An 89,407-nucleotide genomic window follows, 5' to 3' on the forward strand; every position below is an offset into this window, starting at 1 on the left:
AACCTTTTTTTGACTTTTTTTTAAACCACTGATAATATGATTCTTGTAGCCAATCTTTTTGCAAATCTTTACAAATACAAAACAAAAGTTAACTGTTTAGCCCCGATTGAAGAGGCTACCGCGTAGCCCGAAAAGCGGGAAGGCAGACCGCAAATAAAGCCCGAGCCTTTCGCTACTGAATATACTTTTGCATTATACTATATATATATTGTATGTATTTTGCGAATCTACTATATTTGCAGTCCATAAAATTTAAGGAATGATAAAGATTACACTACCAGACGGTTCGATTAAGGAGTTTGCCAGCGGCTCGTCTCCGATGGATGTTGCTAAAAGCATCAGTGAAGGATTAGCGCGAAATGTAATTTCAGCTGCTTTTAACGGTAACACTATTGAAACAGCTACTCCGTTAACGACCGATGGTTCACTCATATTATATACGTGGAATGACGCAGCAGGTAAAAAAGCTTTCTGGCATTCGACTTCGCATGTTATGGCGCAAGCTCTAGAGGAACTATATCCAGGAATTAAATTAACTTTAGGTCCGGCCATTGAAAACGGTTTTTATTACGATGTAGATTTTGGCGAGCAAAAGATTGTGGAAGCCGATTTTAAGAAAATAGAAGACCGTGTACTGGAAATCTCACGAGAGAAGCACGAATTTAAAATGCGTCCGGTTTCGAAAGCGGAAGCTTTGGAGATTTACAAAAACAATGAATATAAAACTGAGTTGATTTCCAATTTAGAAGACGGTACTATTACCTTTTGTGACCATTCTAATTTCTTTGATTTGTGTCGCGGTGGTCATATTCCGAATACCGGTATTATCAAAGCGATGAAAATCATGAGTGTTGCCGGCGCTTACTGGCGTGGTGACGAAAAGAACAAACAGTTGACTCGTGTTTACGGGATTTCGTTTCCTAAACAAAAAGACTTGACAGACTACTTAGAATTATTGGAAGAAGCCAAGCGCAGAGACCACAGAAAACTGGGTAAAGAATTAGAGTTATTTGCTTTTTCACAAAAAGTGGGTCAAGGTTTGCCGTTATGGCTACCGAAAGGGGCAGCTTTGCGTGACCGCTTAGAGCAGTTTTTGAAAAGAGCGCAGAAAAAAGCCGGTTATGAGCAAGTTGTTACACCTCATATAGGACAAAAGGATTTGTATGTAACTTCAGGTCACTATGCCAAATACGGTGCCGATAGTTTCCAACCTATTCACACACCGGCCGAAGGCGAAGAGTTCTTGTTAAAACCGATGAACTGTCCGCACCACTGTGAAATTTACAACAACAAACCTTGGTCGTACAAAGATTTACCGAAGCGCTATGCCGAGTTTGGAACCGTTTACCGTTACGAGCAAAGTGGTGAATTGCACGGATTGACTCGTGTTCGTGGATTTACACAAGATGACGCACATATCTTTTGTACTCCGGACCAGTTGGACAGCGAGTTTAAAAAAGTAATCGACTTAGTATTATATGTGTTCGGTTCGTTAGGTTTTGAAAACTTTACAGCACAAGTTTCAGTTCGTGATTTAGACAATCCGGACAAATATATAGGTAGCGTTGAAAACTGGGAAAAAGCAGAAAATGCTATTATCAGTGCGGCACGTGACAAAGGCTTGAATTACGTTATTGAAAGTGGTGAAGCCGCATTTTACGGTCCGAAATTGGATTTCATGGTAAAAGACGCCTTAGGAAGACAATGGCAATTAGGAACGATTCAGGTAGAGTACAATTTGCCGGAGCGATTTGATTTGACTTACAAAGGCGCTGACGACAAGTTACACCGTCCGGTAATGATTCACCGTGCGCCGTTTGGATCCATGGAGCGTTTTATTGCTATTTTGCTGGAACACACGGCAGGAAACTTCCCATTATGGTTGATGCCGGAGCAAGCTATAATCTTGTCATTGAGCGAGAAATATGAAAATTATGCAAAAAAAGTTTTAGAATTGCTGGAAATTCACGAAATTCGCGCCCTAATTGACAACCGTAACGAGACTATTGGTAAAAAAATCAGAGATGCGGAAGTACAAAAAATGCCGTTCATGCTGATTGTGGGGGAAGAAGAAGAGAAAAACGGAACTATTTCCGTACGTCGTCACGGTCAAGAAGGCAAAGGCAATATTAGCGTTACAATTGAAGAATTCGCTAAGATTGTAAACGAAGAAATTGCCAAAACATTAAAAACATTTGAAGTTTAACTAAAATTTATAGAGCCATAGCAATTAGAAACAACAGAGGTTACCAACCTAGAGAAGAGAAAAAAGCAGCACACCGTATTAACGAGTTAATTCGAGTGCCTGAAGTTCGATTAGTAGGTGAAAATATTGAGCCGGGAGTTTACAAAACTTCTGAAGCGCTTCGATTAGCGGAACAATTTGAAGTAGATTTGGTGGAAATTTCGCCAAATGCCGAGCCACCGGTTTGTAAACTGATGGATTACGGTAAATTCATTTATCAGCAAAAGAAACGCGAGAAAGAATTAAAAGCAAAATCAACGCAAATCACGGTTAAAGAGATTCGTTTCGGACCTCAGACTGATGAACATGATTATGAGTTCAAGCGAAAAAATGCTGAAAAATTCTTGAAAGAGGGTTCAAAATTAAAAGCTTTTGTATTCTTTAAAGGACGTTCTATTATTTATAAAGAACAAGGTCAAATCTTATTGTTGCGTTTAGCACAGGATTTGGAAGAATTCGGTAAAGTGGAAGCTATGCCGGTGTTAGAAGGAAAGCGTATGATTATGTTCATCGCACCGAAGAAAAAAGGTAAATAAGTGACTGAGTCATTGAGTTACTGATAAAACTCAGCTACGTAGCCACCCAGCTACTTAGTTACAACAAAAAGTAAGTAAGTTAAATTAAATAAACTAGGAAAAAATGCCTAAAATGAAAACAAAATCCAGTGCTAAGAAGCGATTCAAAGTAACTGGTTCCGGAAAAATCAAAAGAAAACACGCTTTCAAAAGTCATATCTTGACTAAGAAATCTAAAAAGCGTAAACTAGCGTTAACTCACTCTGCTTTGGTTCACCAATCAGATATGAAGAGCGTTAAAGAACAATTAAGGATAATCTAGTATTCAGTCGCAGTCACAGTAGGCAGTTATAAACTGAAAACTGAGACTGAAATCTGTAAACTTGACCCTTTAGGTTAAAAAATCATTTAATAACCTTGGAGTACGGCCTTAAGTTCCCTTGATTCAATTCGGGACGCCTGCTACAAAAAACACACAAAATTATGCCAAGATCAGTAAATTCAGTTGCTAAAAGAGCAAGAAGAAAAAAGATAATGAAGCAAGCCAAAGGTTTCTTTGGTAGACGTAAAAACGTTTGGACAGTTGCTAAAAACGCAGTAGAAAAAGCTATGCTTTATGCTTACCGCGACAGAAAGCAAAACAAAAGAAACTTCCGAGCTTTATGGATTCAGCGTATCAACGCCGGAGCTCGTTTGGAAGGAATGAGTTACTCACAATTCATGGGATTAGTTAAGAAAAACGGTATCGAATTGAACCGTAAAGTATTGGCTGATTTAGCTATGAATCACCCGGAAGCTTTCAAAGCTATCGTGAATAAAGTGAAATAAGAACGTTTGTACAACCACAATTTAGCTTACTTACTACAGAAAATCCCGGATAAACCGGGATTTTTTTATTGCATAAATTAATAGTTAAACCATAACTCATAACTGTTTTTTCAATAGCTACAGCTTTTACAATTAATAGTTTCTATATAGAATTGAATTTCGTTACAAATTGTTTAACTTTGATAAACCCCAAAGCTCAATTCTTGATTCAAAATTTTGTTTTAAAGTTTCAATTAAACAGCTGTGTCTATGAATAATAATACAATTGCCCTAAATAAAATTGATTATCAAAAATTATTTTTAGAGCTACCGGGGTTATATATCATTTTATCGACCGATTTGATTATTCTTGATGCTAGTGAAAAATTAACTATGGCTTCTGGGATTAGTCGAAGAGAGATGATCGGAAAAAACTTATTTGATGTTTTTCCCGAAAATCCAGATGACTTGACGGCTGACGGACAACCCAATTTAAAATACTCTCTAAACTATGTGCTTAAAAACAAAACAGCACACACCATGGCAGTACAACGCTATGATGTAAGAAATGCTGACGGCATATTTGAAGAGCGCTATTGGAGTCCCATCAATAAACCTGTTTTAAATAAAAATGGAGAGGTAGAATTTATCATTCATCGCGTGGAAGAAGTTACAGATTTCATCCAACTGACTTTAGAATCCGAAAAAGCACTACAACAAAATAGTGAATTGGAAAGTCAAATTAAGCACATGAAAATTGAAATCATCAAACGCTCCAAAGACCTTGAAAAACTTAATGCTGCACTTGATGAGAAAGTAGTCCAAAGAACTAAACATTTAGAAGAAGCCAATAAAATCATTGAGAAAAACATTATAACGCTGACCAATCAAAAAAAACAGTTAGAGGATTTTTGCAACATTATTTCACACAATCTCAGAGCACCTTTAGTAAATATCTCCATGCTGGTTGAAATGGTAGCGGAGAACTCCGTTAACAATAGGAACAATATACTCTTGGAAAAATTGGATAAAGCAGCTAAAAATCTCAACGAAACCTTTAATGAACTGGTAGAGTCAATACAAATAAGTCAGGATACTGAAATTCCTTTTGAAGAGATTGAACTTCACCATTTCGCTGAAAGCATTATCGATGGATTACAAGGTGAAATCAATAAAACAAATGCTATTATTGATATGAATTTTAATGCTGCTCCTCGATTATACTATCCTGTTAATTATATGAGAAGCATATTGCACAACTTAATTAGTAATGCTTTAAAATACTCTTCTCCCTACAGAAGACCTATTATAAAAATCACCTCAGAATCAACAAAAGAATTTACAGTTATAAGCATCTCCGACAACGGACTAGGAATAGATTTAAAAAAACATAGTGAAAATTTATTTAAAATCAGAAAAGTATTCCACAGTCATCCTGCCGCCAAAGGATTTGGATTATTCATCACAAAATCACAAGTGACTGCCTTAGGTGGGAAAATTTGGGTAGAAAGTGAACCGGATGTAGGCAGTACCTTTTTTGTAGAATTTATCAATCAACCAAATGAAATCACCCAGTAACATAATGCTAATAGATGATGATGAAATTTTTACCTACATCATCAAAAAAATAATCGAAGAATCTGATATTGCAGAGCATATCAATATTTTCAGCAATGGAAGGGACGCCATAAATTACCTTAGTGAAGTAGCTAACGAAGTGGTTCTTTTACCCAAAGTTATTTTCTTAGATCTCAATATGCCTTTACTTGATGGCTGGGGATTTTTGGATGAATACATCAGATTAAAACCAAAATTATGTCGAAAGATTAATCTCTACGTCATTACTTCATCCGTATCCCATTACGATCATGAAAAATCAAAAGAATACAGTGACATTACCGATTTTATTGTAAAACCGTTAGCCAAAGAAAAATTTATAGCCATCATTAAAAAATTATCCAACGGATGATGAATTCAATCTAAAACGGTGAACGAATAATATAAAAATCTACACTAGTTAAAAAAATCATAACATTCCTATGAATCCGTAAATTAGTATTAATTTGCTAGGGTTTTTATTAATTTACATTAATCACTAATTATGAACAAAATCAGACTCTCGTTATTTTTTTCGATGGCGTTTTTGTTGTGTTCCGGAGTTACGGTAGCGCAAGATAAATCAGAACGTAAGAAGAAGAATAAAAAAGAATTAGCTACGACTAAAACCGATTCGACTAAAGCAAAAAAAGCACCTAAACTGTCTATTTCAGACAAAGTAAAAAGCAGTAAAAAAACTGAAGGACTATTTACTATCTACCAAGATACAGTTACCGGAAGCATTCAGCTTTACATTAAAAAAGAACAACTAAACAAGGAATTTATTTACCAGAGTTACTCGATGAACGGCCCAACTACTTTAGGCTTAAACCAAAGTATGCACCGAGCTACAAATGTTTTCAATATCAAAAAAGCCAATGATAAAATTGAGTTCGGTTTGGTAAACACTAACTTTTATTATGACAAAAACAATGCCGTTAGTAAAACCGCCGGTACCGATATAGCCGAAGCGATTTTCTTAGCCGAGAAAATTGTGGCTAAAGACAGCACTGGGTTTCTAATTGCTGCAGATGGATTGTTCATCAGTGAAAAATTAGATCCAGTAAAACCTATAATGCCTCCGGGAATTCCACCGGGTGCCGTTTTCAATTTAGGAAACTTCAATTCGGCTAAGTCCAAATACCACAGCATTCGCTCCTACCCTAATAATACCGACATAACAGTTGATTTGGCTTACGACAATCCTGCGCCGTTAAATGGCGGAGGTGAAGACATTACTGATGCTCGCTACGTTCGCGTTCGCATCCAGCACTCGTTCCTTGAAATGCCGGAGAACAAATTCAGACCCAGAAGAGACGATCCCCGTATTGGATATTTCGGGCAAACTGTAACCGATTTAACCAGTGTAAAAGCTACACCTTATAAAGATATTATCAACCGTTGGTACTTGACTAAAAAAGACCCGAATGCCGCCATCAGTGAACCGGTTGAACCTATCGTATGGTGGATTGAAAACACTACACCGGTGGAATACCGCCAAACTGTTATGGAAGCCGGAAACAAATGGAACGAAGCTTTTGAGAAAGCCGGGTTCAAAAATGCCGTGGTGATGAAAATCCAACCTGATGATGCGGATTGGGATGCCGGAGATATTCGTTACAATGTTATCCGTTGGGTGTCGTCTGCCTACCCAAGTTATGGTGCCATCGGGCCAAGTTTTGCCAACCCGAGAACCGGACAAATTTTAGGCTCCGATATCACTATTGAATGGTACTCAGGAAGCAGTACGCCTACCATGGACGAATTATTTTCGTTTAAAAATGAAGGCGCCAGCGAAGCCATAAATGCTCATTTACACAAAGACGGAACCGCTTGTACTTTAGCTAACGAGCTGAAAAACCAATTCTTAATGGGAACAACTTTTGCCGAAGTTAATTCAGAAGATCCGAAAACCATTTCCAGAGCACACAAAGAATTTTTATACTATTTAGTGTTGCATGAAATGGGACATACTCTAGGTTTAAATCACAATATGAAATCGAGCCAGATGTTAAGTCCGGCTGACTTACACAACACTGCCATCACCGAGAAAATCGGATTGATTGGTTCGGTTATGGATTATCCGGCCATCAACTTGGCTATGGATAAAACCAAACAAGGAAACTTCTACACTACTAAACCGGGACCATACGATTTGTGGGCTATCGAATTCGGGTACAAAGAATTTGACGAAAAAAATGAAGAAGCTGAATTGCAAAAAATCTTAAGCCGAAGTACAGATCCGAACTTAGCTTTTGGTAACGATGCCGACGACATGAGATCACCGGGTAAAGCTATTGATCCAAGAGTTATGGTTAATGACTTAAGTAGCGACGCTATAGGAAATGCAGAAGAGCGCTTCAAAATTGTTAATAGCGTAATGCCTAAATTAAAAGCAAAATACAGCAAAAACGGCGAAAGTTATGCTGAATTAAGAAGTCGTTTCAACATGCTTAACGGACAAAGAAGAAACATGGCTGCGGTGGTTAGTCGCTATGTTGGCGGTGTTTTTATCGACCGTAGTTTTGTTGGTCAAAATACTACCGTAAAACCATTCACTCCGGTTGCTAAAGCCCAACAAAAAAGAGCGATTGAAATTTTAAATAAATATGTATTGGCACCAAATGCTTTCGATGCAGACGCTTCTTTGTATCCTTACTTACAATTGCAAAGACGCGGATTCAGTTTCTTCTCCGGAACCGAAGATCCTAAGTTAAACGCCATTTACCAGTCCATTCAAACTGATGCAACTTTAGGTCACATTTTACATCCGACTACTTTACAAAGAATGTCCAATACCAGTATGTATGGCAACACTTATTCAGTAGCCGAAGTAATGACCGATTTAACCAACGGTGTTTTCAAAGCGGATTTAATTGGAAAAGTAAATATGCACCGTCAGTATTTACAAACTTACTTTGTAAAAGAAGTAATTGAAATTGCTGATATAAACAATCCTAGAAACCGTCATGATGATATTTCTAGAGCTGCAGCATGTCAGACCTTGAAAAAAATCAAATTGATGTTGGCTACTGCTACTTCAGCTGATGAAAGTACCAGAGCGCACAGAAACTATATCAGTTTCTTAATAGACAATGCCTTGGCCATCAAATAAGAGTAACGCTCTAAAAAAAAATCCCAATCTGATTAGATTGGGATTTTTTTTAATTACTCTCCTGAAACTTTCCGGATATAGTTCCATTTATGGTTATTACTTCAGTAGAACCATTTCCTTGATTCCCTTTGACGCTATTGAATGTCAAAGTATACCTATTGTTCCCTAAATCTTCAACCGTTACGCTTCCGTTATAAAGTAAATAACTATTGGTAAATCGGGTATAATTCCCGGTTCCTTGAACCCCATTAATTAAATAGGTTCCCGAAGCATCAGCTTGTGACAAAGGATAATTCACTTTAACCACCATGATATTCTGGTTCTCAGGCGAACTGCTATTACTTCCCAAAACAAAGACTGTGGCATTTTCGAACGACTGATTATCCGGATAAGCCGTTATCTCTGAAGGAATGAACTGTTCACCATCAATAGTTATTGAAGAAGTAAATGTAGCACTATCACCGTCAGAAGAACAACCTGTCATAATAGTACCGAGTAACAAAATGGATATGATGATTTTTTTCATAGTATAAATTAATTAAAAACTTCTTCTTGCGCTCCGTCAAAACTGGCATATACCATACTCGGATGCGAATCCTGATGAAAGATATTGCCTTTACTGTCGATGGCAATCGCACCGGCAAAACCATCAAAAGGTTTGAGTTCGTTGAACGTTTTCTCAAAAGCTTCGGCTAACGTAAAACCATCCGTAACTCGGGTCACAATTTTAGCCGCAACAGCACCACTTACAATATCTTCACCAACACCGGTTAAACTAACCCCGCAAAATGCGTTGGCGTAATTGCCGGCTACTGTGGCCGAATCAGAAATCCTGCCCGGAATTTCAAAACCTTTACCTCCGGTTGATGTAGCAACGGCAATTTTTCCGTTGGTATCTAAAGCGACACAACCTACCGTTCCTAATCCTTTTGAAGCCACTTTGGCTTCATACTCGGCGCGGCGTTGCGGAATTTCAGTAGAAAATTTTTCAAATCCGTGTTGACGCGCAAAATTAGTTGCACCACTTCCTCCCAATACTTTATCGTCATAACCCAATAAAACTTGGGCAACTTGTACCGGATTTTTAACTTCTTCTATGTTAATCACACCGCTCATTTTTTGAGTCGAACCGTCCATCAAAGACGCACTCATTCGGATTTTACCGTCGCTTTGAATTTGAGAACCGATGCCGGCATTAAACAAAGCATCGTCCTCCAATTCCGAAACCGCATACACTACTGTTTCCAAAGCTGAATGGTTTTGCAAATAAGCATAAGCCTTTTTAACAATGCGCAATAATGCTTGTTGCTTGGCGATTTTGGTTTCTAGATTGGTAGAAGATTCAGAGAAAAATCCGCCATGGATGATTATTTTGGACATCTTAGATCAGTTAGATTGTTAGACTGCTTAGATTATAAGATTCTAACTATCTAATATCCAAGTAGTCTATAAAGTCTGTATTAAACGTATTGCGAGGATTTAATCGTCATTTTAAAAGTATTCAAATCGAAAGTATCATTTTTACTCATCACGTGAGTCACTAAATGATTGATAGAGATAGGTTGACCGAGTTCCACTTGGGTTAAATTGGTATCTTTAATTTCACGGCCATCTACCAAAATCACCAAACCGGAACCCAAAGCTTCCATTTGACGACCGTTGGTAATTAACAAACCGGTATCTTCTCCCAATCCAATCCCCAACACTTTCGGATTGCCGACAACCGCTTGGAACAAACGACCAATACGACCTCTTTGTACAAAATGCGTATCAATCACCACATCGTCAATCAAGCCTAAACCGGAAGTAATTTTAACTTCACCTTTCAGTAAAGCTTCATGACTGCTCCCTTGGTAAATCATATTATTCGAAGCGGCTGCAGCACCGGCTGAAGTTCCGGCGTATACAAAATCTTCGTTTCGGTATTTACTAATCAACAATTCATCAAAAGGAGTTCCTCCTAAAATAGAAGTCAATCGCAACTGATCGCCACCGGTAAACATGACTACATCGGCTGCTTTCAATCGGTTTAAAATGTCAGCTTCCGAGGCTTGTTCTCTTCTTTCAATGTGCAACACATCTACATTATGAGCACCTAAATAATTGAATGCTTTCACATATTCGGGACCAATTTCGCGGGGAATTTTGGAAGCTGTAGTGATTACTTCAATTCTCGATTGTTCCTTATTTTTAGATTCTTTAATGATGCGTTTTAAAATACCTTCTTCAAAGAAATTCAAATTCTGTGGAGCGCTTTTGTCCAAATCGGTTTCCGTAAAGCTGCCTTTGTCAACCGCACCGCCAATAATGATTAGTTTGCCTTGTATATTCATGTCGGTAAAATTAGGAAAAACTTAAAACTTACCAACCCTTTTTGCGTTTTTTGAAACCAATTTATCAACGGACTTATCAAGAAACGGTATTGGCAAATTGTGTTATATTTGTGCCATGGAAATCCAACAAACCCGCATCAATAAATTCCTGTCCGAAAGTGGCTATTGCTCGCGTCGCGAAGCCGATAAATTATTGGAACAAGGCCGAATTACCATTAACGGAAAAGTACCGGAAATGGGCACTAAAGTTTCGTCGGATGATGAAATTCGAGTGGATGGCAAACTCATCTTAGAGAAAACCGAAAAACCGGTGTACTTGGCTTTCAACAAACCGGCGGGAATTGAATGCACCACCAATCGCAAAGTCCGAGATAACATAGTAGATTACATCAACTATCCCAAACGTATTTTTCCTATTGGACGCCTGGATAAAGCCAGTGAAGGATTGATTTTTATGACCGATGACGGTGATATCGTAAACAAAATTCTGCGCGCCCGAAATAACCACGAAAAAGAATACATAGTTACTGTGAATCGACCGATTACCGACCGATTCATAGAACGAATGAGTAACGGCGTTCCGATTTTAGACACCGTAACCCGAAAATGTAAAGTAGAGCAAATCAGCAAATACGTTTTCAAAATTATCTTAACCCAAGGTTTGAACCGTCAAATCCGTCGCATGTGCGAATACTTGGGCTATGAAGTTACCGCCTTGAAAAGAATTCGAATCATTAATATTTCCCTAGATGTTCACGTAGGTCGCTACCGAGAATTAACCGATGCTGAAATCAAACAATTAAACCAACTCATTGCGCCATCGAGTAAAACCGAAGAAGCGAGTTTGCCCAAACCAAAATCCAATTTGAACAGCAATAACAATTTCAACAACAACAAAAAACGCTAGATGCTTAAAACCATTTTATACATAGCTTTGGGTGGTGCCATCGGAAGTGTCCTTAGGTTTTTGACTACTGTTTTGGTGTCTAAATTTTGGACCAATCATTTTCCGTTAGCGACTTTCTTAGCCAATATTGTCGGATGTTTTTTAATTGGATTGTTCATGGGAATTTTAGAAAAAAATCAGCTAGCCGACAGTAATATGAAATGGTTCCTGATTACCGGATTTTGCGGTGGTTACACAACTTTTTCCACCTTTGGGTTGGAAAATTACAACCTGTTTCAAAATCAAAATTCTTTGCTGGCTTTCGGCTATATTGGCTTAAGCATTTTAATCGGACTTTTTGCCATTTGGCTCGGACTTTTTGTTACCAAATAAACCCCTTTTACTGAAAAAAATGTAACTTAGCCCTCTATGAAAAAAGAAGACATTTCGGCCATTCAAGAATTATTGGCTACCCCTAAAAAAATTGCTATTATTCCACACCGAAGTCCGGATGGCGATGCTATGGGCTCTACGCTAGCTTTATATCATTTCTTATTGAAGCTAAAACACCAACCTACGGTAATTGCGCCGAATGACTTTCCGAATTTTTTGGCTTGGTTACCGAGTTCGGAGACAGTGAAAATTTATGAAAACGATAAAGCCCATTGTGCACAAATCATACAAGAAGCTGAGTTAGTTTTTACCCTCGATTTTAATGCTTTGCACCGAACAGGCGAAATGGAACATGTGCTGAATAAAGTTACCGTTCCGATGGTTATGATAGACCATCATCAAAAGCCTGATGGTTATGCCACATACACTTACTCGGATACCGCTTTTGGTTCTACATGTGAGATGATTTACAATTTTATCAACTTTTTGGGTCAAAAAGAATTAATCGACACTACCATTGCGACTTGTATTTACACAGGAATCACCACCGATTCTGGTTCGTTTCGCTTTCCTTCTACCACAGGCAATACGCATCGGATAGTGGCGGAACTGATTGATTTAGGTATCCACAACAGCGAAATCCACAATTTGTTGTTTGATAACAATTCGTATAATCGTTTACAGCTATTGGGTCGCGCTTTGCAAAACATGAAAATATACCCGGAATACAAAACGTCGTATATCACGCTTACGCAAAAAGAGCTCGATGAATTCCACTACGAAAAAGGCGATACCGAAGGCATTGTAAACTATGGATTAACCATCAAAGGCATCCATTTTACAGCCATTTTCATAGAACACAGAGATGAAAACATCATCAAAATCTCTCTTCGTTCTCAAGGCAATTTTGATGTCAATCAATTTGCACGCGACCATTTTAACGGTGGCGGACACATTAACGCAGCCGGCGGAAAATCCTATGAGAGCTTGGCCGAAACTGTGAAAAAATTTGAACAATTAATTTCGAAAATAACCATTTAAGCTATGAAAAACGCCTCAAAAATAACTGCACTGCTGCTCATTCTAGTGGGCTTTGTCAGCTGTAAGCAACAACAAGCGCGTATGCCGGTTTCTCGTTCCTCGGGAACTTTCATGAAAGAATCCGTAGAGCGCAATAAAAAATTAGTGGCCGGTGAAGAAGCCCAAATCGATTCTATCATTAAAAGCAATCCTAAGATCCAATACATTGCTTCCAAAAAAGGCTATTGGTATCACTACGAAATTCGAAACGATAAAGACACCCTTCGCCCTAAAAAAGGAGATGTAGCTTCATTCGAATACGAAATCAAAGATTTTGATGGGAATGTAGTTTATTCTGAAGTGGAATTGAGACCGCAAACCTATGTGGTAGACAAACAAAACATCATGATGGGATTGCGAGATGGTATCAAACTCATGCGTAAAAATGAAAAAGTATCTTTCTTATTTCCATCGCATATGGCCTACGGCTATCATGGCGATAACAAACGTATCGGATCCAATCAACCACTAATTTGTACGGTAACCTTGCACGATTTTAAGCCTGAAACCAAATTAAAAACTGAAAATTAAGCGCAACCAAGATGAAGAAACTTTTAGTATTGGCGTTCATTTCCTTAGCCTTAGTGTCTTGTAAAGACGAACACAAAGATTTAAAAGACGGACTTTACGCCGAAATTGAAACGTCAAAAGGAAATATAATTGTAGCACTGGATTATAAAAAAGCCCCCATTACGGTGGCCAATTTCGTAACCTTGGCTGAAGGCAAAAACAACTTTGTGCCCGCCGATTTAAAAGGTAAGCCTTTCTTTGACGGCTTGTTATTTCACCGTGTAATCTCAGATTTCATGATACAAACCGGTGATCCGATTGGCAACGGTTCCGGTGATGCCGGGTATAAATTCAGAGACGAAATTACCGATTTAAGGCACGACAAACCGGGTGTATTATCAATGGCGAATTCGGGCCCTAACACCAACAGTAGTCAATTTTTCATCACGCACGTGGAAACACCTTGGTTAGATGGAAAACATTCCGTTTTTGGTCAGGTAATAGAAGGCCAAGAGGTGGTAAATGCTATTGTTCAAGGTGATGTAATGAACAGCGTTACTATTATCAGAAAAGGCGAAGATGTTAAGAAGTTTGACGCAGTAAAAATATTCAGCAACTACTTCAAAAAAGAATTGGAAAATCGAAAAAAACAAGATTTAATTGATGCGGAAAACAAACGCATTTACGACCAAAAGTACAAAGCCGTAAAAGAGCAAAAGACAATGTATTTCAACCAATTGAAAGAAAGCGCGACGAAAACAAAAAGCGGATTCAAGTTTAAAATCTTAAAAACCACTGGAGAGAGCAAACCCAAAGATGGTGCGGTGATTTACATGAATTATTCCGGATTTTTAGAAGACGGTACACTTTTTGACACCAGCAATCCTGAAGTAGCCAAACAATTTGGTATGTTTGATGAGCAAAGAGCCATGCAAAACGGTTACTCCAGCTTACCTTATCAAATGGGTTCAAACAAACTGATACCAGGATTTGTAGAAGGTGTAAGCAAATTGAAATTTGGTGAAAAAGCAGTGTTTTTCATTCCGAGTAATTTGGGTTACGGAGAACAAGGCGCTGGAGACGTTGTACCGCCAAACGCCAATCTGATTTTTGAAGTAGAACTATTAAATAAATAAACCACATTAACAATGAAAATGAAAATCACTATGCTGTGTTTGCTTGTAGCCGGATTGACCAACGGCCTAGCGCAAGTTAAAAAAACCGCAGCACCTAAAGGAAAAGCACCAGTAGCTGTGAAAAAAACGGTTGCTCCGACTCCTGCCACCGCCAACAACGAAGGTATTTTTGCTGAAATCGATACTGACAAAGGAAAAATTGTTATTCAGTTGGAATACAAAAAAACACCAATTACGGTAGCCAATTTCATTGCTTTAGCCGAAGGCACCAATGCTTCGGTAACGGATGAAAAGTTAAAGGGCAAACCCTTTTATGATGGATTAAAATTCCACAGAGTCATTACGCTCGGTAATGGAGACCAACAAGATTTCATGATTCAAGGGGGCGATCCTGCCGGTAACGGCTCCGGTGGTCCGGGCTATGCTTTTAAAGATGAATTTACCGATGCCGGTTTTGACAAACCAGGAATTTTGGCTATGGCAAATTCAGGTCCGAAAACCAACGGGTCGCAGTTTTTCATCACTGTTGCACCAACCACTTGGTTGAATCAAAAACACACTATTTTTGGTTATGTGACCAAGGGAATGGATGTGGTGAATAAAATCAAGCAAAACGATGTAATGAAAAAAGTAAGCATCATCCGCAAAGGTGTTGAAGCTCAAAAATTCAATGCCCCAAAAGTTTTTGCTGACTATATGGTTAACAAAGCGGCCGATGATGCCAAAGAAGCAGCTATTGCCGCCGAAAACAAAAGAAAGCAAGAAGAATTAGAAAAACAGAAAAAAGAACAGTACAACGCGACTTATGGCCCGGTGATTAAAGCTAAGAGCAATGCTTTAGCCGAAACTAAAGCATCAGCTACCGAAACAGCTTCGGGTTTAAAATACAAAGTTTTACAAAAGGGTAACGGTAAAAAACCGGCCGAAGGCGCAACTGTTTATATTCACTACGCAGGTTATTTAGAAGACGGAACTTTGTTCGACAGCAGTTATGAAACCATTAGTAAAGAGTTTGGTAAATTCGACGAAAACAGAGCCAAACAAAACGGCTACCAACCGTTTCCTTTCCAATACGGTAGAAAAGACGGTTTGATTGCCGGATTTTTGGAAGGTTTGAATCTGATGAATTTCGGGGATAAATATTTGGTGTACATTCCTTCCAAATTAGGCTATGGAGAAAGAGGTGCCGGGAATGTAATTCCGCCGAATGCCAACATCATCTTTGAAATTGAAATGTTTGAAACCGTTCCGACAAAATAAAAAAAAGAGTCTCTAAATAGAGACTCTTTTTTTATGCTTTCTTCTGCATGAACAAATAATAAACCGGTATTCCCAATGCTACTATAACCAATCCCAAACCGGTGTTCACTGTATCATAAACCAACAGCGATACACAAATAGCCGTTGTTAAAACGATGTATAAAGCCGGAATAACAGGATAACCGAAAGCTTTATAAGGTCTTTCAGCACTGGGTTCTTTCTTTCTTAAAACAAATATCCCGTAAATAGTAAGTATGTAAAACAATAAAGAGGCAAAAGTCGCATACGTTAACAAATCGCCGTATTTGCCGGAAATGCACAATACACAAGCCCAAATACATTGGAACCAAAGGGCTTTTTCCGGTACGTCGAACTTGTTCAATTCGCCTGCTTTTTTGAAAAACAAATTGTCTTTGGCCATCGCATAAAACAAACGACCACCCGATAAAACCAAACCGCTGTTACATCCAAAAGTAGACACCATAATCAAAGCTGCCATTACAAAAACGCCTATATTGCCCATAATCATATTGGCCGCTGCCGCACCTACTCTATCTTGAGCAGCAAACATAATTCCGTTTTCCACTACCGAACCTTCCGGCGCACCGTTTAAAGGTAATAAGGCTAAATAAGCGATGTTTGCTAAAATGTAAATCACAGTTACGATTAACGTTCCTAAAAACAAACTTCTCGGAATATTTTTCTTAGGATCTTTAATTTCTCCGGCGATAAAAGTTACATTGTTCCAAGCATCGCTGGAAAACAAAGAATTGATGATGGTAGCACCGATAGCACCTACTAAAGCAACTCCCGTAAGTTTGGTTACCGTAACCGTTTGAGTCGTTTCATCGAAAACAGTTTTACTGGCTTCCCAAGTGTTGTTAAAATTATTCGAAAACGTATCGGTACTAAAACCAATGTATAAGCCGAAACCAATTAAGGCAAACAATGCGATGAGTTTCGCCGAGGTGAAAACCAACTGAATAACTTTTCCATTTTTAACGCCTTTGGTATTGATGTATGTGAGCAACACCACGCTTGCCATTGCTAAAACCTGACTGTTTTTGAAGACAAAACTATCTCCTATCCGAAAAATTTCTTCTTGTAATACCGGAAAAAACACCGCAGTGTAATTTGCAAAAGTCACCGCTACAGCAGCAATTACTCCGGTTTGAATTACCGTAAAAACGGTCCAGCCGTAGAGAAAAGAAGCCAACTTTCCGTAAGCGCGTTGGATGTAAACAAACTGTCCGCCGGCAGTTGGCATCATGCCGGCCAATTCACCATAACTAAGCGCAGCCGACATGGTCAGTAAACCGGTAATGAGCCAAGTGATTAATATCCAGGCGGCTGAACCTAAATCGCGCGCCATATAAACAGTTACTACAAAAATACCGGATCCTATCATGGAACCGGCAACTATACTGGTGGCATCAATGAGCCCGAGAGAGCGTTTTAATTCTTTTTGTTCTGACATAAGGTTGGTTTAGTGGTTAGTTTTTTCAAATATAGTGAAATAGATGAAAGGGAAAAGAGATAAGGGATATGTCAATAATCTGCTTTCCGCTGCCTACAATTTCTTAGCCTCTTCCCAAAAAACATCCATTTCTGCCAACGTCATATCCACCAGAGGTTTTCCTAACTCGGCGGCTTTGCTTTCCAGATACATGAATCGTTTGATAAATTTTTTATTGGTGCGTTCCAAAGCGTCTTCGGGGTTGACTTTGAGAAAACGGGCGTAATTAATCATGGAGAACAACACATCGCCAAATTCACTTTCAATTTTATCCTGATCGCCACCGTTTACCTCAACTTGCAGTTCGTTTAACTCTTCCTGCACTTTGTCCCAAACCTGATGCGGCTCTTCCCAATCGAAACCTACGCCTTTCACTTTATCCTGAATTCGGCTAGCTTTCACTAAGGCCGGTAAACTTTTCGGCACGCCTTCTAATACCGACTTTTTGCCTTCTTTGAGTTTGAGCTTTTCCCAGTTTTGCTTGACTTCTTCATCATTGGCTACCACAACATCGCCGTAAATATGCGGGTGTCTGTCGATAAGCTTGTCGCAAATACTGTTGGTCACATCAGCTATATCAAAATCGTTGGTCTCACTGCCTATTTTGGCATAAAAGACAATATGTAACAGTAAATCGCCCAACTCTTTTTTGATTTCCTGTAAGTCGTTATCTAAAATCGCATCGCCCAATTCATAGGTTTCTTCAATGGTGAGATGGCGTAAACTTTCAAGCGTTTGCTTTTTGTCCCACGGACATTTTTCACGCAAATCATCCATGATATCTAATAATCGATTGAAAGCGTCGAGTTGTTGCTGGCGTGTGTTCATTTGGCTATTATATATTAGATTTTAAATATTTGAATGTGATATTTAAAATTATGATAGTAAAAATAAAAAATCCTATCATTGAGCAACAACAATAGGATTTGTATTTATAAAGAAGTAATTAACTATTCTTCCTTCTTTGTTTTTTTCGGAGCTTTTTTAGCTTTGGCTTCTTCTTTCACTTCTTTCACCACTTCTTCTTTGATGGCTTCTGCATTGGCTACTTTTGGTTCTTCTTTAGAAACCATCCCTTTAGCTTGAAGGATGTTGTACCAGTTTAATACTTTTTTGATATCAGATGCATAAACGCGGTCTTCATCGTAATCCGGTAAAATTTCTTTGAAATAAGCAATAAGTTTAGCATTGTCTTCTTTGTGAGAAAGTGCCGGACCTTCATTTTCTTTCACCGCAATTGCTCTCATGATATCGGCTAACGGTTTTTCTTCGCTGTAGGTGTACATCGAAATCTCAGAAAGTAAGCTAACATTGCTTCTCATTCCAACCGTAATCTTCTTTCCGTCTAAAAGGGATTCCGCTAAAAATCCGGAACGGGTTTGTAATTTCAATTCGTATAAACCCGGCTTACCGGCAATAGCTAAGATTTTCTCTACGTTCATGGTATTATTTTAATTTGGGCACAAATATATCAAAGTTCAATGGCAAAGTTCAATTGCAATTGTTAATTTTTTCAAATTGTTATTGCTTATTTCTATTGCCGTTGTTATTGCAATTATCTTCCTTTTTTGTTGGCAAATTTCATCTTGTAATCCGGTCGGGCTTTGCCTTCCATGATATTTTGCAACTTCTTTTTAATCAGCGTTTTTTTCAACATCGAAATTTTATCGGTAAACAAGATACCCTCTATGTGATCGTATTCGTGTTGGATTACTCGGGCAATTAAACCATCAAAAACTTCTGTTTTTTTGTTGAAATCTTCATCGTAATATTCTAAGGTGATGCGTTCGTTACGGTAAACATCTTCGCGCACGTCTGGAATACTCAAACAACCTTCATTAAAGCCCCATTCTTCACCTTCTTCTTTGAGCATTTTAGCATTGATAAAAGTGCGTTTGAAGGATTTCAACTGCTCTTGTTCTTCTTTGGACAAATCATCGCTATCGCTGAAAGGTTCAGTATCGATAACAAACAATCTGATGGCCAAACCAACTTGAGGCGCTGCCAATCCAACACCGTAAGCATTGTACATAGTATCATACATATTGGCAATAATCTCTTTCAAGTTGGGATAATCCGGTGTGATTTCCTCGCCTACTTTTCTTAAAACCGGCTCACCGTATCCGTAAATTGGAATAATCATTTTGATTTTGAATTTTGGAATGAAGCATTCAGATTGTGAAAAACCTGTATACTGTTTAATTTAAAGCAGCAAAAGTAATAAAAATTAAATCATTTTTCTCGACAGATAATCCTGTAGTAAAATGGTGGCCGCTATCTCATCTACTAATCCTTTATTTTGGCGTTGCTTTTTAGACAGTCCGCTGTCAATCATGGTTTGAAAAGCCATTTTCGAGGTAAAACGTTCGTCTACCCTTTCCACTTTAATCTCCGGAAAAGCCGTGGCAAAATCGGCTACAAACTTTTCAATTATCGGCGTACTTTCCGAAGGTTGACCGTTCATTTGTTTGGGTTCGCCAATCAAGACTTTAATCACGTCTTCTTTGGAAAAATAAGTTTTCAAAAAAGGAATAACGGTCTCTGATGGTATCGTGGTTAATCCCGATGCGATAATTTGCAAGTCATCGGTGACCGCTATGCCGGTTCTTTTAATACCGTAGTCTATGGCTAAAATTCTGGGCATTCTCTTTAATTTATCGGCTCAAAGGTAGCCAAAACCGTTGTCTTTCCTTTTTGGAATTTCAGAATATTATCGTTTAAAGTGTAGCGATCGGTTTGTTCGAGCATTTTGGCAAATCGAACTTCCACTTCCATGTCCGGACAAGCCATTCGGGTCATGGCGGCTTTAGAGAACGACAATCCAAAAGCCGTTGGCATCATATAACTTCCCGAAATATTGTTACAGCCGGCATAGGCAGTAAATCTTCCGTCTTTAGAATTCAACTTGATAAAATAATCTTTACTTCCGCTTTGTTTGACGATTTTGCCATTCAAGGTCATCAATCTCCATTTGGTCTCAGCCAAAGTAGCTTTTCCATGGGCGGGATTTACGTTTTTGATAACCGTTTGAGCTTCCATACGGTTGTTTAAATTTACTTTCGGAGTATTACTTTGTTCTGTTGGATCGGCTTCTGCTGTGGTTTCTTGTTTGGTCAAAACATATTGCAAAGCCAATTTTCCGGTGATTATTTTACCCGACATATCCAACTGTGTCACCTTATTTTCTCCAACAAAGTACTGATTCGGAGCATTTTCAATGTCACTTAAAATGATTTTAACGCCTTTAGCGTCCCAAGTAAAGGTGCCTTTTTGCTCAAAAACTTTATCGCCTTTACCCAAATAACGGGTTTGTAGTTTATAGGTGTCATTTTCATTGATGCAAAGCACGGTTTCTAAACCTTCACAATCTGCGCAAGGTAAAACGCCTTTATAAGTTCCGATGTAATCCAATGACTTTTTGGCATTGTGTGCGGCTTCATTTAATAGGGAATCCATTTTAGCAATAGAATCATGGGCAGAGGGTTGACTCTCCGTTTGTTTCTGACAACTAAAAAACATTGAAAACAAAGCAACTAAAAGCAAAAACTTACTTTTCATGGATAATACATTTATTGGTTAAAAGGTTAGAACAAACTTACTTAATCTGTTAAACTGATGTTAGAATTTAACATTTTTTTGATTTCGAGAATTGCTTTGCAACTTTCTAAAAATGAAACTATCTTTGCTCACTCGTGCCTTTGCGCCCGAGCTTTACGAAGTAAAATTTGAAACCATGACTACACTACAGAATATTATTGAAAAAGCTTGGGATAACCGCGCTTTATTACAGGAAGAAACCACTACCACTGCCATCCGTGAAGTTATTGCTTTATTGGATGCCGGAACCTTGCGCGTAGCCGAACCAACAGCTAATAGTTGGCAGGTAAACGAATGGGTTAAAAAAGCTGTAGTGATGTATTTTCCGATTCAAAAAATGGAAACCTGGGAAGCCGGAATTTTTGAATACCACGACAAAATGCTACTCAAAACCGGTTATGCCGAAAAAGGAATCCGTGTGGTTCCACCTGCTACTGCACGATACGGCGCTTACATTTCTAAAGGTGTTATTTTGATGCCGAGCTACGTAAACATCGGTGCTTATGTTGATGAAGGAACGATGGTGGACACTTGGGCTACGGTGGGAAGTTGTGCTCAAATCGGGAAAGATGTGCACCTTTCCGGTGGTGTGGGTATTGGTGGTGTTTTAGAACCGTTACAAGCCGCTCCGGTGATTATTGAAGATGGCGCTTTTATTGGCTCGAGATGTATCGTGGTAGAAGGTGTTCATGTGGGTAAAGAAGCCGTTCTCGGCGCTAATGTGTGTTTGACCGCTTCGACTAAGATTATCGACGTGACCGGTGCGGAACCAAAAGAATACAAAGGATATGTTCCGGAGCGTTCCGTAGTAATTCCGGGAAGTTATACTAAATCCTTTGCGGCCGGCGATTACCAAGTACCGTGTGCCTTGATTATCGGAACACGCAAACCATCGACCGATTTAAAAACTTCGCTGAACAATGCGTTGAGAGAATACGACGTAGCGGTATAAATTGTGAAAAAGATGGGTATTGAAAATACAAATGATGTTACTATAGATGCTGTAATCACTTGGGTTGACGGCAGTGATGTTACATGGAGAGAAAAAATCAATACGCATTTGGAAAAGAAAATCGATTGGAACAACAAAATCAGCAGTAAACGATACAATTCTATTGATGAAATTGACATTGCAATCGAATCAATTATAAAATTTGCGCCCTTTATCAGGAATATTTTCTTGGTCACCGATAACCAACAACCTAAGTCTTTTGATGCATTAAAAGAAAAGGCTGCCAAACAAAACATCCATCTTAAATTGGTTGATCATTCCGTAATTTTTAAAGATTACGAAACTTGTCTGCCTACTTTTAATTCGTGCTCCATCATCACCATGTTGTATCGAATCCCGGAAATGGCGGAACATTTTGTCATTTTTAACGACGATACCTTTTTAATGAGACCAACCAAAATCGAAGATTTCTTTGTTAATGGTTTACCGGTAATTCGAGGACGATGGGACAATTTTTACAACAACAATTGGTTCCGCAAAACCTATAACAAGTATTTCAATAAAAATTTGAAGACTAATGTTGGTTACAAATACCTCCAACAAAAAAGTGCTCAAATAGCCGGATTTAAAGACAAATATGTCAGACGAGATCACACGCCGGTTTCTGCCCGAAAATCAACCTTGGAACGCTTTTTCGGAGACAACCCTGATTTGTTGTACAACAACGTCAAACACAAGTTCAGAAACAACGATCAATTCATCATTTCTTCTCTTTCCAATCACCTGGAAATCAAAAACAAAACCTACGTTTTACAAACCAATTTTCAACTGACTTATTTCAGAACTTACAAAGTTATCCCTACCCTTTTTAAGCTGTGGTGGTTTGATGTAAACCCTAAAAAGCTATTTGTATGCTTGCAAAGTTTGGAATTAGGAAGTAAGCAGATGCAGACCTATGTTTTAAATTGGATAAACAAAAAAATGAATAGTTAATTTAGCTAAAACAGCTTACTAATAAGGCCAAACAAAAAGCTCATGAAAATAATCATTCTAGCCGCCGGCATCGGATCAAGATTAGGAAACCCGTTTCCAAAACCATTAACACCGCTCAAAAACGGCAAAAGTATCATGGAATACCAAGTGGAGAACATTGCCTCCGAATTCAACATTGATGATATTAATGTGGTTGTGGGTTTCAAAAAAGATTTGATTATGGAACGATTTCCGGAGCTCACCTATATCTACAATCCGTTTTTCGACCGAACCAATACATCCAAAAGTTTGCTGCAAGCCTTGCGTAAAAACCGTGACAAATCGGTAATGTGGTTCAATGGCGATGTGGTTTTCGACCGACAAATATTCGATATCCTGAAGCCTTACATTAAGTCTAAAACTTCTTTTGTGGCGGTCAATACCAGCAAAGTAGCGGAGGAAGAGGTAAAATACACCCTAAAAGACGGCTTCATCAATGAGCTTTCCAAAACAGTTAAAAACGGACTCGGAGAAGCGGTTGGCATCAATTTTATTTCCTCCAAAGATATCCAGCAATTCATCAATCGTTTGGAAGAATGTGAAGATAACGATTACTTCGAAAGAGGTTTGGAACTTGCTATCGAGAAAGACGGCATTAAAGTTACCGCTGTAGATATCTCTGCTTATAATTGCATGGAGATTGATTTCGTTGAAGATTTAGAGAATGTAAACAAAATGCTCTAAGATGAAGTGCATCCTTTTTTGCCAAAACAACTATTCGTTCGGAATTTTGGAGCCTATCAAAAATTACTTGGCCCAAAACGGAGACGAGTTTTTATGGTATGTGAATCCTAAAATACTGGCTGATTTTCCGTTTACCCATGAAAATCATACTTCAGTTGTTTCCGATTTACAGGCTTACCAAAGCGATGCTATTTTTGTGCCCGGCAATGAAGTGCCTTATTATTTGAGAGGTGTTAAAGTTCAGGTATTTCACGGATTGGCCGGAGAAAAGAAAGGCCATTTCAGGATTCGTCATTACTTTGATTTGTACCTAACTCAAGGTCCATATTTTACCCAAAAATTCATAGCTTTCAAAAACAAATACCGCGACTTTGAAGTTATCGAAACCGGTTGGCCGAAATTAGATGTTTACGGAACAGATTTTCATAAATACGACACCGAAAAACATAACTTATTGGAACAATACAGAGCAAAAAAAATAGTGTTGTACGCACCTACTTTTTCGCCCAAATTAACTTCAGCACCTTTTTTAATTGAGGAAATCAAAGCCCTGGCTCAAAATCCCGATTATTTGGTTTTGCTGAAATTCCATCCTTTAATGGCTGAAAACTGGCTGGAAGCCTACAAAAAATTAGCCGAAGAGAATACCAACATTGTTTTTGAAACCGAGAAAAATATCATCAAATTTTTATTGATGGCCGATTTGTTAGTCAGCGACACTTCCTCGGTGATTTATGAATTTTTATTGTTGGATAAGCCTGTGGTTACTTTCAAAAACATCTCCGAAAACATTCTTTGGGAGAATAGCTTCGATTATCATCAACTGATTCCGTTAGTAGAAAGTAATCTTTCACAAGATGCTTTTGCCCAAAACCGAAAAGAAATTTTCAATCAATACCATCCTTATATTGACGGTAAATCGGCTGAAAGAATGGTTGTAGCAGTAAAAAAATATTGTTCGGAATTCGGAGTGCCGGAAAAAAGAAAGCTGTCATTATTCAGACGAATGAAAATTCATGCTATTTTCGGAAAACCAACTAAAAACTAAGGTAGTTTTTCTATTCCGTTGGCAATCTTGATAACCTTGTGCTTTTTGTTATATTCTCGGATGGCCATATTTTTGTCCCAACCTTCCTGACTGTAGTAACCTCGACTGTGATCCAAATGGATACAAACTGCAGAGTATCTGATTTGTTTTGAAATCAATCCGAGGTTGAACATTCGCTCTCCGACCTCTCGGTCTAAGCCTCCGTATTGCATGTCTTCGTTGAATCCGTTTACGGCCAATATATCACTTTTGAAGCACGAAGTATTGTGTCCGTTAAAAGTCCGTTTCGTAGGAGTGAGCCAATTCATAAAAGCAGCAAAAAAGCGATTATGAACAAGCTTGGTCACTTTAAAATTGAGCGGTAATCCTTTGCTTTTGAGCCAAAAAACACTGAAACAATTTTGGTTAATAATGTCGGTATCCGTGATAGCTTTCGACAAACTCATCGGCAATTTAAAATAACCGCCCGAGAGAAAACAACCGGATTCTTTGTGCTTCAAATGAGCTTCAACAAAATCATTTCTCGGAATACAATCACCATCGGTAAATAATAAATAATCGGCATTGGTTTTCACTATGGCTTTATTGAGAATTTCAGATTTTCTGAAACCCAAATCTTCCTGCCAAACATGAACAATAGGATATTGAAACTTAGTCGAAAAAAAAGCCAAAACCTCTTTGACTTTTGAAGTAGAACCATCATCCGCAATAACAATTTCAAAATCGGTTACTGTCTGAACACTGTACCCTACAAGAACTTTGTGAAGCCATTCTTCAGAGTTATAAGTGGTGATGATGACGGATAATTTCATTATTACAATAATACTAAAATAAAATTGTAAGTCGCCACTAGTTGGCCAATTTGTTTTTGCCTTTGTGCTTCCAACGCTTGTGTGTCCATAGGTAAAATTCGGGGGCTTCCATAATTTGCTGCTCTACTTTTCTCAAAAAAGTTTCCGTAATTTGATAATCCGGCACCGCCGAAGCATGGTCTGAAAGAAGCTCAAATTCAGCCTCATAAAAACCCCTCTTTACTTTTTTTACTTTCAAAAAAACAACAGTCATATCAAATCGTTTCGCTAACATTTCAGCACCGGTATGCACCGGAACCTCAACGCCCATAAAGGTACTCCAATAGGTTTTCTTTTTCAACTGCGGCGATTGGTCGCTGGCAAATCCGTAGAGACCTTTAATCCCGGCCGTTTCATTGCCTTCTATGGTTGGAATGGCTTGCTTGGTAGTGATTAAATGAGCTTCAAAACGAGACCTTATTTTCCTAACCAAATTGTCAAAATACTTGTTGTTAATTCTTTTGTAAATGGCATAGCCGGCGAAATCAGCTTTCGAATTAATCGAAATCACCCACTCATAACTGGCATAATGCGCGCACATCAAAGCTACACTTTTACCACTTTTCTCGAATTCCTTATAAAGCTCAATGTTTTTAAAAACAAAACGTTTCTCAATTTCCTCGATTGAAATGGTCATCGTTTTTATCATTTCCAAAAACATGTCGCACAAATGACGATAAGATGCTTTTTCAATGAGTTTCCTTTCTTTCTCACTCAAATGTGGCAACGCAAGCGCGATATTGGCCCGCACTACCTTTTTGCGGTACCCGAAAACGTGATATACCAAAACATACACAAAATCTGAAAAAAGATACAATAACCTGAACGGAAGAATGGAGATAAGAAACAGTAACGGGTATAAGATTAAAAACAGTAACAGTTGCATTTTCTCTTTTTCGGCAAATATAACCAAAACCTAATTCTTGTGATTTACATTATCTTTACAAAAAAATTGTAAAATGAATCCCAACGAAGAAGTTCACAAGGCTTTTGAAGTCATCCAAAACGGCGGCATCATCCTCTATCCTACCGATACGGTTTGGGGAATCGGGTGCGATGCGACCAATCCTGAGGCTGTAAAAAAAATCTACGCCCTTAAACAACGTGAAGAAACCAAGAGTATGATCGTGTTGATGAATGGCGAAAAAATGATGTACAACGTTTTCAAGGACATACCTGAAGTGGCATGGCAAATCTTGGATTTTTCCGAAAAGCCTACCACCTTAATCTTGGATAATCCGAGAAATGTAGCCGCCAACCTCATTGCAGAAGACAAAACGTTAGGTATAAGAATCGTGAAAGAACCATTTTGCTTTAAACTAATGGAGCGCATGAAAAAGCCGTTGGTTTCTACTTCCGCTAATATCTCCGGACAACCAACTCCAAAATCTTTTAAAGAAATCAGTACCGAAATTATAAACGGTGTAGACTATGTAGTAAATTTGCACCGCGAAAAAACCTGTGATAAACCGTCAACAATTATTAAATTAACCAATGACAGTCAGGTGAAGATTATCAGGAAATAACATAAAGGTTATCTTGTCTTTTCAACCATCGGGAGAAATCACAAAAATGACCTAATGAGATTTCTCCTCCGGCGAAATGACAAAACAGAATCGGAATAAATGAATTACACCAAAGCTTTACACAATCCAATATTTAAAATTATAGCACAAGCTAGCCAAGAACTCAACCTGGAAAGTTATGTAATTGGCGGCTTTGTCCGTGATTTTTTACTGCAACGCGATTTCAAAAAAGACATCGACATAGTGGCGGTAGGTTCCGGAATCGATTTGGCTCTGAAAGTCTCCGAATTATTGCCCAACAAACCCAAAGTACAAGTCTTTAAAAACTATGGTACCGCCATGTTGCGCTACAAAGAAATAGACATCGAGTTTGTAGGCGCGCGCAAAGAAAGTTATGCTGAAGACAGTCGCAATCCTTTAGTGGAAAACGGCACATTGGAAGACGATCAAAACCGACGCGACTTTACCATTAACGCCTTGGCTTTTTCTTTAAATCCGAACAATTACGGTGATTTGGTTGATCCTTTTAACGGATTAACCGATTTGCAAAACAAACTCATCAAAACGCCTTTGGAACCTAATGTAACCTATTCTGATGATCCGTTGCGGATGATGCGTGCCATTCGTTTTGCCACACAGCTGAATTTCACCATCGAAGAAAAGTCATTGCAAGCCATAGCCGACAATAAAGACCGAATTAAAATTATTTCCGGCGAGCGCATCGTGGATGAATTGAATAAAATTCTGGAAACTTCGAAACCGTCCATCGGCTTTTTGCATTTGTACAAAACCGGTTTGTTGGATCTCATTTTACCCGAATTGACAGCGCTCAACAATGTGGAAGAAATGGAAGGTCATACCCATAAAAACAACTTCTACCATACGTTGGAGGTTGTAGACAATATTAGCCCGAATACCGACGATGTTTGGTTGCGTTGGGCCGCTTTGTTACACGATATTGGCAAAGCACCAACCAAACGCTTCAATAAAAAACAAGGCTGGACGTTTCACGGACACGAATTTTTGGGTGGTAAAATGGTCAAAAGAATCTTCGAACGCTTGCACATGCCGCTGAACCACAAGATGAAGTTTGTGCAAAAAATGGTAATGCTGAGTTCCAGACCAATCGTATTGTCCGAAGATATAGTAACCGATTCGGCTGTACGGAGACTGGTGTTTGATGCCGGCGAAGATGTAGACAATTTGATGACATTATGCGAAGCCGACATCACGACTAAAAATCCGGCAAAATTCAAAAAATACCACAACAATTTTGACATCGTTCGTCGCAAAATTATTGAAGTCGAAGAGCGCGATCACATCCGTAATTTCCAGCCGCCCATTTCGGGAGAAGAAATTATGGAACTTTTTAATTTACAACCTTCTCGAGAAATCGGCATGTTGAAAGAAGCGGTAAAAGAAGCCATTTTGGAAGGAGAAATCCCGAACGAATACCGAGCGGCTTATGATTTTGTAGTGGCCAAAGCGGAAAAAATGGGGTTGAAAAAAGTGGCTGAGTAACTGAGTTACTATGTGACTGAGTCAGGACTTTTTTCTTAAAAAATTAATAAACTATTATCATTTGTTTCAGTTAAAAACATACAATTACATTTTAAATTTGCAACTCAGTTACTCAGCTACTTAGTAACTCAGCTATTCTAAACTATGAAAAAAGACAAATCAGTCATTTATTGGCTACTTTCAGGCTGTGTTTTAGTGTTTATTATGGTGGTTGTAGGCGGTATTACACGCTTAACCAATTCGGGTTTATCTATGACCGACTGGCATTTGGTGACCGATACTTTCCCTCCGATGAGCGAGGAAAAATGGGTACATGCCTTTGAAGAATACAAGAAATATCCCGAATACCAAAAAATCAATATCCACAACGATTTTCAGTTAGATGACTATAAATTCATCTATTTCTGGGAGTGGTTTCATCGTTTTATAGGGAGAATTATCGGGTTGGTATTCATCATTCCTTTTGTTTATTTCTTAATTAAAAAACGAATCGATAAAGCCACTTTAAACAAATGCTTTATCCTACTGGGAATGGGCGCTTTGCAAGGTTTCTTTGGTTGGTTTATGGTAAAAAGCGGTTTGGTTGACAATCCGGATGTGAGTCATTTTAGATTGGCTTTACACTTGACTTTCGCTTTCATCACCTTTGCGTATACGCTTTGGGTAGCATTGGACTTGATTTATCCGGAAAGAAAAGAAGTGATTGTACCACTCAAAAAATTAGCGCGAATTACTATGCTCTTCCTAATCGTGCAAATCATTTACGGTGGTTTCGTGGCCGGTTTAAACGCAGGATTGATTCACAACCACTGGCCACTGATGAGTGACGGACAGTTTTTCCACGACAGCATCAAATTGGAATACGACAGCTGGCTATTGCGTTTCACCGAAGGCAAAAGCGGCGTGCAATTTGTACACCGAACTATGGCTTACGTAGTAGTAGGTTTGATCTTATTTTTTTATTTCAAGAGCAAAAAACATACGCTTACCCTCCAACAACAAAAAGGCTTAAATACTTTAGTATTCTTAGTATTTGTGCAATTTGCATTAGGCGTATTCACTTTGTTGTATGCGGTTCCGCTTTGGTTGGGCTTAACGCATCAGGTGGTGGCTTTCTTTTTATTAACGGCAATGACCTATACCTTACACCGATTTAGTAAATAAAACAAATAATAAAAAAGTCCCGATTACTCGGGACTTTTTTATTTATGCTTTTTTCTTGGTTTTAATAGAACATCCTATGGCTTTAGTAAGCGCCGGACTCGGGTCAGTTCCGTTATCTAGCGCACGAATGGCATTTTCCAGGTATTTCTCTTTTACCGCCGAAGCATCATCGGTATTGTCGTCGATAGCACCAATGTATTTCACAATTAAATTTTTATCCAACAAAAACACATGTGGCGTTTTAGTAGCGCCATATTGCGGATAAATCTTTTGGCCTTCGTCTACCAAGTAAGGGAATGCAAATCCTTTTTGTTGGGCTTTTTCCTGCATCAACTCGTAAGTGTCTGCCGGTTGGGCTTCGGGATCATTAGGGTTAATCGCCAACAATACATACCCTTTCGATTTGTATTTTTTGGCAATGGCATTAATTCGATCTTCATACTTAATGGCAAACGGACATGTATTGCAAGTAAACACCACAATAAATCCTTTGGCATCTTTGTAATCGGCCATGCTGTACATTTTGCCGTCAACCGATTTTAATTTGAAGTCGGTGGCTTTGTCTCCCGGTTGGTAACCGTTAGACACTGTAGTTTCGCCCACAAACAAGGAGCTGAAAAACAAAATAAGTAAGGATAAAAATTTCATAGTGACTAATTTTAGTTTTGATGGATAAATGCGTTTACATAGTCGTTAAGTTCGGTAAAACTTTCAAATTCTCGCTCAGCAAACAACTTTCGTTTACCGTTTAGGATGAGTGTAGCCGGAATGGCTCCGGACCAAGAAGCATCAATTTTGTCCAACCAAGCATTGTACTCTTTGTCGCTTAACAAAACTACTTGAGCTGTTATTTTCTTTCTGTATACAAACGGAATCAGTTTCTTTTCTAAATCTTTCCGGCTGTCTAAACTCACTAAAATGACTTTCACTTTCGGATTTTCGGTATGTAACTTTTCAAAATAAGGCAACTCTTTAATACATGGTGCGCACCAAGTAGCCCAAAAGTTAATCACATAAGTAGTATCATCTTCTTTGATAATTGCTTTTTCAAAGGCGTCAAACTTTTCATAAACCGCTATTTGAGCGGAAGCAGATTGACACATCGTCAATCCTAAAACGAAAAAAACAGAAGCAAGCAATCTCATATTTCGGATTTAAAGATAACGAAGTTACCAAATTAGCATTTACGAAATGAAGCAGTTAACAAAACTTTACGAACTGTAAATGACTTATCCCAACCACTCTTTAAAATCGTTCACGCGTTCTCTTGCCACAATAACCTCATCGTCTTTGTAGGTTGGCAAGATGACTTTTAATCTTGAATTGCTGTGTAGTTGGATTTCTTTAATCGCTTTCATCGGAATAATAAATTTGCGAGAAACGCGGTAAAACAGATCCGGATCGAGTTCGGTTTCGAGTTGTTCCAAAGTCGTATCTAACAGATAATCGCGATTGTCTAAAGTGTGCAAGTATGTGCCTTTGTTCTCGCTATAAAAACATTCAACTTCTTCAATGGCAATCATCTTGAGTTGCTGTCCCATTTTGATGGTAAAGCGTTTTTTGTATTGTCGGTCGATAGGATTGACCAACATCTTTTTGATGGCTTCAAAATCCAAACCGGAAACCAGATTTTTTTGAAATTGACTTTTGAATTTTGTAATAGCCATTGCTAAATCGTCTTCGTCTATCGGTTTTAACAAATAATCTACACTGTTGAGTTTGAAGGCGCGCAAGGCATATTCATCATAAGCCGTAGTAAAAATAACAGCGCTTTTGATGTCGATTTTTTCAAAGATTTCAAACGACAATCCATCGGACAACTGGATGTCAAGGAAAATCAAATCGGGATGCTCATTCGTATTGAACCAAGCAATCGATTCTTCAACGGAATGCAATAAGGTATGGACGGTCAAACCCAGTTTCTCCACTTTTCGCTGGAGTAATCGGGCGGCGGGTTTTTCGTCTTCGATGATGAGGATGTTCATATTTTAAGGTTCTAAGATTCTAAGGTTCTAAGGTACTGAGGTCTTTTCATTTAGAACCTTAATACCTTAGTGCCTTAGCACCTAATTTATTTATTCCCATTTATTATTTTTCTCTTTCTCCATTAACTCTTTAATCTTCTTGTCTTCCCAGTCTTTGCCTAAAATCATGGTCGGCATAAAAACGGAAAGTCCATGCGCGGCTAAACCGATACCCCAGAAAAAGGCAGTAGAAAATTGTCGAAGTTCCAAACTCCAATTGTCACTACTGCTAAATTGAATCTGAGAAATTATGATGGCGGTATTGATCACCAAATAAACTGCGGCATGCGTATAAAATCCTTTTATTTTTTGGACTCTTTTAGCCGCTTCTTGGTATTTAATTTCGTCGTATTGTTCCATGATTATTCAAATTTATTGCTTTTCTTTTCTTGTTCCATGTACTGTTTGATCTTTTTTTCTTCCCATTCTTTATTGAAAAACGGGAACCAATTAAAGACTTTCATCGCGTGAAAAAACAAGCCGATTCCCCAGCCTAACATCGACCAAATAAACCATAAATATTGTGGTGTGTAGCGCAGGTTGATAAAAATCAACAATCCCATAACCAAAATATAGGAAGCCAAATGACCATAAAACCCTTTGATCTCCTCTACTTGCTTTTTGGCTTTTTGATAGCGTTCAAATTCGTGATTAGTTTCCATGATTATTCCCATTTTTGTTGTTTGACTTTTTCCTTTTCCATGATTTTCTGAATGCGTTTTTGTTCCCATTGGTTACCGAAAACCTTCTGAGTTACGAACAATTGCATTGCTTGCATCACCAAGAAGAAGGTCCACAATCCCATCACAAATTCATTGATAAAACGAATCGGCCAAAAGTTAAGCGGTACGTCAAAATAAGTCTTAGCCACATACACCGCAACCCCAATAACATATATAAATAAGTGCGTGTAAAATTGTTTTAGCTTGTGTACGCGTTCTTTGACAATTTGTTCCAAAATTTCGTTCGATGGTTCCATAACTAACTCCATTTGTTATTGGTATTATTTTCTTTATTCAAAATCTCACGAATCTTCTTTTCTTCCCATGATTTTCCGTAACCGAAAGTCTCTAGTGCGTGAAAGGTTAAGCCCATTCCCCAGCCTAACATTGGGAACCAAAACCAATGAAAATTGCTGGTTTTGAGATTGATAAATATTAAAACCGGAATAACGAAACAATACGAAATTAAGTTCCCGTAAAATCCTTTGAGTTTTTCCACTCGCTCTTTGGCTCTAACGTAAGCCATGTTTTCATTGTAGATATTTTGTGTTTCCATGATGACAATTTGTTTGGTTAAAATAGGTATTTTGACCTTGAAAGCTGTTTCGGTTTGTTCTACTAAAACCTTTCTTTCTGAAATCAAGCCATAACGATTAACGATGTTCTGCAGTCCAACGCCTTTTCGATCTTGCAAGACTTCTTTCTTTTGTAAATTATTTTCAACGATTAAATAGTTGTTTTCAATATAAATTTTGATTTGCAGCGGTTTTTGCTCACTCACTACATTGTGCTTGATAGTGTTTTCTAATAAAATTTGTAATGACAACGGTACTACTTTGGCTTCCGGAGTATCAAAATCAGTCGGTAACTCGTAACTGATGCTGTTTTCAAAACGCATTTTGAGCAAATTCATATACGTTTTGGCGAACGACAATTCTTCTTCAACCGAGACCAATTCTTTGTCTTTTTGTTCCAATACATAACGGTAAATTTTAGACAAAGAAGTAGTGAATTTTTGCGCATTATCCGGATTTTCTTCGATTAACGAACTCAACACATTCAAGCTGTTGAACAAAAAGTGCGGATCAATCTGGTTTTTCAAACTTTCAAACTGGGCTGAAGCCGTTCCGGCGATAACTTTTTGCTCTTTAACCTTATTTTCAGCATACGCCTTGTAGAAATAGAATGCATGTATGGCCAAGGTCACAAATAGAGTAATGATAATAGCTACCAAATAATTGGCCATGTGTTCTTTACTCAAAAAAACACTAAATGGTGTTCCTTCCACAAGTACATCTTCAAAAATACGCAGTAAAAATATCACCACTATTGAAACCAAAAACGAGAGCATAAAACCAATCAAAATGCGTTTCGGCGTAAATCTATCTCTTTTGAAGATTTGGTCCAGATACATAAAAACCACAGCATTCGACAAGTATAAAGTCAACCCGTAAAGCATTGTATATCCAAAATTGACCAACAAAGCGTAGTTGAACGTGATGGTATTTCCGGTAACCAATCGAATCAAAATCAACACAAAAAAGATGACTAGTGAAATGATTATGGCTTTGGGAATTTCCTTGATTATTGATTTCATTTTATTTTTAAGGTTCTGATGCACTGAGGTTCTGATGCACTGAGGTTTTTCTCAGAACCTCAGTACCTTAGCCTCTTAGTGCCTTTATTTACAATTTTTCAACGCTTGCTGTGCCCTGTCCAATCCCCATTTTGGATGAAAAGGCGATTCGGGTACGAATTTTTCAAACAAAGGAATGGCGGATTCCAAATCTAAGCATAATTTTTTTACATCGGCACCTGTCCACTGTGCGCCGCTAATTTCAAACTCAGCTTTACAATAGACAACCCTTGGGTTTTCCGGCGCGATGAACTTCGCTTTAGTATACAATTCCATCACTTTAGGCGAGTACTTCATCCCGTTAACCATCGGATCTTGAACAATCATAGCCGTGTAAATCATGGCTTGCATCACCAGTAATTCCGGGTTATTCGGACTAATTACTGTAGCCGCATCTTGTGCCTGTTGTGCTTTTTCCAGTAAAGCTGAAACGTTATTCTTATTAGCTGGTTTGAAGGCTTCAGTTGTGTTTATCATGGCTACGTAATAATTGGGCAACCAGTTGCTTTTCTCTGCGGTAGCGATGCGTTCCATTACATCGGAAGCTTCTTTGGATTTGCCTTCTCTCCACAAACCAAGGGCTTTACCCATGCCTTGTTCATAAGGCGTTTGAGCAGATAAAAGTGAGCATACGAACAAAGTAATAATGGTAATAATTTTTGTCATGATTCTTGTTTTTTTTGATGATTAAAACTCTTGTTTTTTTATAGTCCAAAAGTAGGTTGCTTCAAGCGGTAGTAAAATTTATATTGACCGAACTGTAGATTTTTGGGGATGAATTGTTTTTCATAAAGGCTCTGAGGTTCTGAGTCGCTAAGGTTATAAGGTTTTTAACTTAGAACCTCAGAATCTGAATGCCTTAGCACCTATAAATTATTCAACTGATTATCCTTCTTATTCTCACTAATCGTCCAAAAGAAACCGACAAAGAAAAACTGATCGGCGGTTGGACGGATGGCTCTTCGATTGTAAACACCATCTGTATTGGGTGTATTGGCGTATTCGTAGCCAAAAACATTGGCGGTCCCTAAAACATTAGATACCGAGAAGTACAAGATCTTCTGTTGTGAAATCAAGTAAGCCCAACCCAAACTCAAATTGTTGTACCCTTTAGTACGTGCATTCATGAACTGAGACTCGTTAGGATTGTTATACGGTCTACCTGTAGTGAATGAATTGGTGACACTCAATTGCGACTTCCATTGGTTAATCCACCATTTTGACACTACGCTTAAACTGTGTTTGGCTACAAAACTCGGCGTCACTTCGGCAGTAAAGTTTCGATAGTCTCTTTGGGTATCGATATAAGAATAAGAAATCCAATATTCGAAATTTTTAACCGATTTGTTGTCTCTCCAAAACAGATCCAATCCTTGAGCGTAGCCGGAACCCGAGTTGTTGAAATCCGAATCAAACTGAACGTTTGGCGTGTCAAACTTCACCAAATCTTGGTATGATTTTAAATACACCTCCGCTCTAAACGTTCTTCTGTCTTTATTGTATTGGTAATTCAAGATGTAATGCTGCGCTTTTTCGCTTTCCAAATAATCAGCATATTTCAAATATTCTTGTCTGGGCGCTTGGGTAAAACTTCCGTAAGCGAGAGAAAACTGACCATTTGATGAAATTTTGTAAGCTACCGAAGCTCTGGGAGAAAGCACACTTTCATTCAACAAATCGTTGTCGGAAAGACGAGCACCCAACTTCACAGCGAATTTTTTAGAAAAGAAAATATCTGTTTCCGCATAAACAGCCGCAATATTCGCATCATAACCGCTGTTGAAAAAGCCACCGGAATTAGCTATGAAATCTTCGTTAAAACGCGTGATGAAATAATCACTGCCGATAGTCAATTTTACCCTGTCGGAAAACGTTTTTTTCAACTTTACTTTCAAATGTGACGCATGTTCCGTATTCGCCACCTCATCCAAACCGATACCGATTGTATTCTTGCTGTATCCGTAACTCAAACCGGTAAACAATTGCCATTGCGAACCAAACTTGGCTTTGTAAGATGAATTGAGGTAAAAATTATTGTTGTTTAAGTCGACTCTGATTTTATTGGGACTATTGATACTTTCACTGTTAAGGTCGAATTGAGACGCATCAAAAGCAGCGTACAATTTGAACAAACCCGAAGTAAAACTGTGTCGGTAAACCGCTTCACCTGATAGCGACTGAAACGGTTTATTCCAATCAGCACGTTGCGGAAACAACTTTTGATACGGTTCTAAGTTGATGTAAGCCGTATTAAAACTCAACGAATTGTTGCCCCATTTTTGGGTGTTAGCCAAGCCTAAACCAACAATCATCAATGAAATATCGGTTTTCTCCTCGATGGCTTCGTCTTGGGTATTTAACAACAAAACACTCGATAACGCTTCACCGTATTCGGCCGAATAACCACCGGTAGAAAATGACATACCACTGAATAGAAAAGGGGAAAATCGCCCACGAGTTGGTACATTGGCTGTCGTAGCACCATAAGGTTGGGCTACGCGAATGCCGTCCACAAAGGTTTGGGTTTCATCGGCTTCACCACCACGTACAAAAAGGCGTCCGTCCTCGCCTACGGTTTGGGTTCCGGGCAAGGTTTGCAAAGCCGAAACGATATCGCCCATAGCACCGGCAGTGGTCACTATATCCAGCGGTTTCAATACCGAAACTCGGGCTTTTTCACCGGCATCAAACGTCCCGGCAGTAACTATAACGGTATCCAGCGAATTGACGCTCTCTCTCAGCTTGAACATTTTGTTTTGACAATTGGCAACCTCAATAGTAACTTTCAGCGTTTCGTAAGTCAGAAAACTAATCACCAAAATCTGAGTTCCGGAAACAGTTGTGGAAAAAGTAAAACGACCGTTTTCATCAGAAGAAGTACCATCGTAAGTGCCCTCAATAAAAACATTGGCACCGGCTATAGGTTTGTTTTGTTCATCGAATACGGTACCTGTAAGGGTTTGTTGGGCCTGACTCACATAAGTGATACAACATAAAACTAAAGTATACAATATCTTCATCGGATTGTTTTTGATGAAACAAACTTCCAACGAATTGAAGTACAACAAAATTTAAGTTAACCGAATTGTTATTTTTCAAGGATGAACTGTAAGAGAATTTTAAAATTTTCAGTCTTTAACAAAATATCACGATAAAATTCAGTACAATTGCAGTACCAAAACCACTAAACTATGAAAATTATCAAATCACTTTTTGCCTTTGCGGCTTTCTTTGCCCTGAATTCAGTTTCGGCACAAACTGTTACTGAACGTTGGCCGGAAATCAGAGCTTACCATGAAGTTATCTCAAAAACGTATCATTCTTCGGAAGAAGGTAATTTGGATCCGATTAAATCAAATTCTGAATTGCTGGTAGAAAAAGCAGAAGCTCTTTCGGTAGAAAACATGCCGGAAGAATATCGCAGTCCGAAGCTTATAGAATCATTGGTAATTCTGAAAAAAGAAACCAAAAAGGTAAACGATATGGTACAAAGAAAACACAGCGATGAAGACATAAAAAAAGCACTGGCAGCCTTGCATGACACTTTTCATAAAATCGTCGGTCTCTGTAAGGATGAGAAAAAATAAACACAAAACCGGTCATTGCACCGGTTTTTTTAATGGCAAATAGTTTTCAACAATTCGCATTCGATAAATCAAATATTGCAAATTAAATTTACCTTTGTGCGCTTATAAAAATTACGATGATGATTTATAAATTCAGAGCCATACTCGATGCCGAAGAAGATGTTTTCAGAGACATTGCCATTCAGGAAGACGACACTTTAGAGGATTTACACAACGCCATTGTAAACGCTTTTGGTTTCGATGGTATGGAAGTAGCTTCATTTTACACTTGTGACGACCAATGGAATCAAGAAGAGGAAATCCCCATGTTTGATTCGGGCGACGTTCCGGGTGAAATGAAAATCATGAGCGATTATCCGTTAAACCAACTTTTGGGCGCCGACCAAACTAAGATTATTTATGTGTACGATTTTATCAACATGTGGACATTCTTAGTCGAATTAGCCGCCATCGAAGAACCGGAAAGCGGCGAAACCTATCCTGCTTTGTTGTTCTCTCACGGAGAATTACCTAATTCCGCGCCTGAAAAAGAATTTGAAGCTGAAAACGAAGACTTCTACTCCGAATTTGAAGACGACTTAGACGAAGACGATTTGGACATGTTTGGCGGAGATGACAGCTTTGAAGATTTCGGATTTGAGGAGAATTGGAATTAAAACGACTGAGTTGCTGAGTTGCTAAGTAGCTGAGTTTTTTCTTATATTTATGTAATAAAAAACTTAAAATATGAAAACTTTCAGAGACTTATTAATTTGGCAAAAAGCAATGAATTTGGTAACCAATACCTAACAGATTACTGAAAAATTCCCAAAAGAAGAATTATTTGGTATAACATCTCAAATCAGAAGGAGCGCTATCTCACTTCCTAGTAATATTGCTGAAGGTTATGGAAGAGATAGCATTAAAGAATTACTGAGATTCATAAACATTGCCATCGGTTCTTTATTTGAATTTCAAACTCAAATTGAGATTTCAAAAAACATCAATTACCTAAACGAAAACGAATTTAAAAATTTATGTGAGGAAACCAGAGAACTTGAGGCCATGATTATTTCCTATTCCAAAAGATTAAAATAATCTCAGCTACTCAGTAACTCAGCTACTCAGCACCTTAGAAGCTTAACCAAAATGATCAACCTATTCAACGCCCACATCGAATCGCTATCCATCCACCGAGTTGGAAACAAAAGCCGCAATGAGGCTATTTTTTTATCGGAGCAACCTTATGGTTTGAACGATGAAATCGTGCCACTTTTAAAAGAGTATTTCTTTAAACCTTTTCGCGAAAAGGAAGAAAACTATTTTCAGTTTGCGCACGATGTTGATTTAGAATACAACGACATGTTCAACTTGGCTACGGAGCTTTTCCTGAATCCGAGTGACGCTCACGAAGTTTCTAAAAAAATCACCAAACACCTTTTTGAGCAGTCCAATCATCCGCATATTAAGAATGGTGAAGTTTATGTGGCTTATTTGACCAATGTTTCTATCGACAACAATACGGTAGACGCGATTGGCGTTTTCAAAAGCGAAATCAAAACCGATTTCATGCAGTTTGAAGAAAAAGGCAGCACTTTGGAGATGATTTTGCAACAAGGCATCAACCTTAACAAATTAGACAAAGGTTGTTTGATTTTCAACCACAAAAAAGAAGAAGGCTACAAGATTTTAACCGTAGACAGTAACCGTTATGACGCGCGTTATTGGTTAGAGCATTTCCTTTCGGTAGATGCTTTTCAAGATGAAAACTTCTACACTAAAAAATACTTGAAATTCTGCCAAGGCTTTGCCAAAGACGTAGTGCTTCCGGCCGAAGACAAAAAAGAAGAAGTGATGTTTATGAATCGTTCTGTAAACTTCTTCGCCAAAAACGATGAATTTGAAGAAAGTAAATTCCTGAATGAAGTATTGGACAATCCTGATTTGATTCCGGAGTTCAAAAATTATAAAGTAGACAAAGGTGAAAAATACAGTATTGAAGACATCACCAATTTCCCTATCGCCAACGCCGCCGTGACAGATGTTCGAAAATCGATTAAAAACGTGATTAACTTGGATACCAATATCCAAATCAAACTCGATTTTATCAACCCGGAAAGTGCCGAAAAATTTGTGGAAAAAGGTTGGGACGAAGAAAAACAAATGTACTACTACCTAGTTTACTTCAACAAAGAACAAAAGTCGTAACCGAAAATGTAAAATCACTATCCCCAATTGTTAAAACTGTTGGGGATTTTTTTTTATTAACGCTGATTTATTTTATATCTTTCCCTTTAGTTACCAAAAAACATGAAATTGAAGCCCTTTTTTTTCTTACTGCTATTGCTGTGCTGTTGTTTTGCATCGGCTCAGCAAAAAGAAATACACAGCGGCAACGATTCCACCATAGTCTACAAGAAAATTGAAAATTATTCCAAAAAGAGTAAGTTCAATCGCTTTATCTTTAAATTACTATTCAAATCCAACCGAAAAGCAACGGTAACCAATAGTGCGAAAAGAAGGCGCATTTTAATCAAAAAATCGTTCGACCGCAACGAAGGCAAAATCATTCGAAACATCAACATCGAAACCTTAGATCCGTTTGGCTACTCGGCAGAAAACAACAAAGATCAACCCGAAAAAGGCTTTGAAAAATTCGGAAATAGTTTGCACATCAAATCGAAAAACTGGACCATTCGCAACTTATTGCTGTTTAAAAAAAATGATGCTTTAGATTCGCTTATTGTGAAAGAGTCCGAGCGTTTGATTCGTCGACAACGCTACACCCGAAGCGTGGTAATCAAACCGGTGGAAATTCCGGGCAGTCGTGACTCGGTAGACATTTCGATTCGGGTTTTAGATACCTGGAGTTTGATTCCCAACGGTGCTTTGTCGACTTCGCAAGGTAATTTTGAACTCACCGAACGTAATTTTCTCGGATTAGGACACGAGTTCAGAAACGATTATACCCGCCGTTTCGATAACGGAAGAGATGCATATTTGGGTAAATATTCCATTAACAACATCAAGAACACGTTTATCAACGCTTCGGTTACTTATGAAAATTCACTGAAAAATTACACTACAAAAAATGCTCGAGTTGAGCGACAGTTTTTCTCGCCTTTAACCCGATTGGCCGGTGGAATTTCTTTCGAGAAAAGATTTCTCGTCGACTCATTGCCTAACAATAACGGTGTTTTTAATAATCAAAACTTCAAATTTGACACTCAGGAATATTGGTTAGGTCATTCATTTAAAATATTCAAAGGAAAAAACGAAGATTTCAGAACGACAAATTTGGTAACCACTATTGGATTTAAAAATGTAAAATACCTTCAAACACCGGATTTAGTTTACGACCCGACAAGATTTTTTGCCGACGAGAAATTGTACTTAGCTACGATAGGCTTGAATACCCGAAAGTTTGCTGAAGATAAATACTTATTCAATTTCGGGATTATTGAAGATATTCCGTACGGGCAAGTGTACTCGATTACCGGTGGATTACAGCAAAAAAACAACCGTCAACGAAGCTATTTTGGTGGTCGCTTTGCTTATGGCGATTATTATTCTTTTGGTTATTTGAGTACCAATATTGAATGGGGCAGCTTTTTCAATAACGGCTGCAGCGAAGAAACCACTCTAAGAATAGAAGGCAATTACTTTACTAATTTATTGAATTTTGGAGAATGGAAACTGCGCCAATTCATTAAACCAAGCTTAGTTATTGGAAATCATCGCGCCCCGATTATCAAAGACCGATTGATTATTTCAGACGATAACGGGATTGTAGGTTTTAACAATCCGCTCATCAACGGAACCCGAAAATTATCGGTTGCCTTTCAAACCCAAACTTATGCTCCCGGCAATTGGCATGGCTTTCACTTTAGTCCGTTTTACAATATGACGTTCGGTTTTTTGGGCAACGAAAACAATCAATTTTTGGATAGCCGATTGTATTCTAAATTCAGCGTCGGCGTACTCCTCAACAACGATTACTTGGTATTTAACAGTTTCCAGATTTCTTTTTCCTATTATCCATCTATTCCGTTTGAAGGCGACAACATCTTCAGAACCAACTCGTTTAAAAACAGTGATTTATCTTTACCTGATTTCCAAATCGGACAACCTGTTATAGTACCTTACAAATAAAATTTTGTTTTTATTTTCTTGTAAGTTTATTACCTATTAAAACGCCAACAATCTGCATTATATCGATTATTTTTTGCTTTTAAACGTCAAACCCATAAATTTAGTGAACTTAAAGTTTCGTAATTCCCCGAAATTGTAAGCAAAGAGCGCAACCGTTAACCTCAATGTTATGGAAACCGACGACCTAACCCTGAATCCGGTGAAGAAAAATTACCGCTGTTTTTTTCTTGGACATCGTTATATGGAAACCAAGAAAATCAATCAGCATTTCAGCGAATATGAGTGTAGTATTTGTAAAAGTCAAGCCACTAATGACAGTCGCGGTAACAAAATCACTTTAACGTCAAAACTCAAAGACATCAATGAAACCTTGTTTTACTTGAATCTCAAAAAAGAATTTTTGAATCGGTTTTACTTTCAAAAAAAAGAACAGTAACAAAATGTTATTTCAATCGTCATACTTTTTAAACCAAAAAACTGACCATTGAAATCGACTATCTTATCCATTAAAAATTTACACAAACGTTACGGCAAAATCCATGCAGTAAATAACGTTTCCCTTGAAATTCAAAAAGGCAATGTTTACGGTATACTCGGCCCAAACGGCAGCGGAAAATCAACTACTTTAGGCATTATTTTAAATGTAGTAAATAAAACTTCGGGCGAATACCATTGGTTCGACGGCACTATGGAAACGCACGATGCCTTGAAAAAAGTAGGCGCAATTATCGAGCGTCCGAATTTCTACCCTTACATGACGGCCAAAGAAAACTTGGAATTGGTGTGCAAAATCAAAGGCATCAACTATGCAAAAGTCCATGAAAAATTAGAGATTGTTGGCCTAACCGAGCGCCAAGACAGCAAGTTCAAAACCTTCTCATTGGGTATGAAACAACGATTGGCAATCGCTTCGGCGCTATTGAATGACCCCGAAATTTTAATCCTTGACGAACCTACTAACGGTTTGGATCCGCAGGGTATTCATCAAATTCGTGACATTATCAAGCTCATTGCTTCACAAGGCACGACTATCTTGTTGGCTTCGCATCTTTTAGACGAAGTGGAAAAAGTTTGCAGCCATGTGCTGGTTTTGCGTTACGGAGAAATACTGTACAACGGAACTGTAGACGGTATGATTGCACACGAAGGTTTTTTCGAACTGCAAGCCGAAGACAATGCTAAACTTGTAGAAGCGTTGCAACGCCATCCTCATATTGACAAAACCTCAGAAGTTGACGGAAAAGTAACGGCGTACTTCAATCAGAAAGTGAATCCGGGTGAACTCAATCAATACTTGTTCAACCAAGGGATTTGCTTGCATCATTTACTATTGAAAAAACAAAGCTTAGAGGAACAATTTTTAACTTTAACCAACAAATAACCGCCAAAATCATGAAACGACTTATCGCCATTGAATTGCAAAAGATTTGGAAAAACCGCGCCAGTAAAGTCCTGACCATTGGTTATTTTGTGATCCTTTCCTTTATTGCTTTAATCGCATCGATTAAATTCAACATAGGTACCTTTAAAATTCATTTTGCCGAAATGGGCATTTTTAACTTTCCGTTCATTTGGCATTTCAACACTTGGATGGCTTCGCTTTTAAAATTCTTCTTGGCGGTAGTTATTGTTTCCATGATGGCTAATGAGTACAGTTACGGCACATTAAAGCAGAATCTCATCGACGGGATGAGTAAAAAAGAGTTCATACTCTCCAAATTCCTGACCGTGTTGCTGTTTGCGTTAACTTCCACAATTTTCATTTTGGTACTGTCGCTTATTTTAGGCTTTTCTTTTTCATCGTATACCGAATTAAGCATTGTATTTTCCGATTTAGAATACTTACTGGCTTACTTTGTAAAACTCTTAGGATTCTTCTCGTTTTGCTTGTTTTTGGGTGTGTTGATAAAACGATCTGCCTTTGCCATCGGATTTTTATTTATTTGGTTTTTGGTAGAAAAGATATCCTATGGTTTTGCCAAGTTTGAAATTTTCGACCGAAATCCTATGGTAGACAAAGTATATGCTTTTATGCCTTTGGAATCGATGAGCAATCTGTTGATAGAACCTTTCTCCAGATTGAGTGTAATTAAAAACATCCAAACCGCTGTGGGCGAAAACAATGTTAAAGATTTTGATGTCCATTTTTCTTCTATAATAATTGTTTTAGCTTGGACTGCCATTTTCATTTTTTCATCTTACAAAATCATTGAAAAACGAGACTTGTAATTCAATCATCAATCATCACAGACAACAAGTTTACTACAAGATAGACTTAAGTCTAAATCAATTCTTAAAGAAAACATAAATAGACTCGTTCCTTTTATGTTTTCTTTTTTATTTTCTAATTTTAGCGAATGAAAAAGAAGTTATTTTTTTTGTTCTTAATCGCTATTTTTTCGACGAATTCTTTCGCCCAATTTAGTAAAACACATTACATACCACCATTATCCGGTTCCGGCTCAGTAATTTCGGAAGACCAATATTTGTATATTTCAACGCCTAATGTTAATCCGATTAATTTCAGGATTATAGCATTGGGCGGTAATAGTATCACGGGTACAGTATCCAGAAATAGTCCTTTTGTTCATTATGTTGGTTTTGGTAACAATACCCAATTGCATGTAGATTCCGGTTTGTCCAACACTACTTTTTCTAACAAAGGTTACATCGTAGAAGCCGACGATTTAATTTATGTTTCGGCCAGAGTAACCGCCGGCGACGGAAATCAAGCCGGACAATTGGTTTCGAAAGGGAAAGCTTCTTTGGGAAATCATTTCAGGATAGGTGCTTTGACCAATTTACAAGTGGGTAATTATTTTAACATTCACTCTACTTTTATTTCGGTCTTAGCTACCGAAAACAATACTACAGTTAACTTTAGTGACTTTGGAACCGGAATAGAACCGGTAAACAGTAATTCAGGTGATGCGCCCTTCAGTATAGTGTTGAACAGTGGAGAAAGTTATGTTATGACTGTTCAAGGTCCTCATAATCCAAATCGGGCTGGACTTATTGGTGCATTAGTAACTTCAGATAAACCAATTGCGCTCAACTGTGGTTCCTTTGGAGGAAGTAATTCACAAGGAAACCTCGATTTAGGCTTTGACCAAATTGTGCCTTTGGAGCGAATCAGCAACACCGAATATATTTTTATTAAAGGCACCGGAATTGATCTTATTGAAACTGTATTGTTGGTTGCAGACACTGACAATACTGAAGTCTTTTTATCCGGAGCTACAACTCCAAACTTCACGCTCAATGCAGGAGATTACGTGCTGCTGGATGGCTCTAATTTTAATACTTCAGGGAATTTGTATTTGAGAACCAGCCAAAAAGTATTTGCCTATCAAAGCATTGGAGGGAATAGCCCTGCCAACCAAGAACTCTTCTTTGTTCCGCCTTTGAGTTGTCAAACACCTCGTATTATTGACAATATTCCGGCAATTGACTTTGTAGGAACCCGACAATTTACGGGAAGAGTTACTCTAGTAACAAAAGTTGGAGCCACCCTAAACTTTTTAATTGACGGCACACCTTATACACTTAACGGATTAGGGGCGATTGCGAATGTTGTGGGACCTACACCCGTACAAGGAAATGCTAATTATGAAACGTATGTCCTCACCGGATTAACCGGAAATGTTTCGGTTTTTTCGACACAAGAATTGTATTTAGCCGCTTATGGAACTAGTGGTGCAGCCACTTTTGGGGGTTACTACTCCGGATTTACTTTTGAACCGGAAATATCCTTCACCCAATTAGATGCCAACCAGGAAAGTTGTATTCCCAATACAGTGCTTTCGGTTAATACCTTGAGTCCGTTTGACACCTTTCAATGGTATTTTAATGGCAATCCTATTGCGGGCGCTACCAACAGCAGTTACACGCCTTCCACTTTGGGCGCTGGCTATTACTACGTTTCCGCCACCATTTCGAGTTGTACTTTACCCATCAACTCCAATGAAATACCGGTAAGTTCTTGTCCTATTGATGATGAAAACGATGGCATCAACAACAACGTAGATGCTGATAATGATAATGATGGTATTACTAATTGTGCCGAATCTTTCGGCGATTTAGGAGTTAATTTAACGAACACGACTTTAGGCTCCGTTTTTGTGGGTAACTACATCAATCCATTTGTAGGAAGTCTTAATTTCGCAGGGACAACAACGCCTTCGTCTACACCAATTGTTGGTGACAATTTAGGCAATTTTGTTACAGAGGCTGCCACCGGAAAAAACAATAGTGTCAGTTATAACATCATTTTTAACAATCCAATAAGCTTAGCTGTTGAATATGCTACTACAGCGGCAGCTAACGATTATTTTTCAGCTGCTACTGAATTTAGAATTAATTGCCCTATCAGCAAAACACTAACTATACTTAATCCGGATAATCAGATTTTGATTGACACCAACTATGACGGGATATTTGAAAGTGGTGTTACCGAGTACTCTTCTTTTGAAATCCGATTCCGTTTGAATAGCACCACTGCCTTACAACCGGGTACAGGAACATTTTCTGTTAGAGGAAATCTAATCAACTCCATTACAATAACGAATATCAATTTGGTGGATAGCAATAGTAGCAAAGCAGCCTTACGCTTGATTGCCACTTGTGTCCCTAAAGATTCTGACAATGATGGTGTACCGGATCAATACGATTTTGACAGTGATAATGATACCATTCCGGATGTTGTTGAATCGCAAGGCCAAAACGTTGTGGCACTTTCCGGCATTGATGCTAATCTTGATGGCATTGATGATATTTTTGGTACCGGAATCCTACCGGATGATAAGGACAATGATGGCATTCCTAACTATTTAGACCTGGATAGTGACAACGACGGAATTTTTGATATCATAGAATCCGGAAGTCCGGGTAACGGGAATAATACGAATGGAATTACCTTAAGTCCGATTGGCAGTAACGGTATTGCGAACAACCTTGAAACCTTTGCGGATAGCGGTGTAATTAATTATACCATTGCGGATACCGATGGCGATGGCATACTGAATTATTTGGAATTAGACAGTGACGATGATGGTTGCTTTGACGTTATTGAGGCCGGATTTGCAGACGAAAACAACGATGGTATTCTTGGTGATGCTCCTGTAATCATGGCAGGAGAAGGTTTAGTTTTAAGCCCAAGCGGTTACGGAGTTCCAAACGGAAACTACATCATTTCAGCTCCGATTTCTATTTCCGTACAACCCCAAGACGTTGCTGTTTGTGAATTAAGATCGGCCGAATTTACACTGACTTCGGTTACAGTTGACAGCTATTTGTGGCAACTTTCAACCGATAATGGTTTGACTTGGACAAACTTAACCAACAATGCAACCTATTCCGGAACGACAACAGCTACATTAATCGTTGCTAATGTCTCGCCGACTATGGCAGGTTACCAATATCGTGTCTTTTTAAATAAAAATGGGAACAGCTGTGGTTTGTATTCTGAAGCAGCTATCTTAACCACTTATGCTTTACCTGTAGTAACCACTCCGATTTCTTTAAGACAATGTGATGACGACACCGATGGTATTTCAACATTCAACTTAACACAAAAAAACGATGTGATTTCGGCTAACTATCTGAATGAAACTTTTACTTATTACACTTCATTGAATGCTGCTGAAAATCAGATTGCCACAGCACAAATCGCCAATCCTATTGTCTACACTTCAGGCAACAGTAATGTCTATGCCAGAGTTGAAAACAACAATGGCTGTTACCGTGTAGCACGAATTGATTTGGTAGTTTCAGTGACGCAAATTCCGGCCAACTTTGTTATTCCAAATCAATACTTATGTGATGATTATTTGGATGCGGCTAATGACGATTACGACGGAATCTCGGGACCATTCAATTTTACGGCCATTCAAAACAGCTTGTTGGCTATTTTACCTAACAATGTCAGTATCAAGTTCTACAAAACCGAAGCCGATTTCTTAGCCGAAACGGATGTGGCCGGAAACTCGTTAGCTATAGCCGACATTACCAATTACCGAAATGTAGGCTTCCCAAATGCACAAACCATTTGGGTTCGTGTTGACAGCACTTTAGACAATTCGTGTTTTGGTTTTAAAACCTTCAATATAATAGTAGAGCCTACTCCAATTGCATATCCGATAAATACTACAGGTATTATCAGAGCATGTGATGACGACCATGACGGCATATTCGGGTTTGACACTTCAAATCTAGCCGCTTCTGCAATAAACGGTCAAACCGGAGTAAGTGTAACCTACTATCGAGCAGACGGCACTCAGATTGTTCCTTTTACCAACCCATATTTTGTAAACGGCTCAGAAACTGTAACCATCAGAGTAAGTAATAGTACTACCCAAACCGGTGGTCAACCTTGTTATGATGAAGTACAAGTACAATTCATAGTGGATGATTTACCGCAAGTCTTTCCGATTAACCCGGCTTTGGTAACCGTTTGTGATGACGAAATTATTGCCATCAATCAAAACGGACTTTACAATTTTGACACTTCCGGGATTTTAGCACAAATTTTAGGAACGCAAACCGGCATGAATGTGTATTATTACGATGAAAACAATGTGTTGATTCCGAGTAGTATTCCGAACCAACTTCCAAATCCATTTCTAACCGGTACTCAGAATGTGACTGTCGTGATTGAAAATCCTATCAATACTTCTTGTACTGCGCAAACCGTAATTCCTTTTGTAGTTAATCCGGCACCAAAAATTGATCAGGAAGAAACCGTTGTCATTTGTTTACCGTCTACCCAAGCTTTGCTGGATGCCGGAATTGTTGACAATACACCAACGTCAGCCTACACTTACCAATGGTATGAAAATAATATCATTATGCCCGGACAAATCAATTATACGCTCACGGTTACTTCACCGGGAGTTTATAGTGTTGCCGTGAAAAACAGTTTCGGTTGTATCAAAAACAGAGTCATTACTGTAATCGGTTCAGAAATCGCGAATATACAAGATATTAACGTTCAGGATTTACAAGACATTAATTCCATAGCTGTTTCGGTTAACGGTTCCGGAGATTACGAATATGCTTTGGATGACGAAAGTGGTCCGTATCGTGATACCGGTTTCTTTACCAATGTACAAATTGGTTTCCACACTTTATATGTCAGAGATAAAAATGGTTGTGGCAGTATAGGTCCGATTGTAGTTCCCGTTTTAGGGATTCCGAAATACTTCACGCCTAACGGTGACGGATTCCACGATTACTGGAATGTGAAAGGTGTTAGTGCTTTGTACAACTACCGTTCTACCATTTATATTTTTGACCGCTATGGCAAATTGCTGAAACAACTCAACACTACCGAAATCGGTTGGGACGGAACCTATAACGGACGTCAGATGCCGGCCGATGATTATTGGTATTCCATCGAATTTGAAGACGGCCGCAGCGCCAAAGGACATTTTACTTTAAAACGATAAAACATGAAAACCACTATATCGCTTTTAGTATTGTTGGCGCAAAGTTGGTTGCAAGCGCAAGAACTGAAAGTCTCCAGTGGTTTTGTACAGCGTTTTGAGAACTTCAAGTCGGCGTTTGTTGACGCACGAAATATTGATGTTTGGCTCCCTAAAGGCTATAATACTGCCGAGAAATACGCTGTAATTTACATGCACGACGGTCAAATGCTATTTGACGCCACTACCACTTGGAACAAACAAGCCTGGGAAGTGGATGAAGTAGCCGGTAAATTGAATGCGGAAGGGAAAGTTAAAAAATTTATAGTGGTAGGCATTTGGAACCTTCCGAATAAAAGACATCCGGAATATTTTCCGCAAAAGCCATATGAAAGTTTGACAGCTGTTCAAAAAGATACGGTAACGGCGCAATTGCAAAAAGCCGGTCGAACCAAAGAAGTTTTTAAACCTTATTCCGATTTGTATTTGAAGTTTTTGGTAACCGAATTAAAACCCTTCATCGACAAAAGATTTGCAACTGCGTCGGACAAAGACAATACCTTTATTGCCGGTTCGAGTATGGGCGGTTTGATTTCGTTGTATGCGATTTGTGAATATCCTGAAGTATTTGGTGCGGCGGCTTGTATATCGACGCATTGGCCGGGGATTTTTGCAGTGGAAAACAATCCGATTCCGGACGCCTTTTATGCTTATATGAGAAAAAAACTTCCTAGTCCGAAGACCAACCGCATTTACTTTGATTATGGCGATCAAACCTTAGACGCTTTGTATCCGCCGCTACAAAAAATGGCTGATAGCATTATGGTTGAAAAAGGATTTACGACTGCTAATTGGACTACAGAATTCTTCCCGGGGAAAAATCATTCGGAAGAAGCTTGGGCGGAGAGATTGCCTATTCCGTTTGCCTTTTTGTTGCAAAAATGATGTAGCAAAAATGGCTTACTCTTTAGCCCTGATAGTAGTGGCACGAAGTAGAACGAATAGCAGGAATATGGAAACCCTAAAATGCCCGAACCATTCGCTCCAAAAAAAAACCACCAACTTTCGTTGATGGCTTTATATAAAGTTTAAAAACTAAAATTAGATTTTAAAACGTTTTCTGTCGTTTTCGTTCAAATAAATTTTACGCAAACGCAATGATTTAGGAGTTACTTCTACGTACTCGTCTTTTTGGATGTACTCTAAAGCTTCTTCCAAAGTAAACTTGATGGCCGGAACGATTTTGTTTTTTTCGTCGGCACCGGCAGAACGGAAGTTGGTTAACTGTTTTGTTTTGGTAATGTTAACCGTCATATCATCGCCACGAGAGTTCTCTCCAACAACCTGACCTTCGTAGATGTCTTCGTTCGGATCGACAAAGAATTTCCCTCTTTCCTGTAATTTATTGATAGAGTAAGGAATGGCTTTTCCGTTTTCCATAGAGATTAACGAACCGTTGATACGCCCGGCGATTTCACCTTTGTAGGGTTCGTAACCGATGAAACGGTGTGCCATAATGGCTTCTCCGGCAGTAGCAGTTAACAACTGATTTCTCAAACCGATGATTCCTCTTGAAGGAATGTTGAATTTGATAATCATGCGCTCGCCTTTGCCTTCCATAGAAAGCATTTCCCCTTTACGGACTGAAACGAACTCAACGGCTTTTCCGGATACGTTTTCCGGTAAGTCGATGGTTAATTCCTCGATAGGTTCGCATTTTACGCCGTCGATTTCTTTGATGATTACTTGCGGTTGCCCGATTTGTAACTCGTAGCCTTCGCGACGCATGGTTTCGATTAATACTGACAAGTGCAATACACCGCGTCCGAATACCATGAATTTATCGGCAGAATCGGTATCGGCTACGCGAAGCGCTAAGTTTTTCTCTAATTCTTTCGCCAAACGATCTTTGATATGACGCGAGGTGACAAATTTTCCTTCTTTACCGAAGAAAGGCGAATCGTTGATGGTGAACAACATACTCATCGTAGGCTCATCTATAGCAATGGTTTGCAACGCTTCCGGGTTTTCGAAATCGGCGATAGTATCTCCAATTTCAAAGCCTTCTACACCAACAATAGCACAGATATCTCCGGCAATTACTTCGGTTACTTTTTTACGGCCTAAGCCTTCAAAAGTGTGTAATTCTTTGATGCGGGATTTGATGATTTTACCGTCTCTTTTTACTAAGGAAATCGGCATATTTTCTTTTAAAACACCTCTTTCCAAACGACCGATAGCGATACGACCGGTAAACGATGAAAAGTCTAAAGAGGTGATTAACATTTGAGGCGTACCTTCGGATACTTTAGGAGCCGGAACGTGTTCTACCACCATATCCAAAAGTGGCTCGATGTTAGTAGTAACATTTTCCCAGTGGTCCGACATCCAATTATTTTTAGCAGAACCGTACACTGTTGGGAAATCCAACTGCCATTCTTCGGCACCTAATTCAAACATCAGGTCGAATACTTTTTCGTGTACTTCTTCCGGCGTACAGTTTTCTTTGTCTACTTTATTAATCACCACACAAGGTTTCAATCCTAAGTCGATGGCTTTTTGCAATACAAAACGAGTTTGCGGCATAGGTCCTTCGAAGGCATCTACCAGCAAACAAACACCGTCGGCCATGTTCAATACGCGTTCTACTTCACCACCAAAATCGGCGTGTCCCGGAGTATCGATAATGTTAATTTTAGTGCCTTTATACATTACAGAAACATTCTTAGACGTAATGGTAATGCCTCTTTCACGCTCTAGGTCGTTGTTGTCGAGAATTAAGTCGCCCGTATTTTCGTTTTCGCGAAAAAGTTGGCAGTGGTACATAATTTTATCAACCAAAGTGGTTTTACCGTGGTCAACGTGTGCAATGATTGCAATGTTTCTGATGGATTCCATGTATACTTTTTTGTGGGCGCAAAGGTACACTTTATTTTTGGAAAAAAAACGATACAAGGCATTAGTTTACTGTTTCTTAAAATTGAATGAAAAGTTCATAAAAACCTTAATAAGTTTTGCCTCAAATTTTAAAACTTAGTCTAAAATCTATATATTTGGTGTAATGAAAAATAATTCGAATAAAATTACATTAATATATGTACTTATCTTAATGTGCGTGGCTTTTATTGGCCACCAATTTTTTTTAGATTATCTCAAAAACTCCAACGAGAATTCTCCATTATATTTCTACATCAGAGACTTTGTATTCATTTTAATTTCGGGGTTAGTCCTGAAATTAATTCTGCACAATAACGAAGAAAACAATAAATCCGTTTTTGAAAAATTACAAATTACCAATAATGAAATCCTGGAATCCAACGAACGGTATGACATTGTAGCCAAAGCTACCAGTGACACGATATGGGATTGGAAAATTGAGGATGACAGCTTTTTGTGGAATAAAGGAATCCAAGGCGTTTTCGGATACAAGAAAGAAGAAGTCGGCAAAACATCAAAATGGTGGTTTGAGCGAATTCATCCGGAGGACAGTTTAAAAATGTCTGTCAAGCTGTATTCCTTTTTGGAGCAAAAAACTGAAAAGTGGCAAGATGAATATCGTTTTCAATGTGCTGACGGCAGTTACAAATATGTTTTCGACAGGGGCTTTTTGGTAAAAGACAAAGACGGAAAACCCATCCGAATGATTGGAGCCATTCAGGATGTAACCAAACAAAAAGAAGAAGAGCAACGATTAAGATTGTTAGAAACCGTGATTACGCAAACCAAGGATGCGGTCATGATTACGGATATCGACACTTCACAAAATGTAATTCCGAATATTATTTTCGTTAACTCGGCTTTTACCGATATGACCGGTTATACCGCTCAGGAAGTTATTGGGAAATCACCCATAATGTTTATTGGCCCGAAATCGGACATGTTGGAATTTGACAAACTAAAAACTGCCATTCAAGAATACAGAGAATGCTTTGTAGAAACCATCAATTATAAGAAAAACGGACAGGAGTTTTGGAACAACTTCTCGATGATACCGGTCACCAACAAGGACGGCGAACATTCCCACTGGATTTCAATTCAAAGAGATGTTACTGAAGAAAAGAACAAAGAAAAAGAACGAGAGCAGTTGATTCGGGAATTGACACAAAATAATAAAGACTTAAAACAATTCTCTTACATCACCTCTCACAACCTTCGAGCGCCTTTGTCTAATTTAACCGGCTTATTGAACTTGGTGGAAGACATGACTATCGAAGATCCTGAGTTAAAAGAAATTATTGCCGGTTTCTCTAAATCGACGCACCTCTTAAACGAAACCATTAATGATTTGGTTAAGGTGGTAATTATCAAAGATAATCCTTCTATCCAGAAAGAAAAAGTACTCATCAAAGAGATATTTGAGAATGTCTTCAATCAGTTAAGCTTCTTAATCAGCCTGCATAAGCCCATACTTAAAATCGACCTGGAAGAAGTATCTATTTTAAATATTAACAAATCCTATTTAGAAAGTATTTTTTTAAATTTACTTACTAATGCGATTAAATACCGTGCGGAAAACAGGCAGCTAAAAGTCAACATCTCTTCTAAAGTAGTTGATGATAACCTGGTACTGACTTTTAAAGACAATGGCGTCGGAATTGATTTAGTCAGAAACAAAGACAAGATATTTGGTCTGTACCAAAGATTTCACAACCATCCCGATAGTAAAGGTTTGGGATTGTACCTAGTTAAATCACAAGTAGAAGCCATGGGTGGCTCTATAAACGTTACAAGTACCGTTGGCAAAGGAACAACCTTTACCATTACATTTAAGAACAATTAATCCATTATTATGTTAGAAAAGATTTATTGTGTAGATGATGACGTAATCACTTTGATGCTATGCAAAAAAGTCATCGAGCGCGCCTCATTTGCTAAAGAAATACTAACAGCTACTAATGGCGAAGAAGCCATTCTATTTTTCAAAGAATTAGCCGAACAATCAAATCCGGCTTATCCGCGGTTGGTTTTGTTAGACTTGAACATGCCCATCATGAACGGATGGGAATTTTTGGACCAATATCTGAAAAACGGCTATCAAAACATATTTACTGAAGCCAAGTTTATTGTTTTGTCTTCCACTATAGATCCGCAGGATGTAGAAAAAACTAAGAACTACCCAATGGTTGTTGACTTCTTATCCAAGCCTATCACCAAAGAAATGATTGAGAATCTTAAACTAAAACAGACTTAAGCCAATAAAAAAAGCACCCAATTGGGTGCTTTTTTAGTACTCTATAAAATCTCAATTACATTTTAGCAACGTGCTTAGTTAATTTTGATTTTAAATTAGATGCTTTATTATCATGAATGATATTCTTTTTAGCTAATTTGTCGATCATTGAAATCACAACAGACAATTTTGCAGAAGCTTCAGACTTATCAGTAGCCAATCTCAATGCTTTGATAGCATTACGAGTGGTTTTGTGTTGGTATCTGTTCAACACTCTTTTCTTTTCGTTGCTTCTGATTCTTTTTAAAGCGGACTTATGATTTGCCATTTCTTTTTAATTTAATTGTAATAATTTATAAACTATTAGTTAAAAAAGAAAAACCTCCCACAATTAATAAATAATCACTTTGGTTTTAACTAATAAAACGATTGCTTGAGACACTAAACAATTGTTTTATAAAACTAATTTACAACTAATTTTGTAGCCCGTAGGGGAATCGAACCCCTCTTACCAGGATGAAAACCTGGCGTCCTAACCGATAGACGAACGGGCCATTAAGCCTAAGATATTTTTTGTAGCCCGTAGGGGAATCGAACCCCTCTTACCAGGATGAAAACCTGGCGTCCTAACCGATAGACGAACGGGCCATCTTTGCTTAAAATTGCGGTGGCAAAAATACAACTATTTTTTAATCCCGCAAGAGCATAACTATTTTTTTTCTGATTTTTGTTAGTATGCTTTTGCAAATAACACTCTACCAGTGGATTTACCTCCAGAAAAAACACAAGTTCCTTCCTCCGGTTTTCTATCCAAAGGGATACAACGAATTGTTGCTTTGGTCAAATCCTTGATTTTTTCTTCCGTTTCCGGAGTTCCATCCCAATGCGCAGAAATGAAGCCTGTTTTGTTTTCTAACACCTCTTTAAACTCTTCAAAAGAATTCACCTCGGTGATGTGTTCGTTTCTGTATGACAGTGCTTTTCCGAATAAATCATTTTGGATTTTTTTCAATAATTCAGCAATGTAAGCGGCAGCGCCTTCACTTGGAATCACTTCTTTAGTTAAGTTGTCACGTCTGGCCACTTCAAAAGTACCGTTTTCCAAATCTTTCGGACCAATAGCAATTCGAACCGGAACACCTTTCAATTCCCATTCATTGAATTTAAAACCCGGAGACAAGGTATCTCTTGTATCAAACTTAACAGACACATTCAATTGCTTGAGCGAAGCCGTCAAATCGTTTACCAAGGCTTTGATTACCTCAAATTGTTCCTCTGTTTTGAAGATAGGCACTACAACCACTTGAATTGGCGCGAGATTTGGTGGTAAAACCAATCCGTTATCATCTGAGTGCGTCATCACCAAAGCACCCATTAATCTTGTAGAAACACCCCAAGAAGTACCCCAAACATGTTCTAACTTCCCTTCTTTGCTGGCAAACTTAACATCAAAAGCTTTGGCAAAATTTTGACCTAAAAAGTGAGATGTTCCGGCTTGAAGCGCTTTCCCATCCTGCATCAAAGCTTCTATACAATACGTCTCCTCTGCACCAGCAAAACGCTCCGATTCGGTTTTTAAACCTTTAATAACCGGTATCGCCATAAAGTTTTCCACAAAATCAGCATAAACCTGCATCATTTTTTCAGACTCTTCAATAGCTTCAGCCTTGGTGGCATGAGCCGTATGCCCTTCTTGCCACAAAAACTCTGCGGTTCTCAAAAACAAACGCGTACGCATTTCCCAACGAACCACATTAGCCCATTGGTTGATTAGTAAAGGTAAATCTCTGTAAGATTGTACCCAGTTTTTATATGTCGACCAAATAATAGCTTCACTGGTAGGGCGAACAATCAATTCCTCTTCCAATTTAGCGTTTGGATCAACCATTAGTTTTCCCGGACGGGTTTCATCATTCTTTAAACGATAATGAGTAACAATAGCACATTCTTTAGCAAAACCTTCCGCATTTTTCTCCTCTGCCTCAAACATACTCTTGGGAACAAAAAGCGGAAAATAAGCATTACAGTGACCGGTTTCTTTGAACATACGATCTAATTCTGCTTGCATCTTCTCCCAAATCGCATAACCGTACGGTTTAATCACCATACAACCTCTAACTCCAGAGTTTTCGGCTAAATCAGCCTTAACCACCAGCTCGTTATACCATTTGGAATAGTCCTCTGCTCTCTTTGTTAAGTTCTTACTCATAATGAATAGTTTGGCATAAAAATTGTTTAACTTTTTTTAACTAAATAGTTCGGCAAAACTAACTATTTTTGTATAGTCCAACAATAAAAATGCTATAGATATGAAAACTTATTATTTATTCAGCCGAAGATTGTCGTTATTCTCTGTCTTGGGAATACTTGCAATCACAGCGACTTCTTGTGGTTCTTACCAAAACAGTTCTTATTACGACGACGGCATTTACGGGGGTTCTGAAAACAGACAAACTGTAAATGCTGCAACAAACAATTCTGAAAGCAATAAGTACAAAGAATATTTCAGTAACCCTGATCAAGAGATAGTAATTTTTACTGATGTGGACAGCTATAGCAATGTGAGTAACGACTCTGTTAGTAAAGGACAAGTATATAACAATAGTAATGCCGGCTGGGGAGACAATGCACAATCTATCACCGTGAATGTTTATGACAACAACTGGGGATGGGGATATTGGAACAATTATTGGTACGGCAGCTATTGGGGATGGGGTTGGAATTCTTGGTATGGTCCCGGATGGGGTTTTGGCTGGAACAATTGGTATGGTCCTAATTGGGGTCTCGGTTGGGGATGGGGTTGGAACTCTTGGAATAATTGGTATGGTCCGGGATGGGGTGGTTATTACGGCCACAATCACTGGGGAAGCTATTACAATGGAGGAAGACGCGGTACTAATTATCCATCCTATTACGGCAATCGCTTGAATAGCTCATACAACAACAGATACCAATCTAACGGCGTAAGAAGTAATCGTAATTTCACAACGCCTAGAAACAATTTTAACACCAGACCTAATTCAACACCGGTACGCAGCTACAATGGTCCTACCAGAACCAATACTAACACTCCACCTACCAGAACAAACATTAACAATTCAAGTTCACAACCTCGTAACAGCGTCAGAACACAAACACAATCGGCTCCGTCACGTTCCTATACACCAAGTTCAAGTTACGGTGGTGGACGATCTTCCGGTGGCGGTAGCTACGGTGGCGGACGATCTTCCGGTGGTGGCAGAAGATAACAATACTTTGCCTATGCTTTATCTTACCTTGCATAGGCTTTTTTTTACTTTAATTAATGCACTATGAAAAAGTATTTTTTACTATTATTCGCAGGAATCTCATTTTCCTCATTACAAGCACAAGAAACCACTCCTGATGATGCGATTCGTTTGGCTGTTGATAATCTGACCGGAACAGCCCGATTCCGATCTATGAGCGGTGCTTTTGGTTCCTTAGGTGGCGATTTATCTGCAATCAATGTAAATCCGGCAGGTTCTATATTTTTCAACAATAACTTTGCTACCATAACCGGTTCGGTATACAATGCTAAAAACATATCTCGTTATTTTGGCACTTCAACCAATGACAACGACAACACTTTAGATATCAATCAAATCGGGGCCGTTTTCATCTTTAAAGAATCCGGTAATAGCAAAAGTGGTTGGAATAAAATTGCCATTGGAATAAATTATGAAAACACAAACAACTTAAACAATAGTGTTTTCTCTGCCGGAACCAATCCTTACAATTCAATTGGAAATTATTTTGTTAACATAGCACAAGGTATTCCAACAGGCGTTTTAACGGATTTGAACTTCTACGAATTAAACTTCTACGAACAACAAGCCTATTTGGGATACGACACTTATATTTTTGAACCGTACATTAACACTCCTAACAACACTTCATACTTCACCAATATCCCAACCGGTGGTAATTACTATCACGAAAACCAAGTATTGACTACCGGATACAACGGAAAACTAACCGGTAATTTTTCTGCAGCTTACAAAGACAAAATTTTTATCGGAGGAAGCTTAAATTACCACTTTGTGAATATTGATAAAATATTTTCGGTTTATGAAAGCAACAACAATCCTGTTTACGATACCGGATCAACCATTTCAGAAATTCTATTTGAAAACAGATTATGGACAGTCGGCAATGGGTTTTCTTTCAACTTGGGAGCTATCGTTAAACCTATAGAAAGTGTTAGAGTTGGTTTTGCCTATGAATCGCCAACTTGGTTTCGTTTAACTGATGAGTTACAGCAAGGTGTTAGTACCAGAAGTTTGAATAACCAAGACGGTAATGAGTTTCCGTTTTCTTACAAAAATTCAGTAGTTTATTTGCCATACAACATTCAAACTCCTGGTAAATGGACCGGAAGTTTATCTTATATTTTTGGTAAAAAAGGACTTATCAGTGCTGATGTTTCCACTAAAAATTACAGTGCATTGCGATTCAAACCAAAAAACGACCCGGGGTTTACAGGCTTGAATAATTTCATGAACAACGCTCTAGACAATGCCATTGAAGTGAGAATTGGCGCGGAATACCGCATCAAACAAGTGAGTTTAAGAGCCGGATATCGCTTTGAAGAAAGTCCGTATAAAGTAGACCAAGCTTTTGGTGATCTAACCGGATATAGCGGCGGAATAGGATACAACTTTGGAGAAAGCCGAATTGATTTAGCCTATGCTTACGATCACAGAAACAGAAATCAAGTCTTAATCTCTTCAGGAATGACAGACCCTGCCAGAATTAGCCGATACAATAATACCATTACTTTCAGCTACTCGGTAAACTTTTAAAAATATACCATTTAACCGTAAGCCATCCTTTTGTGATGGCTTTTTTTATTTCTTAGCGGCAAACTAATTAGAAATAAAAGCTTAATTTTGCACGCTTTCCCAATAATCGGAATTAAATCTATGAGAACGAAGTCTTTAAAAAAAAATAAGATAAATGTCATTACCTTGGGTTGCTCCAAAAACACTTACGACAGTGAAGTATTAATGGGCCAACTGAAAGCTAATGGCAAAGAGGTTGTTCACGAACAAGAAGGTAATATCGTGGTGATCAACACCTGCGGTTTTATTGACAATGCTAAAGCAGAATCGGTAAATACCATTTTAGAGTACGCCGATAAAAAAGAAAAAGGTTTGGTTGACAAAGTTTTTGTAACCGGCTGTTTGTCGGAAAGATACCGTCCGGATTTAGAGAAAGAAATTCCTAACGTAGACCAATACTTCGGCACTACCGAATTACCTCTTTTACTAAAAGCTTTAGGTGCCGATTACAAACACGAACTTTTGGGAGAACGATTGACTACTACTCCAAAAAATTACGCTTATCTAAAAATTGCCGAAGGTTGTGACCGACCTTGCAGTTTTTGTGCCATTCCAATTATGCGTGGCAAACATGTTTCGCAACCCATTGAAAAATTGGTAAGAGAAGCCGAAGGTTTAGCCAAAAACGGCGTAAAAGAACTGATACTGATTGCTCAAGATTTAACTTACTACGGACTGGATTTATACCAAAAAAGAAATTTAGCTGAATTACTGGAAAACTTAGTCAAAGTAGAAGGTATTGAATGGATTCGTTTGCATTACGCCTTCCCTACCGGTTTTCCAATGGACGTTTTAGAGTTGATGAAACGCGAACCTAAAATTTGCAATTACATTGATATTCCGTTGCAACACATTTCGGATCCAATTTTAAAATCGATGCGTCGCGGTACAACTAAAGCCAAAACCACTCAGTTGCTAAATGATTTTAGAGCAGCAGTACCGGGCATGGCTATTCGTACCACGCTAATTGTAGGTTATCCAGGAGAAACGCAAGAAGACTTTGAAACTTTAAGAGATTGGGTTCAGGAGATGAAATTTGAAAGATTGGGATGCTTTACCTATTCTCATGAGGAAAATACACATGCTTATTTATTAGAGGACAATGTTCCTGAAGAAGTAAAACAAGCTCGTGCCGCTGAAATCATGGACTTACAATCGCAAATTTCCTGGGATTTGAATCAGGAAAAAATCGGACAGACTTTCAAATGCATTATCGATAGAAAAGAAGGGCAATATTTTGTAGGCAGAACCGAATTTGACAGTCCGGATGTAGACAATGAAGTATTGGTAGACGCTTCAAAATTCTATTTAAAAACCGGAGATTTTGCCAACATCAAAATTATTGATGCTACCGAATTTGATTTGTACGGCGAACCAGCTTAATAGCTCAGACTCAGCGTAGCTACTATAAAATTTTTACCGAATATTTCCGTGTTTTTGGTAGCACCGTTGTGGATGTAAGTCAAAGACAAAGGCATGTTTATATTACTTCCTATTGCTATGTCCTTTGATATGTCTAAGCTTAAATTAACCCAAGAAACCTTATCATAATCTGCATAAGTATAATAGGCCGCTTTGTTATTGAGTACCGCTCCAACATACGGCGATACTGTTATATCCTGAAGAAACTTCGGCGAAGAGTTTTCAAAAAAAGTAAAGGTGTAGCCCAACTCAAGATAAGTGGTGAAATTTCGTTTCGGCTTTTCACCATTGCTATTGTAACGATAGTCATTACCCTGCACCAATGTACTGATAGTTGCATTAAAAGGATATTGATAGCCTTCCGAAAAATCAAAATACAAAATAGCATCTACCGTTTTGGAGCCATTAGTTCCATAGTTGAAATAACTGTTGTCAACCCCTTCAACCTTACTAACCGAAGGCCAATAATAATCCCATAACTGAAACTGTAAAAAATCGGTTAACTGATAATACAAATAGAAATCAATTTCCTGATAACCTTTGTAGGCTGAAACACCATCCGGATAAAAATAATCACTTTTAAAATTTGTGGTTGCCCAAAAACCTAAAGTCAATTTTGAAGTAGCGGCATACTCTATCGAAGGCTGTACTGCAACATAATTGCCTCCCCAACATTGGCCACGCCATAAGTATCGACTGGTAATATCTAAATTTAAAGACAATCTTTTCTCCACTGGTACACTCATAGTATCTGACACTTTTTCTTGGGAGTATGCCGGTCGAAAAAGCGCACAAAAAGCTACCAAAAAAACTGTTTCTTTAAACGCCACTTTTGTGATTATAATCCAGATAAAGATCTATTAATTCAAACAAACGCTCCCTATTTAGAGGCTTAGTAATATAATCCGTGAAACCGGCTCTTTCAATCTTAGCCTTATCTTCAGATGAGGAATAGGCTGTTTGAGCAATAATCGGAAGATTAGGCCTTATGGGTTGAATTTGCTCTATGGCTTGGAATCCATCCAATATTGGCATTTTAATATCCATCAACACCAGATCAATATTGGGATTGCTCAAACAAATTTCGACAGCTTGCTGACCATTAATCGCCCTAATGATTTCATAATTTTTATGTTGCATCATTTTTTGAAACAGTAAATAATTGATATTGTCATCTTCGGCAATCAAAATAATCTTTCTCTCTGATTTAACCGAATCTCCATCAGCTACCGGACGTACTGTTATTGGCTCTACTTTGGCATATTGTAGCGGTATGGAAAAATAAAACGTAGAACCTTCACCCACTTTAGAAGTTAATGTAATGTTTCCTCCCAATAGTTCAACATAAGCTTTGGAAATAGCCAATCCTAAACCTAAACCACCAACTTTAATAGAAACATCACTATCGACTCTCTTGAATCGGTCAAAAATATTTTGGTGTTCCTCTTCATCAATCCCTAAACCGGTATCTCTAACTGTAAAATTAATTAATTTATTTTGCTCATCAATTTCATAGCCAAAAGTAACCATACCTTCATCGGTAAACTTAATAGCGTTGGTCACAAGATTAATGATGATTTGCTTTAATTTAATATCATCAGTTATGATATTAAACTCGGCCGGCTGTGACGTTTTAATCAAGATAAATTCGATGTCCTTATTTTGAATGGTTACCTTAATGGTTTCGTACAGCTCATTCATACAAGACTCGAGATTGACATGGGTATAATTCGGAATAATTTGATTTGAATCAATTTTAGACATTTCAATCAAATCATCGATAATAGACACCAAATTCTTCCCGCTTTTTTCAATAACTGTAAGGTATTCCAAATTCTCTGTTTCGGTGATATCCGTATTTAAAATCAAATCGGTAAATCCGTTGATGGCGTTCATTGGAGTGCGAATCTCATGAGATAAATTGGCTAAAAAAGACGATTTTAAACGATCGCTTTCTTCTGCCTTAATCTTAGCGGTGATTAATTCTATCTTTTGGTTGTTATTCTCCTCGAATAAATTACCGATGTAACTAAACTCACCATTGGTTTCTTTGAGTAGTTTAATGGCTTTCTTATTCCCCGTTTCCAAAACTCTTCTAACCAAATACAAAGGGTAATATACAAACTTTCGCGTGTAATATAAGTTGAGTAATAAAATCAGAAAAAAAGCAATTACAATTAAATACAATAATCGAATAGTATTCTCAAAATACACCTCAAAATTTCTTTCAAAAATTAACTTCGCAATAGTATTCCCTGAAAAATCTTTTAATTCAAACATAGAATCAATCGTTTCTTTTTCAGGTTTCAAAGTAAAATTGGCTGCTACTAATTTAATTTTGGAGTTAGTGATGTTTTGCAAATTTTCCAAAAACTCTCTGTCCATTAAACGAACCACAAAAAAATAACCTGAAGTAGGCGTTTTATTTTTCAAAGGATCGTCTGAGGCATGAATAGCGGCACCGGTAACCTCAGCTATACCTTCAGGAATTCTTAAATAAAATTTTTTAATTCCATCTTGCTTTACTGATGTCATTGCAGCCACGGGGATAAAGTCGAGTGCTTTGATAGCCGGTGTTGGTGTTCTGGTGATAAACTTTTTTTGTGCATCGTAAACTCCCAAATATTCAGCATCGTAAATCTCCAGTTCGTTTCCGATAGTTTCGTCAAACCACTTCTGGTCTTTGGTTTTTATAAAATCTACAAACTCATCCCAATTGGTGTCATTGTTAATGGCCACCAAGATGGGCTTAGATTCTAAGTCGAGTAGCTTTTGGACTTCATTATCAAAATGCTCTATAGAATCCTTATATACTTGTTGCTCTGCTTTTTTAGTGTAATAAAACAAAGCAAGATATAATAGGATAAAAAATATACTCGAGGAAAAAATCAGCCAAAGTATCTTAGGAAAGTTCTTTTTAATTATCATCTTACTCCAGTGCTCTACCTTTAAATAATCAATTAAAAGTATAGAAAATTTTGTGAACTTTGACTCATCTCCAAAAATATTAACGCCGTAAAAATCGAATTCACTATAGAAGCAACAAACCGTATGCTCTGAGAGAGGACATCGATTTGGAAAACCAAAACAACTCAAAATCATCAAACTTTTTTTCAAAATCGGCTTTTAATTCTGTTAAAGTCATTGTTTTATTTTGACAAACAGCCAGTTGAGAAAGTATCTCTAAAAGCCACTGACCGTGATTAAAATCGAAATTGAGTGAGAAAGTATCTTGTTTATCGAAAAAACTCAGCTTTATCATTTCCCAAGACTTTCCTTTTTTAGACCTGCTAAACTTTTCAGCAATAGGTTGAACTCCCAACCAAAGTACTTTCGCATTTGGTTTGAAAGCAAGACTTTCTTCTTCTTCCAAACAACTTATAATAAAATCGGGTGCTATGGTAGTCTTAGGAATTTTGAAGTCGAACCATTCTTGCAAATCATATTCAAAACAAATTCCGTGCATATAATTGAATAGTGATTTCTTCAAGCCAAAACTAAACTTGTCATGATTGATACCTGTTATATCTTTAAACTGAATATCATTATTAGCAAAGGTGATGGCATTAATTTGCGGAATCACGCCATAATCTTCCGGATTCATACCTACCGGACTGTGCGCCGTCATAGCAAACTGATGCCAAAATCCGGATTGCAAAACCCCAACTTCAAACAGCTGTCGCACCATTTCCAAGCTATCAATCGTTTCCTGTACTGTTTGCGTAGGATAACCATACATCAAGTAGGCGTGCACCATAATGTTGCTTTCGGTAAAGTTTCGGGTCACTTGGGCTACTTGTGCTACGGTAACTCCTTTTTTAATTAATTGCAACAAACGATCAGAAGCTACTTCCAACCCTCCGGAAACCGCTATACAACCGGAAGCTTTGAGCAAATAACACAAATCTCGAGTAAAACTTTTTTCAAATCGAATGTTGGTCCACCAAGTTACTGTAAGTTTTCGACGCAGAATTTCCAATGCCAACTCACGCATCAAAGCCGGTGGTGCTGCTTCATCAACAAAATGAAAGCCGGTTTCTCCGGTTTGGGTTATCATTTGCTCCATTCTGTCCACCAATAGCTTAGCCGCTATAGGCTCGTAAACCTTGATGTAATCCAATGAAATATCACAAAACGTACACTTTCCCCAATAGCAACCGTGAGCCATGGTGAGCTTATTCCACCGACCATCGCTCCACAAACTGTGCATAGGATTGGCGATTTCTATGACTGAAATGTATTGGTCTAATAACAAATCTGAATAATCAGGTGTACCGGTTTGACTTTGTTTGTAATCGGATTTGGTGGAATTATTTCGGTAAACTACCGAATCATTCTCTAGAAGAAAAGTTCTTTTAAACTCGACGGCACCGGGATTGGAAATGTTGGCGTAAAGCAACTCTATCGGCAATTCACCATCGTCTAAAGTAATGAAATCGAAGAATTCAAAAACGCGATGGTCTTTTAATTCCCGTAACTCTGTATTGGGGAAACCGCCACCCATAGCAACTTTCATCTCAGGATGATTCTTTTTGATAAACTGAGCACATCGAAAAGCACTGTACAAATTCCCAGGAAACGGCACAGAAAAACAAACCAACTTCGGTTGAACCGTGTGGAGTTTTTCAGCTAAAATTTGAATAGTGATTTGATCAATGTAAGTCGGCTCACTTTGAAGACAATCATACAACTCATCAAAAGAATTGGCACTTCTGCCCAAACGTTCGGCATAGCGACTGAACCCGAAATTTTCATCGACACATTCTACGATAAAATCGGATAAATCTTCGAGGTATAAAGTGGCCAAATGTTTAGCTTTGTCTTGCATACCCATCGAACCGAAAGCCCATTCCAAATCGTCCAACTGCTCAAATCGGGACGCTTGCGGCAAGAAGTTACCACTGCAAATTTGTCGGGCTAGGGTTTGATTTTTCCCTTGCAGAAAAGCCATGACCGCTTCTATGGTTCGGATATAATCGTCTTGTAAAGCGAAAATTCTTTGTGAATTAAAATGCTCCGGGTGAGCGCTGTCTTGAAACAATTGTATCAGACCTTGTTTGGAAAAAATGGCTAAAATAACTTCAATCCCTAAATCGGATTGAAAGGCTGAGATACCTTTGGTATTCAAAAACCCTTTCAAATAGGCCGTTGCCGGATAAGGAGTATTGAGTTGGGTAAACGGCGGCGTTATGAGTAATAGGTCTTTCATTTGATGTAAAACAACAAACAAAAGTACTCATTATTGTCCGGCTTTTTTGCGCTCAGCGATATATTGGTTCAATTTTTTACCGTAAAGGGATTTGGCTACTTTAGGTGACATCGATTTTTGAATGGTATCCAAAAACTTCAAGTTGATATCATAAATCTCTGCTAAAGCTACGTAAGGTGCCACTTCATGATCACCGTTATTTACGGCAAAATTAGTAGTGTATAAGTATTTGCGCTTAATTATATTTTTCTGTTGCTCCTCAATTTTGGCTACTTCATCCAATTTAGAGGCCTTGAAAGCCTTAAATTTCTTTTCAATCAAAACCAAATCCTGATCGATATAGCGCGACATTACTTTGCGGTATTCATCGTACAACGCTTGGTTTTTAGAACCTGATATTTTAGCATCAGCCGTAAAAAAATCCAATGAAGTTTCTAGAGTCATTACGCCCTTTTCGGCAAAAAAAGGAATATTATTATCCACCGAATTGGTCACACCTCGGTCTAAAAACAAATAAAGCATTTCGGGAGATTCCAAATCAAATTCACTCACAAAATGAGCATCACCATCAATTTTAATAGTATCTATCGGCACTAAAGTCGTGTCTTTGATTCGTTGAATATACAGTGTCCCGCTTTTCAAACCTTTGATATGGCCATTCAGAACAAAATCTTTATCTGATTTTTTCTCAGCACAAGAAACCAAAACAATAAGGGCTAATAACGATAAAAGTGATTTTCGCATTTTTGATGTTTAAAATTGAATATCGAGAAGATATCAAGTTGATAGTAAATTTAGCTTTCCAACAAATGTTAGAAATTTTGGCAATAATACTAAAAAAATCCTCAATCTGATGCACAAATTGAGGATTTGAATTTTTATAAAAAAGCGGAACGGTTATCCTTTCAACCAAGCTTTATTCAAGGCTTCTTTGGAAGTATCCGAAAAACCATAGCCTTCAGTTTCTTCCATAGACAAGTTCACCTTTCCGTTGATGGTTTGCTCCTTACCGTCTCTTCTGATTTTAATGCTGATAGAATCGCCTACTTTCCAGTTCTGACTCTCCATAATCATGTCGTAAATCGTATCTAAATTGTAATTAGTATTATTGATGGCTAAAATAACATCGCCTCCTTTTAACCCTAAATTCGTCATAAAGTCGTTCAAAACCGGACTGGAAATCACCATTATTTCTTTGGTTTTACCATCCACTGTAATGTAAGGTGTGGATTGATCTTTCAAAAACGGATTCATCGGTACAGCCACTTTAACTTTAGCCACTCCTACTTTAGCAAAATACTCATCGTACGGAATGGGTGTTGTTCCGGCCACATGTGTCGCTAAAAATTGTCCGACTTCTGGATAGGTATACTGTGTAATTTTGGCAAACAATTCGTCATCATCAAAAGGCTTCGAGGCACCATACTCTTTAGACAATTTTTGCATCAAATCTAAGATACCGCGAGCACCATTGCTCTTTTCTCTGATGATAATATCAATACACATTCCAATCAAAGCGCCTTTTTCGTATACATTTAAGTACTGATCTTTATAGGGCGCCACCAATACATTACTACTCATTTCCGTAAAAGACATAGTATCGTTCATGGTAGCAGCATTGTTGATTTTACCCAACATTCTTTGGTAGAACTCATCGGCTTCAATCAACCCTTGATTCACTTGGAATAAATTGGCAAAATATTCGGTAACACCTTCATACAACCATAAGTGCTTAGACATCTTAGGGTTGTTGTAATCAAAATAGTGAATTTCTTTGGAATGAATGCAAAGCGGTGTTACAATATGAAAGAACTCGTGTGACACTACATCTTTAATTTGTTCGCCCAAAGCACCGGCCGGCATCATTTCAGGAAAAACCACCGTGGTAGAAGTATGATGCTCTAAAGCTCCGAATCCTTTGGCATCAGGCTTTTGCATATCGGACAAATATAGCAATACGGTGTATTTTTTATTGTCGTTAATCGCACCCATAAATGCTTTTTGAGCACGCATGGTTTTTTCTAAATCCGGTAAAAGTGATTGGGCCGAATGCACTCCGTTAGGTGAATAAACGCTGAACAAAATCTCCATTCCCTCCACATTGATAGTAACATAATCCGGTTTAGCATACATGATAGGATTATCGGTTAAATCGAAATATCTGCTTACATTAAAAGTATCAACAGTGTCGCTTTTATCAGAATCTACTAAAGAAGTCGCTCCGAAAAGATTGGCCGGATGCTTGATAGTCAAACTATAAGGAATATCTAATTTCCCTTTAAAATAACCTACAAATCCGTGGTTGTTCAACATGAAATTTTTGCCTTCGTCGATGTTAGTCCCGGCCGGAGAGAAAATTTCGTCTTTCCCAAAGCCTCTTCCCGTTTCAGTATCGTAAGTATCATTAACCCAATAGGTAATTTTAGATAAGGTTTTAGCATTGGCAATTTGCCATGAATTGTCGTCTGTTTTGGTAACTGTCAATTCTTTTCCGCTCTTGTCAAACGCTTTGAAATCTTCAATTAATTTACCGTAGTTGTCGGCCGAGTAAGTACCGGGAACCGTTTTGGGAATGTGAAAAACAACTTCTGAAGTAGTCATAGTTGGCGGTGTAACGGTCACCATTACTTTGTCGTTTTTTACTTGATTTAAGTCGATAACCACTATAACCGGCTGACTAGAAGCAGTTGCTTTTTTTTGGGCAAATACTGTAAAACTGAACATGGAAAAGGCCAAAACAGCCGTCAACAATACTTTTTTCATGATAGAAAATTTTATTTTTGGAATATGTCACCAAATGTAAACAATAGTTACAATCGATTTTAACAATTTTAGGATTGATTAACTAAAAAACGATTAACGCTTGGAGATTTTATTGTGCGTAATTTGTCTTTGAAGCGCGCATTTAAATCGGTCGATGCCGGAAACTCTTAACTTGGCATGCTTGGTACTTCTGCCCTGCACTCTTTGACGCCACATTTTAAAACTTGAAGGTTTCATTTCACGACGCATGATTTCGATGGTTTCTTGTTCGGATATACCAAATTGAAACTTGATGGCTTCAAAGGGAGTTCTGTCTTCCCAGGCCATTTCTATAATTCTGTCTATCTGATCAGTCGTGAAAGTAGCGGATTTCATAGGAACAAAAATCGCGATTAAATAAAAAACTCTTGTTGAACAAGAGTTAAAGTTTAATCAAATTTATTTTTGATGTAGTATTTGCTGTCTAAATCGTCGTCAAAATCATCAATAATAGGTTTAGGCTTGGGTTTGCTTCCGACAGCTTTTTTTTTCCAAAGCTCAAAATTATCTTTCGACAATCTTTTGCGCATTAATTCCGTTACTTCGTTTTCGGTTAACCCGAACTCCTCCTTAATCACTTCAAAAGGTTTGCGCTCCTCTTGAGCCATACTGACAACTCTTTCAATCATTTCGCTGTCAAATTCTGCAAGCTTACTTTTTTTCATTTCTGTAAAAGCATTAATAGATAAGATTTCAACTGACTAATTGTATTTCAATATTACTAAAAAAATTAATTAGTTGCTATTGGCACTACTATTTTTTTATGCTTGGTCCTGAGGGGAACGGTATTTTTGGAAAGGAATATACAATAAATTTTTCAAATCGTTGTGCTCTTCGACTTGCATGTGTGTGTCTACTCCGTAAACCAATTGTTCACGATCTAAATAACTGAATGTGCCGAAAATGCGATCCCAAATCGAAAAAATGTTCCCGTAATTACTATCGGTGTATGGCAATTTATAGTGATGGTGTACTTTGTGCATATCGGGAGAAACCAATACGAAACTCATTATTTTATCGATTTGCTTCGGCAAGGCAATATTTGCATGGGTGAATTGGGTAGCAACCACTGATAACGTTTGATACAAAAACACCATCCACATCGGACTGCCAACCAACAACACGCCTAAGGTGGTAAATACAAATCGAATAACGCTTTCACCGGGATGATGACGATTACCGGTAGTCGTATCAATCCAAGTATCGGTATGATGAATGAGATGGAAACGCCACAAGAATTTAACTTTATGCTCCACAAAATGTGCCAAGTAAGCGCCAATAAAATCCAACAATAATAAACCCGCTATGGCATACAGCCAAGGATTCATTTCGGGTAACCAATTAAGTAAACCAAAATTGTGGTCCACTGTCCATTGCGCGGTACTGATTAATATAAAAGCCAAACAAAAATTGACTACTATGGTTGTTAATGTAAAAAAGATATTAATGCCCGCATGTTGCCATTTGTTATACTTGAATTTTACAAAAGGAACTGCACTCTCAATCAACCAAAACAAAGCAATACCACCGGCCAAAATCAAAGCCCTGTGCGAGGAAGGAATGGTGGAAAAATAATCGATTATTTCATTCATAACGGTATTTTTTTATCAAATATACCAAAATCCGGAATTATTTGATCTCTCGAAAAGTGAGATTGATTCTCGGACCGATATGTTTGGTAGTTTTCGGAATTTGATGTTTCCAGAAGTGCTGCGTTGTTCCTTTAATCAACAACAAACTGCCGTGTTCTAAAGTAATTTTAAGTTTTTGTTCTTTGATAGTATTGTGTTGCAAATGAAAGGCGCGTTCTGCTCCGAAACTTACTGAGGCAATCACAGGATTTCGGCCCAATTCCTTTTCGTTGTCGGCATGCCAACCATTGCTGTCTTTCCCGTCTCGATAATAATTGAGTAGAACGGTGGTAAAAAGTGTTTCGCAAACGGATTCCACTTCCTCTTTAACAAACACCAAAAGTGGCGTCCATGGGTGCGGTTGCATTACTATATTTGAATAAGAATAAGGTTTGCCTTCATTACCGAAGAGTGCTGTCAGTCGGGGTTGCGGATGCGTTTTACCGTAAACCGTGATGGAATCCTGTTGCCACGGAATTTCGCTCTTCAAACGTTCAAAAAGCGCATTGGCTTTTACCAAGTCGAAGAAATTCGGGTAATATTCAATCTCGGCATCGGGCAGATTAAAGCTGATTTTCTCAGTCGAAAAAAGTGCATTCATATCACAAAAATAGTGAACTTTTAATTCCGATTAAGACAAAAAGATTTACTTCTTCTTTAAACTAACGTTCATCATTACGATGGCCAAAATAATCAAAATGATTCCTATCCACTGAGAAAAAACGACAGTTTCATTAAGCAACACATATGCCATCATCACCGATACCGGCAATTCTAAAGCAGATACGATACTTCCCAAACCAATTCCGGTTAGGGGAAAACCGGCATTCAACAACATCGGTGGAATTACGGTCCCGAATAACGCAATCAAAATACCCCATTTATAGAAAATATCAAAGTTGAAAGGTGTGTGTTGTGTGAATAAAGCAAAAAATAAAACCACCACTGCGCCACCCAACAACATATACAAACTTCGCTGCGCCGATGAAACTGATGTAGCTACTTTATTGGCCGCATACATGGTAGTGGTAAAGGAAGCTGCCGCCAGTAGGCCTAATACAATACCTCGCCAGTCGAGTTCAAATTCACCGGAGAATAATTTGGTAGCCAAAGCCGTTCCGAACAACACCACGAATACTGAAACAATTTTGATGTTCGAAGGCCTTTTCTTGTCCAAAACCATTTCTAAAACCACTCCCATCCAAACGGTTTGCATCAACAAAACGATTCCAATAGAAACCGGGATGTACTTCACCGCCAAATAATAAAAAATACTGGTCAATCCGGTTGATGTTCCTAAAATCAATAGCTTTTTGATATCAACCGCCGAAGCTTTTACCAAAGTATTTCCTTTGCGACTCTTTTGGACCATGTTAATCCCTAAAACCACTAAGATTCCAATTACAAATTGAGCCGTTATGACTTCTGCCGGTGTGTAGTGTAATCCTTGTGAACTTACATCCGCATAGGCCAATTTCACAAAAGTAGCCAACATTCCGTAACTGGTTGCACCAAGGCCAACTAAGAAAACACCTTTCAATACATTGTTTCCAAACATAATCTATTTTTTAAAAAGCCGACAAAGATAGAAAATCGGAATGGTTTTCAAAGGGGATATTGTAAAAACAAAAAACCATCACTAAATAGTGATGGTTTTCTTATTGAGCCGATAGAGGGACTCGAACCCACGACCTGCTGATTACAAATCAGCTGCTCTAGCCAGCTGAGCTACACCGGCGTCTCAATTGTGATGCAAATATATTTTTTGAATTTTAATTTCCAAAATATTTTTGCATTTTTTTATAGCTATAAAGCGTTGATTTTTTCAATCAATTGATTAGCAACTTGTTCTAATTCGGCATTGATTTGTTTGAAATGCGCTTTTTTGTTTTCAACGTTTTTAGCATTTACTTTAGAGATTAACGCGTCGAAAGAAGCGATGGCTTCGTCAATGATTGCATTTGTATTTTCAGAAGGTTTTCCGGTGGTTGTCATTTCGTAAATGTAAACCGCTTCAATGATATCTCCCAATACAAAATTGATGTCTTTCTTTAAATTCTTAACACTTGCCATTTTCTTGTAATTTTAAAATTTCGACAAAAATACGTCAAATCTTTAGAACAGCAACTACGAAATATAAATTTCCAAAATCGATGCTTCTCCTTTCAACTGAAAATCAGTAATTACAGCGGGGAGCAATACGGTACTTCCTTTCGAATATTGATAGGATTCGTCGCCAACCAACAAACTAAATTCGCCTTCCACACACATCAACACGCAAAAAGATTCACTAGTTTTTGAAAAGACAGCTTCACCGTTTAGCGGGATAAAATTAGTAGTAAAATATGGGCAATGCACCACTTCGTTGGCCATATTGGCTTTCTTATCGTAAAATCTTTGGGGCTCTATTTTATCAAAATTCAGTGCTTCCAAAGCTAAATCTACATGCAGTTCACGGGTATTCCCATTAGCATCTTTCCGATCATAATCGTATACTCGATAGGTAATATCAGAGGTTTGCTGAATTTCGGCGATGACTGTTCCGGCTCCAATGGCATGTATGGTTCCCGTGTTCAACATAAAAACATCGCCGGATTTCACTTTTTTACTATCGAGAATATCGAGTAGCGTTTTGTTGTGAAGATGGGCAAGGTATTCCTCCGGAGAAGATTTTTCTTTGAACCCTACTATCAATCGGGCATTCTCATCGGCTTGCATCACGTACCACATTTCGGTTTTACCGAATGAATTATGCCGCTTTTGAGCCAATTCGTCATTAGGATGCAATTGAATAGATAAGTCTTCTCGGGCGTCTAAATATTTAAACAACAACGGAAATTGCTTGCCAAACCGGGCGTAGACTATATTCCCCAGAATTTCTGCAGGATACAATTCAATTAACTCATTAAGCGTTTTGCCTTCAAAAGCACCATTAGCTACAACACTAACATCGTTTTCAACAGTAGAAATCTCCCAACTTTCGCCGGTAATTTCAGAAGTTATGGGTTTGTTGAGTAAAGTTTTTAATTTAGTTCCGCCCCAAATTCTCTCTTTCAGAATGGGTTCAAATTGTAAAGGATAAAACAGCATACTTGGTATTTTTGACAAACTTACATTGTTTTAAGCATTTGCAGTGCTTTTTGAATGTGAATTTTCCCCGACATACTATTAAACACCAGCTGAACAATACCGTTTTTATCTACCACATAGGTCACTCTACCGGGAAGTAATCCCAACAAATCATTAGGAACGCCAAATAATTTTCGAAGTTTTTTATCAGAATCCGAAATCAAAATAAAAGGCAAACGATAACGGGAGGCAAACTTTTGATGTGACTTTACAGAATCACTGCTAACACCAATAACTTCCGCTCTCAAAGCCTTAAAATCTTCGTATTGATCCCGGAATGAACAAGCTTGTTCGGTACAAACTCGCGTATCGTCTTTTGGATAAAAATAAATGACTAATGATTTTCCGTCATACATCTTACTGTCAAAAGCATTTCCATCGGTGTCTACAGCAGTAAAATGAGGCAACTTATCACCAACTTTAATTGCCATGGTTATCCTTTGTAAGTCACAAAATTTCTTGGGGTTTCGTATAAAACCACTTCTAAGTCTTTATCGGTATCAATATGCTTTCGCAGTTTGTTCCAAATCACCACTACTATATTCTCGGCGGTCGGATTTAAATCGGCGAACTCTGGAACGTCTAAGTTCAAATTCTTATGATCAAAGGCATTTTCGATGTGTTCCTTGATCAAATCTGATAAAATCTTCACATCAATCACATAACCGGTTTCCGGATCAATAGTCCCTGTAACCGAAACTATTAACTCGTAATTGTGTCCGTGAAAATTGGGATTATTGCACTTTCCGAATACAGCATCGTTTTGTTCCATTGACCAGTCTTTGCGATACAATCGGTGGGCAGCGTTAAAATGAGCTTTGCGGGAAACGGTGACTTTCATTGGGTTGTGGATTGTAAGTTATAAGTTATGCGTTAAAGCTTGTGGTCTTCCAAGTAATGATAAAATTCGTCGAAAATAATTTTGAACCAAACCGTATAAATATTAGGATTTTGAATCATGTCTTGTCGTACTGCTTCAATACACATCCATTTCCAAGTTTCTACTTCTTCTGGATTAATTTGTGGTTCATCGTTGTAGTACCCAATCATCACATGATCGAGTTCATGCTCGGTCAAACCGTTGTCAAAAGGTGCTTTATAGATAAAATGGAACAATTCTTTTAACTCGGTTTTAAAACCCATTTCTTCATACAATCGTCGGGTTCCGGCTTGAATATTGGTTTCCCCTTCGCGTTGATGACTACAACAAGTATTGGTCCACAACATAGGTGAATGGTATTTGTGATGCGCGCGCTGTTGGAGCATGATTTCGTTTTTACTGTTCAACACAAAAACGGAAAAGGCACGATGCAATACTGCTTTTTCGTGCGCTTCTAATTTGTTCATTAATCCTATCGGCTCATCTTGTTCGTTCACCAAGATTACTTTCTCTTCTGTCATAGTTTTTATTAAACGTTCAAAAGTACGAAAAAAAATCAGCGTCCCTAATTCTGCTGCTCGAACAACCGTTAAACTTTCCTTAAATCACTGTAATTTGTAATCTATCAGACATTGTAACACGTATTTAACTGTAAATTTGTATTCGATTTAAAACGATTGCTATGTCTAAATCCATTGTTAATTTCCTGATTTTATTGCCGCTGTTTACTTTCTATGCTTGCGGCCAAAACAATGCTACAAAAACCAAAAATACCGCTATGGAAAATGTAATTTCAAAACCTGAAAACCCTTATTATTCTAACACTGATACTTCAAAATTGGTTTTATCCGATGAAGAATGGCGCAAAGTATTGCCCCCCGATTTGTATGCGGTAGCTCGTCAAGCAGATACCGAAAGAGCGTTCACGGGCACGATGTGGAAAAGCGAAACCAAAGGCACTTACTACTGTGCTGCTTGTGGTTTTAAACTCTTTAAATCCGACCAAAAGTTCATCAGTAGTTGCGGATGGCCGAGTTTTTTTGAACAAGACAACAAAAACAGTATTTGGTTCAAAGACGACAACTCCTATGGCATGCAACGTATTGAAGCATTGTGCGGCCGATGCAACAGTCACTTAGGCCATTTGTTTGATGACGGTCCGGCGCCTACCGGTAAAAGATATTGTATGAATGCTGTTTCGTTAGATTTTGTTCCCGATGCTGTTTCCGACAAAAGCAACACTGACACCATTGTTTTGGGTGGCGGCTGTTATTGGTGTGTGGAAGCTGTTTACGAACAACTCGATGGCGTAGAAAAAGTAGTATCCGGTTTCTCGGGTGGCAAAGTGGAAAATCCGAGTTATGAAGAAGTTTGTACCGGAACTACCGGCGCTGCAGAAGTGATTGAAATCACTTACGACAAAGCGAAAACAAATTTGGATGAAATTTTCAAAGTGTTTTTTACCGTTCACGACCCAACTACTTTAAATCGTCAAGGCGCTGACGTTGGCACGCAATACCGCTCGGTTATTTTTTATAAAAACGAAGCGCAAAAGAAAGCGGCTCAAAGTATCATAGCCGAGTTGAACAAAGAAGTTTATAACAATAAAATTGTAACCACTTTGGAACCGTTCAAGGCGTTTTACAAAGCCAAAGAATCCCATCAAAATTATTACCAAAACAATCAAGAACAACCGTATTGCCAAATGGTAATTCAACCAAAACTAGAGAAGTTTGAAAAAGTTTTTAAAAACAGACTGAAAAAGAAATAAGGCAATTATAACAGGTAATTTAAGCCAGACATTCGGCAATTTTAATCGCACATTTTTCACCATCAATAGCCGCCGAAATAATACCGCCTGCAAAACCGGCGCCTTCACCACAAGGATACAAGCCTTTGATTTGCAAATGTTCTAAGGTTTCATGATTGCGTGGAATTCTGACCGGAGAAGAAGTACGACTTTCAGGCGCGTGCAGTATCGCCTCATTGGTCATATACCCTCGCATGGATTTGCCGAACTGCACAAAACCTTCCCGCATGATTTGGGTTAAAAAACCGGGAAATACTTGTCCTAATTCGACCGAAGTCGTTCCCGGAACATAAGACGTTTTAGGAATTGAAGAAGACAATTTATTTTGGGTAAAGTCAACCATGCGCTGTGCCGGTACTTTTTGGGTTTGACCCGCCAAATGCCAAGCTTTTTGCTCGATGGCTTTTTGGAATTCCATTCCGGCCAAAGCTCCGAACTTGGCAAAAGGCTTAAAATCTTCTAATTTTAATTCGACTACTATACCCGAATTAGCTGTGGCTTGATCGCGTTTGGAAGGCGACCAACCGTTGGTCACCACTTCTCCCGGACTGGTAGCACAAGGCGCAATTACACCACCCGGACACATACAAAACGAATACATGCCGCGACCGTTGACTTGTTTCACTATTGAATACGGCGCCGGCGGCAAATACTCGCCTCTGAAATCGCAACTGTATTGGATTTTATCGATGAGCTCCTGCGGATGTTCAGCACGAACGCCCAAAGCAAAAGGTTTGGCTTCGATTAGGATTTTTTTTCGGTCTAGCAATTCAAAAATATCACGAGCGGAATGTCCGGTAGCTAAAATGACTTTGTTGGCCGAAATAGTATCGCCGTTTTGGGTGACAACGCCTTGAATTTCATTGTTTTTGATAATAAAATCACTCACACGGGTTTCGAACAACACTTGTCCGCCGCACTCGATAATTTTTTCTCGAATATCCTGAATAATCTGTGGCAATTTGTTGGTCCCAATGTGCGGATGCGCTTCGACTAAAATATCAGGAGTAGCTCCAAAAGCCACTAACAGCCTCAAAATTCGGTCGACATCGCCTCGCTTTTTAGAACGCGTGTACAATTTGCCATCAGAATACGTTCCGGCACCGCCTTCCCCGAAACAATAATTGGAATCTTCGTTAACAATATGGTCGCGGTTGATGGCTTTTAAATCACGTCGGCGACCACGAACATCTTTCCCTCTTTCAATTACTATTGGTTTTAGACCTGATTCTATCAATTGCAAGGCAGCAAATAATCCGGCCGGACCGGCGCCTACTACAATAACTTCCTGAGCATTGCTGACATTAGGATAATCAGGTAGTGCGATGACAGATTCCGAATAGGTCTCGCCTTTCAGAAAAACATTCGCCTTGATATTGAACTTAATGGCTTTTTGACGGGCATCAATAGAACGCTTTACAACCACTACTTTTTGAATGTCGCTCACGTCAACTTGAAACAACTTTGCGACGTGCTCGTTAAGAAGGACTTCATTGTGAGCGGTTTCGGGAGAGACTTGAAAAAGTAATTCGCGTGGCATGATTCAATTTTCAGCAAAAGTACACAAATGGAATTACTTTTTTTCCTCAAAAGCGCGCAAGGCAAAAGAAGCCAACCAATGTTCGCCTTCATAATTGCCATCAACTACGGAAGACAACGAAAAATTCAGGTGAAAATCGGCCATGGCTTTCAAATGTGAGAACTCTTTTGGATATTGATTAATCAAAGCATACAAATTCCACGCACGGCTAAAATTGAGTCCGTCAAGGTGCACCAAATGTCCATCGGTTCTGTCAGACACTCGAGCGACTTCCCAAGTGAATTTCTTCTTGAAGAGTTGTGGCGCGAACTTTTTAAGCCATATCAGGAAATCCGTTTCCGACAAAACCCTTTGCATTAAAGCCATTTCTTCCAAACACGGCGATAGGAAATCTGTTCCGCTCGGTTCCCAAGTAAAAGGACAATTTTCATCTTTAGCGAACATTCGAACTGCATTGTCACGGATGGTTTGTTGGAATTGTTTGTTTTTAGAATGCGCTGCATAATCCCAAGCAAAGGTCAATCCGAAAGCGGTATTGTTGTGTGTACCTACCCTAACCGGATACAATAACTTAGGTAAAAACTCAATGTACCTTTCGATGATAATATTGGAAAGCGGTTTTAAGTTTTGGGCCAACTCCTGCGCAAACGGTTCGTTATAAGTTTCCAATTCCAATTGGAGTTTGAGCAACCAATTCCAGCCGTACATTCGCTCAAAAGACTTTTCGTGTTTCTTGTTGAGATAGTCTATTTCGACCTGAATGTTGGCTTTAGATAAATTGGTTTGCAATTTTTGAATAATCAGCGTGCGATTGGGCAAATTCGGAAATCGCTTTAGCAAAAAAACCAAACTCCAATGGCCGTGGACTGAAGAATGCCAATCAAAACAACCATAGAAAGTAGGATGCAATTGTTTGGGCGATTGTATTTCGGTACTGTCCAACAACATTTGTCCCAGTTTGTTGGGATATTCCTGTTGCAGGCATTTTAAGGGTAAAGATGCTAAATGATTGGCTTGTTCGAGTGTTAATTCTTGTGCACCAACTGTACCACTGACCCAAAGTAATATATAAAGGAGATATTTCATGGATTTGCTTTTTTTCAAATGTAGCAAAAAGTTAACTTTGCCACTCAATATTGTATTTATGTCAAGACAAATAAAACTCATTTGGGATTTTCACGGACCGGCTTCGGCTAAAACTGCTGAGCATCATGAAATTCATTTAAAAGAATTCATTGCTATTGAAAAATTACCGATTAGCATTACCGGTTTTGAAATAAAAGACGAAATGCATGCTATTGCTTTTATTGTGGTAAATGACGAGCAAATGATCCCGATGCGAGATGCCTTAAAACCACACCGAGGCGAATTGTATATGCCATAAAAAAAGAGAAACTATAGCTTCTCTCTTCTAATTTGCTACTTCGCTGATGAATTTAATACGCATCAATCGGAGTTCTTCTATATCGTAATCACCATCGAATTCTTTGAGGGCTTCTTCAATTTTATCAGATTCGGAATCCATAAAATAATCGTGAATTTCTTCTTGTTGTTCTTCGTCTAAAATCTCATTGATCCAATAGTCGATGTTGAGTTTGGTTCCGGAATACACAATTTGCTCCATTTCTTTCAGCAAGGTATCCATATTCATGCCTTTGGCTTTGGCAATATCTTCCAACGAAAGTTTGCGGTCGATGTTTTGAATGATGTATAATTTATTGGAAGAATTGGCTCCGGTAGATTTCACCACCAAATCATCAGGGCGAATGATGTCGTTGTCTTCTACATAACGGGCAATTAACTCTACAAAATCTTTTCCGTATTTTTTGGCTTTGCCTTCCCCTACTCCGTGCACATTGCTTAATTCGTCAATGGTTATGGGATATTTGAGCGCCATGTCTTCCAAAGACGGATCTTGAAATACTACAAACGGAGGAACACCTAATTTTTTGGCGACTTTTTTACGCAATTCACGCAACATGACCATCAAAGCTTCGTCGGCAGTACCGGACGATTTAGAGGCTGTTACTATGGCTTCATCTTCATTTTCGCTATATTCATGGTCTTCCGACATGAGGAAAGAAGTTGGATTTTTGATGAACTCATGACCGCGCTCCGAAACTTTCAAAATACCGTAGGTTTCGATGTCTTTATTGAGCAGTCCGTCTACCAATACTTGTCGGATTAAGGCCATCCAATAACGCTCATCGTAGTTAGCGCCGCAACCGAAAAATTTTTGCGTATCAGTTCGGTGTGCTTTGATGGTGGCATTTACGCGTCCGATTAGGGTAAAAACCACTTCTTTGGATTTGTATAAATGCTTGGTATCACGCACCACTTCCAATAACATTTTGACTTGGTCTTGGGCCTCGACTTTGGTTTTCGGATTTCTGACATTGTCGTCCATATCAGCACCTTCGCCGGTTTCACTGTCGAATTCTTCTCCGAAATAATGTAATAAGAACTTACGTCTCGACATTGATGTTTCGGCATAGGCCACTACTTCTTGCAATAAAGCAAAACCAATTTCCTGTTCGGCTACCGGTTTACCCGACATAAACTTCTCGAGTTTTTCTACATCTTTATACGAATAGTAAGCTAAACAATGACCCTCGCCGCCGTCACGACCGGCACGACCGGTTTCCTGGTAGTAACTTTCAAGAGATTTCGGAATATCGTGGTGAATTACAAAACGAACGTCCGGTTTGTCGATTCCCATTCCGAAAGCAATGGTTGCCACCACTACTTCCACATCTTCCATCAGGAACATATCTTGGTGTTTGGCGCGGGTTTTAGCGTCTAATCCTGCGTGGTAAGGAACGGCACTAATACCGTTTACTTGGAGTACTTCGGCAATTTCTTCAACTTTTTTGCGACTCAAACAGTAAATAATTCCCGACTTCCCTTTGTTTTGCTTAATAAAACGGATGATATCCGCTTCAATATTTTTGGTTTTAGTACGTACTTCGTAAAATAAATTCGGGCGGTTGAACGATGCTTTGAAGGTTTTCGCATCCGTCATGTCCAAATTTTTCAGAATATCTTCCTGCACTTTTGGCGTTGCCGTTGCCGTTAAACCAATGACCGGCACATCGCCCAATTGTTTGATAATTTGTCTTAAATTGCGGTACTCCGGTCGGAAATCATGTCCCCATTCCGATATACAATGCGCTTCATCAATGGCTACAAAAGAAATAGGCACACTTTGTAAAAACTCCACATATTCTTCTTTGGTTAACGATTCTGGAGCGACATACAATAATTTGGTTATTCCGGACGTAATATCCTTTTTAACCTGATTGATTTCTGTTTTGGTTAGAGATGAATTCAACACATGCGCGATGCCGTTTTCGGAAGACAAACTTCGAATAGCATCCACTTGGTTTTTCATCAAAGCAATTAATGGGGAAACTACGATGGCAGTTCCTTCTTGTATAAGAGCCGGCAGTTGGTAACATAATGATTTTCCACCGCCGGTTGGCATGATAACGAATGTATTTTGCTTAGCAATAATACTTTTTATGACTTGTTCCTGTAATCCTTTAAATTGGCTGAAACCAAAATATTTTTTTAATGCTGCGTGGATGTCAATTTCGTCTAAATTCATTCTGTGTTAATCGTATTTTTACATAAATTTGCAAACATAAAGATACGACTTTCTTTTACACACACAAATTTTATATTCGTACAATTTTGATCTCAAAAGAAACCATTTTAGCCTCTGCCCAAAAGACCATTTTAGCTGAAAGTGAGGCCATTTCAAGATTAGTTGATTTTCTCGATGAGGATTTCGTTAAAACTGTTGAAATCATTTACCAATCTTCGGGGAGATTAGTGGTAACCGGAATCGGGAAAAGCGCCATCATTGCGCAAAAAATAGTAGCCACTTTAAATTCTACTGGAACGCCTTCGTTATTCTTGCATGCTTCCGAAGCCATTCATGGTGATTTGGGTATGGTGCAGCCTGGCGATGTGGTGATTTGCATCTCCAAAAGCGGCAACAGTCCGGAGATTAAAGTATTGGTACCTTTATTGAAAAGATTCGGCAACAAATTAATCGCCATCACCGGAAACACCACCTCATTTTTAGGTAAAGAAGCTGATTATGTGTTGAATACTTATGTAGAAAGCGAAGCTTGTCCCAATAATTTAGCACCTACCAACAGTACGACCGCACAATTGGTAATCGGGGATGCCTTGGCCGTTTGTTTGATGGATATGCGTCAGTTTACTGCAGAAGATTTTGCCAAATACCATCCAGGTGGTGCTTTAGGCAAGAAATTATTGCTTAGAGTTGGTGATATGCTAGACATGACGCACAAACCGGTTGTAACACCGGAGGCCAACATCAAAACGGTGATTATGGAAATTTCCGAAAAGCGTTTGGGTGTAACGGCGGTGGTAGAAAACAATAAAGTAATAGGGATTATTACCGATGGTGACATCCGAAGAATGCTCAATAAAACAGAAACAATTTCAGGCTTAACCGCTAAAGACATTATGACGGTAAACCCGAAAAGAATCAAGTCGACCGATTTGGTAAGTGATGCGTTGAACATATTGGAAGATTTTTCGATTACCCAATTGGTGGTTATTGACCAAGACGAATACAAAGGCGTGATTCATTTACATGATATTTTAAAAGAAGGCATTGTATAATGGCGAAAAAAGAGCTTAAGGAAATGTCTTTCCTAGATCATTTAGAGGAATTGAGATGGATGTTGGTCAGAAGCACCATCGTTATCATCACTATTGCGTGTGCGTCCTATTTCATAGATGATTTTATCTTCAATGAAATTATTTTCGGGCCGCAAGATCCGAATTTCGTGACCTATGAATTCTTTTGCAAAGTCACCCGTTTTTTTGGCGTAGATGATTCCTACGCCTGTGCCACTGAATTCTCCTTTATCATCCAAAATACCGAAGTTGGCGGACAGTTTTCCATCTATCTTTGGATACTTATCACCGCAGGATTCATCTTAGGGTTCCCCTATGTACTCTGGGAAATTTGGAAATTCATCCGCCCGGCCTTGTACGAAAACGAACGCAAAAAAGCCGGCTTGTTCATCGTGGTTTCTTCATTATTGTTTTTTATCGGAGTGTTATTCGGTTATTTTATCATCGTGCCGTTAACCATCAACTTCTTTGCCACTTTTAATGTGAGTCCGACGGTTGTCAATCAGTTTACGGTTGATTCCTATATCAGCATGATTAAAACCTCATTAATTGTTAGCGGATTGGTATTTGAACTTCCGATTTTTGTGTATTTCCTAACCAAGTTAGGTTTGGTAACACCGGCATTCCTGCGAAAATACCGAAGAGCCGCGATAGTACTCATCTTAATTGTAGCGGCTATCGTAACACCGCCGGATATTCCGAGTCAGGTAATCGTATCCATCCCAATATTAGTGCTGTACGAAGCCAGTATCTTGATAGCGGCATTTGTAACCAAAAAAGAAAAAGAAAATGAGTGATTTAGTAAAAGAATTTAACGACTATCGTTCTAAAATGAACGAAAAGTTGTTGGCAGACAACAATAAAATTGTCAAACGAATTTTTAATTTAGACACCAATGCCTACGCTGAAGGCGCTTTAGACGTAAAAACCAAAGAATTATTAGGGTTAGTAGCTTCAGCCGTATTGCGTTGCGATGATTGTATCAAATACCATTTAGAAACCAGCTACAAAGAAGGCGTTTCCAAAGAAGAAATGATGGAAGCCATGGGCATTGCTACTTTAGTAGGCGGCACTATTGTAATCCCGCATTTAAGAAGAGCTTACGAGTTTTGGGAAGCTCTAGAAGAAAGTGGGCAGTAAAAACGGAACCCAATTTTCCAAAACAAGAGTTAAAACAATAAATCAAGCAAATGGATTTTGTTTATTTGCACTTATAAAAACTTAGTACCTTAGTTACTTAGAACCTTAGAAACTCCAACATGAAATTAAGAGCCGAAAATTTAGTCAAAACCTACAAAGGCAGAAGTGTGGTAAAAGGCATCTCTGTAGAAGTAAATCAGGGAGAAATTGTAGGCCTTTTGGGTCCCAACGGAGCCGGAAAAACCACCTCTTTTTATATGATTGTTGGTTTGGTAAAACCCAATTCGGGGAATATTTATTTGGACGACATGAACATTACCGATTTCCCGATGTACAAACGTGCACAATATGGAATTGGCTATTTGGCACAAGAAGCTTCAGTGTTCAGAAAGTTGAGTATCGAAGATAATATCCTCAGTGTTTTGCAATTGACCAAACTTTCTAAAGAAGAACAAATTGCCAAAATGGAAAGCCTGATTGCCGAATTCAGTTTGGAGCATATTCGAACCAACCGCGGCGACTTGTTATCCGGAGGAGAAAGAAGACGTACCGAAATTGCCCGTGCTTTGGCCACCGACCCTAAATTCATTCTGCTTGACGAACCTTTTGCCGGCGTTGACCCGGTGGCTGTAGAGGACATTCAGCGCATTGTAGCCCAACTCAAAAATAAAAACATCGGCATCTTAATTACCGATCACAACGTACAGGAAACCCTAGCCATTACGGATAAAACGTATTTGATGTTTGAAGGTGGCATTCTAAAAGCCGGAGTTCCTGAAGAATTGGCCGAAGATGAAATGGTACGTAAAGTGTATCTCGGACAAAATTTCGAGTTGCGCAAAAAGAAATTGCATTTCTAGCAAAAACATTTGATTATGAAAAATCCAAGTCAGGAAACTTTGAAAGAATGGCGCACCAATCCGAAATATTGGAAATACGGTTTATTTTACTGTAACAAAGAAGATGGCCGACTATTGGTTGATAAACCCAATCCAAACTATGGCACCACTTTAAACTTCGCACACAAAAAATCTTATCTTTTTTTTGTGGGCATGTTACTCTTTTTCGGATTAGTAATCTTATCGATTTCACTAAGTCAATAAAAAAGCTTCCTAATTGGAAGCTTTTTTGTTGGATATATTATTAAAAACTGATAGTAAGACATATACCAGTATGATCAGCGGCACAGCCAATATCTTCAGAAAAATCAGCATCAAAACCGACAAACACAAAAAGAATAACTGCAATTTATACTTGGCCACACTGAAATTCTTAATCTTCAAGGAAAACAGCGGGATTTCGGCATTCATCACATAAGCGCTAACAGCTGTGACCGCTAATAAAAACCAAGTATTGGTTAATACATCTATAACTTGATACGGGCAAACATCTGGATTCCATAACAGCGGTAAACTCACAATAAAAAGCGCATTAGCCGGAGTGGGTAAACCAATAAAAGAATCCGATTGACGCGTATCAATATTAAATTTAGCCAAACGATAACAAGCGCCAACAGTAATCATGAATCCCACGAAAGGCAACACATGCAGTTCGTTCTGTAAAGTATCAATACTGCTCAAGTTGGAATTGAATCTGGAATTAACTTCGGCATCAACCAACATCTTGTACATTACAAACCCAGGTACAACACCGCTGGTAATCATGTCGGCTAAAGAATCCAACTGCACCCCTAAAGGTCCTGCGACATTGAACTTGCGTGCAAAAAATCCATCAAAAAAATCGAAGAAAATCCCCAAACAAACAAAGCCAAAAGCCCAATGATATCCGAAATCGGCAACAAACACCAAAGCCACACAACCACACAATAAATTAAGCATCGTAAAGAAGTTAGGAATCTGGGCTTTGAGGTTCATGTATCGCGTTTGTTTATTTTTTTTTGAATTACAAATTTAATACAATAAGTTGCAGACTTCTGCGTTTTATATTCAAGATTTTTATGTGATATTTGTAAAAAGAAAAATTGCCTTGAAAAAAACAATTGCTATTCTGTTGCTTTTAACCGGTCTGACAACTCATGCTCAAGCCGTTAGAAAATATTCCAATGAGTTTATGAATATAGGAGTAGATGCAGCAGCTTTAGGCATGTCAAATGCAGTTACAGCCTACACCGGCGATGTCAATTCGGGGTACTGGAATCCGGCCGGACTATTAAAAATTGAAGACAGTGAAGCTGCTTTGATGCACGCTAGTTACTTCGCCAATATTGCTCAATACGACTATGCCGCTTATGCCAAAAAAATTGATGACCGAAGTGCTTGGGGTGTTTCCCTAATTCGTTTCGGGGTGGATGATATTCTCAATACTACCCAATTAATCGACGGCGAAGGCAATATTGATTACAACCGCATCAGCCTTTTCTCTACCGCCGATTACGGTTTGACCTTTTCCTACGCACGCCAAATGAAACTCGAGGGTTTTCAATATGGTGTCAATGCCAAAGTGATTCGACGTATGATTGGCGATTTTGCTAATTCTTGGGGATTTGGATTCGATGTAGGCTTGCAATTCGACAGAAATGATTGGCATTTCGGATTGATGTTACGCGACATCACCACCACTTACAATGTTTGGGCCATTGACGAAGACAAATACGAAGACATCCAAAATGCAGTAGCCGGACAAAATCAGGAATTACCCGAAAGCACAGAAATTACTATGCCAAAAGCACAACTGGGTATTGCCAAAAAATTTGAATTCCACTACGATTATACCTTACTTGCTGCTGTCAATTTAAACATGCAATTTGCCCGAACCAATGACGTGATTGCTTCAGATGCCGTGAGTATTGATCCGGCGGTTGGATTTGAATTTGGCTATACCGATTTGGTTTTTCTTCGAGCCGGCGTGGGGAATTTTCAAAACGTACAACAATTGGACGGTTCCACTAAAGTGAATTTTCAACCCAATATTGGCTTAGGCTTTAAATACAAAGGCATCCAAGTAGATTACGCCTTAACCGATTTAGGGGATCAAAGTGCCGCGTTGTACTCGAATATTTTCTCGGTTAAAGTCGATTTGAGTATTTTTAGATAAAAATTTATGTGGCAAAAAATAAGGTTCTTACTTCTACTCATCTTCAGTGTTAGTGCTTTTTCTCAAAGTCCGAAACTCTCCGAAAATGCCCAAGTCAGCATTTTCACTTGTGGTCGCGGGGAACAATTGTACTCTACTTTCGGTCATACAGCACTTCGAATCAAGGACGAATCGAATCAACTCGATGTGGTTTTCAACTACGGCACTTTCGATTTCAGAACGGAAAACTTTTACTTAAAGTTTGTCAAAGGCGATTTGCAGTATTTTATGAGTGTGACCTCTTTGGAAGAGTTCATCTACGAATACCAAACCGACGGCAGAGAGGTGATAGAACAAATACTGGATTTACCTCTTGCAAGTAAACAAAAATTATTAGACGAATTGAGCGCTACTCTTTACAGTTCGGAACGATACTATACCTATAAATTTATTGACCGCAATTGCACCACTATGGTTAACGAGAAAATAGGGAATTATGTTGGAGGAAAAAATTTAGAAAAAGTGGATGACAAAACCATCACTTACCGTAAACTGCTTTATCCTTATTTTGAGAATTACTTTTGGTACAAACTTGGCATTAATATCATTTTCGGTGCCAAAACCGATGCCAAAGCCGAAGAACTGTTTCTGCCGATAGAATTGTTGCACAGCTTAGACCAAGCTACTAGTAACGGTAAATCTTTGGTTATTGATAAAAAGACTTTGGTAGAAGGCACTCCGGAGACCCAGGCTGAATTTTCTTTCTTCAACAGCATTTATTGCATTATTGCTTTTTTGGGATTAATGCTATTGTTTAACAAACGTTGGCTATTCCTTACCTATCTGTTTGTTTGCGGTATTTTAGGTTTGTTTTTGTGTATGGTCGGATTGTATTCAGAGCATCAAGAAGTATTGTGGAACTACAATGCCTTACTGTTTTCTCCGCTCTTTTTACTCTTGCCTTTTTTGAAAAAAGAAAACTTAAGAAAAGTAAGTTTAGTCAGTATCACTTTGTTGCTGGTTTACACGGTTGTCATGATTAATAAACCGCATTTACCTATTATGTTGCCGTTTATAGTGTCAACACTTTACATGCTACTAAAAATAATCGGAGTGAATCCTCTAAGATTATTGCCCCCTGTAAAATAAAACCGTACTAAAGGTTTTAAACAAGATATTGAAATCGAGGAACAAACTTCGGTGTTTGATGTAATATAAGTCGTATTGCAGCTTAATCAAACTGTCGTCGATGGTTTCGCCATAAGAATAATTGACTTGCGCCCAACCGGTTAATCCGGGTTTAATCACATGACGGGTTTCATAAAACGGCATCACTTCGGCAATTTCATTTACAAATATAGGACGTTCCGGTCTGGGACCTATCACAGCCATTTCTCCTTTAAGAATATTATAAAACTGAGGAAACTCGTCAATTCTGGACTTGCGCATGATTTTCCCGAATGGCGTTACGCGGGAATCATTCGAAGTGGCAAAAACGGCTCCTGCTTTTTCGGCATTCTTGACCATCGTTCTAAACTTCAGTATGCGGAATACTTTACCGTTTCTTCCTACCCGTTCTTGGGTATAAAATAATTTTCCTTTATTCCCGATAATATTACCAACAAGCACTATTGGAATTAGTATCAGCCCTAAAGCCAGACCAATTAAAGAGATGATTATCTCGAGAAATCGAACCACAATTAAATATAAATGATTTTGATTGCTGCGACTAAAAGGGAAATAACGATAAAAATCACGGGAAACATATTGCACAGGAATGCGTTGGGTAATATTTTCATATACTTGAGTATACTCTCGAATTATATATCCGTTTTCCAACAAATAAATTAATTGATTGTAAAGTTTTACCGTAATTCCATCGGTTTTTTGAGAAGCAATAACGACTTCGGAAATAGAATTTTGCTTAACAAAAAGCTCTAGCTTATCAATGTCAATATGCTCAATATCTTTCAAATCAATATCGGTCAAATTGGTACTGTCTGAATTTACAAATCCCAACACGCGATAATGTGGATCTGCACTTTCCAGGCCATCTACCAGTTCTTTAACTTGTTCCTTATCACAAACTAAAATCACTTTTTTGACAAATCGATTGGAAGCAAAAAAGCGGACATAAACCATTCTCCAAATAAACAAGGCCCCAAAAATGGCAAAGAAAAATATTAAAATTTGCAAACGGTTGGAAGGTAAAACCGGGGTGTATATAGGTGTCAACAAATACGACAAAACTGTAATTGAAGTGGTAAGTATGATACTTTTAATTACCTGATATTGATTACTTGCCACCTGTAAATTATACATCTCAAAAACAGAACCAAAGAACAATAAATACAGTCCTAAAACTATGGTCCAATAATAATTGGTAGCTGAAATATTAAAATAATCGAATTGGAAGATAATACCCACAAAGTACAGAGAAAAAAGCACAGAAATAAAGTCGAAGATTCTTAAAAGTATCTTACGCTCTGATATTTCAAAGTGTATATCTTTTTTTTTACGCATTTAAAATTTCCAAATTTTGAAGTGCAAGTTAATAAATATTAACGAACTATCGGAGTAAATCAATCCACTGCTTTCTGATTATGTCCCAATCAAACCCTTTAACCAAATTATATGCATTGGCTGCCAAGTCATCTGCTAATTGAGATTCTGAAAAAAGTCGGTCGATTTGAAAAACCATAGCCTCTAAATTGTTATCCTCCACTAAAAGTGCATTTTGTTCATGCTGTAAAAGGAATGGGATTCCGCCAACATTGGTTGAAACAACAGGTAATCCAAGTGCCATAGCTTCAA

Annotated in this window: 88 protein-coding genes and 3 tRNA genes; 44 read left to right on the forward strand and 47 right to left on the reverse strand. The window is 38.4% G+C overall.

What is annotated here, in order from left to right; genetic code table 11:
• The first annotated feature begins 259 nt into the window (after positions 1 to 259).
• The 7 genes from thrS (at position 260) to Q0M21_RS03775 (ending at position 8,278) form a co-directional block, all read left to right on the forward strand.
• Entirely contained in the window at positions 260 to 2,206 is a 1,947-nt protein-coding gene (gene thrS, locus Q0M21_RS03745) for a threonine--tRNA ligase (protein ID WP_295334862.1), read from the forward strand.
• A gap of 23 nt (positions 2,207 to 2,229) precedes the next feature.
• The gene (infC, locus tag Q0M21_RS03750) at positions 2,230 to 2,781 is read left to right on the forward strand and encodes a translation initiation factor IF-3 (protein ID WP_295334993.1); all 552 of its coding nucleotides are present in this window, start codon (positions 2,230 to 2,232) and stop codon (positions 2,779 to 2,781) included.
• Positions 2,782 to 2,884: 103 nt separating this feature from the next.
• Positions 2,885 to 3,082, forward strand: a complete 198-nt coding sequence (gene rpmI, locus Q0M21_RS03755) for a 50S ribosomal protein L35 (protein ID WP_108370561.1) — start codon at positions 2,885 to 2,887, stop codon at positions 3,080 to 3,082.
• 161 nt (positions 3,083 to 3,243) lie between these two features.
• Positions 3,244 to 3,588, forward strand: coding sequence for a 50S ribosomal protein L20 (rplT, locus tag Q0M21_RS03760; protein ID WP_295334864.1), 345 nt, complete (start codon positions 3,244 to 3,246; stop codon positions 3,586 to 3,588).
• A gap of 249 nt (positions 3,589 to 3,837) precedes the next feature.
• Positions 3,838 to 5,145: a PAS domain-containing sensor histidine kinase gene (locus tag Q0M21_RS03765; RefSeq protein WP_295334866.1), complete on the forward strand. Its 1,308-nt coding sequence runs from the start codon at positions 3,838 to 3,840 to the stop codon at positions 5,143 to 5,145.
• Positions 5,129 to 5,536, forward strand: a complete 408-nt coding sequence (locus tag Q0M21_RS03770; protein WP_295334868.1) for a response regulator — start codon at positions 5,129 to 5,131, stop codon at positions 5,534 to 5,536. The genes Q0M21_RS03765 and Q0M21_RS03770 overlap by 17 nt, the downstream gene beginning before the upstream one ends.
• Before the next feature lie 132 nt (positions 5,537 to 5,668).
• Complete coding sequence (locus Q0M21_RS03775; RefSeq protein WP_295334869.1) at positions 5,669 to 8,278, forward strand: zinc-dependent metalloprotease; 2,610 nt, start codon at positions 5,669 to 5,671, stop codon at positions 8,276 to 8,278.
• Positions 8,279 to 8,327: 49 nt separating this feature from the next.
• Here Q0M21_RS03775 and Q0M21_RS03780 read toward each other — a convergent pair whose 3' ends face one another.
• From Q0M21_RS03780 to Q0M21_RS03790, 3 genes are all read right to left on the reverse strand, one after another.
• Positions 8,328 to 8,804: a hypothetical protein gene (locus Q0M21_RS03780; RefSeq protein ID WP_295334870.1), complete on the reverse strand. Its 477-nt coding sequence runs from the start codon at positions 8,802 to 8,804 to the stop codon at positions 8,328 to 8,330.
• 8 nt (positions 8,805 to 8,812) lie between these two features.
• Positions 8,813 to 9,658, reverse strand: a complete 846-nt coding sequence (locus Q0M21_RS03785; RefSeq protein ID WP_295334872.1) for an isoaspartyl peptidase/L-asparaginase — start codon at positions 9,656 to 9,658, stop codon at positions 8,813 to 8,815.
• Positions 9,659 to 9,738: 80 nt separating this feature from the next.
• On the reverse strand, positions 9,739 to 10,611 hold the full coding sequence (locus tag Q0M21_RS03790; protein ID WP_295334874.1) for a cyanophycinase: 873 nt from the start codon (positions 10,609 to 10,611) through the stop codon (positions 9,739 to 9,741).
• Between the two features lie 115 nt (positions 10,612 to 10,726).
• Between Q0M21_RS03790 and rluF the strand changes: the two genes are divergently transcribed.
• Genes rluF through Q0M21_RS03820 form a run of 6 tightly spaced genes read left to right on the forward strand, consistent with a single transcriptional unit; the run spans position 10,727 to position 15,876 of the window.
• On the forward strand, positions 10,727 to 11,518 hold the full coding sequence (gene rluF, locus Q0M21_RS03795; RefSeq protein ID WP_295334876.1) for a 23S rRNA pseudouridine(2604) synthase RluF: 792 nt from the start codon (positions 10,727 to 10,729) through the stop codon (positions 11,516 to 11,518).
• On the forward strand, positions 11,519 to 11,890 hold the full coding sequence (gene crcB / locus Q0M21_RS03800) for a fluoride efflux transporter CrcB (protein WP_295334878.1): 372 nt from the start codon (positions 11,519 to 11,521) through the stop codon (positions 11,888 to 11,890). It begins immediately after the preceding gene.
• A 36-nt stretch (positions 11,891 to 11,926) separates the two neighbouring features.
• Complete coding sequence (locus Q0M21_RS03805; protein ID WP_295334880.1) at positions 11,927 to 12,931, forward strand: bifunctional oligoribonuclease/PAP phosphatase NrnA; 1,005 nt, start codon at positions 11,927 to 11,929, stop codon at positions 12,929 to 12,931.
• A gap of 3 nt (positions 12,932 to 12,934) precedes the next feature.
• On the forward strand, positions 12,935 to 13,501 hold the full coding sequence (gene gldI / locus Q0M21_RS03810; protein ID WP_295334882.1) for a gliding motility-associated peptidyl-prolyl isomerase GldI: 567 nt from the start codon (positions 12,935 to 12,937) through the stop codon (positions 13,499 to 13,501).
• 11 nt (positions 13,502 to 13,512) lie between these two features.
• The gene (locus Q0M21_RS03815; RefSeq protein WP_295334884.1) at positions 13,513 to 14,616 is read left to right on the forward strand and encodes a peptidylprolyl isomerase; all 1,104 of its coding nucleotides are present in this window, start codon (positions 13,513 to 13,515) and stop codon (positions 14,614 to 14,616) included.
• Positions 14,617 to 14,628: 12 nt separating this feature from the next.
• A complete protein-coding gene (locus tag Q0M21_RS03820; protein WP_295334886.1) occupies positions 14,629 to 15,876 on the forward strand; it encodes a peptidylprolyl isomerase in 1,248 nt (415 codons plus the stop codon).
• A gap of 31 nt (positions 15,877 to 15,907) precedes the next feature.
• Here Q0M21_RS03820 and Q0M21_RS03825 read toward each other — a convergent pair whose 3' ends face one another.
• The 6 genes from Q0M21_RS03825 to Q0M21_RS03850 form a co-directional block, all read right to left on the reverse strand.
• The gene (locus Q0M21_RS03825; RefSeq protein ID WP_295334888.1) at positions 15,908 to 17,353 is read right to left on the reverse strand and encodes an APC family permease; all 1,446 of its coding nucleotides are present in this window, start codon (positions 17,351 to 17,353) and stop codon (positions 15,908 to 15,910) included.
• Between the two features lie 93 nt (positions 17,354 to 17,446).
• Positions 17,447 to 18,220: a nucleoside triphosphate pyrophosphohydrolase gene (mazG, locus tag Q0M21_RS03830; protein WP_295334889.1), complete on the reverse strand. Its 774-nt coding sequence runs from the start codon at positions 18,218 to 18,220 to the stop codon at positions 17,447 to 17,449.
• 122 nt (positions 18,221 to 18,342) lie between these two features.
• Positions 18,343 to 18,834 (reverse strand): DUF5606 domain-containing protein, encoded by a 492-nt coding sequence (locus Q0M21_RS03835; protein ID WP_295334890.1) that lies wholly within the window; start codon positions 18,832 to 18,834, stop codon positions 18,343 to 18,345.
• Between the two features lie 113 nt (positions 18,835 to 18,947).
• Positions 18,948 to 19,535 carry a peptide deformylase gene (gene def / locus Q0M21_RS03840; protein WP_295334891.1) on the reverse strand — a complete coding sequence of 196 codons (588 nt, stop codon included), beginning with the start codon at positions 19,533 to 19,535 and terminating at the stop codon, positions 18,948 to 18,950.
• Positions 19,536 to 19,619: 84 nt separating this feature from the next.
• A complete protein-coding gene (gene ruvX / locus Q0M21_RS03845) occupies positions 19,620 to 20,036 on the reverse strand; it encodes a Holliday junction resolvase RuvX (RefSeq protein WP_295334893.1) in 417 nt (138 codons plus the stop codon).
• 5 nt (positions 20,037 to 20,041) lie between these two features.
• Positions 20,042 to 20,950: a copper resistance protein NlpE N-terminal domain-containing protein gene (locus Q0M21_RS03850; RefSeq protein ID WP_295334895.1), complete on the reverse strand. Its 909-nt coding sequence runs from the start codon at positions 20,948 to 20,950 to the stop codon at positions 20,042 to 20,044.
• Between the two features lie 175 nt (positions 20,951 to 21,125).
• On the opposite strand from Q0M21_RS03850, the gene Q0M21_RS03855 reads away from it, so the two are divergent.
• The 4 genes from Q0M21_RS03855 to Q0M21_RS03870 are packed head-to-tail and all read left to right on the forward strand — an operon-like array spanning position 21,126 to position 24,705.
• On the forward strand, positions 21,126 to 21,941 hold the full coding sequence (locus Q0M21_RS03855; RefSeq protein ID WP_295334995.1) for a 2,3,4,5-tetrahydropyridine-2,6-dicarboxylate N-succinyltransferase: 816 nt from the start codon (positions 21,126 to 21,128) through the stop codon (positions 21,939 to 21,941).
• 12 nt (positions 21,942 to 21,953) lie between these two features.
• On the forward strand, positions 21,954 to 22,934 hold the full coding sequence (locus Q0M21_RS03860; protein WP_295334897.1) for a Stealth CR1 domain-containing protein: 981 nt from the start codon (positions 21,954 to 21,956) through the stop codon (positions 22,932 to 22,934).
• Positions 22,935 to 22,976: 42 nt separating this feature from the next.
• Positions 22,977 to 23,657, forward strand: coding sequence for a phosphocholine cytidylyltransferase family protein (locus Q0M21_RS03865; protein ID WP_295334899.1), 681 nt, complete (start codon positions 22,977 to 22,979; stop codon positions 23,655 to 23,657).
• Between the two features lies 1 nt (position 23,658).
• On the forward strand, positions 23,659 to 24,705 hold the full coding sequence (locus Q0M21_RS03870; protein WP_295334901.1) for a CDP-glycerol glycerophosphotransferase family protein: 1,047 nt from the start codon (positions 23,659 to 23,661) through the stop codon (positions 24,703 to 24,705).
• Here the strand turns inward: Q0M21_RS03870 and Q0M21_RS03875 are convergent.
• Together Q0M21_RS03875 and Q0M21_RS03880 are read right to left on the reverse strand one after the other, a co-directional pair.
• Positions 24,702 to 25,517: a glycosyltransferase family 2 protein gene (locus Q0M21_RS03875; RefSeq protein WP_295334903.1), complete on the reverse strand. Its 816-nt coding sequence runs from the start codon at positions 25,515 to 25,517 to the stop codon at positions 24,702 to 24,704. The genes Q0M21_RS03870 and Q0M21_RS03875 overlap by 4 nt on opposite strands.
• Before the next feature lie 37 nt (positions 25,518 to 25,554).
• Positions 25,555 to 26,442, reverse strand: coding sequence for a lysophospholipid acyltransferase family protein (locus Q0M21_RS03880; RefSeq protein ID WP_295334904.1), 888 nt, complete (start codon positions 26,440 to 26,442; stop codon positions 25,555 to 25,557).
• A 73-nt stretch (positions 26,443 to 26,515) separates the two neighbouring features.
• On the opposite strand from Q0M21_RS03880, the gene Q0M21_RS03885 reads away from it, so the two are divergent.
• The 3 genes from Q0M21_RS03885 (at position 26,516) to Q0M21_RS03895 (ending at position 29,767) form a co-directional block, all read left to right on the forward strand.
• Positions 26,516 to 27,082 (forward strand): L-threonylcarbamoyladenylate synthase, encoded by a 567-nt coding sequence (locus tag Q0M21_RS03885; protein WP_295334906.1) that lies wholly within the window; start codon positions 26,516 to 26,518, stop codon positions 27,080 to 27,082.
• 99 nt (positions 27,083 to 27,181) lie between these two features.
• On the forward strand, positions 27,182 to 28,603 hold the full coding sequence (locus Q0M21_RS03890; protein WP_295334908.1) for an HD domain-containing protein: 1,422 nt from the start codon (positions 27,182 to 27,184) through the stop codon (positions 28,601 to 28,603).
• Positions 28,604 to 28,747: 144 nt separating this feature from the next.
• Entirely contained in the window at positions 28,748 to 29,767 is a 1,020-nt protein-coding gene (locus Q0M21_RS03895; RefSeq protein ID WP_295334910.1) for a COX15/CtaA family protein, read from the forward strand.
• A 42-nt stretch (positions 29,768 to 29,809) separates the two neighbouring features.
• Here the strand turns inward: Q0M21_RS03895 and Q0M21_RS03900 are convergent, their stop codons facing one another.
• From Q0M21_RS03900 to Q0M21_RS03940, 9 genes are all read right to left on the reverse strand, one after another.
• Positions 29,810 to 30,415: a thioredoxin family protein gene (locus Q0M21_RS03900; protein ID WP_295334912.1), complete on the reverse strand. Its 606-nt coding sequence runs from the start codon at positions 30,413 to 30,415 to the stop codon at positions 29,810 to 29,812.
• Positions 30,416 to 30,426: 11 nt separating this feature from the next.
• Entirely contained in the window at positions 30,427 to 30,912 is a 486-nt protein-coding gene (locus tag Q0M21_RS03905) for a TlpA disulfide reductase family protein (RefSeq protein WP_295334914.1), read from the reverse strand.
• 84 nt (positions 30,913 to 30,996) lie between these two features.
• Positions 30,997 to 31,752 (reverse strand): LytTR family DNA-binding domain-containing protein, encoded by a 756-nt coding sequence (locus Q0M21_RS03910; RefSeq protein WP_295334916.1) that lies wholly within the window; start codon positions 31,750 to 31,752, stop codon positions 30,997 to 30,999.
• A gap of 90 nt (positions 31,753 to 31,842) precedes the next feature.
• On the reverse strand, positions 31,843 to 32,151 hold the full coding sequence (locus tag Q0M21_RS03915) for a 2TM domain-containing protein (protein WP_295334917.1): 309 nt from the start codon (positions 32,149 to 32,151) through the stop codon (positions 31,843 to 31,845).
• Between the two features lie 2 nt (positions 32,152 to 32,153).
• The gene (locus Q0M21_RS03920) at positions 32,154 to 32,453 is read right to left on the reverse strand and encodes a 2TM domain-containing protein (protein ID WP_295334918.1); all 300 of its coding nucleotides are present in this window, start codon (positions 32,451 to 32,453) and stop codon (positions 32,154 to 32,156) included.
• Between the two features lie 2 nt (positions 32,454 to 32,455).
• A complete protein-coding gene (locus Q0M21_RS03925; RefSeq protein WP_295334920.1) occupies positions 32,456 to 32,770 on the reverse strand; it encodes a 2TM domain-containing protein in 315 nt (104 codons plus the stop codon).
• A gap of 2 nt (positions 32,771 to 32,772) precedes the next feature.
• On the reverse strand, positions 32,773 to 34,110 hold the full coding sequence (locus Q0M21_RS03930) for a 2TM domain-containing protein (protein WP_295334922.1): 1,338 nt from the start codon (positions 34,108 to 34,110) through the stop codon (positions 32,773 to 32,775).
• Between the two features lie 84 nt (positions 34,111 to 34,194).
• Complete coding sequence (locus tag Q0M21_RS03935; protein ID WP_295334923.1) at positions 34,195 to 34,815, reverse strand: hypothetical protein; 621 nt, start codon at positions 34,813 to 34,815, stop codon at positions 34,195 to 34,197.
• A gap of 200 nt (positions 34,816 to 35,015) precedes the next feature.
• Complete coding sequence (locus Q0M21_RS03940; RefSeq protein ID WP_295334924.1) at positions 35,016 to 37,169, reverse strand: TonB-dependent receptor; 2,154 nt, start codon at positions 37,167 to 37,169, stop codon at positions 35,016 to 35,018.
• 171 nt (positions 37,170 to 37,340) lie between these two features.
• Between Q0M21_RS03940 and Q0M21_RS03945 the strand changes: the two genes are divergently transcribed.
• From Q0M21_RS03945 to Q0M21_RS03990, 10 genes are all read left to right on the forward strand, one after another.
• Positions 37,341 to 37,736, forward strand: coding sequence for a hypothetical protein (locus tag Q0M21_RS03945; protein WP_295334926.1), 396 nt, complete (start codon positions 37,341 to 37,343; stop codon positions 37,734 to 37,736).
• 119 nt (positions 37,737 to 37,855) lie between these two features.
• The gene (locus Q0M21_RS03950; protein WP_295334996.1) at positions 37,856 to 38,392 is read left to right on the forward strand and encodes a hypothetical protein; all 537 of its coding nucleotides are present in this window, start codon (positions 37,856 to 37,858) and stop codon (positions 38,390 to 38,392) included.
• Between the two features lie 136 nt (positions 38,393 to 38,528).
• Entirely contained in the window at positions 38,529 to 38,813 is a 285-nt protein-coding gene (locus tag Q0M21_RS03955; RefSeq protein WP_295334998.1) for a four helix bundle protein, read from the forward strand.
• A gap of 51 nt (positions 38,814 to 38,864) precedes the next feature.
• A complete protein-coding gene (locus Q0M21_RS03960; protein ID WP_290875485.1) occupies positions 38,865 to 39,923 on the forward strand; it encodes a nucleoid-associated protein in 1,059 nt (352 codons plus the stop codon).
• A gap of 108 nt (positions 39,924 to 40,031) precedes the next feature.
• Entirely contained in the window at positions 40,032 to 41,867 is a 1,836-nt protein-coding gene (locus tag Q0M21_RS03965) for a hypothetical protein (RefSeq protein WP_295334928.1), read from the forward strand.
• A gap of 169 nt (positions 41,868 to 42,036) precedes the next feature.
• Positions 42,037 to 42,303 (forward strand): hypothetical protein, encoded by a 267-nt coding sequence (locus Q0M21_RS03970; RefSeq protein WP_295334930.1) that lies wholly within the window; start codon positions 42,037 to 42,039, stop codon positions 42,301 to 42,303.
• A 48-nt stretch (positions 42,304 to 42,351) separates the two neighbouring features.
• Complete coding sequence (locus Q0M21_RS03975; protein WP_295334932.1) at positions 42,352 to 43,248, forward strand: ABC transporter ATP-binding protein; 897 nt, start codon at positions 42,352 to 42,354, stop codon at positions 43,246 to 43,248.
• 11 nt (positions 43,249 to 43,259) lie between these two features.
• Entirely contained in the window at positions 43,260 to 44,096 is an 837-nt protein-coding gene (locus tag Q0M21_RS03980; protein ID WP_295334933.1) for an ABC transporter permease, read from the forward strand.
• 128 nt (positions 44,097 to 44,224) lie between these two features.
• On the forward strand, positions 44,225 to 49,312 hold the full coding sequence (locus Q0M21_RS03985; protein WP_295334934.1) for a T9SS type B sorting domain-containing protein: 5,088 nt from the start codon (positions 44,225 to 44,227) through the stop codon (positions 49,310 to 49,312).
• 3 nt (positions 49,313 to 49,315) lie between these two features.
• Positions 49,316 to 50,233, forward strand: coding sequence for an alpha/beta hydrolase-fold protein (locus tag Q0M21_RS03990; protein ID WP_295334936.1), 918 nt, complete (start codon positions 49,316 to 49,318; stop codon positions 50,231 to 50,233).
• Between the two features lie 156 nt (positions 50,234 to 50,389).
• Here the strand turns inward: Q0M21_RS03990 and typA are convergent, their stop codons facing one another.
• Positions 50,390 to 52,186, reverse strand: coding sequence for a translational GTPase TypA (typA, locus tag Q0M21_RS03995; protein WP_295334938.1), 1,797 nt, complete (start codon positions 52,184 to 52,186; stop codon positions 50,390 to 50,392).
• 163 nt (positions 52,187 to 52,349) lie between these two features.
• Here typA and Q0M21_RS04000 point away from each other — a divergent pair, with 163 nt between their 5' ends.
• Together Q0M21_RS04000 and Q0M21_RS04005 are read left to right on the forward strand one after the other, a co-directional pair.
• The gene (locus Q0M21_RS04000; protein WP_295334939.1) at positions 52,350 to 54,068 is read left to right on the forward strand and encodes a PAS domain-containing sensor histidine kinase; all 1,719 of its coding nucleotides are present in this window, start codon (positions 52,350 to 52,352) and stop codon (positions 54,066 to 54,068) included.
• 9 nt (positions 54,069 to 54,077) lie between these two features.
• Complete coding sequence (locus Q0M21_RS04005; protein WP_295334940.1) at positions 54,078 to 54,479, forward strand: response regulator; 402 nt, start codon at positions 54,078 to 54,080, stop codon at positions 54,477 to 54,479.
• A gap of 55 nt (positions 54,480 to 54,534) precedes the next feature.
• Here Q0M21_RS04005 and rpsT read toward each other — a convergent pair whose 3' ends face one another.
• From rpsT to proS, 4 genes are all read right to left on the reverse strand, one after another.
• Positions 54,535 to 54,786 carry a 30S ribosomal protein S20 gene (rpsT, locus tag Q0M21_RS04010; protein WP_290876256.1) on the reverse strand — a complete coding sequence of 84 codons (252 nt, stop codon included), beginning with the start codon at positions 54,784 to 54,786 and terminating at the stop codon, positions 54,535 to 54,537.
• Positions 54,787 to 54,940: 154 nt separating this feature from the next.
• A tRNA-Glu gene (locus Q0M21_RS04015) sits at positions 54,941 to 55,012 on the reverse strand.
• Positions 55,013 to 55,034: 22 nt separating this feature from the next.
• A tRNA-Glu gene (locus tag Q0M21_RS04020) sits at positions 55,035 to 55,106 on the reverse strand.
• Between the two features lie 82 nt (positions 55,107 to 55,188).
• Complete coding sequence (gene proS, locus Q0M21_RS04025) at positions 55,189 to 56,667, reverse strand: proline--tRNA ligase (RefSeq protein WP_295334942.1); 1,479 nt, start codon at positions 56,665 to 56,667, stop codon at positions 55,189 to 55,191.
• A 100-nt stretch (positions 56,668 to 56,767) separates the two neighbouring features.
• On the opposite strand from proS, the gene Q0M21_RS04030 reads away from it, so the two are divergent.
• The 3 genes from Q0M21_RS04030 (at position 56,768) to rimO (ending at position 60,703) form a co-directional block, all read left to right on the forward strand.
• Complete coding sequence (locus Q0M21_RS04030) at positions 56,768 to 57,706, forward strand: hypothetical protein (RefSeq protein ID WP_295334944.1); 939 nt, start codon at positions 56,768 to 56,770, stop codon at positions 57,704 to 57,706.
• Between the two features lie 63 nt (positions 57,707 to 57,769).
• Positions 57,770 to 59,281, forward strand: a complete 1,512-nt coding sequence (locus Q0M21_RS04035) for an OmpP1/FadL family transporter (protein ID WP_295334946.1) — start codon at positions 57,770 to 57,772, stop codon at positions 59,279 to 59,281.
• A gap of 120 nt (positions 59,282 to 59,401) precedes the next feature.
• Entirely contained in the window at positions 59,402 to 60,703 is a 1,302-nt protein-coding gene (gene rimO, locus Q0M21_RS04040) for a 30S ribosomal protein S12 methylthiotransferase RimO (RefSeq protein ID WP_295334948.1), read from the forward strand.
• On the opposite strand, the gene Q0M21_RS04045 is transcribed toward rimO, so the two are convergent.
• From Q0M21_RS04045 to idi, 16 genes are all read right to left on the reverse strand, one after another.
• Positions 60,700 to 61,488 (reverse strand): hypothetical protein, encoded by a 789-nt coding sequence (locus tag Q0M21_RS04045; RefSeq protein WP_295334950.1) that lies wholly within the window; start codon positions 61,486 to 61,488, stop codon positions 60,700 to 60,702. The two genes, rimO and Q0M21_RS04045, sit on opposite strands and share 4 nt — an antisense overlap.
• A gap of 73 nt (positions 61,489 to 61,561) precedes the next feature.
• Positions 61,562 to 63,589, reverse strand: a complete 2,028-nt coding sequence (locus tag Q0M21_RS04050) for an ATP-binding protein (protein ID WP_295334952.1) — start codon at positions 63,587 to 63,589, stop codon at positions 61,562 to 61,564.
• A 184-nt stretch (positions 63,590 to 63,773) separates the two neighbouring features.
• Positions 63,774 to 65,951: a radical SAM protein gene (locus tag Q0M21_RS04055; RefSeq protein ID WP_295334954.1), complete on the reverse strand. Its 2,178-nt coding sequence runs from the start codon at positions 65,949 to 65,951 to the stop codon at positions 63,774 to 63,776.
• Between the two features lie 30 nt (positions 65,952 to 65,981).
• The gene (locus Q0M21_RS04060) at positions 65,982 to 66,695 is read right to left on the reverse strand and encodes a DUF4369 domain-containing protein (RefSeq protein WP_295334956.1); all 714 of its coding nucleotides are present in this window, start codon (positions 66,693 to 66,695) and stop codon (positions 65,982 to 65,984) included.
• Positions 66,696 to 66,848: 153 nt separating this feature from the next.
• On the reverse strand, positions 66,849 to 68,714 hold the full coding sequence (locus tag Q0M21_RS04065) for a peptidase M61 (RefSeq protein WP_295334957.1): 1,866 nt from the start codon (positions 68,712 to 68,714) through the stop codon (positions 66,849 to 66,851).
• Positions 68,715 to 68,807: 93 nt separating this feature from the next.
• Positions 68,808 to 69,089, reverse strand: a complete 282-nt coding sequence (locus tag Q0M21_RS04070; RefSeq protein WP_295334958.1) for a TIGR03643 family protein — start codon at positions 69,087 to 69,089, stop codon at positions 68,808 to 68,810.
• Between the two features lie 53 nt (positions 69,090 to 69,142).
• Positions 69,143 to 69,418: a TIGR03643 family protein gene (locus Q0M21_RS04075; protein WP_290874695.1), complete on the reverse strand. Its 276-nt coding sequence runs from the start codon at positions 69,416 to 69,418 to the stop codon at positions 69,143 to 69,145.
• 96 nt (positions 69,419 to 69,514) lie between these two features.
• Complete coding sequence (locus tag Q0M21_RS04080) at positions 69,515 to 70,345, reverse strand: sterol desaturase family protein (protein ID WP_295334961.1); 831 nt, start codon at positions 70,343 to 70,345, stop codon at positions 69,515 to 69,517.
• 37 nt (positions 70,346 to 70,382) lie between these two features.
• On the reverse strand, positions 70,383 to 70,985 hold the full coding sequence (locus tag Q0M21_RS04085; protein ID WP_295334962.1) for an alpha-ketoglutarate-dependent dioxygenase AlkB: 603 nt from the start codon (positions 70,983 to 70,985) through the stop codon (positions 70,383 to 70,385).
• 45 nt (positions 70,986 to 71,030) lie between these two features.
• Positions 71,031 to 71,942, reverse strand: a complete 912-nt coding sequence (locus Q0M21_RS04090; protein WP_295334963.1) for a DMT family transporter — start codon at positions 71,940 to 71,942, stop codon at positions 71,031 to 71,033.
• Positions 71,943 to 72,048: 106 nt separating this feature from the next.
• A tRNA-Thr gene (locus Q0M21_RS04095) sits at positions 72,049 to 72,122 on the reverse strand.
• 68 nt (positions 72,123 to 72,190) lie between these two features.
• Entirely contained in the window at positions 72,191 to 72,457 is a 267-nt protein-coding gene (locus tag Q0M21_RS04100) for a hypothetical protein (RefSeq protein WP_295334965.1), read from the reverse strand.
• 54 nt (positions 72,458 to 72,511) lie between these two features.
• Complete coding sequence (locus Q0M21_RS04105) at positions 72,512 to 73,474, reverse strand: type I phosphomannose isomerase catalytic subunit (protein ID WP_295334966.1); 963 nt, start codon at positions 73,472 to 73,474, stop codon at positions 72,512 to 72,514.
• 20 nt (positions 73,475 to 73,494) lie between these two features.
• The gene (locus Q0M21_RS04110; RefSeq protein WP_295334968.1) at positions 73,495 to 73,944 is read right to left on the reverse strand and encodes a peroxiredoxin; all 450 of its coding nucleotides are present in this window, start codon (positions 73,942 to 73,944) and stop codon (positions 73,495 to 73,497) included.
• A 2-nt stretch (positions 73,945 to 73,946) separates the two neighbouring features.
• Complete coding sequence (locus Q0M21_RS04115) at positions 73,947 to 74,354, reverse strand: 6-carboxytetrahydropterin synthase (RefSeq protein WP_295334969.1); 408 nt, start codon at positions 74,352 to 74,354, stop codon at positions 73,947 to 73,949.
• Positions 74,355 to 74,386: 32 nt separating this feature from the next.
• Positions 74,387 to 74,914 (reverse strand): isopentenyl-diphosphate Delta-isomerase, encoded by a 528-nt coding sequence (idi, locus tag Q0M21_RS04120; protein ID WP_295334971.1) that lies wholly within the window; start codon positions 74,912 to 74,914, stop codon positions 74,387 to 74,389.
• A 257-nt stretch (positions 74,915 to 75,171) separates the two neighbouring features.
• On the opposite strand from idi, the gene Q0M21_RS04125 reads away from it, so the two are divergent.
• Positions 75,172 to 76,164, forward strand: coding sequence for a bifunctional methionine sulfoxide reductase B/A protein (locus Q0M21_RS04125; protein ID WP_295334999.1), 993 nt, complete (start codon positions 75,172 to 75,174; stop codon positions 76,162 to 76,164).
• A gap of 19 nt (positions 76,165 to 76,183) precedes the next feature.
• Here the strand turns inward: Q0M21_RS04125 and Q0M21_RS04130 are convergent, their stop codons facing one another.
• Both Q0M21_RS04130 and Q0M21_RS04135 read right to left on the reverse strand, forming a co-directional pair.
• Entirely contained in the window at positions 76,184 to 77,743 is a 1,560-nt protein-coding gene (locus tag Q0M21_RS04130; RefSeq protein ID WP_295334973.1) for an NAD(P)/FAD-dependent oxidoreductase, read from the reverse strand.
• A gap of 33 nt (positions 77,744 to 77,776) precedes the next feature.
• Positions 77,777 to 78,829 (reverse strand): DUF2891 domain-containing protein, encoded by a 1,053-nt coding sequence (locus Q0M21_RS04135; protein WP_295334974.1) that lies wholly within the window; start codon positions 78,827 to 78,829, stop codon positions 77,777 to 77,779.
• 58 nt (positions 78,830 to 78,887) lie between these two features.
• Between Q0M21_RS04135 and Q0M21_RS04140 the strand changes: the two genes are divergently transcribed.
• Entirely contained in the window at positions 78,888 to 79,127 is a 240-nt protein-coding gene (locus tag Q0M21_RS04140) for a hypothetical protein (RefSeq protein ID WP_295334976.1), read from the forward strand.
• A gap of 27 nt (positions 79,128 to 79,154) precedes the next feature.
• On the opposite strand, the gene recQ is transcribed toward Q0M21_RS04140, so the two are convergent.
• Complete coding sequence (recQ, locus tag Q0M21_RS04145) at positions 79,155 to 81,350, reverse strand: DNA helicase RecQ (RefSeq protein WP_295334978.1); 2,196 nt, start codon at positions 81,348 to 81,350, stop codon at positions 79,155 to 79,157.
• Positions 81,351 to 81,436: 86 nt separating this feature from the next.
• On the opposite strand from recQ, the gene Q0M21_RS04150 reads away from it, so the two are divergent.
• From Q0M21_RS04150 to Q0M21_RS04170, 5 genes are all read left to right on the forward strand, one after another.
• The gene (locus Q0M21_RS04150; protein ID WP_295334980.1) at positions 81,437 to 82,402 is read left to right on the forward strand and encodes an SIS domain-containing protein; all 966 of its coding nucleotides are present in this window, start codon (positions 81,437 to 81,439) and stop codon (positions 82,400 to 82,402) included.
• Positions 82,402 to 83,217, forward strand: coding sequence for a twin-arginine translocase subunit TatC (tatC, locus tag Q0M21_RS04155; protein ID WP_295334982.1), 816 nt, complete (start codon positions 82,402 to 82,404; stop codon positions 83,215 to 83,217). Before Q0M21_RS04150 ends, tatC begins: the two co-directional genes overlap by 1 nt.
• A complete protein-coding gene (locus Q0M21_RS04160; protein WP_290876648.1) occupies positions 83,210 to 83,560 on the forward strand; it encodes a carboxymuconolactone decarboxylase family protein in 351 nt (116 codons plus the stop codon). The genes tatC and Q0M21_RS04160 overlap by 8 nt, the downstream gene beginning before the upstream one ends.
• A 119-nt stretch (positions 83,561 to 83,679) precedes the next feature.
• Entirely contained in the window at positions 83,680 to 84,420 is a 741-nt protein-coding gene (lptB, locus tag Q0M21_RS04165; RefSeq protein ID WP_295334983.1) for an LPS export ABC transporter ATP-binding protein, read from the forward strand.
• A 15-nt stretch (positions 84,421 to 84,435) separates the two neighbouring features.
• On the forward strand, positions 84,436 to 84,663 hold the full coding sequence (locus Q0M21_RS04170) for a hypothetical protein (protein ID WP_295334984.1): 228 nt from the start codon (positions 84,436 to 84,438) through the stop codon (positions 84,661 to 84,663).
• Between the two features lie 9 nt (positions 84,664 to 84,672).
• On the opposite strand, the gene Q0M21_RS04175 is transcribed toward Q0M21_RS04170, so the two are convergent.
• Positions 84,673 to 85,434, reverse strand: coding sequence for a CDP-alcohol phosphatidyltransferase family protein (locus tag Q0M21_RS04175; protein ID WP_295334986.1), 762 nt, complete (start codon positions 85,432 to 85,434; stop codon positions 84,673 to 84,675).
• A gap of 196 nt (positions 85,435 to 85,630) precedes the next feature.
• Here Q0M21_RS04175 and Q0M21_RS04180 point away from each other — a divergent pair, with 196 nt between their 5' ends.
• Positions 85,631 to 86,614, forward strand: a complete 984-nt coding sequence (locus Q0M21_RS04180; RefSeq protein WP_295335000.1) for a PorV/PorQ family protein — start codon at positions 85,631 to 85,633, stop codon at positions 86,612 to 86,614.
• A 6-nt stretch (positions 86,615 to 86,620) separates the two neighbouring features.
• Entirely contained in the window at positions 86,621 to 87,742 is a 1,122-nt protein-coding gene (locus Q0M21_RS04185) for a DUF4105 domain-containing protein (protein ID WP_295334988.1), read from the forward strand.
• Here Q0M21_RS04185 and Q0M21_RS04190 read toward each other — a convergent pair.
• Positions 87,722 to 89,116 (reverse strand): exopolysaccharide biosynthesis polyprenyl glycosylphosphotransferase, encoded by a 1,395-nt coding sequence (locus Q0M21_RS04190; protein ID WP_295334990.1) that lies wholly within the window; start codon positions 89,114 to 89,116, stop codon positions 87,722 to 87,724. The genes Q0M21_RS04185 and Q0M21_RS04190 overlap by 21 nt on opposite strands.
• 46 nt (positions 89,117 to 89,162) lie before the next feature.
• Positions 89,163 to 89,407, reverse strand: a 245-nt coding sequence (locus Q0M21_RS04195) for a glycosyltransferase (protein WP_295334991.1), incomplete at its 5' end; no start/stop codon positions are given.

The sequence above is a fragment of the Flavobacterium sp. genome (genome assembly GCF_024710485.1).
Classification (GTDB): Bacteria; Bacteroidota; Bacteroidia; order Flavobacteriales; family Flavobacteriaceae; genus Flavobacterium.

Excerpts from the sequence above, each read along its gene's own strand:
- thrS (WP_295334862.1), top strand. The coding sequence starts at position 260 with ATGATAAAGATTACACTACCAGACGGTTCGATTAAGGAGTTTGCCAGC.
- rpmI (WP_108370561.1), top strand. The coding sequence starts at position 2,885 with ATGCCTAAAATGAAAACAAAATCCAGTGCTAAGAAGCGATTCAAAGTA.
- rplT (WP_295334864.1), top strand. The coding sequence starts at position 3,244 with ATGCCAAGATCAGTAAATTCAGTTGCTAAAAGAGCAAGAAGAAAAAAG.
- Q0M21_RS03765 (WP_295334866.1), top strand. The coding sequence starts at position 3,838 with ATGAATAATAATACAATTGCCCTAAATAAAATTGATTATCAAAAATTA.
- Q0M21_RS03770 (WP_295334868.1), top strand. The coding sequence starts at position 5,129 with ATGAAATCACCCAGTAACATAATGCTAATAGATGATGATGAAATTTTT.
- Q0M21_RS03775 (WP_295334869.1), top strand. The coding sequence starts at position 5,669 with ATGAACAAAATCAGACTCTCGTTATTTTTTTCGATGGCGTTTTTGTTG.
- Q0M21_RS03780 (WP_295334870.1), bottom strand. The coding sequence starts at position 8,804 with ATGAAAAAAATCATCATATCCATTTTGTTACTCGGTACTATTATGACA.
- Q0M21_RS03785 (WP_295334872.1), bottom strand. The coding sequence starts at position 9,658 with ATGTCCAAAATAATCATCCATGGCGGATTTTTCTCTGAATCTTCTACC.
- Q0M21_RS03790 (WP_295334874.1), bottom strand. The coding sequence starts at position 10,611 with ATGAATATACAAGGCAAACTAATCATTATTGGCGGTGCGGTTGACAAA.
- rluF (WP_295334876.1), top strand. The coding sequence starts at position 10,727 with ATGGAAATCCAACAAACCCGCATCAATAAATTCCTGTCCGAAAGTGGC.
- crcB (WP_295334878.1), top strand. The coding sequence starts at position 11,519 with ATGCTTAAAACCATTTTATACATAGCTTTGGGTGGTGCCATCGGAAGT.
- Q0M21_RS03805 (WP_295334880.1), top strand. The coding sequence starts at position 11,927 with ATGAAAAAAGAAGACATTTCGGCCATTCAAGAATTATTGGCTACCCCT.
- gldI (WP_295334882.1), top strand. The coding sequence starts at position 12,935 with ATGAAAAACGCCTCAAAAATAACTGCACTGCTGCTCATTCTAGTGGGC.
- Q0M21_RS03815 (WP_295334884.1), top strand. The coding sequence starts at position 13,513 with ATGAAGAAACTTTTAGTATTGGCGTTCATTTCCTTAGCCTTAGTGTCT.
- Q0M21_RS03820 (WP_295334886.1), top strand. The coding sequence starts at position 14,629 with ATGAAAATGAAAATCACTATGCTGTGTTTGCTTGTAGCCGGATTGACC.
- Q0M21_RS03825 (WP_295334888.1), bottom strand. The coding sequence starts at position 17,353 with ATGTCAGAACAAAAAGAATTAAAACGCTCTCTCGGGCTCATTGATGCC.
- mazG (WP_295334889.1), bottom strand. The coding sequence starts at position 18,220 with ATGAACACACGCCAGCAACAACTCGACGCTTTCAATCGATTATTAGAT.
- Q0M21_RS03835 (WP_295334890.1), bottom strand. The coding sequence starts at position 18,834 with ATGAACGTAGAGAAAATCTTAGCTATTGCCGGTAAGCCGGGTTTATAC.
- def (WP_295334891.1), bottom strand. The coding sequence starts at position 19,535 with ATGATTATTCCAATTTACGGATACGGTGAGCCGGTTTTAAGAAAAGTA.
- ruvX (WP_295334893.1), bottom strand. The coding sequence starts at position 20,036 with ATGCCCAGAATTTTAGCCATAGACTACGGTATTAAAAGAACCGGCATA.
- Q0M21_RS03850 (WP_295334895.1), bottom strand. The coding sequence starts at position 20,950 with ATGAAAAGTAAGTTTTTGCTTTTAGTTGCTTTGTTTTCAATGTTTTTT.
- Q0M21_RS03855 (WP_295334995.1), top strand. The coding sequence starts at position 21,126 with ATGACTACACTACAGAATATTATTGAAAAAGCTTGGGATAACCGCGCT.
- Q0M21_RS03860 (WP_295334897.1), top strand. The coding sequence starts at position 21,954 with ATGGGTATTGAAAATACAAATGATGTTACTATAGATGCTGTAATCACT.
- Q0M21_RS03865 (WP_295334899.1), top strand. The coding sequence starts at position 22,977 with ATGAAAATAATCATTCTAGCCGCCGGCATCGGATCAAGATTAGGAAAC.
- Q0M21_RS03870 (WP_295334901.1), top strand. The coding sequence starts at position 23,659 with ATGAAGTGCATCCTTTTTTGCCAAAACAACTATTCGTTCGGAATTTTG.
- Q0M21_RS03875 (WP_295334903.1), bottom strand. The coding sequence starts at position 25,517 with ATGAAATTATCCGTCATCATCACCACTTATAACTCTGAAGAATGGCTT.
- Q0M21_RS03880 (WP_295334904.1), bottom strand. The coding sequence starts at position 26,442 with ATGCAACTGTTACTGTTTTTAATCTTATACCCGTTACTGTTTCTTATC.
- Q0M21_RS03885 (WP_295334906.1), top strand. The coding sequence starts at position 26,516 with ATGAATCCCAACGAAGAAGTTCACAAGGCTTTTGAAGTCATCCAAAAC.
- Q0M21_RS03890 (WP_295334908.1), top strand. The coding sequence starts at position 27,182 with ATGAATTACACCAAAGCTTTACACAATCCAATATTTAAAATTATAGCA.
- Q0M21_RS03895 (WP_295334910.1), top strand. The coding sequence starts at position 28,748 with ATGAAAAAAGACAAATCAGTCATTTATTGGCTACTTTCAGGCTGTGTT.
- Q0M21_RS03900 (WP_295334912.1), bottom strand. The coding sequence starts at position 30,415 with ATGAAATTTTTATCCTTACTTATTTTGTTTTTCAGCTCCTTGTTTGTG.
- Q0M21_RS03905 (WP_295334914.1), bottom strand. The coding sequence starts at position 30,912 with ATGAGATTGCTTGCTTCTGTTTTTTTCGTTTTAGGATTGACGATGTGT.
- Q0M21_RS03910 (WP_295334916.1), bottom strand. The coding sequence starts at position 31,752 with ATGAACATCCTCATCATCGAAGACGAAAAACCCGCCGCCCGATTACTC.
- Q0M21_RS03915 (WP_295334917.1), bottom strand. The coding sequence starts at position 32,151 with ATGGAACAATACGACGAAATTAAATACCAAGAAGCGGCTAAAAGAGTC.
- Q0M21_RS03920 (WP_295334918.1), bottom strand. The coding sequence starts at position 32,453 with ATGGAAACTAATCACGAATTTGAACGCTATCAAAAAGCCAAAAAGCAA.
- Q0M21_RS03925 (WP_295334920.1), bottom strand. The coding sequence starts at position 32,770 with ATGGAACCATCGAACGAAATTTTGGAACAAATTGTCAAAGAACGCGTA.
- Q0M21_RS03930 (WP_295334922.1), bottom strand. The coding sequence starts at position 34,110 with ATGAAATCAATAATCAAGGAAATTCCCAAAGCCATAATCATTTCACTA.
- Q0M21_RS03935 (WP_295334923.1), bottom strand. The coding sequence starts at position 34,815 with ATGACAAAAATTATTACCATTATTACTTTGTTCGTATGCTCACTTTTA.
- Q0M21_RS03940 (WP_295334924.1), bottom strand. The coding sequence starts at position 37,169 with ATGAAGATATTGTATACTTTAGTTTTATGTTGTATCACTTATGTGAGT.
- Q0M21_RS03945 (WP_295334926.1), top strand. The coding sequence starts at position 37,341 with ATGAAAATTATCAAATCACTTTTTGCCTTTGCGGCTTTCTTTGCCCTG.
- Q0M21_RS03950 (WP_295334996.1), top strand. The coding sequence starts at position 37,856 with ATGATTTATAAATTCAGAGCCATACTCGATGCCGAAGAAGATGTTTTC.
- Q0M21_RS03960 (WP_290875485.1), top strand. The coding sequence starts at position 38,865 with ATGATCAACCTATTCAACGCCCACATCGAATCGCTATCCATCCACCGA.
- Q0M21_RS03970 (WP_295334930.1), top strand. The coding sequence starts at position 42,037 with ATGGAAACCGACGACCTAACCCTGAATCCGGTGAAGAAAAATTACCGC.
- Q0M21_RS03980 (WP_295334933.1), top strand. The coding sequence starts at position 43,260 with ATGAAACGACTTATCGCCATTGAATTGCAAAAGATTTGGAAAAACCGC.
- Q0M21_RS03985 (WP_295334934.1), top strand. The coding sequence starts at position 44,225 with ATGAAAAAGAAGTTATTTTTTTTGTTCTTAATCGCTATTTTTTCGACG.
- Q0M21_RS03990 (WP_295334936.1), top strand. The coding sequence starts at position 49,316 with ATGAAAACCACTATATCGCTTTTAGTATTGTTGGCGCAAAGTTGGTTG.
- typA (WP_295334938.1), bottom strand. The coding sequence starts at position 52,186 with ATGGAATCCATCAGAAACATTGCAATCATTGCACACGTTGACCACGGT.
- Q0M21_RS04000 (WP_295334939.1), top strand. The coding sequence starts at position 52,350 with ATGAAAAATAATTCGAATAAAATTACATTAATATATGTACTTATCTTA.
- Q0M21_RS04005 (WP_295334940.1), top strand. The coding sequence starts at position 54,078 with ATGTTAGAAAAGATTTATTGTGTAGATGATGACGTAATCACTTTGATG.
- rpsT (WP_290876256.1), bottom strand. The coding sequence starts at position 54,786 with ATGGCAAATCATAAGTCCGCTTTAAAAAGAATCAGAAGCAACGAAAAG.
- proS (WP_295334942.1), bottom strand. The coding sequence starts at position 56,667 with ATGAGTAAGAACTTAACAAAGAGAGCAGAGGACTATTCCAAATGGTAT.
- Q0M21_RS04030 (WP_295334944.1), top strand. The coding sequence starts at position 56,768 with ATGAAAACTTATTATTTATTCAGCCGAAGATTGTCGTTATTCTCTGTC.
- Q0M21_RS04035 (WP_295334946.1), top strand. The coding sequence starts at position 57,770 with ATGAAAAAGTATTTTTTACTATTATTCGCAGGAATCTCATTTTCCTCA.
- rimO (WP_295334948.1), top strand. The coding sequence starts at position 59,402 with ATGAGAACGAAGTCTTTAAAAAAAAATAAGATAAATGTCATTACCTTG.
- Q0M21_RS04045 (WP_295334950.1), bottom strand. The coding sequence starts at position 61,488 with ATGAGTGTACCAGTGGAGAAAAGATTGTCTTTAAATTTAGATATTACC.
- Q0M21_RS04055 (WP_295334954.1), bottom strand. The coding sequence starts at position 65,951 with ATGAAAGACCTATTACTCATAACGCCGCCGTTTACCCAACTCAATACT.
- Q0M21_RS04060 (WP_295334956.1), bottom strand. The coding sequence starts at position 66,695 with ATGCGAAAATCACTTTTATCGTTATTAGCCCTTATTGTTTTGGTTTCT.
- Q0M21_RS04065 (WP_295334957.1), bottom strand. The coding sequence starts at position 68,714 with ATGAAAAAAGTATTGTTGACGGCTGTTTTGGCCTTTTCCATGTTCAGT.
- Q0M21_RS04070 (WP_295334958.1), bottom strand. The coding sequence starts at position 69,089 with ATGAAATCCGCTACTTTCACGACTGATCAGATAGACAGAATTATAGAA.
- Q0M21_RS04075 (WP_290874695.1), bottom strand. The coding sequence starts at position 69,418 with ATGAAAAAAAGTAAGCTTGCAGAATTTGACAGCGAAATGATTGAAAGA.
- Q0M21_RS04080 (WP_295334961.1), bottom strand. The coding sequence starts at position 70,345 with ATGAATGAAATAATCGATTATTTTTCCACCATTCCTTCCTCGCACAGG.
- Q0M21_RS04085 (WP_295334962.1), bottom strand. The coding sequence starts at position 70,985 with ATGAATGCACTTTTTTCGACTGAGAAAATCAGCTTTAATCTGCCCGAT.
- Q0M21_RS04090 (WP_295334963.1), bottom strand. The coding sequence starts at position 71,942 with ATGTTTGGAAACAATGTATTGAAAGGTGTTTTCTTAGTTGGCCTTGGT.
- Q0M21_RS04100 (WP_295334965.1), bottom strand. The coding sequence starts at position 72,457 with ATGGCAAGTGTTAAGAATTTAAAGAAAGACATCAATTTTGTATTGGGA.
- Q0M21_RS04105 (WP_295334966.1), bottom strand. The coding sequence starts at position 73,474 with ATGCTGTTTTATCCTTTACAATTTGAACCCATTCTGAAAGAGAGAATT.
- Q0M21_RS04110 (WP_295334968.1), bottom strand. The coding sequence starts at position 73,944 with ATGGCAATTAAAGTTGGTGATAAGTTGCCTCATTTTACTGCTGTAGAC.
- Q0M21_RS04115 (WP_295334969.1), bottom strand. The coding sequence starts at position 74,354 with ATGAAAGTCACCGTTTCCCGCAAAGCTCATTTTAACGCTGCCCACCGA.
- idi (WP_295334971.1), bottom strand. The coding sequence starts at position 74,914 with ATGACAGAAGAGAAAGTAATCTTGGTGAACGAACAAGATGAGCCGATA.
- Q0M21_RS04125 (WP_295334999.1), top strand. The coding sequence starts at position 75,172 with ATGGAAAATGTAATTTCAAAACCTGAAAACCCTTATTATTCTAACACT.
- Q0M21_RS04130 (WP_295334973.1), bottom strand. The coding sequence starts at position 77,743 with ATGCCACGCGAATTACTTTTTCAAGTCTCTCCCGAAACCGCTCACAAT.
- Q0M21_RS04135 (WP_295334974.1), bottom strand. The coding sequence starts at position 78,829 with ATGAAATATCTCCTTTATATATTACTTTGGGTCAGTGGTACAGTTGGT.
- Q0M21_RS04140 (WP_295334976.1), top strand. The coding sequence starts at position 78,888 with ATGTCAAGACAAATAAAACTCATTTGGGATTTTCACGGACCGGCTTCG.
- recQ (WP_295334978.1), bottom strand. The coding sequence starts at position 81,350 with ATGAATTTAGACGAAATTGACATCCACGCAGCATTAAAAAAATATTTT.
- tatC (WP_295334982.1), top strand. The coding sequence starts at position 82,402 with ATGGCGAAAAAAGAGCTTAAGGAAATGTCTTTCCTAGATCATTTAGAG.
- Q0M21_RS04160 (WP_290876648.1), top strand. The coding sequence starts at position 83,210 with ATGAGTGATTTAGTAAAAGAATTTAACGACTATCGTTCTAAAATGAAC.
- lptB (WP_295334983.1), top strand. The coding sequence starts at position 83,680 with ATGAAATTAAGAGCCGAAAATTTAGTCAAAACCTACAAAGGCAGAAGT.
- Q0M21_RS04170 (WP_295334984.1), top strand. The coding sequence starts at position 84,436 with ATGAAAAATCCAAGTCAGGAAACTTTGAAAGAATGGCGCACCAATCCG.
- Q0M21_RS04175 (WP_295334986.1), bottom strand. The coding sequence starts at position 85,434 with ATGAACCTCAAAGCCCAGATTCCTAACTTCTTTACGATGCTTAATTTA.
- Q0M21_RS04180 (WP_295335000.1), top strand. The coding sequence starts at position 85,631 with ATGAATATAGGAGTAGATGCAGCAGCTTTAGGCATGTCAAATGCAGTT.
- Q0M21_RS04185 (WP_295334988.1), top strand. The coding sequence starts at position 86,621 with ATGTGGCAAAAAATAAGGTTCTTACTTCTACTCATCTTCAGTGTTAGT.
- Q0M21_RS04190 (WP_295334990.1), bottom strand. The coding sequence starts at position 89,116 with ATGCGTAAAAAAAAAGATATACACTTTGAAATATCAGAGCGTAAGATA.